Origin of the sequence: Mesorhizobium sp. B2-4-1 (genome assembly GCF_006442185.1) — a bacterium.
GTDB lineage: Bacteria > Pseudomonadota > Alphaproteobacteria > Rhizobiales > Rhizobiaceae > Mesorhizobium.
Window position 1 is genome coordinate 1 of sequence record NZ_VFVN01000008.1, and the last position, 111,819, is coordinate 111,819.

General features: G+C 62.4%; 111 protein-coding genes, 2 tRNA genes and 2 pseudogenes (1 of these 115 only partly in view). 67 read left to right on the plus strand and 48 right to left on the minus strand.

Translation table 11 applies throughout. The features are described from left to right. The 6 genes from FJ949_RS20340 to FJ949_RS20365 form a co-directional block, all read left to right on the plus strand. A partial coding sequence (locus FJ949_RS20340; protein ID WP_181172128.1) for a 2-oxo acid dehydrogenase subunit E2 occupies positions 1-220 on the plus strand: 220 nt, incomplete at its 5' end. A gap of 123 nt (positions 221-343) precedes the next feature. After that, positions 344-979, plus strand: coding sequence for an SGNH/GDSL hydrolase family protein (locus FJ949_RS20345; protein WP_140498559.1), 636 nt, complete (start codon positions 344-346; stop codon positions 977-979). Positions 980-994: 15 nt separating this feature from the next. After that, positions 995-2,440, plus strand: coding sequence for a dihydrolipoyl dehydrogenase (gene lpdA / locus FJ949_RS20350; RefSeq protein ID WP_140498560.1), 1,446 nt, complete (start codon positions 995-997; stop codon positions 2,438-2,440). Between the two features lie 99 nt (positions 2,441-2,539). Beyond that, positions 2,540-2,797: a GlsB/YeaQ/YmgE family stress response membrane protein gene (locus FJ949_RS20355; RefSeq protein WP_140498561.1), complete on the plus strand. Its 258-nt coding sequence runs from the start codon at positions 2,540-2,542 to the stop codon at positions 2,795-2,797. A 135-nt stretch (positions 2,798-2,932) separates the two neighbouring features. After that, complete coding sequence (gene lipA, locus FJ949_RS20360) at positions 2,933-3,898, plus strand: lipoyl synthase (RefSeq protein ID WP_140498562.1); 966 nt, start codon at positions 2,933-2,935, stop codon at positions 3,896-3,898. 114 nt (positions 3,899-4,012) lie between these two features. After that, positions 4,013-4,468 (plus strand): type II toxin-antitoxin system RatA family toxin, encoded by a 456-nt coding sequence (locus tag FJ949_RS20365; protein ID WP_140498563.1) that lies wholly within the window; start codon positions 4,013-4,015, stop codon positions 4,466-4,468. Here the strand turns inward: FJ949_RS20365 and FJ949_RS20370 are convergent. Together FJ949_RS20370 and FJ949_RS20375 are read right to left on the minus strand one after the other, a co-directional pair. Beyond that, a complete protein-coding gene (locus tag FJ949_RS20370; RefSeq protein WP_140498564.1) occupies positions 4,447-4,953 on the minus strand; it encodes a CinA family protein in 507 nt (168 codons plus the stop codon). The genes FJ949_RS20365 and FJ949_RS20370 overlap by 22 nt on opposite strands. Further along, positions 4,950-6,179, minus strand: coding sequence for a bifunctional 2-C-methyl-D-erythritol 4-phosphate cytidylyltransferase/2-C-methyl-D-erythritol 2,4-cyclodiphosphate synthase (locus FJ949_RS20375; protein WP_140498565.1), 1,230 nt, complete (start codon positions 6,177-6,179; stop codon positions 4,950-4,952). The genes FJ949_RS20370 and FJ949_RS20375 overlap by 4 nt, the downstream gene beginning before the upstream one ends. A 237-nt stretch (positions 6,180-6,416) precedes the next feature. Between FJ949_RS20375 and dusB the strand changes: the two genes are divergently transcribed. From dusB to hflX, 8 genes are all read left to right on the plus strand, one after another. Beyond that, entirely contained in the window at positions 6,417-7,439 is a 1,023-nt protein-coding gene (gene dusB, locus FJ949_RS20380; RefSeq protein ID WP_140498566.1) for a tRNA dihydrouridine synthase DusB, read from the plus strand. Continuing rightward, complete coding sequence (locus FJ949_RS20385; RefSeq protein ID WP_140498567.1) at positions 7,436-8,578, plus strand: nitrogen regulation protein NR(II); 1,143 nt, start codon at positions 7,436-7,438, stop codon at positions 8,576-8,578. Before dusB ends, FJ949_RS20385 begins: the two co-directional genes overlap by 4 nt. Continuing rightward, positions 8,575-10,035 carry a nitrogen regulation protein NR(I) gene (gene ntrC / locus FJ949_RS20390; RefSeq protein WP_140498568.1) on the plus strand — a complete coding sequence of 487 codons (1,461 nt, stop codon included), beginning with the start codon at positions 8,575-8,577 and terminating at the stop codon, positions 10,033-10,035. The genes FJ949_RS20385 and ntrC overlap by 4 nt, the downstream gene beginning before the upstream one ends. A 130-nt stretch (positions 10,036-10,165) precedes the next feature. Continuing rightward, positions 10,166-12,451 (plus strand): PAS domain-containing sensor histidine kinase, encoded by a 2,286-nt coding sequence (locus FJ949_RS20395; RefSeq protein ID WP_181169983.1) that lies wholly within the window; start codon positions 10,166-10,168, stop codon positions 12,449-12,451. Beyond that, positions 12,441-13,802 (plus strand): sigma-54 dependent transcriptional regulator, encoded by a 1,362-nt coding sequence (locus tag FJ949_RS20400; RefSeq protein ID WP_140498569.1) that lies wholly within the window; start codon positions 12,441-12,443, stop codon positions 13,800-13,802. The genes FJ949_RS20395 and FJ949_RS20400 overlap by 11 nt, the downstream gene beginning before the upstream one ends. A gap of 183 nt (positions 13,803-13,985) precedes the next feature. Next, positions 13,986-14,849, plus strand: a complete 864-nt coding sequence (locus tag FJ949_RS20405; RefSeq protein ID WP_140498570.1) for a D-amino-acid transaminase — start codon at positions 13,986-13,988, stop codon at positions 14,847-14,849. Positions 14,850-14,994: 145 nt separating this feature from the next. Further along, positions 14,995-15,240 carry an RNA chaperone Hfq gene (gene hfq / locus FJ949_RS20410; protein WP_006202172.1) on the plus strand — a complete coding sequence of 82 codons (246 nt, stop codon included), beginning with the start codon at positions 14,995-14,997 and terminating at the stop codon, positions 15,238-15,240. Then, positions 15,241-16,629 carry a GTPase HflX gene (gene hflX / locus FJ949_RS20415; protein ID WP_140498572.1) on the plus strand — a complete coding sequence of 463 codons (1,389 nt, stop codon included), beginning with the start codon at positions 15,241-15,243 and terminating at the stop codon, positions 16,627-16,629. 61 nt (positions 16,630-16,690) lie between these two features. Here hflX and mazG read toward each other — a convergent pair whose 3' ends face one another. Both mazG and FJ949_RS20425 read right to left on the minus strand, forming a co-directional pair. Next, on the minus strand, positions 16,691-17,515 hold the full coding sequence (gene mazG / locus FJ949_RS20420) for a nucleoside triphosphate pyrophosphohydrolase (protein WP_140498573.1): 825 nt from the start codon (positions 17,513-17,515) through the stop codon (positions 16,691-16,693). Between the two features lie 89 nt (positions 17,516-17,604). After that, positions 17,605-18,789 (minus strand): amino acid aminotransferase, encoded by a 1,185-nt coding sequence (locus FJ949_RS20425; RefSeq protein WP_140498574.1) that lies wholly within the window; start codon positions 18,787-18,789, stop codon positions 17,605-17,607. Positions 18,790-18,994: 205 nt separating this feature from the next. Here FJ949_RS20425 and FJ949_RS20430 point away from each other — a divergent pair, with 205 nt between their 5' ends. The 5 genes from FJ949_RS20430 to FJ949_RS20450 all read left to right on the plus strand — a co-directional run bounded on the left by FJ949_RS20430 (position 18,995) and on the right by FJ949_RS20450 (position 22,584). Then, positions 18,995-19,516 carry a sigma-70 family RNA polymerase sigma factor gene (locus tag FJ949_RS20430; protein ID WP_246671044.1) on the plus strand — a complete coding sequence of 174 codons (522 nt, stop codon included), beginning with the start codon at positions 18,995-18,997 and terminating at the stop codon, positions 19,514-19,516. Then, a complete protein-coding gene (locus tag FJ949_RS20435; protein ID WP_140498576.1) occupies positions 19,513-20,283 on the plus strand; it encodes an anti-sigma factor in 771 nt (256 codons plus the stop codon). Before FJ949_RS20430 ends, FJ949_RS20435 begins: the two co-directional genes overlap by 4 nt. A 23-nt stretch (positions 20,284-20,306) precedes the next feature. Then, on the plus strand, positions 20,307-21,023 hold the full coding sequence (locus tag FJ949_RS20440) for a Bax inhibitor-1/YccA family protein (protein WP_140498577.1): 717 nt from the start codon (positions 20,307-20,309) through the stop codon (positions 21,021-21,023). A gap of 205 nt (positions 21,024-21,228) precedes the next feature. Next, positions 21,229-22,113, plus strand: a complete 885-nt coding sequence (locus tag FJ949_RS20445; protein ID WP_140498578.1) for an aldose 1-epimerase family protein — start codon at positions 21,229-21,231, stop codon at positions 22,111-22,113. A gap of 78 nt (positions 22,114-22,191) precedes the next feature. After that, positions 22,192-22,584 (plus strand): GFA family protein, encoded by a 393-nt coding sequence (locus tag FJ949_RS20450; protein WP_140498579.1) that lies wholly within the window; start codon positions 22,192-22,194, stop codon positions 22,582-22,584. 48 nt (positions 22,585-22,632) lie between these two features. On the opposite strand, the gene FJ949_RS20455 is transcribed toward FJ949_RS20450, so the two are convergent. Further along, positions 22,633-24,150, minus strand: coding sequence for a winged helix-turn-helix domain-containing tetratricopeptide repeat protein (locus FJ949_RS20455; RefSeq protein ID WP_181172127.1), 1,518 nt, complete (start codon positions 24,148-24,150; stop codon positions 22,633-22,635). Positions 24,151-24,285: 135 nt separating this feature from the next. Between FJ949_RS20455 and FJ949_RS20460 the strand changes: the two genes are divergently transcribed. Both FJ949_RS20460 and FJ949_RS20465 read left to right on the plus strand, forming a co-directional pair. After that, entirely contained in the window at positions 24,286-24,546 is a 261-nt protein-coding gene (locus FJ949_RS20460) for a DUF1127 domain-containing protein (protein WP_181171999.1), read from the plus strand. A 358-nt stretch (positions 24,547-24,904) separates the two neighbouring features. Further along, entirely contained in the window at positions 24,905-25,672 is a 768-nt protein-coding gene (locus tag FJ949_RS20465; protein ID WP_210239544.1) for a putative nucleotide-diphospho-sugar transferase, read from the plus strand. 377 nt (positions 25,673-26,049) lie between these two features. On the opposite strand, the gene FJ949_RS20470 is transcribed toward FJ949_RS20465, so the two are convergent. From FJ949_RS20470 to FJ949_RS20505, 8 genes are all read right to left on the minus strand, one after another. Further along, on the minus strand, positions 26,050-26,535 hold the full coding sequence (locus FJ949_RS20470) for a heme-binding protein (protein WP_140498580.1): 486 nt from the start codon (positions 26,533-26,535) through the stop codon (positions 26,050-26,052). Positions 26,536-26,815: 280 nt separating this feature from the next. Beyond that, positions 26,816-27,637 (minus strand): MBL fold metallo-hydrolase, encoded by an 822-nt coding sequence (locus FJ949_RS20475; protein ID WP_140498581.1) that lies wholly within the window; start codon positions 27,635-27,637, stop codon positions 26,816-26,818. Positions 27,638-27,640: 3 nt separating this feature from the next. Then, positions 27,641-28,435: a TatD family hydrolase gene (locus FJ949_RS20480; RefSeq protein ID WP_140498582.1), complete on the minus strand. Its 795-nt coding sequence runs from the start codon at positions 28,433-28,435 to the stop codon at positions 27,641-27,643. Then, positions 28,435-29,988: a methionine--tRNA ligase gene (metG, locus tag FJ949_RS20485; protein WP_140498583.1), complete on the minus strand. Its 1,554-nt coding sequence runs from the start codon at positions 29,986-29,988 to the stop codon at positions 28,435-28,437. Before metG ends, FJ949_RS20480 begins: the two co-directional genes overlap by 1 nt. Before the next feature lie 83 nt (positions 29,989-30,071). Beyond that, a complete protein-coding gene (locus FJ949_RS20490) occupies positions 30,072-31,127 on the minus strand; it encodes a DNA polymerase III subunit delta' (protein WP_140498584.1) in 1,056 nt (351 codons plus the stop codon). Next, positions 31,124-31,798 carry a dTMP kinase gene (gene tmk / locus FJ949_RS20495; RefSeq protein ID WP_140498585.1) on the minus strand — a complete coding sequence of 225 codons (675 nt, stop codon included), beginning with the start codon at positions 31,796-31,798 and terminating at the stop codon, positions 31,124-31,126. The genes FJ949_RS20490 and tmk overlap by 4 nt, the downstream gene beginning before the upstream one ends. Before the next feature lie 183 nt (positions 31,799-31,981). Beyond that, positions 31,982-33,148 (minus strand): D-alanyl-D-alanine carboxypeptidase family protein, encoded by a 1,167-nt coding sequence (locus FJ949_RS20500; protein WP_140498586.1) that lies wholly within the window; start codon positions 33,146-33,148, stop codon positions 31,982-31,984. A gap of 83 nt (positions 33,149-33,231) precedes the next feature. Then, positions 33,232-34,449: a septal ring lytic transglycosylase RlpA family protein gene (locus FJ949_RS20505; protein WP_140498587.1), complete on the minus strand. Its 1,218-nt coding sequence runs from the start codon at positions 34,447-34,449 to the stop codon at positions 33,232-33,234. Positions 34,450-34,777: 328 nt separating this feature from the next. On the opposite strand from FJ949_RS20505, the gene FJ949_RS20510 reads away from it, so the two are divergent. Beyond that, a tRNA-Ser gene (locus FJ949_RS20510) sits at positions 34,778-34,867 on the plus strand. A gap of 458 nt (positions 34,868-35,325) precedes the next feature. Beyond that, positions 35,326-37,110 carry an FkbM family methyltransferase gene (locus tag FJ949_RS20515; protein WP_140498588.1) on the plus strand — a complete coding sequence of 595 codons (1,785 nt, stop codon included), beginning with the start codon at positions 35,326-35,328 and terminating at the stop codon, positions 37,108-37,110. A 282-nt stretch (positions 37,111-37,392) separates the two neighbouring features. On the opposite strand, the gene FJ949_RS20520 is transcribed toward FJ949_RS20515, so the two are convergent. From FJ949_RS20520 to FJ949_RS20535, 5 genes are all read right to left on the minus strand, one after another. After that, entirely contained in the window at positions 37,393-38,562 is a 1,170-nt protein-coding gene (locus FJ949_RS20520; protein ID WP_181172123.1) for an acyltransferase, read from the minus strand. Positions 38,563-38,865: 303 nt separating this feature from the next. Continuing rightward, positions 38,866-40,014: an acyltransferase gene (locus FJ949_RS20525; protein ID WP_140498590.1), complete on the minus strand. Its 1,149-nt coding sequence runs from the start codon at positions 40,012-40,014 to the stop codon at positions 38,866-38,868. A gap of 169 nt (positions 40,015-40,183) precedes the next feature. Further along, positions 40,184-40,330 carry a hypothetical protein gene (locus tag FJ949_RS30400; RefSeq protein ID WP_181170927.1) on the minus strand — a complete coding sequence of 49 codons (147 nt, stop codon included), beginning with the start codon at positions 40,328-40,330 and terminating at the stop codon, positions 40,184-40,186. An 88-nt stretch (positions 40,331-40,418) separates the two neighbouring features. Continuing rightward, a complete protein-coding gene (locus FJ949_RS20530) occupies positions 40,419-41,996 on the minus strand; it encodes a glycosyltransferase (RefSeq protein WP_140498591.1) in 1,578 nt (525 codons plus the stop codon). Next, complete coding sequence (locus FJ949_RS20535) at positions 41,993-43,228, minus strand: glycosyltransferase family 4 protein (RefSeq protein WP_140498592.1); 1,236 nt, start codon at positions 43,226-43,228, stop codon at positions 41,993-41,995. The genes FJ949_RS20530 and FJ949_RS20535 overlap by 4 nt, the downstream gene beginning before the upstream one ends. A gap of 693 nt (positions 43,229-43,921) precedes the next feature. Between FJ949_RS20535 and FJ949_RS20540 the strand changes: the two genes are divergently transcribed. From FJ949_RS20540 to FJ949_RS20555, 4 genes are all read left to right on the plus strand, one after another. Beyond that, the gene (locus tag FJ949_RS20540) at positions 43,922-45,478 is read left to right on the plus strand and encodes an FAD-dependent monooxygenase (RefSeq protein ID WP_140498593.1); all 1,557 of its coding nucleotides are present in this window, start codon (positions 43,922-43,924) and stop codon (positions 45,476-45,478) included. Between the two features lie 47 nt (positions 45,479-45,525). Continuing rightward, positions 45,526-46,224, plus strand: a complete 699-nt coding sequence (locus FJ949_RS20545; protein WP_140498594.1) for a DUF2161 family putative PD-(D/E)XK-type phosphodiesterase — start codon at positions 45,526-45,528, stop codon at positions 46,222-46,224. Between the two features lie 45 nt (positions 46,225-46,269). Continuing rightward, complete coding sequence (locus FJ949_RS20550) at positions 46,270-46,677, plus strand: DUF930 domain-containing protein (RefSeq protein ID WP_140498595.1); 408 nt, start codon at positions 46,270-46,272, stop codon at positions 46,675-46,677. A 197-nt stretch (positions 46,678-46,874) separates the two neighbouring features. Beyond that, positions 46,875-47,561 carry a TerC family protein gene (locus FJ949_RS20555; RefSeq protein WP_140498596.1) on the plus strand — a complete coding sequence of 229 codons (687 nt, stop codon included), beginning with the start codon at positions 46,875-46,877 and terminating at the stop codon, positions 47,559-47,561. A 29-nt stretch (positions 47,562-47,590) separates the two neighbouring features. Here the strand turns inward: FJ949_RS20555 and FJ949_RS20560 are convergent, their stop codons facing one another. Continuing rightward, positions 47,591-48,016, minus strand: coding sequence for a hypothetical protein (locus FJ949_RS20560; RefSeq protein ID WP_140498597.1), 426 nt, complete (start codon positions 48,014-48,016; stop codon positions 47,591-47,593). Between the two features lie 311 nt (positions 48,017-48,327). On the opposite strand from FJ949_RS20560, the gene rimO reads away from it, so the two are divergent. Beyond that, positions 48,328-49,641: a 30S ribosomal protein S12 methylthiotransferase RimO gene (gene rimO / locus FJ949_RS20565; RefSeq protein WP_140498598.1), complete on the plus strand. Its 1,314-nt coding sequence runs from the start codon at positions 48,328-48,330 to the stop codon at positions 49,639-49,641. 98 nt (positions 49,642-49,739) lie between these two features. Then, positions 49,740-50,846, plus strand: a complete 1,107-nt coding sequence (locus FJ949_RS20570; protein WP_140498599.1) for an acyltransferase — start codon at positions 49,740-49,742, stop codon at positions 50,844-50,846. A 45-nt stretch (positions 50,847-50,891) separates the two neighbouring features. On the opposite strand, the gene FJ949_RS20575 is transcribed toward FJ949_RS20570, so the two are convergent. From FJ949_RS20575 to FJ949_RS20610, 8 genes are all read right to left on the minus strand, one after another. After that, complete coding sequence (locus tag FJ949_RS20575) at positions 50,892-51,959, minus strand: BMP family ABC transporter substrate-binding protein (protein ID WP_140498600.1); 1,068 nt, start codon at positions 51,957-51,959, stop codon at positions 50,892-50,894. 51 nt (positions 51,960-52,010) lie between these two features. Continuing rightward, a complete protein-coding gene (locus FJ949_RS20580; protein ID WP_140498601.1) occupies positions 52,011-52,931 on the minus strand; it encodes an ABC transporter permease in 921 nt (306 codons plus the stop codon). After that, the gene (locus FJ949_RS20585; protein WP_140498602.1) at positions 52,931-54,061 is read right to left on the minus strand and encodes an ABC transporter permease; all 1,131 of its coding nucleotides are present in this window, start codon (positions 54,059-54,061) and stop codon (positions 52,931-52,933) included. Before FJ949_RS20585 ends, FJ949_RS20580 begins: the two co-directional genes overlap by 1 nt. After that, complete coding sequence (locus FJ949_RS20590) at positions 54,058-55,635, minus strand: ABC transporter ATP-binding protein (protein ID WP_181165345.1); 1,578 nt, start codon at positions 55,633-55,635, stop codon at positions 54,058-54,060. Before FJ949_RS20590 ends, FJ949_RS20585 begins: the two co-directional genes overlap by 4 nt. A 215-nt stretch (positions 55,636-55,850) precedes the next feature. Then, positions 55,851-56,828 (minus strand): quinone oxidoreductase, encoded by a 978-nt coding sequence (locus FJ949_RS20595; protein ID WP_140498604.1) that lies wholly within the window; start codon positions 56,826-56,828, stop codon positions 55,851-55,853. Positions 56,829-56,855: 27 nt separating this feature from the next. After that, complete coding sequence (gene pcsA, locus FJ949_RS20600; protein ID WP_140498605.1) at positions 56,856-57,674, minus strand: phosphatidylcholine synthase; 819 nt, start codon at positions 57,672-57,674, stop codon at positions 56,856-56,858. Then, positions 57,671-58,285 (minus strand): DUF1326 domain-containing protein, encoded by a 615-nt coding sequence (locus tag FJ949_RS20605; protein ID WP_140498606.1) that lies wholly within the window; start codon positions 58,283-58,285, stop codon positions 57,671-57,673. The genes pcsA and FJ949_RS20605 overlap by 4 nt, the downstream gene beginning before the upstream one ends. A 14-nt stretch (positions 58,286-58,299) precedes the next feature. Then, positions 58,300-59,196, minus strand: coding sequence for a DUF2182 domain-containing protein (locus FJ949_RS20610; protein WP_181173154.1), 897 nt, complete (start codon positions 59,194-59,196; stop codon positions 58,300-58,302). A 112-nt stretch (positions 59,197-59,308) separates the two neighbouring features. On the opposite strand from FJ949_RS20610, the gene FJ949_RS20615 reads away from it, so the two are divergent. Continuing rightward, complete coding sequence (locus tag FJ949_RS20615) at positions 59,309-60,523, plus strand: UbiH/UbiF family hydroxylase (protein ID WP_140498607.1); 1,215 nt, start codon at positions 59,309-59,311, stop codon at positions 60,521-60,523. A gap of 159 nt (positions 60,524-60,682) precedes the next feature. After that, complete coding sequence (gene hspQ / locus FJ949_RS20620; protein ID WP_181165343.1) at positions 60,683-61,006, plus strand: heat shock protein HspQ; 324 nt, start codon at positions 60,683-60,685, stop codon at positions 61,004-61,006. A 92-nt stretch (positions 61,007-61,098) separates the two neighbouring features. Here the strand turns inward: hspQ and FJ949_RS20625 are convergent, their stop codons facing one another. Then, complete coding sequence (locus tag FJ949_RS20625; RefSeq protein WP_140498608.1) at positions 61,099-61,728, minus strand: invasion associated locus B family protein; 630 nt, start codon at positions 61,726-61,728, stop codon at positions 61,099-61,101. Positions 61,729-61,953: 225 nt separating this feature from the next. Here FJ949_RS20625 and FJ949_RS20630 point away from each other — a divergent pair, with 225 nt between their 5' ends. The 5 genes from FJ949_RS20630 to mgtE all read left to right on the plus strand — a co-directional run bounded on the left by FJ949_RS20630 (position 61,954) and on the right by mgtE (position 68,692). Beyond that, a complete protein-coding gene (locus FJ949_RS20630) occupies positions 61,954-63,774 on the plus strand; it encodes an extracellular solute-binding protein (protein WP_140498609.1) in 1,821 nt (606 codons plus the stop codon). A gap of 61 nt (positions 63,775-63,835) precedes the next feature. Further along, positions 63,836-64,516 (plus strand): DsbA family protein, encoded by a 681-nt coding sequence (locus FJ949_RS20635; RefSeq protein ID WP_140498610.1) that lies wholly within the window; start codon positions 63,836-63,838, stop codon positions 64,514-64,516. After that, on the plus strand, positions 64,491-64,760 hold the full coding sequence (locus FJ949_RS20640) for a hypothetical protein (RefSeq protein ID WP_140498611.1): 270 nt from the start codon (positions 64,491-64,493) through the stop codon (positions 64,758-64,760). Before FJ949_RS20635 ends, FJ949_RS20640 begins: the two co-directional genes overlap by 26 nt. A gap of 372 nt (positions 64,761-65,132) precedes the next feature. Next, positions 65,133-67,037, plus strand: coding sequence for an ABC transporter ATP-binding protein/permease (locus tag FJ949_RS20645; RefSeq protein WP_181168624.1), 1,905 nt, complete (start codon positions 65,133-65,135; stop codon positions 67,035-67,037). Positions 67,038-67,327: 290 nt separating this feature from the next. Further along, a complete protein-coding gene (gene mgtE, locus FJ949_RS20650) occupies positions 67,328-68,692 on the plus strand; it encodes a magnesium transporter (protein ID WP_140498613.1) in 1,365 nt (454 codons plus the stop codon). A 52-nt stretch (positions 68,693-68,744) separates the two neighbouring features. On the opposite strand, the gene gor is transcribed toward mgtE, so the two are convergent. The 3 genes from gor to rpiA form a co-directional block, all read right to left on the minus strand. Then, complete coding sequence (gene gor, locus FJ949_RS20655) at positions 68,745-70,136, minus strand: glutathione-disulfide reductase (protein ID WP_140498614.1); 1,392 nt, start codon at positions 70,134-70,136, stop codon at positions 68,745-68,747. A 118-nt stretch (positions 70,137-70,254) separates the two neighbouring features. Continuing rightward, positions 70,255-70,851, minus strand: coding sequence for a DUF2059 domain-containing protein (locus FJ949_RS20660; protein WP_140498615.1), 597 nt, complete (start codon positions 70,849-70,851; stop codon positions 70,255-70,257). A gap of 21 nt (positions 70,852-70,872) precedes the next feature. Further along, positions 70,873-71,568, minus strand: coding sequence for a ribose-5-phosphate isomerase RpiA (gene rpiA, locus FJ949_RS20665; RefSeq protein WP_140498616.1), 696 nt, complete (start codon positions 71,566-71,568; stop codon positions 70,873-70,875). A gap of 387 nt (positions 71,569-71,955) precedes the next feature. On the opposite strand from rpiA, the gene FJ949_RS20670 reads away from it, so the two are divergent. From FJ949_RS20670 to FJ949_RS20690, 5 genes are all read left to right on the plus strand, one after another. Then, complete coding sequence (locus FJ949_RS20670) at positions 71,956-72,639, plus strand: phosphoglycolate phosphatase (RefSeq protein WP_140498617.1); 684 nt, start codon at positions 71,956-71,958, stop codon at positions 72,637-72,639. Between the two features lie 375 nt (positions 72,640-73,014). Next, positions 73,015-73,089, plus strand: a tRNA-Val gene (locus FJ949_RS20675). Positions 73,090-73,285: 196 nt separating this feature from the next. Then, positions 73,286-73,459: a hypothetical protein gene (locus tag FJ949_RS30405; protein ID WP_181165341.1), complete on the plus strand. Its 174-nt coding sequence runs from the start codon at positions 73,286-73,288 to the stop codon at positions 73,457-73,459. Positions 73,460-73,764: 305 nt separating this feature from the next. Next, the gene (locus FJ949_RS20685; RefSeq protein WP_140498618.1) at positions 73,765-74,022 is read left to right on the plus strand and encodes a PepSY domain-containing protein; all 258 of its coding nucleotides are present in this window, start codon (positions 73,765-73,767) and stop codon (positions 74,020-74,022) included. Positions 74,023-74,190: 168 nt separating this feature from the next. Further along, complete coding sequence (locus FJ949_RS20690; RefSeq protein WP_140498619.1) at positions 74,191-74,667, plus strand: hypothetical protein; 477 nt, start codon at positions 74,191-74,193, stop codon at positions 74,665-74,667. 4 nt (positions 74,668-74,671) lie between these two features. Here the strand turns inward: FJ949_RS20690 and FJ949_RS20695 are convergent, their stop codons facing one another. Further along, positions 74,672-76,567, minus strand: coding sequence for a murein L,D-transpeptidase (locus tag FJ949_RS20695; protein ID WP_140498620.1), 1,896 nt, complete (start codon positions 76,565-76,567; stop codon positions 74,672-74,674). Positions 76,568-76,794: 227 nt separating this feature from the next. Between FJ949_RS20695 and FJ949_RS30755 the strand changes: the two are divergent. Further along, a pseudogene (locus FJ949_RS30755) lies at positions 76,795-76,971 on the plus strand (TetR/AcrR family transcriptional regulator); the annotation flags it as partial. A 72-nt stretch (positions 76,972-77,043) separates the two neighbouring features. Further along, positions 77,044-77,445 (plus strand): rhodanese-like domain-containing protein, encoded by a 402-nt coding sequence (locus FJ949_RS20705; protein ID WP_140498621.1) that lies wholly within the window; start codon positions 77,044-77,046, stop codon positions 77,443-77,445. A 7-nt stretch (positions 77,446-77,452) separates the two neighbouring features. On the opposite strand, the gene FJ949_RS20710 is transcribed toward FJ949_RS20705, so the two are convergent. Further along, positions 77,453-78,364: an alpha/beta fold hydrolase gene (locus FJ949_RS20710; RefSeq protein ID WP_140498622.1), complete on the minus strand. Its 912-nt coding sequence runs from the start codon at positions 78,362-78,364 to the stop codon at positions 77,453-77,455. 47 nt (positions 78,365-78,411) lie between these two features. Between FJ949_RS20710 and FJ949_RS20715 the strand changes: the two genes are divergently transcribed. Further along, the gene (locus FJ949_RS20715) at positions 78,412-78,864 is read left to right on the plus strand and encodes a MarR family transcriptional regulator (RefSeq protein ID WP_140498623.1); all 453 of its coding nucleotides are present in this window, start codon (positions 78,412-78,414) and stop codon (positions 78,862-78,864) included. A gap of 21 nt (positions 78,865-78,885) precedes the next feature. Here the strand turns inward: FJ949_RS20715 and FJ949_RS20720 are convergent, their stop codons facing one another. Together FJ949_RS20720 and FJ949_RS20725 are read right to left on the minus strand one after the other, a co-directional pair. After that, a complete protein-coding gene (locus FJ949_RS20720; RefSeq protein ID WP_140498624.1) occupies positions 78,886-79,497 on the minus strand; it encodes a pyridoxamine 5'-phosphate oxidase family protein in 612 nt (203 codons plus the stop codon). A gap of 63 nt (positions 79,498-79,560) precedes the next feature. Then, positions 79,561-79,914, minus strand: coding sequence for a DUF971 domain-containing protein (locus FJ949_RS20725; RefSeq protein WP_140498625.1), 354 nt, complete (start codon positions 79,912-79,914; stop codon positions 79,561-79,563). A 196-nt stretch (positions 79,915-80,110) separates the two neighbouring features. On the opposite strand from FJ949_RS20725, the gene moaA reads away from it, so the two are divergent. The 13 genes and pseudogenes from moaA to FJ949_RS20790 all read left to right on the plus strand — a co-directional run bounded on the left by moaA (position 80,111) and on the right by FJ949_RS20790 (position 89,281). Beyond that, positions 80,111-81,106 carry a GTP 3',8-cyclase MoaA gene (gene moaA, locus FJ949_RS20730; protein ID WP_140498626.1) on the plus strand — a complete coding sequence of 332 codons (996 nt, stop codon included), beginning with the start codon at positions 80,111-80,113 and terminating at the stop codon, positions 81,104-81,106. 54 nt (positions 81,107-81,160) lie between these two features. Continuing rightward, positions 81,161-81,634: a hypothetical protein gene (locus tag FJ949_RS20735; protein WP_140498627.1), complete on the plus strand. Its 474-nt coding sequence runs from the start codon at positions 81,161-81,163 to the stop codon at positions 81,632-81,634. 119 nt (positions 81,635-81,753) lie between these two features. Beyond that, on the plus strand, positions 81,754-82,113 hold the full coding sequence (locus FJ949_RS20740) for a hypothetical protein (protein ID WP_140498628.1): 360 nt from the start codon (positions 81,754-81,756) through the stop codon (positions 82,111-82,113). A gap of 119 nt (positions 82,114-82,232) precedes the next feature. Beyond that, the gene (locus tag FJ949_RS20745; RefSeq protein WP_140498629.1) at positions 82,233-83,153 is read left to right on the plus strand and encodes a DMT family transporter; all 921 of its coding nucleotides are present in this window, start codon (positions 82,233-82,235) and stop codon (positions 83,151-83,153) included. A gap of 42 nt (positions 83,154-83,195) precedes the next feature. Further along, positions 83,196-83,285, plus strand: a pseudogene (locus tag FJ949_RS31090) (molybdenum cofactor guanylyltransferase MobA); the annotation flags it as partial. A 50-nt stretch (positions 83,286-83,335) separates the two neighbouring features. Then, positions 83,336-83,845, plus strand: a complete 510-nt coding sequence (mobB, locus tag FJ949_RS20755) for a molybdopterin-guanine dinucleotide biosynthesis protein B (RefSeq protein ID WP_140498630.1) — start codon at positions 83,336-83,338, stop codon at positions 83,843-83,845. Positions 83,846-84,004: 159 nt separating this feature from the next. Continuing rightward, on the plus strand, positions 84,005-84,790 hold the full coding sequence (locus FJ949_RS20760; RefSeq protein WP_140498631.1) for an ABC transporter substrate-binding protein: 786 nt from the start codon (positions 84,005-84,007) through the stop codon (positions 84,788-84,790). A gap of 74 nt (positions 84,791-84,864) precedes the next feature. Next, entirely contained in the window at positions 84,865-85,581 is a 717-nt protein-coding gene (locus tag FJ949_RS20765; protein ID WP_140498632.1) for an ABC transporter permease, read from the plus strand. Continuing rightward, positions 85,578-86,402: an ABC transporter permease gene (locus tag FJ949_RS20770; RefSeq protein WP_140498633.1), complete on the plus strand. Its 825-nt coding sequence runs from the start codon at positions 85,578-85,580 to the stop codon at positions 86,400-86,402. Before FJ949_RS20765 ends, FJ949_RS20770 begins: the two co-directional genes overlap by 4 nt. Before the next feature lie 110 nt (positions 86,403-86,512). Next, positions 86,513-87,382, plus strand: coding sequence for an NAD(P)-dependent oxidoreductase (locus FJ949_RS20775; protein WP_140498634.1), 870 nt, complete (start codon positions 86,513-86,515; stop codon positions 87,380-87,382). A gap of 7 nt (positions 87,383-87,389) precedes the next feature. Next, on the plus strand, positions 87,390-88,073 hold the full coding sequence (locus tag FJ949_RS20780; protein WP_140498635.1) for a DNA alkylation repair protein: 684 nt from the start codon (positions 87,390-87,392) through the stop codon (positions 88,071-88,073). 12 nt (positions 88,074-88,085) lie between these two features. After that, the gene (locus FJ949_RS20785) at positions 88,086-88,664 is read left to right on the plus strand and encodes a GNAT family N-acetyltransferase (RefSeq protein WP_140498636.1); all 579 of its coding nucleotides are present in this window, start codon (positions 88,086-88,088) and stop codon (positions 88,662-88,664) included. Between the two features lie 47 nt (positions 88,665-88,711). Further along, positions 88,712-89,281, plus strand: coding sequence for a DUF3299 domain-containing protein (locus FJ949_RS20790; RefSeq protein ID WP_140498637.1), 570 nt, complete (start codon positions 88,712-88,714; stop codon positions 89,279-89,281). Positions 89,282-89,327: 46 nt separating this feature from the next. On the opposite strand, the gene FJ949_RS20795 is transcribed toward FJ949_RS20790, so the two are convergent. The 4 genes from FJ949_RS20795 to FJ949_RS20810 all read right to left on the minus strand — a co-directional run bounded on the left by FJ949_RS20795 (position 89,328) and on the right by FJ949_RS20810 (position 91,832). After that, positions 89,328-89,819 carry an Lrp/AsnC family transcriptional regulator gene (locus tag FJ949_RS20795; RefSeq protein ID WP_006205209.1) on the minus strand — a complete coding sequence of 164 codons (492 nt, stop codon included), beginning with the start codon at positions 89,817-89,819 and terminating at the stop codon, positions 89,328-89,330. 108 nt (positions 89,820-89,927) lie between these two features. Beyond that, positions 89,928-90,545, minus strand: a complete 618-nt coding sequence (locus FJ949_RS20800) for a uracil-DNA glycosylase family protein (protein WP_224518976.1) — start codon at positions 90,543-90,545, stop codon at positions 89,928-89,930. A gap of 2 nt (positions 90,546-90,547) precedes the next feature. Further along, positions 90,548-91,159, minus strand: a complete 612-nt coding sequence (locus FJ949_RS20805) for a glutathione S-transferase (RefSeq protein ID WP_140498639.1) — start codon at positions 91,157-91,159, stop codon at positions 90,548-90,550. A gap of 49 nt (positions 91,160-91,208) precedes the next feature. Then, complete coding sequence (locus FJ949_RS20810) at positions 91,209-91,832, minus strand: thermonuclease family protein (RefSeq protein WP_140498640.1); 624 nt, start codon at positions 91,830-91,832, stop codon at positions 91,209-91,211. A 73-nt stretch (positions 91,833-91,905) separates the two neighbouring features. On the opposite strand from FJ949_RS20810, the gene FJ949_RS20815 reads away from it, so the two are divergent. Further along, a complete protein-coding gene (locus FJ949_RS20815; RefSeq protein ID WP_140498641.1) occupies positions 91,906-93,426 on the plus strand; it encodes a HAMP domain-containing sensor histidine kinase in 1,521 nt (506 codons plus the stop codon). Positions 93,427-93,463: 37 nt separating this feature from the next. Here FJ949_RS20815 and FJ949_RS20820 read toward each other — a convergent pair whose 3' ends face one another. Next, positions 93,464-94,462, minus strand: coding sequence for a nicotinate-nucleotide--dimethylbenzimidazole phosphoribosyltransferase (locus FJ949_RS20820; protein WP_140498984.1), 999 nt, complete (start codon positions 94,460-94,462; stop codon positions 93,464-93,466). Between the two features lie 160 nt (positions 94,463-94,622). Between FJ949_RS20820 and FJ949_RS20825 the strand changes: the two genes are divergently transcribed. Next, complete coding sequence (locus tag FJ949_RS20825) at positions 94,623-94,856, plus strand: DUF1289 domain-containing protein (protein WP_140498642.1); 234 nt, start codon at positions 94,623-94,625, stop codon at positions 94,854-94,856. Between the two features lie 13 nt (positions 94,857-94,869). Beyond that, positions 94,870-95,574 (plus strand): TIGR02281 family clan AA aspartic protease, encoded by a 705-nt coding sequence (locus tag FJ949_RS20830; RefSeq protein WP_140498643.1) that lies wholly within the window; start codon positions 94,870-94,872, stop codon positions 95,572-95,574. A 17-nt stretch (positions 95,575-95,591) separates the two neighbouring features. Here FJ949_RS20830 and dusA read toward each other — a convergent pair whose 3' ends face one another. Continuing rightward, complete coding sequence (dusA, locus tag FJ949_RS20835; RefSeq protein ID WP_140498644.1) at positions 95,592-96,590, minus strand: tRNA dihydrouridine(20/20a) synthase DusA; 999 nt, start codon at positions 96,588-96,590, stop codon at positions 95,592-95,594. 456 nt (positions 96,591-97,046) lie between these two features. Continuing rightward, positions 97,047-97,349: a DUF982 domain-containing protein gene (locus FJ949_RS20840; protein WP_140498645.1), complete on the minus strand. Its 303-nt coding sequence runs from the start codon at positions 97,347-97,349 to the stop codon at positions 97,047-97,049. Positions 97,350-97,677: 328 nt separating this feature from the next. Here FJ949_RS20840 and FJ949_RS20845 point away from each other — a divergent pair, with 328 nt between their 5' ends. Continuing rightward, complete coding sequence (locus FJ949_RS20845) at positions 97,678-99,135, plus strand: NCS1 family nucleobase:cation symporter-1 (RefSeq protein ID WP_140498646.1); 1,458 nt, start codon at positions 97,678-97,680, stop codon at positions 99,133-99,135. A 46-nt stretch (positions 99,136-99,181) separates the two neighbouring features. On the opposite strand, the gene FJ949_RS20850 is transcribed toward FJ949_RS20845, so the two are convergent. The 5 genes from FJ949_RS20850 to tpiA form a co-directional block, all read right to left on the minus strand. Continuing rightward, complete coding sequence (locus FJ949_RS20850; protein ID WP_140498647.1) at positions 99,182-99,733, minus strand: DUF1697 domain-containing protein; 552 nt, start codon at positions 99,731-99,733, stop codon at positions 99,182-99,184. 26 nt (positions 99,734-99,759) lie between these two features. Then, entirely contained in the window at positions 99,760-101,397 is a 1,638-nt protein-coding gene (locus tag FJ949_RS20855) for a CTP synthase (RefSeq protein WP_140498648.1), read from the minus strand. Between the two features lie 212 nt (positions 101,398-101,609). Further along, positions 101,610-102,734: a L,D-transpeptidase gene (locus FJ949_RS20860; RefSeq protein WP_140498649.1), complete on the minus strand. Its 1,125-nt coding sequence runs from the start codon at positions 102,732-102,734 to the stop codon at positions 101,610-101,612. Between the two features lie 330 nt (positions 102,735-103,064). Further along, positions 103,065-103,541: a preprotein translocase subunit SecG gene (gene secG, locus FJ949_RS20865; RefSeq protein ID WP_140498650.1), complete on the minus strand. Its 477-nt coding sequence runs from the start codon at positions 103,539-103,541 to the stop codon at positions 103,065-103,067. A 171-nt stretch (positions 103,542-103,712) separates the two neighbouring features. After that, positions 103,713-104,480 (minus strand): triose-phosphate isomerase, encoded by a 768-nt coding sequence (gene tpiA, locus FJ949_RS20870; protein WP_140498652.1) that lies wholly within the window; start codon positions 104,478-104,480, stop codon positions 103,713-103,715. 143 nt (positions 104,481-104,623) lie between these two features. Between tpiA and FJ949_RS20875 the strand changes: the two genes are divergently transcribed. The 5 genes from FJ949_RS20875 to glp are packed head-to-tail and all read left to right on the plus strand — an operon-like array spanning position 104,624 to position 110,048. Continuing rightward, positions 104,624-106,516, plus strand: coding sequence for a SurA N-terminal domain-containing protein (locus FJ949_RS20875; protein ID WP_140498654.1), 1,893 nt, complete (start codon positions 104,624-104,626; stop codon positions 106,514-106,516). After that, a complete protein-coding gene (trpD, locus tag FJ949_RS20880; RefSeq protein ID WP_140498656.1) occupies positions 106,513-107,523 on the plus strand; it encodes an anthranilate phosphoribosyltransferase in 1,011 nt (336 codons plus the stop codon). Before FJ949_RS20875 ends, trpD begins: the two co-directional genes overlap by 4 nt. 4 nt (positions 107,524-107,527) lie before the next feature. After that, the gene (gene trpC / locus FJ949_RS20885; RefSeq protein ID WP_140498658.1) at positions 107,528-108,340 is read left to right on the plus strand and encodes an indole-3-glycerol phosphate synthase TrpC; all 813 of its coding nucleotides are present in this window, start codon (positions 107,528-107,530) and stop codon (positions 108,338-108,340) included. 2 nt (positions 108,341-108,342) lie between these two features. Then, on the plus strand, positions 108,343-108,843 hold the full coding sequence (gene moaC, locus FJ949_RS20890; protein ID WP_140498660.1) for a cyclic pyranopterin monophosphate synthase MoaC: 501 nt from the start codon (positions 108,343-108,345) through the stop codon (positions 108,841-108,843). Beyond that, entirely contained in the window at positions 108,843-110,048 is a 1,206-nt protein-coding gene (gene glp / locus FJ949_RS20895; protein WP_140498662.1) for a gephyrin-like molybdotransferase Glp, read from the plus strand. The genes moaC and glp overlap by 1 nt, the downstream gene beginning before the upstream one ends. 15 nt (positions 110,049-110,063) lie before the next feature. On the opposite strand, the gene FJ949_RS20900 is transcribed toward glp, so the two are convergent. Beyond that, the gene (locus FJ949_RS20900; RefSeq protein ID WP_140498664.1) at positions 110,064-110,894 is read right to left on the minus strand and encodes an alpha/beta hydrolase; all 831 of its coding nucleotides are present in this window, start codon (positions 110,892-110,894) and stop codon (positions 110,064-110,066) included. Positions 110,895-111,061: 167 nt separating this feature from the next. On the opposite strand from FJ949_RS20900, the gene FJ949_RS20905 reads away from it, so the two are divergent. Continuing rightward, positions 111,062-111,819: the start of an AMP-binding protein gene (locus FJ949_RS20905; RefSeq protein ID WP_140498666.1), read on the plus strand. 868 nt of this gene lie beyond the right edge of the window; 758 of the gene's 1,626 nt are visible here — the first part of the coding sequence; its start codon is at positions 111,062-111,064; its stop codon lies off the right edge, out of view.

Sequence of the window (111,819 nt, forward strand, 5' to 3'; positions counted from 1 at the left end):
CAAGGATTTCGCCGCCGTCATCAACCCGCCGCATGCGACGATCCTGGCGGTGGGCGCCGGCGAGGAGCGGGCGGTGGCCAAGAACGGCGAGATCAGAATCGCCACCGTGATGTCGGTGACGCTGTCGACCGACCATCGCGCCGTGGACGGAGCACTCGGTGCCGAACTGCTGGTCGCCTTCAAGAAGCTGATCGAGAACCCGATGGGCATGCTGGTGTAGGAAGAACAAGGCGGTGCGGAAATTCTTCACCGGCCTCTTCGCCGGCGGCTTGGAGGCGCAGGAATTCGCCGTCGTCACCAACGCCGAGGAAGAATACTCCCTCGCAAGGGCGGGTTGAGCAAGATGAAGACGGTTCTTTGCTACGGCGACTCACTGACCTGGGGCTACAATGCCGAGGGTGGCCGTCATGCGCTCGAGGATCGCTGGCCAAGCGTGCTGCAGACCGGACTAGGTGACGGCGTGCATGTCATTGCCGAGGGGCTGAATGGCCGCACAACGGCGTTCGACGATCACCTGGCAGGCGCCGACCGCAATGGCGCAAGAACGCTGCCGACGGTGCTGACCACGCATGCGCCGATCGACGTCATCGTCATCATGCTCGGCGCCAACGACATGAAGCCCTGGATCCACGGCAATCCCGTTGCGGCCAAACAAGGCATCCAGCGCCTGATCGACATCGTGCGCGGCCACGACTATCCGTTCGACTGGCCGCCGCCGCAGATCCTCATCGTCTCGCCGCCTCTCGTCAGTCGCACCGAAGATGCCGAGTTCAAGGCGATGTTTGCCGGCGGCGACGATGCCTCCAAAGAGCTTGCGCCGCAATATTCCACGCTTGCCGATGAGGCTGGCTGCGGCTTCTTCGATGCCGGCACGGTGGCCAAGACCACGCCGCTCGACGGCGTCCATCTCGATGCCGAAAATACGCGAAACATCGGCGAGGCGTTGACGCCGCTCATGCGCGTCATGCTGGAATTGTGATTGAAGGAGAAAACCGTGGCTGAGAACTACGACGTCATCATCATCGGCTCCGGTCCCGGCGGCTATGTCACGGCAGTGCGTTCCGCGCAGCTCGGTTTCAAGACGGCGATCGTCGAGCGCGAGCATCTCGGCGGCATTTGCCTGAACTGGGGCTGCATTCCGACCAAGGCGTTGCTGCGTTCGGCCGAGATCATGCATTATTCGGATCATCTGAAGGACTATGGACTGAAGCTCGACGGCAAGGTCAGCGTCGACACGTCGGCCGTCGTCGACCGCTCGCGCAAGGTTTCGCTGCGGCTCAATGGCGGCGTCGCCTTCCTGATGAAGAAGAACAAGGTCGACGTCATCTGGGGCGAGGCCAAGCTGACAAAACCGGGCGAGATCGTCGTCTCCAAGACGGCCAAGAAGCCGATGGAGCCGCAGCCGCCTGTGCCGAAAGGCGTCAAGGGCGAGGGCACCTACACCGCCAAGCACATCATACTGGCGACCGGCGCCCGGCCGCGGGCGCTGCCGGGCATCGAGCCGGACGGCAAGCTGATCTGGACCTATTTCGAGGCCATGGTGCCCAAGGAAATGCCGAAGTCGCTGCTGGTGATGGGTTCGGGCGCCATCGGCATCGAATTCGCCTCGTTCTACCGCACCATGGGCGCCGACGTGACCGTCGTCGAACTGCTGCCGGCCGTGATGCCGGTCGAGGACGCCGAGGTGTCGAAATTCGCCCAGAAGCAGTTCGAGAAGCAGGGCATGAAAATCATTCTCGAAGCCAAGGTAACCAAGGTCGAGAAAGGCGCCAATTCGATGACCGCGCATGTCGAGATGAAGGACGGCAAGGTGGAGAAGATCACGGCCGATCGCATGATCTCGGCCGTCGGCGTGCAAGGCAATATCGAGGGCCTCGGCCTGGAGACGCTTGGCGTGAAGACGGAGCGCGGCTGCGTCGTCGTTGACGACTACGGTAAGACCAATGTGTCCGGCATCTACGCCATCGGCGATGTCGCCGGCCCGCCGATGCTCGCCCACAAGGCCGAGCATGAAGGCGTCGTCTGCGTCGAGAAGATCGCCAATTTCCCCGGCGTGCACGCCACCGACAAGCTGAAGATCCCTGGCTGCACCTATTGCAATCCGCAGGTCGCTTCGGTCGGCCTGACAGAAGCGAAAGCCAAGGCCGAGGGCAAGGATGTCAGGGTCGGCCGCTTCCAGTTCGCCGCCAATGGCAAGGCCATCGCGCTCGGCGAGGACCAGGGCTTCATCAAGACCATCTTCGACAAGAACACCGGCCAACTGCTTGGCGCCCACATGGTGGGCGCCGAAGTGACCGAACTGATCCAGGGTTTTGTCGTTGCGATGAACCTCGAGACGACCGAGGAAGAACTGATGCACACGATCTTCCCGCACCCGACGCTGTCGGAGATGATGAAGGAAAGCGTACTCGACGCCTATGGCCGTGCGTTGAACGCATGATAGATTGGCCGCACGAGACTCAGATGCGAAAGCCGCAGGAGCTCGACGGCAAGTTAGTTCGGTTCCGGATGCGTTTTTTCTCAAGCAAGGAGAAGGCATATGGACGTGAATGGCGTGGGCTGGATCGCAGCCATCATCATCGGCGGCCTGGCGGGCTGGTTTGCCGAAATGGTCATGAAGAGCAACACCGGCGTCTTGATGAACATCATCTTGGGCATTGCCGGCGCAGTGGTGCTGAACGCGATCTTGCGTGCCTTGAACATCGGCGTGTTTGGCGTCGGCTGGACCGCCTACCTGATCACCGGTTTCATCGGCGCCTGCCTGCTGATCTGGGCCGGGCGTCTGGTGCGCCGTTAGTCGGTATCGTTTCCGCCATGCGAAAACGGTTGTGGCGGCATGTACCGCCGCAGCCTTTTTCTTTGTGCTGAAAAGTCCTAGATGACGTGTAAGTGACGATCGCCGGCGGCGATCGCAAAGAAAACCAGGGTTCCGATGGTCACCGTCCTCGACACGATCGCCAATGCGCCGCGGCTGCGGCATCCGGAGAAGGCGCACAAGCCCGACCAGGACGTGCTGCGCAAGCCTGACTGGATCCGCGTCAAGGCGCCTGTGTCGAAAGGCTATGCCGAAACCCGCGAGATCGTGAAATCGCACAAGCTGGTGACGGTCTGCGAGGAGGCCGGCTGCCCGAACATCGGCGAGTGCTGGGACAAGAAGCACGCCACCTTCATGATCATGGGCGAGATCTGCACACGTGCCTGCGCCTTCTGCAACGTCGCCACCGGCATCCCGACCGCGCTCGACCCGGAGGAGCCGGCACGGGTCGCCCACGCGGTCAAGCAGATGGGCCTCAGCCACGTCGTCATCACCTCTGTCGATCGCGACGATCTCGCCGATGGCGGCGCGCAGCATTTCGCCGAGGTCATCCGTGCGATCCGGTCGGCGACGCCTTCAACCACGATCGAGATCCTGACGCCCGACTTCCTGCGCAAGGACGGCGCACTGGAGGTCGTGGTTGCGGCAAAGCCCGATGTCTTCAACCACAATCTCGAAACGGTGCCGTCGAACTACCTGACGGTCCGGCCAGGCGCCCGCTATTTCCATTCGATCAGGCTTTTGCAGCGGGTCAAGGAGCTCGACCCTTCGATCTTTACCAAGTCCGGCATCATGGTTGGACTGGGCGAGGAGCGGAACGAAATCCTGCAGCTTATGGACGATCTGCGTTCGGCCAATGTCGACTTCATGACCATAGGCCAGTATCTGCAGCCATCGAAAAAGCACCACCCGGTGATCCGCTTCGTCACCCCGGAGGAGTTCAAGTCCTTCGAGACGATCGGCCGGACCAAGGGCTTCCTGCTGGTGGCGTCGAGCCCGCTGACCCGCTCCTCGCACCACGCCGGCGACGATTTCGCCAAGCTGCGCGCCGCGCGCCAAGCGCAGCTCGAGAAATCGCTCTGATGCATGTCGCCCAAAGTGACTTCGGGTTTTGGGAGAACGGCATGCACGAAAACAAAGACTCTAAGGTGCGTCGCATGAGTCTGTGTCGACGCGACGCGCTTTAGAGCCGGGTTCATGCCGAAATTCGAAGCCACCCGCCGCGTTTCCCACACGCCGGAACAGATGTTCGCCCTGGTCGCCGACATCGAAGCTTATCCGCAATTCCTGCCGCTTTGCGAGGCACTGACGGTGCGCTCGCGCAAGGAGCGTGACGGGCGCACTATCCTCGTCGCCGATATGAGCATCGGCTACAAGGCGATCCGCGAGACCTTCACGACGCAGGTGCTGCTGAAGCCCGACGAGCGTGCGATCGACGTCAAATACATCGACGGTCCGTTCAAATATCTGACCAATGTCTGGCGATTCGACCCTGCCGACGGCGGCTGTGCCGTCTGCTTCTTCATCGACTACGAGTTCAAAAGCCGCATCCTCGGCGCCCTGATGGGCACGATGTTCGACCGTGCCTTCCGCATGTTCTCCGAAGCCTTCGAAAAGCGTGCTGATGTCATCTACGGTGCAAAACCGGCGTGAGCATGCCCAAGCGCCTGCAATCCCAGCTTGAGTGCATGGCTGGCGGTCTCCTGGCGAATGAAAGCACGGCCTTCATCGGCGAACAGCACGCGATCGGCCGTAACCGGCTGGCCGCTTAGGCCAATCCCGAACCAGACCAGGCCGACCGGTTTTTCCGGCGAGCCACCGCCCGGTCCGGCAATGCCGGTAACGGCGAGGCTGAGCCCGGCGCGGGAGCGCGCCAGCGCGCCGGTTGCCATTTCGATCGCTGTCTCGCGTGAAACCGCGCCATGAGCCTCCAGCGTGGCGGCGGAAACCCCGAGCATGTCCATCTTGGCTTCATTGGAATAGGTGATGAAGCCGCGATCGACCACGGCGGAAGAGCCGGCGATGTCGGTCAGCGCGGCGATGATCATGCCGCCGGTGCAGCTTTCCGCCGTCGCAAGCATAATGCCGCGCTTCTGGCAGGCTTGCAGCAATGCATCTGCCAGTTCGCTGTTGCTCATTCCGGCACCTCGCCGGGAAACACCACGCTCGCCGTGGCGATCGCCGCAATGCCTTCCTCGCGGCCGACGAAACCGAGCTTCTCGTTGGTTGTCGCCTTGATGGAGATGCGGTCCGCAGAGATGGCTAGCATCTGCGACAGGGCAGCCGTCATCGCCTCGCGATGTGGGCCGACGCGTGGCGCCTCGCAGATCAGCGTGATGTCGGCATTGGCGATGCGGCCGCCGCGCGCGCGCACCAGCTTTGCCGCATGTTCTACGAATATCCGGGAGGCAGTACCCTTCCACTGCGGGTCGGAGGGTGGGAAATGCGTGCCGATATCGCCGGCGCCGCAGGTCGCCAGCAGCGCATCGGTAAGGGCATGAAGCCCGACATCGGCATCGGAATGGCCGGACAGTTTCTTGTCATGCGGGATGGCGATGCCGCACAGCGTGACGTGGTCGCCAGGCTCGAACGCGTGGACGTCGTAGCCATTGCCGGTTCTGATATCGGGAAAGCGCATGCGCTCGCTGGAAAGTCGTTGGTCCGCCATGGCGATGTCCCGTGCCCAGGTGAGTTTGACGTTGTCCGGCGAGCCGGGAACGAGTTTGACCGGCATCTGCATCCACTCGGCGATCGCGGCGTCGTCGGTAAAGTCGGTTTTGCCGCTGTTATAGGCTTCCTCATGCATGGCCATAATCGCCAGGAATGGGAAACCCTGCGGCGTTTGCGCTGCGTGAAGCCCGCTCCGGGAAACCGTTTCGGCGACCATCCCGGCGGTGGATTCGCGTTTCAGCGTGTCGGCGACGGGCAACGCCGGGAGCGCGCCCTCGCGCTCGCCGATGGCTGCGATCGTACGGTCGATCAGATCCGCGTCGACGAAGGGGCGCGCCGCGTCGTGGATGAGAACCTTGTCCGGTGCGTAGCTTCTCAACGCCTGCAGTCCGAGGCGAACCGAGTCTTGCCTGGTGGGGCCACCCGCAATTGCCGTGACGCGATTGGAGTGTGGACCCACGGCATGTCGAAAAAGTTCGTGATCCTCGGCGTGTATGGCCACGACGAGCGGGCCGATACGCGGATGCGCCAGGAAAATATCGATGACGTGGGCGATGACGGCGCGACCGCCGATCTGCTGATATTGCTTCGGGCCATCGGCCTGTCCGGCACGCGCGCCACGGCCGGCCGCAACAATAACCACCGCGACCTTGCCGTTCGCCTCCAAAGCCTGATTTTCGTTTCCGTCAGTCATGCCGATTGGCTTAGCGCACGATCCCCAAAAGTGTAATCGGTTTTCGGAGAGATCGTAGGCCACATGAAGCCCCAAAACGTCCATTGCGTGTCCGTGCAGGGCGCGGCGCTTTGCTCGGGACTGCAGCCGAGCTCGGCATTTCCCAATTGCGCCGTAATGTGGCGTCATTCCGCGTTGCACATTGCGGCCGATATGGCTAGAGAATGTGCAGCAAATGAACATGCTTGGTTTTTGTGCATGCCTGACCTGACCAAATTGGCCGCACCTCTCGACGTCGGCGGCGTGAGTATCCGCAATCGCGTGTTCCTCGCGCCGATGTCGGGAATTACCGACGAGCCGTTCCGCCAACGCGCCCATGCGCATGGCGCCGGCCTGGTCGTGTCCGAAATGGTGGCAAGCGGCGAGCTCGCCAGAGGCAGGGCCGGCTGCGACCTGCGCATACGTCATTCGGGCCTGCCCGTCCATATGGTGCAGCTTGCCGGCCGCGAGGCGGCACACATGGCCGAAGGCGCGCGCATCGCCGCCGGCGAGGGCGCCGACGTCATCGACATCAATATGGGTTGCCCCGCCAAGAAGGTGACCGGTGGCTATGCCGGCTCGGCACTGATGCAGGACCTCGATCATGCACTGTCGCTGGTCGACGCCGTGGTGGGAGCGGTCGGCGTGCCGGTGACGCTGAAGATGCGGCTCGGCTGGGACGAGAATGCGCTCAACGCGCCCGACCTGGCGCGCCGTGCCGAGCAGGCGGGCGTCAAGATGGTGACGGTGCACGGCCGTACGCGCTGCCAGTTCTATCAGGGCAATGCTGATTGGCGTGCCATAGCCCGCGTCAAGGCTGCCGTGTCGATCCCGGTCGTCGCCAATGGCGATGTGTCTTCGCCTGCGCAAGCAGCCGCTGTTCTGGAGCAATCCGGCGCCGATGCGGTGATGGTGGGCCGCGCCCACTACGGCGCGCCCTGGGTCGCCGGAACCATCGCGGCCGCGGCGGCAGGCGAGCTTGCCCGGCTACCGGAAAGCGCTGCGGAACTGACCGACTACATCATTGCCCACTACGAGGACATGCTGGCGCTCTACGGCGTCGAAAGCGGCCTGCGCCAGGCGCGCAAGCACCTCGGCTGGTATCTGGACCGCCATGCCGGCGCCCTTGCCGGCGAAAGGCGCAAGGCCATTCTCACGTCTTTCGACCCCGCGCGGACGATTATCTTGCTTCGCGACGTGTTTTCGGCCGCCGAGCAAGCACCCATGCGGAGCGCCGCATGAACGCCTCCGTCGGCCAGGGCCCGGAAATGGCGGATGCCGCCCAGATCGTGCTCAACACCATCCGCCGTCCGGTCATCATGATCAGCCCGGAGGGGTTCATCACCTTCGCCAATGCCGATGCGGAGGACTTCTTCCGCTCGAGCGCGACGATGCTCGCCCGCAACACGCTGTCAAAGCTCATTCCCTTCGGCAGCCCGTTGCTGACGCTGGTCGACCAGGTGCGCGAGCGCCGGGCCCCCGTCAACGAGTACCGGGTCGACGTGTCGTCTCCGCGTCTCGGCATCGAGAAGGTGGTCGATCTCTATGTCGCCCCGGTGCCGGAGTTTCCAGGCTCCGTCGTGGTGATGTTCCAGGAACGGTCGATGGCCGACAAGATCGACCGGCAGATGACGCACCGCGGCGCGGCGCGCTCGGTGACCGGTCTGGCGGCGATGCTGGCTCACGAGATCAAGAACCCGCTCTCCGGCATCAGGGGCGCTGCCCAGCTGCTTGAACTGTCCGCTTCCGACGAGGATCGCGCGCTGACGCGGCTGATAACCGACGAGACCGATCGCATCGTGTCGCTGGTCGATCGCATGGAGGTGTTTTCCGACGAGCGGCCGATTGACCGCTACCCCGTTAACATCCATGTCGTACTCGACCATGTGAAGGCGATCGCGAAGAACGGTTTTGCTAGGAAAATCAAGATATTGGAGGATTATGATCCTTCATTGCCTCCGGTTTTCGCCAACCGCGACCAGCTCATCCAGGTGTTCCTCAACCTGGTCAAGAACGCCGCCGAGGCGATCGGCGGCGATCCCCAAGGTGAAATCGTCCTGTCGACGGCCTTCCGGCCGGGCATTCGCGTTTCGGTTCCAGGCACTCAGGATCGCGTGTCGCTGCCGCTCGAGTTCTGCGTGCGCGACAACGGTTCCGGCGTCTCGGAGGATATCCTGCCGATCCTGTTCGATCCCTTCATCACCACCAAGCCGAACGGCTCGGGACTGGGCCTCGCGCTGGTGGCCAAGATCGTCGGTGAGCATGGCGGCATCATCGAATGCGAATCGACGCCGCGCGCGACAATGTTCCGCATCCTGATGCCGGCCTGGAAGGAAACGGCGCTCGGTGCCGATGAAGACGCTGAAGGAGACCGCAAATGACCGTTCGCGGCAATATTCTCGTCGCCGACGACGATGCGGCGATCCGTACGGTCCTCAACCAGGCCCTTTCGCGTGTTGGCCATGAGGTGCGCGTGACCTCCAATGCCTCGACGCTGTGGCGCTGGGTGGCGGCGGGCGAGGGAGATCTCGTCATCACCGACGTGGTGATGCCGGACGAGAACGCATTCGACATGCTGCCGCGCATCAAGAAAGCACGGCCGGAGCTGCCCGTCATCGTCATGAGCGCCCAGAATACGTTCATGACGGCGATCCGTGCCTCCGAGACCGGCGCCTACGAATATCTGCCGAAGCCGTTCGACCTCACCGAGCTCCTCAACATCGTCAACCGGGCGCTGTCGGAGCCTCGGCGCCCCAAGATCGACGCGCGGCCGGAAGAGCAGCCCGAGACCATGCCGCTGGTCGGCCGCTCGGCCGCCATGCAGGACATCTATCGCATGCTGGCGCGCATGATGCAGACCGACCTGACGGTGATGATTTCGGGCGAATCGGGCACCGGCAAGGAGCTGGTGGCGCGTGCGCTGCACGAATATGGACGCCGCCGTGGCGGCCCTTTCGTTGCCATCAACATGGCGGCTATCCCGCGCGACCTGATCGAATCGGAACTGTTCGGCCATGAGAAGGGCGCCTTCACCGGTGCGCAGAACCGCTCAACCGGCCGCTTCGAACAGGCCGAAGGTGGTACGCTGTTCCTTGACGAGATCGGCGACATGCCGATGGAAGCGCAGACGCGCCTGCTGCGCGTCCTCCAGCAAGGCGAATACACGACGGTCGGCGGCCGCACGCCGATCAAGACCGACGTGCGCATCGTCGCCGCCACCAACAAGGATTTGCGCACGCTGATCAACCAGGGGCTCTTCCGCGAGGATCTTTTCTATCGCCTCAATGTCGTGCCCCTCAGGCTGCCGGCACTGCGCGAGCGCTCCGAGGACGTGCCGGACCTCGTCCGGCACTTCTTCAAGCTCGGCGAGATGGAGGGTCTCCAGACCAAGCGTATCTCGTCGGGCGGCATCGAATTGATGAAGCGCTATCCCTGGCCGGGCAATGTGCGCGAACTGGAAAACCTGGTCCGCAGGCTCGCCGCGCTCTATTCACAGGACGAGATTTCCTCCGAGATCATCGAGGCGGAACTCAAGACCGGCGAGCGTCCCGTGGTGCCGGGCGGCGGCAACCTCATTCCCGACGACCTGTCCATCGGCCAGGCGGTCGAGCATTTCCTGCAGCGCTATTTCACCTCGTTTGCCGGCGAATTGCCGCCTGCCGGCCTCTACCAGCGCATTCTCTCGGAGGTCGAATATCCGCTGGTGCTGGCCTCGATGACCGCGACGCGCGGCAACCAGATCAAAGCCGCGGAACTGCTGGGGCTGAACCGCAACACGCTGCGCAAGAAGATTCGCGAACTCGGCGTCAACGTCTACAAATCGTCACGCCAGGCCTGAGCCGGGATAGAGCCGAAGCGCTTTTTCCGGGGGACTGTCCGCGAAAGATTTCCGTCCAGGCCACACTTGTTGCATAATCGCCACAATGCGTTGCATAGATCCGACGCAATCACTGGCTCTAGACGGCGACATGGCTTCGCAGGCTCCGACACCGAACGAACCGCTTTTCAACGACCCCGGCACGCGTGACGGGCGCCGGCTGCTGGCGCTGCCCGGCGTGGTGGCGGTCGTCGGTGCGCTGGTCATGGCGGCCATTTCGTTCGCGATCCTGGTCGGCGCGACGCCGATTGCGCCCGACGCCAGGACAACCTGGGCGTTGATCGCGCTCAACGCCATCTTCGTCCTGTTGCTGATCGCACTGATCGGCCGGGAGGTGCATCGCATCGTCATGGCGCGCCGGCATGGCAAGGCAGCCTCGCGGCTGCATGTGCGCATCGTGGCCATGTTCGCGCTCGTCGCCGCCATCCCCGCCATCATGGTGGCGATCATTGCGTCGATCACGCTCGATATCGGTCTCGACCGCTGGTTCGAGATTCGCACCAAGACGATCGTCAATTCGTCGCTTTCCATCGCCGATGCCTATGTGCAGGAAAACGCGCGCAACCTGCAGGGCACGACGCTGTCGATGGCCTATGACCTCGACGCGTCGCGCACGCTTTACGGCCTCGACCGAACTGGCTTCCTCGATCTGATGAGCAAGGAGGCGGTGGGCCGCTCGCTGGCGCATGCCGCGCTGATCAAGCCCGACGGCTCCTTCGTGATGAGCGCCAAGACCGATGCCGACTTCGCCATGCCGGAACCGCCGGAGGGAGCGGTCGCCAGCGCCACCGACGGCAAGCCGGTTCTGATCGAGCCGCGCACGCGCAACATCATGGGCGCCATCGTCAAGCTGCGTGAGATCGAGGGGCTCTACCTCTACACGATCCGGCTGGTCGATCCCGAGGTGATAAAGGCGCGCCAGATCGTCAGATCGAACACCGACGAATATCGCAATCTCGAAGACAACAGGCGCACTTCGCAGGTGGCTTTCGCGTTGCCTTATCTGTCGTTGACTTTGATTATCATCCTGTCGGCAATCTGGACCGGCATTGCCGTGGCCGACCGGCTGGTGCGGCCGATTCGTCAGCTCATCGGCGCTGCCGACGAGGTCGCGACCGGCAATCTCGACGTCGCCGTGCCGGTGCGCCCGTCCGACGGCGACGTTGCCTCGCTCGGCAATACTTTCAACAAGATGCTGCAGGAATTGAAATCGCAGCGCAACGAGATCCTGTCGGCCAAGGATCTGATCGACGAGCGACGGCGCTTTTCGGAAGCGGTGCTGGCCGGTGTCACCGCCGGCGTCATCGGCGTCGATCCTTATGGCATCGTCACCATCGTGAACCGCTCGGCCGAGTCCATGCTGGCCATTTCGGCCAGTGCGGCGCTCGGGCAGAACCTTTCCGCCATTCTGCCGCATGTCGGCCGCGTCTTCGAGATCGGCCGCCAATCGGGCAAGCCCGTCTATCGCGAGCAGGTGACGTTTTTCCGCGCCGGCACGGAGCGGACTTTCAACGTGCAGATCACCATCGAGGCCGGCGATAACGGCACGGAGGAGAAATCCTACGTCGTGACGGTCGATGACATCACCGATCTGGTCCAGGCGCAGCGCTCCTCTGCCTGGGCCGATGTGGCGCGCCGCATCGCCCATGAGATCAAAAACCCGCTGACGCCGATCCAGCTTTCAGCCGAGCGCATCAAGCGCCGCTACGGCAAGGTCATCACCGAGGACCGCGAGGTGTTCGACCAGTGCACCGACACCATCATCCGGCAGGTCGAGGATATTGGTCGCATGGTCGACGAATTCTCCGCTTTCGCGCGCATGCCGAAGCCCGAGATGAAGTCCATAGACCTGCGTGAATCCCTGCGCGAGGCCTCCTTCCTGGTCGAGGTGAGCCGTTCCGACATCACGTTCGAGCGCATATTCGGCAACGAACCGCTCAAGGGTACTTTCGACAGCCGCTTGTTGGCGCAGGCTTTCGGCAACGTGATCAAGAACGCTGCCGAAGCGATCGACGGGCTGGAACAGAAGGACGGTTCGCACGGCATAATCCGGATTCAAGCCGGACGTCAGAATGGCGCGATTCGCATCGACGTCATCGACAATGGCAAAGGCCTGCCGCGGGAGAATCGTCAGCGGCTGTTGGAGCCCTACATGACCACGCGTGAGAAGGGCACGGGCCTCGGTCTCGCCATCGTCAAGAAGATCGTGGAGGACCATGGCGGCAGGCTGGAGCTCCACGATGCGCCTGCGGATTTCCATGGCGGGCGCGGCGCGATGATCAGCATCATCCTGCCACCTGCGGCCGTGGCGCCAGCGCGCGGCGAAAGCAGGACGGAACACGAAAGAGAAACTGAAAAGGTCGGTAATGGCGTCTGATATTCTGATCGTCGATGACGAGGAAGACATCCGTGAACTCGTCGCAGGCATACTGAGCGACGAAGGTCACGAAACCCGCACGGCATCCGATGCCGACACCGCGCTGGCGGCCATCGCCGACCGAGCGCCGCGGCTGATTTTCCTCGACATCTGGTTGCAGGGTTCGCGCCTGGACGGCCTGGCTTTGCTGGACGAGATCAAGACCATGCACCCCAACCTGCCGGTGGTAATGATTTCGGGCCATGGCAACATCGAGACCGCGGTCTCCGCCATCAGACGCGGCGCCTATGACTTCATCGAGAAGCCCTTCAAGGCGGACAGGCTGATTCTGATTGCCGAGCGTGCGCTGGAAACCTCCAAGCTGAGGCGCGAGGTTTCCGATCTCAAGCTGCGCAGCGGCGAGACCTTCGACCTGATCGGCATGTCGTCGGCGATGAGCCAGTTGCGCCAGACCATCGAGCGCGTCGCGCCGACCAACAGCCGCGTCATGATCATTGGGCCCTCCGGATCTGGCAAGGAGCTGGCCGCGCGCGCCATCCACACGCTGTCGGCACGCAAGAGCGCGCCTTTCGTGACGCTGAGCGCCGCCAACATCACGCCCGAACGCATGGAGATCGAACTGTTCGGCACCGAATCGAACGGTGTCGAGCGCAAGGTCGGCGCCCTGGAGGAAGCCCATCGCGGCATCCTCTACATCGATGAGGTGGCTGACATGCCGCGCGAGACGCAGAACAAGATCCTGCGTGTGCTGGTCGAACAGCAGTTCGAGCGCGTCGGCGGCACCAAACGGGTCAAGGTCGATGTCCGCATCATCTCCTCGACGTCGCAGAACCTGGAGGCGATGATCGCCGATGGCCGTTTCCGCGAGGATCTTTATCATCGCCTTGCGGTGGTACCGGTGACGGTGCCGGGACTTGCCGAGCGGCGCGAGGACATTCCTTATCTCGTTGACAATTTCATGAAGCAGATCGCCCGTCAGGCCGGCATCAAGCCGCGCCGCATCGGCGATGACGCCATGGCGGTGCTGCAGGCGCACAATTGGCCAGGCAATGTTCGCCAATTGCGCAACAATGTCGAACGGCTGATGATCCTGGCGCGCGGCGACAATGTCGATGCGCCGATCACCGCCGACCTGTTGCCGTCCGAAATCGGCGATGTCATGCCTCGCACGCCCAACCAGTCGGACCAGCACATCATGGCGCTGCCGCTGCGCGAGGCGCGCGAACAATTCGAGAAGGACTATCTGATCGCCCAGATCAACCGGTTCGGCGGCAACATCTCGAAAACGGCCGAGTTCATCGGCATGGAGCGTTCCGCGCTGCACCGCAAGCTGAAGTCGCTCGGCGTCTGACTGATATCTTGAGCGGTTCGGCGTTTGATGCATTGCCGGCCCGGTTCGATACCTTGCTCAAGCAGTTCCGGCCGGAAAACCGTTACACGCTTTCTGGAGTTGCTTCAGTGGCCCACGCGATTATCCATCACTGTTGAGGCGGAATCGCTTAAACAAGCCGAAGCAGATCCCCCGAGGTGACAAATGCCGCGTATTGCCTATGTGAACGGGCGCTACACCGCTCATGCCGATGCCGCTGTGCATATCGAAGACCGTGGCTACCAGTTCGCCGACGGCGTTTACGAGGTCTGCGAAGTGGCGCGCGGCTTCATCGTGGACATGCCGCGTCACCTCGCCCGGCTGAACCGTTCGCTGAGCGAGCTGTCGATCGGCTGGCCCGTCACCCCAGGCGTCCTGCCGCTCATCATGCGCGAAGTGGTCAATCGCAACCATGTCGTCAACGGCCTGGTTTACGTTCAGGTCACACGCGGCGTCGCCAGCCGCGACTTCGCCTTCCCCTCGGCTGATACCAGGCCGTCGCTGGTGATCACCGCCAGGAAGCTGGATCCCGCTGCTGGAGCCAAGCGGGCCGAGACCGGTATCGCCGTCATCACCGTGCCCGAGAATCGCTGGGATCGCGTCGACATCAAGAGCACCGGCCTGCTAGCCAATGTGTTGGCCAAGCAGAAGGCCAAGGAAGCTGGCGCGCAGGAAGCCTGGTTCGTGGATACGGACGGCAACGTCAAGGAAGGCGGGTCGTCGAATGCCTGGATCGTCACCAGGGACGGCGTTCTGGTCACCAGGCCCGCCGAGCACGGTATTCTGCGCGGCATAACCCGCACCACCATGTTTGAAGTGGCGGCCAAGCTCGGACTCAAGATCGAGGAACGCGGTTTTTCCGTCGCCGAGGCCAAGGCGGCGAGGGAGGCTTTCATCAGTTCCGCGACCACGATCGCCATGCCGGTCGTGGCCATAGACGGCGACCCGATCGCCAACGGCCACCCCGGCTCGATAACACTTTCGTTGCGGCAAGCCTTTTTTGACATTGCGGAAAAAAGTCCAGCCTGATAACCGCACAGGTGGAATGAACATCAATATATCTCGTTCTGCTTGTCGTTACTGACGACAAGACGGTGTTTGCGCGCTTGACATGTGCTGGTTAATTTGGCGCATTGGCCTGCAAACCGAAGGGGATCGGCGAAAGACAAGAACAATGGCGGAACGATCGCAAAACCTTCAGGACCTGTTCCTGAACTCTGTTCGCAAGAGCAAGAACCCGCTCACCATCTTTCTCATCAACGGCGTGAAGCTGACCGGCGTCGTCACTTCATTCGACAATTTCTGCGTCCTGCTGCGCCGCGACGGCCACTCCCAGCTCGTCTACAAGCACGCCATTTCCACGATCATGCCGAGCCAGCCGGTTCAGATGTTCGATGGCGAGGAAAGCCAGGGCGCCTGATTGGCACGTGAGAAGGACCCGGACCGCAGCGTTCGCGGAAAATCAGCACATCAGCCGGGGACGGAGGCCGAGGGTCCGACCCGGGCAGTTGTCATCGTGCCGGTGCTTACCCGCCAGCCGCGCGGCGAGGACGACACCAACCGTCCGCGGCTGACGCGCTCAGCCGAGGCCCGTCACGACGAGGCGGTCGGTCTTGCCCGCGCCATCGATCTCGATCTGATCCACACGGCCGTGGTTACCGTCAACGATCCACGTCCGGCGACCTTGCTCGGCAGCGGCAAGGTCGAGGAGTTGGCGGAGATCGTCAAGGAAGGGCATGCGGAGGTGGTCATCGTCGATCATCCGCTGACGCCGGTGCAGCAGCGCAACCTCGAGAAGGAATTCAACGCCAAGGTGCTGGACCGCACCGGGCTGATCCTCGAGATCTTCGGCGAGCGCGCCCGCACCAAGGAAGGCACGCTGCAGGTCGAGCTTGCCCATCTCAACTACCAGAAGGGCCGGCTGGTGCGCAGCTGGACCCACCTCGAGCGCCAGCGCGGCGGCGCCGGCTTCCTCGGCGGCCCCGGCGAAACCCAGATCGAATCGGACCGGCGCGTCCTGCAGGACAAGATCGTCAAGCTGAAGCACGAGTTGGAGACGGTGCGCCGCACCCGCGACCTGCATCGTGCCAAGCGCAAGAAGGTGCCGTTTCCGGTGGTGGCCATCGTCGGCTACACCAATGCCGGAAAATCGACGCTGTTCAACAAGCTGACCGGGGCAGGGGTGCTGGCGCAGGACATGCTGTTCGCCACGCTCGATCCGACGCTGCGCCGCGTGCGGCTGCCGCACGGCACGCCGATCATCCTCTCGGACACGGTCGGCTTCATCTCGGACCTGCCGACGCATCTCATCGCGGCTTTCCGCGCCACGCTTGAAGAGGTGGTCGAGGCGGATCTCATCATCCATTTGCGCGACATCTCCGATCCTGACACATCCGCCCAGGCCGAGGACGTCGAGCGCATCCTGGCCGATCTCGGCGTCGACGCCGGCGATACCAAGCGGGTCATCGAAGTCTGGAACAAGGTCGACCTGCTCGATGAAGGCAATCGCGCACGGCTGCTTGCCGAGAGTACGGATGCCAAGGCGCCTCCCGTCGCCATATCGGCTGTCACGGGCGAAGGCATCGACGCGCTGAACGCGATCATCGAGACACGCATGTCCGGCGAGCTTGAAGATCTGACGGTGACGATCGGGCCGGCGCAGTTCGGCCTTGTCGACTGGCTTTACCGCAATGGCGATGTCGTTTCGCGAACCGACAATGACGACGGCAGCGCCACCATCTCCCTCAAGGCCACGCAAAGTGCCCGCGAAGAGATCGAAAGCAGATTGCGTCGCAAGAACAACGGCTGAAGGGATTCCAGGAAAAACGCTGGGCGTTATTCCGCCCGAGGCTGCGTGATGACGAAGAGCTCTACTTCGTGCCTTTTGCTTCCTGCCAGAGCGCTTCCATTTCGTCCAGATCAGCCTTTTCCAGCGAGCTGCCGGATTTCTCCAGGGCCTGCTCGACATAGTGGAAGCGCGAACGGAATTTCTCGTTGGTGCCGCTTAGCGCTGCTTCCGAATCGAGCTTCAGGTGACGGCCGAGATTCACGACGGCAAACAGCATATCGCCGAATTCATCCTTGATCTCCGCGGTTTGGCCTTTGGCCAGCGCCTCGCGCAATTCGCGGATCTCTTCCTCGATCTTGTCGAGGATGGGGGCTGCCTCGCTCCAGTCGAAACCGACGCGGGCGGCCTTCTCCTGAAGCTTCAATGCCCGCGTCAGTGCGGGCAGGGCGACCGGCACGCTGTCCAGAAACCCCTTGCCGTTGTCTTCCGGGTCGAGTCCGCGCGCGAGACGGGCGCTACGCTTCTCGGTCTTCTCTTGTGCCTTGATCTTCTCCCACATGCCCTTGGCCATGCCGGCACTGCGGGCCTGTTCGTCGCCGAAGACGTGTGGATGGCGGCGGATCATCTTCGTGGTGATGGCCTGGACCACGTCGCCGAAAGCGAACTCGCCGGCTTCCTCAGCCATCCGCGCGTGGTACACGACCTGCAAAAGGAGATCGCCGAGTTCGTCGCGCAGATCGTCGAGATCGCCGCGCGCGATGGCGTCGGCCACCTCATAGGCCTCCTCGATCGTGTAAGGCGCGATGGTCGAGAAATCCTGTTCGATATCCCAGGGACAGCCGGTCTTTGGCGCACGCAGCGCCGCCATGATTTCGATCAGGCGCGAAATGTCTTTCGATGGCTTCATGCGGCGGATGCTATCGCGCGGTCCGCCGCGCGGCCAATGCTGTCGGCGGGCGAAGCGGGCTTGTCCACAACTGCGCCGGACAAGTCCAGTCAGTCGAGCACGGAAACGATCGCCTTGGCGAGCTTGTCCATGCCGTCTTCCGGCAGGCCGGCGACATTGATGCGGCTGTCGCCGACCATGTAGACGCCATATTCCGCGCGCAGCCGTTCGACCTGCGCTTCCGTGAGCCCAAGCCGGGAAAACATGCCGCGATGGCTGGCGACGAAATCGAAGCGGTCGGAATTGGACTGCCGGCGCAGCGCCTCAGCGAATTGCACCCGAAGCCTGAGCATGCGCAGGCGCATCTCCTCGAGCTCGGCTTCCCAGTCCGCGCGCAAGACCGCGTCCTCGAGCACGATGCGCACTGCCGCTGCGCCGTGGTCCGGCGGCATCGAATACATGGCACGAGCCGCCGACAGCATCTGGCCCAGCGCCACGTCGGCCTGCGCGCTGTCCCTGGCCAGGATCATCGCCGCGCCGACACGGTCGCGGTAGACGGCGAAGTTCTTCGAGCAGCTGGACGCGACGACCATTTCCGGAACTTTTTCGGCCAGCAGCCGCAGTCCGCCGGCATCGGCCTCGAGGCCATCGCCAAAGCCCTGATAGGCAATGTCGACAAACGGCAGCAGGCCGCGCTCGACGACGAGATCGGTGACAGCGGCCCACTGCGCGATGTCCAGATTGGCGCCGGTCGGGTTGTGGCAGCAGCCATGCAGCAGCACCACGTCGCCGCCCTTCGCCGTGCGCAGTGCTGCCAGCATGTCGTCGAAGCGAACGGCGCCCGATGTCGCGTCGAAATAGGGATATTCACGGATTTGCAGCCCGGCGGCGCGCATCACTGGCATGTGGTTCGGCCAGGTGGGATCGGACAACCAGACCGTCGCATCGGCGCGGGTTCGCTTCAAAAGCTCGGCCACCAGCCGCAACGCGCCGGAGCCGCCCGGCGCCTGCGCGGCACGGATCCGCGTCATGTCTGCGTCCGCACCGAAGGCGAGCCTGGCCATCACGGTATTGAACCCGGTGTCGCCGGCGAGGCCGAGATAAGTCTTGGTGTCCTGACCCTGCAGCAGCCGCTTCTCCGCCTCGCGCACGGCCCGCATGACCGGCGTCTTGCCGTCGCGATCCTTGTAGACGCCGACACCGAGGTCGACCTTGTCGGGTCGAGGATCGGCACGATAGAGGCCGATCAGGGCAAGGATCTTGTCGGCGGCAGCCGGCTGAAGGTTTTCAAACATCTGCATGGTTCCGTTGGCGCGGCGGAGTGATACGCAAATCGAACCCCTTGCACCAGCGGTTTTAACTCGCGCCAGCCTGAATCGCATAGCCTGGCATCGCTGCGAGCCACCTCCGCGGCTGCATATCTGCGGCGTTTCGCGAAAAAATCTGCAGGGCCGGGATTAAAACCCCCACATGTTCCGTAAACAGGGCATGAAACGGTCGATGCCACGCTTCGATATCGTCGGACAACTCGGTTCGCTCAGGCGTTACGCGCGCTCGCTGACGCGCGACGGTGCCGATGCCGAGGATCTCGTGCATGACGCTCTTGTGCGCGCCTATGAGCGGCGCGGCACCTTCCGCTCGGGCGGAAATTTGCGCGCCTGGCTGCTGTCCATCGTCCACAACACGTTCGTCGACCGCATGCGCTCGCGACGCTCTGAAGCAGCGCGCATCGAACAGGCTGGATACCTTGCGGATGGCAGCGCGCCGGCGCCGCAGGAGCATTCGGTGCGCCTGGGCCAGGTGCGCGATGCTTTTTTCAGCCTGCCCGAAGAACAGCGCTCGGCCCTGCATCTCGTCGCCATTGAGGGCCTTTCCTACAGCCAGGCGGCCGATGCCAGCGGCGTGCCACTCGGAACGCTGATGTCGCGCATCGGTAGGGCGCGCGCCGCGCTTCGGAAGATGGAGGAGGGGGCTCCGACGAAGGCGAAAAATCACCTCAGGATTGTTGGAGGCCCGTCATGACAGGAACTATCGACCCCGTGACGGACGCTGATCTCGACGCCTATGTCGACGATCAGCTCGACGTCTCGCGCCGTATCGAAGTCGAGGCCTTCCTCTCCGCCCGGCCGGAAGAGGCCGCGCGTGTGATGTCGGATCTCAGGATGCGGGACGAACTGCGCGTGGCGCTGGCCGGATCAGGCATGGCGAGGCCGGTGACGACCGATGCCGCGCGGCGCCTGGAGAGGGGACTTGCCCGGGGCCGCATCTTCGGCGTCTTGCAACGTGCCGCGGCGGTGGCCGCTTTCGTCGCTGCCGGCTGGCTGGCTAACGGCATCGTCGGGCCGATGTCTGTGACCAGGGTCGTCGCCTCGCCGCAGCCGCCCGCCTATGTCGACGAGGCGGTGCGCGCGCACAGGACGACCCTTGTGCGCGAAAGCATGTCTTCGCAGGCCGAGGCGCCAAACTACAATGCCGGCGAAATCCGCGCGGCGACGGCCATCGTCATGCCGTCCTTGCCCAAGGACTGGAAGGTCCGCGACGTGCAGGTCTATCCATCGCGCTTCGGCCCCAGCGTCGAGATGGCGGTCGAGACCAAGGAGATGGGCCTGGTGTCGCTGTTCGCGATACGGCCGGGAACCTTCGACGTGGTCAAGCCGACCGTCGCGCCCTCGGGCGACATTTCCTCGGCCTATTTCCAGATCGGCGAGGTCGCTTATGCGGTGGTCGCGCAGGGCGAGGTGCGGGACCTCGACCGCGCCGCCGAGACGCTTGCCAGAACGCTTTACTGATCCGTTCACAAAGGAGAATGCAAATGAACACGCCCAATCTGGGATACCGCGTCGGCGCCGGCGCCCAAAGCGGCGCCCTCTACGACGAGGGCCTGCGCCAGCACATGCTGCGCGTCTACAACTATATGGGCCTCGGCCTCGTGGTCACCGGCCTCGTCGCGTTCATGGTGTCGTCGACGCCCGCGCTCTACGTGCCAATCTTTTCCAGCCCGCTGAAATGGGTGGTGATGCTGGCGCCGCTCGCCTTCGTCCTGCTGTTCTCGTTCAAGATGCAGACGATGTCGGCGGCAAGCGCGCAGGCGATGTTCTGGGCCTTCTGTGCGGTCATGGGTCTGTCGTTGGCCTCCGTCTTCCTGGTTTTCACCGGAACCAGCATCGCGCGCACCTTCTTCATCGCCGCCACCATGTTCGGCGCCACCAGCCTCTACGGCTACACGACCCGGCGTGACCTGACCCAGTTCTCGTCCTTTCTGATCATGGGCCTGATCGGCGTGGTGATTGCCAGCATCGTCAACATCTTTCTCGGCTCGACCGCTTTGCAGTTCGCCATCTCGGTGATCGGCATCGCCGTGTTCATCGGCCTGACCGCCTGGGACACGCAGTCGATCAAGGAACAGTATGCGGAGAACTTCGACGCGGAGTCGCGGCAGAAGCTGGCCGTTTTCGGCGCCTTCTCGCTCTACCTCAACTTCGTCAACATCTTTCAGCTGTTGCTGAACTTCACCGGCGAGCGGGAATAGTCCGAACCGTAGCAGGCAACACCTTGCATCTTGCCTTGGCCGGAGGGAAATCTCCGGCCACTCTTCATTTGAGACGGCGCCTGGCCCGCTTGTGCCATCGCACGTTCATCGTGACTGTGTGAAACGCAATGCAAACCGCCGCCTTGAGTTCACGCCTGGCCATTTGCTAGCCTGCCGGCCAAGCAAAGACAAACCGCGAGAACATATGGCACAGGACAGCCAGACACTTCATGGCGACGACATCTCGGCCGTTATAGTCGGGCAGGGGGCCGAACTGGTCTCGCTGCGGGATGCGGATGGGCTGGAGCTTGTGTGGCAGGCCGGACCGGCCTGGCGCCGTCATTCCCCGGTGTTGTTTCCGATCGTCGGCCGGCTGAAGGGCGACCAACTGCGCCATCGCGGCCAGACCTATCCGATGACGCAGCACGGCTTCGCCCGCGATAAGTCGTTTGCCTGGGCGGAGAGGGGTTCTCGGTCCTGCATGCTGGTGCTCACCGACGACGCGGAGACCCGAACGCACTACCCCTTCGCCTTCCGTCTGGCGGTAACCTACACTCTCGACGGCCGGCAGCTTGGCGTCACGTTCGAGATCACCAACACCGGCGACGAGCCGCTACCGGCGTCGATCGGGGCGCACCCGGCATTCAACTGGCCGCTGCTGCCGGACCTGCCCAAGGAGGCCTACCGCCTGACCTTTGCAAAGCCCGAGCATGCGCCGATCCGCCGTCTCAAAAACGGGTTACTGCTGGCGGCAAGGCAGCCGACGCCCATCGAGGGCAACATTCTCGCTTTGTCGGATCGGCTGTTTGACGAGGATGCCTTGATCCTGGACCAGCCTTCCAGCACCGCTGTGCGTTACGGTGCCGATCGTGGTCCGGCGATCGAGATGCATTGGAACGGATTCCGGGAATTGGGCGTCTGGTCAAAGCCGGGCGGCGCGCCATTCCTCTGCATCGAACCCTGGCACGGCCTCGCCAGCCCGGTGGATTTCGATGGCGAATTCGCCGACAAGCCAGGAGTGATGCTGATCGAGCCGGCCGGAAGGCGCGTGCTCGGCTATCGGATCGAACTTCAACCGCAGACGCATTAGCTGAAAGGCTGGCGTCGCGTTCATGGATGGTGGAGTTGTTCGTAAACATCCAGCTCGCTTGATTTGGAGGAATGCAGCATGGACCGATTCACCGGCGGTTGCCTGTGCGGCAACGTCCGAATTGTGGCGACTGGACGCCCATACCGGGTGGGCCTTTGTCACTGTCTCGACTGCCGCAAGCATCACGGGGCGCTTTTTCATGCTTCCGCGATTTTCCCTCAGGATGCGGTGACGATCGATGGCGAAACCCGTGACTACGCCGGGCGGTTCTTCTGTCCCCGTTGCGGCTCGACCATTTTTGGTCGCACCGCCGACGAAATCGAAGTGAACCTGGGATCCCTGGATGCCCCGGACCAACTGACGCCAACGTACGAAAGCTGGATCGTCCGTCGCGAAACCTGGTTGCCGCCGTTTCCGCTCACGAGACGATATGAGCGCGATCGTGACGCCACGGGTCGGTTCGAAGAGTAGGCGGCACGAACGGCGGGAAGGCGCCATGACCAAGGGACCGGCGGCGCTTCAATCCGGAAGGCCGGCCTTGCGGAAGCCATCGACGAAATGGTCGAGCATCGCCGGATCGCGGAAGGGCTCCGTCCAGACCCAATGGCTGGTGGTGAAATGCGGATTGCCGACGAGGAACAGTTCGACTTCCGCGCGCGCCTCGTCGAGCCGGCCGAGCTGCGCGAGGCTGGCCGCCAGGAAGCGGCGTGAGCTGGTGCGGTAAGTCTCGTCCCGGCGCAGTGTCTTGACGGCGGCTTTGTAGTCGCGCGCCGCATATTGCGCCGCGCCGAGTGTCAGATGGTACCAGCTTGCCGGAAACGGGTTGAGCCGGAACGCCTTGCGGATCTGTTCGAGTCCTTCCTCGACCCGCCCGGCCAGCACGGAGATGTCAGACAGTGTCGCCCAGGCATCGGCCTCGTTGGGGTCGAGCTCGAACGCCCTGGCGAACTCGGCATCCGCTTCGGCGAAGTCGCGCTCATAGGCAAGCAGGTTGCCGAGCACCCAGCGGCAGCCGGCGTCGTTGGGATCGATCGCCACCGCCTTGCGCGCCAGCTCCAGGGCAATGTGGCGGTTGGGTTCCACCGGTTCGCCCCAATGCACCCATCCCATCCAGTGGTTCATGGCAAGCCAGCGATAGGCTTCGGCATAGTCGGGATCGAGCGCGACCGCGCGCGTCAGCATCAGATGCGCCTCCCGCGCCGTCTGCGGCGAATCGTCGATCAGCTTGCGCGCCCGCACGCACAGATCGTAGGCCTCGAGAGTCTTGGGCCGATTGCGCGGCGGCGGCGCGCGCAGCCGGCCAAGCAGCGCCTCCACGATCTTGGCCGTCACCTCGTCCTGAACGGCAAAGATATCGTCCAGGCCGCGATCGAAGCGTTCCGCCCACAGGTGATCGCCGCTCGCCGCGTCGACCAGCTGGGCGTTGATGCGCACGCGCCCCGCGGCACGTCTTGCGCTGCCCTCCAGGAGGTAGCGCACGCCAAGCTCCCGGGCGATCTCGCGCACGTCCGCCGCCTTTCCCTTGTAGGCGAAGGTGGAATTGCGCGCGATGACGAACAAGCCCGAGGCCCTGGACAGGTCGGTGATCAGGTCTTCGGTCAATCCGTCGGCGAAGGGCTCCTGTTCGGGGTCGTTGCTGAGATTGACGAAGGGGAGCACGGCTATCGACGGTTTGTCGGGCAGCGGCAAAGCTTTTCGGTTCGCGCCATCGAGGGGTTCGACGATCCCCGTGAAGCGGTAGCCGACGCGCGGAACAGTGGTGATCCATTCACCGCCGTCGGCGGACGGACCAAGCAGCTTGCGCAGCTGCGCGATCTGGACGGTGAGATTGCCTTCCTCGACGGCCGTACCCGGCCACGCCGCATCCATCAGCTTGGCCTTGTCGAGGATTTCGCCAGGCCGCCCGACGAGCGCCGCCAACAGCTTCAGCCCGCGGTAGCCGACGGCAACAGGATCATCGTTCCGAAGCAGCGTTCCCGCATCCGGATCAAGCACGAACGGACCGAAGGCAAAGCGCGATCCCTGCATAAGGCGCATCTATAGCCCGTTTGGAACTTTTGAGAACTATTTGGGAGGGCTTAATTACGGCGCTGTTTGCATCCGGCACAATTCAACCTCTTTCAGGTCGAGGTCCCAAGTCGAGGACCCACCCTCAAACCATAGGAGGTTGCCATGAACGATACCCTTGCATCGACGCGGTGTCAGACGGTGCGGCCGAGAATGCCTGTAGTGCTGGCGGAAGCGTCGCGTCGGCACTTGGCGACCCTGCGAAGCATTGTCGCGGCCTGGCACGATCGGACCTGGCGCGAGCGGATACGCTTTCGCTGGGAGCTTGAGCGAATGTCGAAGGACAATCCCCATCTGATCGACGACATCGGATTGACGAGACAACAGGTCGAGGCGGAGCTGGCAAAGCCTTTTTGGGAACGGTAGGCCGAATGCTGCAACCAGAGCGAGCGGAGCTCATTGAAAGTTCTGGGGTAGGGAGGTTGCCTCGAGAAGCCGGGGGCAAACCAGCAGCGCGTCGCCAGATCCAAAGCACGAACTCGCCGAGGTCATCGACCAGGTGGATTCTTACGGCTGCATCATGGCCGGCGAAATGATCTGGTTGAGCGCAAGGACAGGAGTTCCAGACCGCGGCCTCGGCCCAGCTGGCGCCCCTCGTCAACAAAATGGTTGTGGCCCAATGTTTTCTGCGCCGCTACCGATGACTTTATCGCATTGCGAGGCTATTCGGACTTATTGCTATATGCTTGGCGTCTAAATATTCATATCCTAATAAGGCTTCGCGTTGCTCACCCACGTTCTTGATTTGTTCCGGGCCACCAAACACAGGCACCGGGAAATGCTCGCTCCCTTCCCGATAAACCCACAGCCGTCCGGCAACCCGGACAAGGCCGGTGAAATCGTGGCGTTCTTTACGATCAACTCCTTCTATGAGACAGAAGCCGCTCGCATGACCGCGTCAGCGTGGCGTCTTGGCCTTTCTGTCCAAGCCCGGCCATTCGCCGACGCTGGATCCTGGGTGCGCAACGCGAGCCTGAAGCCGACATTCCTTGTCAATATGCGTAGGAGGCTTCAGGGACCGCTGCTGTATGTGGACGTCGACACGGTCTTCCATCATGATCCCTGGCCGGAGCTCGCCGGTTTTGATTGCGACATCGCGGTCTATCGCGAAAGTGGCCGGCTGATGGCTGGAACCATCCTCATCAACGATACGCCGGCTGCTCGCGAGATCCTCGCCTTGTGGAAGAAGCGCAGCGATGAAAACCCGGAAGTCTGGGATCAGGTCGTGCTGCAGGAAATCCTCGACGAAGATCAGGCCTCGGCAAGCCCGCGCTATCGCGAAGGCCAGCTCCCGGCGCCGTTCTGCTGGGTGTTCGACCGCCTTGAGAATGGGAAGCCCGATAAGGTGTATATCGAGCAGCTCCAGGCGAGCCGGGAAATCTATGAGCGGCACGCTCGCGGCAAAGCACGCAGAGGTCTCAACCGTCGGCAGGACCGAGTCCGGACCATTGAGCGCATTCTTGACGAACACAGAGAGCGGCTACGCAGGTAGCCGACGACAGCCATTGCTGCAGCTTCGATGCCCTCGCGGGCGGCGACGAAGCGGCTGCCATGTGGCCCGTGATCTGCAAAGCGTTCATTCCAATTCACCAGTTTAGCAGAACGGGCACCAAAAACCGTGTCAGGAGAGTTGAGGTGGGGAGATTGGCTGCGCACAAGCAGGAGCGACATTCCTACCTTGCCGAAAGTCGCATAAGATAGATTATGGAACTAAGCTTCCAGCTCGGGTCTCAGGATCGGCCGTCGGTTGCCGGTCGAATGCGATCTTACGTCCGCCGGTTCCGGTGTGGAGACAGGGTTCACAGACTGAACCCCGTTCAACGGAGCAGCCCGCCTTGGGCGGGCTGCGTTGGCACATCCTAGGCAAGTTTACTCGGCGGCGCCGATCGCCTTGAGCCCGGCGGCGGCGCATTTGGCGTCGATATCGCCCGAAGGAGCACCGCCGACGCCAATGCCGGCCACCAAGGCATCGCCGAACTTGACCGGCAAGCCGCCAGCCTGGATCACCATGCGAGGATCCATGTCACGCATGCCGTCATTTGCCGGCTTGGAGGCTATGAATTCGGCGAGCCCCGCAGTGTCGCGACCCAAGGCTGCCGCGGTGAAGGCCTTGCCTTCGGCGCTGGATGCGGTGTGTGCGCCGGAATTATCGGCCTTGAGCAGCACTTGCGTCGCGCCGCTCCGCGCCACGATGGCGACGCTGACATTGCTGCCTTCGGCAGCGCAGGCCTCCAGCGCGGCTTGTGCTGCCTTGGTTGCCCGCTCAAGCGGCAAGTAAGGGGCGGTTGGCAATTCCTGCGCTGTGGCAGCGATAGGAGCAAGAAGCGTCACTGTAAGTATGAGTTTGCGAATCATCGGGCCTCTCCTTTCCAACTAACGGGCAAAGGTTAGCGCCTCTTGCTCTCAATGTATATTTTAGGAAGCCATCACATAGACTGCCTGTCAGGCCTGCAATGCAGATCGACAAGCATCCACCGGCCTGACAATGCAATCCTCTTTTGGCATTTTGCAATCTTGAAGCGACAGCGAACTGGCGGCGGCCGTGTGGCGATCCCAGGTGCAAGATCTCGACATCGGACCTGTATCGGCGGCTCGCTGCCAGGCGATCAGTGCCATCAGCTATGAAGAGAATATTCTATCTGTCTGATCTATAACGAATTTCAAGCGCCATGCCATCAAATGCCGGCTCGACATTTGCCGGAGTCTCAGCCATCACGGTAGCGTAGTCCAGCGGCCCATGCATATGGGTCAGCACAGCCTGTTTCGGGGCCAGCCGCTCGATCCACTCAAGCGCCTCGCCGAGCGACAGATGGCTCGGGTGCGTCCTGTACTGAAGCGCGTCCACGATCAGGACATCAAGATTACGCAGCCGCTCGGCGGTGGCAGCCGGAAAATCGCTGATGTCGGGGCAATAGGCTAGTCCGCCGATGCGGAAACCGAGCGATATGATGTCGCCATGGACCTGCGGCAGCGGCTCGAGGGTGAGGGCACCGCCCTCGCCTTCGATCACGACCGGCTTTGTGTGATCGATGATATGGGCGTCGACAATCGGTGGATAGGAACTGCCTGGCGGCGTCTCGAAACAGTAGCCGAAGGCCTGGCGCAGCCGCAGCATCGTTGGCTGGTCGGCATGGATATCGATCCGCTGCCGCTGGTCGAGCACGAAGCCGCGCAAGTCGTCGATGCCGTGGATGTGGTCGGCATGTGGATGGGTGTAGACGACGGCATCGATGCGTTTGACCGAGGCCATCAGCATCTGCTGGCGGAAATCCGGTCCTGTGTCGATGACGACGGTGGTGCGGGCGCCGCTCTCGGCAATCCGCTCGACAAGGGCTGCCGTGCGCATGCGCCGATTTTTCGGATTGTGCGGATCGCAATTGCCCCAGTCGCCGGTGATGCGCGGCGTGCCCGGTGACGAGCCACAGCCGAGAATGGTGAGGCGCAGCCGGTCTGTCATCGTTCAGGCGCTTTGCTCGGCGGGTCGCGGCATCTTGCCGAACAGCCGGAAGAAATTATCGGTCGTCAAAGCTGCGATTTCACCTTCGCTGACGCCGATCGTCTCGGCCAGAACCCTGGCCGTGTGCGCGACATAGGCGGGTTCGTTGCGCTTGCCGCGAAATGGGATCGGCGCGAGATATGGCGCATCGGTCTCCACCAGCAGCCGGTCGTGCGGCAGGTCGGCGGCTATGGCGCGTATTTCGGGCGAATTCTTGAAGGTCAGGATGCCGGAAAACGAAACATAGCCGCCCAGCGAGACGCCGACCTCGGCCAGCCTGCGTCCCGACGAAAAACAGTGCAGGACGAATGGGAAGGCGCCCTTCCCCGTTTCTTCCTCAAGAATATGAGCCATGTCGTCGTCGGCGTCGCGCGAATGGATGACCAGCGGCAGGCCCGTCTCGCGAGCAGCGGCGATGTGGTTGCGCAAACCCTGCGCCTGCGCATCGCGGGGCGCCTTGTCATAGAAATAGTCGAGCCCGGCCTCGCCGATCGCCACCGCCTTTGGATGAGCGGACAGGCGCACGAGATCCGCCGTCGTCACGTCAAGCTCTTCGGCGGCATTGTGCGGATGGGTTCCGACGGAGCAGTACACTTCGTCGAAAGCATCTGCGATTTCAAGTATTTGCTGAAATCGCTTCACGCGCGTCGAAATGGTTACCATGCGGCCGATCCCGGCGGCCAGGGCACGGGCGACGACGGCCGCCCGTTCCTCGGCGAAGTCCGGAAAATCCAGATGGCAGTGGCTGTCGACGAGCATCAGCCGTTCGCTTCCGGCTGATCGACATAACGCGGAAACACGCCTTCTGGCACAGGCAACGCTCTGCCCGGCACAAGCGCATGGTCGGCGTGGAGATGCACGAAATTGCGCTCGTCTGCCGGCACCGCCAGCAGGTCAAGCAGCTTCGCGGCCGATCCTGGAATAAAGGGTTGGCACAGAATCGCCACGCGCCGGACCACCTCGGCCGTTGTCCACAGCACCGTTTGCATGCGCTCGGGGTTGGTCTTCTTCAGTGCCCAGGGTTCCTGTCCGGCGAAATACCGGTCGGCTTCGGCCACCACGCCGAAGATCGACGCCAGCGCCAGATGGATGCCCTGCTCGGCCATTGCCTTGCGCGCGGCGGCAAGAGCGGCCGCCGCCTGATCGAGGATTGCCTTGTCGGCATCCGTCAGCTCGCCGCGCGTCGGCACCACGCCGCCGCAGTTCTTGGCGATCATCGACAGCGAGCGCTGCGCCAGATTGCCGATGCCGTTGGCGAGGTCGGCATTGGTGCGGTTGACGATCGCTTCGTGGCTGTAGCTGCCGTCCTGGCCGAACGGCACCTCGCGCAGGAAGAAATAGCGCACCTGGTCGAGCCCGTAGTGCTCTACCATGGTGAAGGGGTCGATGACGTTGCCGACCGATTTCGACATCTTCTCGCCGCGGTTGAACAGGAAGCCGTGGCCAAAGACGCGCTTCGGCAGCGGAATGCCTGCCGACATCAGGAAGGCCGGCCAGTAGACGGCGTGGAAACGCACGATGTCCTTGCCGATGATGTGCGCATCGGCCGGCCAGAATTTCCAATTATCTGCTTTTTCATCGGGATAGCCGACGCCGGTAATGTAGTTTGTCAGCGCGTCGACCCAGACATACATCACGTGCTTCTCGTCGCCGGGCACCGGCACGCCCCAGTCGAACGTCGTGCGCGAGATCGACAGGTCTTTCAGTCCCGATCTGACGAAGCTCATCACTTCGTTGCGCCGCTCGGCCGGGCCGATGAAATCCGGCTGGCCCTCATAGAGCGCCAGCAGTTTGTCCTGATAGGCCGAGAGCCGGAAGAAATAGCTTTCCTCCTCGACCCATTCGACCGGCGTTCCTTGCGGGCCATAGCGGATATTGTCGGGACGAACCTCGGTTTCCTCCTCGCCGTAATAGGCTTCGTCGCGCACCGAGTACCAGCCGGCATAGCCGCCCTTGTAGATGTCGCCATTGGCGGCCATCGCCTTCCAGATCGCCTGAGAGGCCGCGTAGTGCCGCTCTTCGGTGGTGCGGATGAAATCGTCGTTGGAGGCGTTGAGAGCGGTCGCCATGCGTTTGAACTCGGCCGAATTGCGGTCGGCCAGTTCGCGCGCCGAAATGTCTTCCTTCTTCGCTGTCTGCAGCATCTTGATGCCGTGTTCGTCGGTGCCGGTGAGAAAGAAGACCTGCTTGCCGTCGAGCCGTTGAAAGCGGGCCAGCGCATCGGTGGCGATCAATTCGTAGGCATGGCCGATATGCGGCTTGCCATTGGGGTAAGAGATCGCGGTCGTGACGTAGTATGTATCGCGTGACATGAATGAACCGTCATGAATGTCTGAATGTAAGGCGTGGCGGTGGATATCGCATCGGGGCGGCGATTGCCATCCCGAGGGAACCATCACATTCGCATTGCAGACTTCAGGCGGTCGATCATGGTCAAGGCGTGCTGCTTCTTGTCGAGATTGTAGGTATCAGTCTCAGATATAGCGTCCAGCGCCTCATGCCAAGTGTCCGAAAGCGTTTTGGCTCGTGCGAGATCGCCGGCCAGCGCCGCCCGGCTCGCCGCATAGGACAACAGGTCGAGCGCGCGGCGGTTGAAGATATCGAACTGGATCGCCTGGTCGCGCCCGGCCACCACCTCGGCAAGGCGATAGGCGCCGGCGATGTCGCTCTTGCCGGCGCTCACCAGGGCGTCCAGCGTTTCGGCGATCTCCAACCCGCCATACTGCGTCAGGAGGATCGCATTGCGGGCGCTGCCCCCTGCCCGCGCGGCAAGGGCTGTCCGCGCGGCCGGATCGTCCGGCGGAGGCGGCTCGGCAGTTTCCAGCACCGCCATCAGCTCGTCGGCATCGAGCGGCGACAGCCGAACCAATTGGCAGCGCGAGCGGATCGTCGGCAACAGGCTGCCCGGTGCATGGACGATGAGGATGAACAGCGTTCGCGCCGGCGGCTCCTCGAGATTCTTCAGCAAGGCATTGGCTGCATTGGTGTTCATGTCATCGGCCGGATCGACGATCACCACCCGGTAGCTGCCGTCATGCGAAGTCAGCGACAGGAAGCGATTGACCTTGCGGATCTCGTCGACGGTGACGACCGTCTTGAAGTTCTTGGTCTTGTCGTTCAGCGGACGGGTCAGATGCAGCACGCCGGGATGCGCGCCGGTGGCGATCTGGCGAAACAGCGAGGACGCCGGATCGGGAACGGCGAGCGTCTCCGGCGCCTGCTCGAAGGCCGGATGCTTCAGGAGGTGATGCGCCAGATGGAAGGCGAGCGTCGCCTTGCCGATGCCGAGCGGTCCGGCGAAGATCAGCGCGTGCGGCAGCTTTCCAGCGCGATAGGCGGCGGCGAGCATGGCGGCGGCCTGCCCGTGCCCGACCAGGCGTGGCGTTTCGGACGGTTCGGGGACGCCGTCCAGCGTGTCATGCTGTTCCGGCGCGATGCGTTCGAAGATCATGCGGGTGCGGTCTGTCTGTTGCGCATGGGCGCCCTCGCCTCCAGCGCCGCGAACACCGTGGCGGTGACGACATTTTCTACCGCATCGGGAGCGGCGGATGCGTCGATCACGACGCAGCGCTCCGGCTCGGCCGCCGCGATCGCCAGGAATGCCTCGCGGCGCGCCTCGTGAATGGCAAGTGTTTCCTTTTCGAAGCGGTCGGGGCCGGCGCCGGCGCCGCGACGTACTGTTGCGCGTCTCAGGCCTTCGGTGGGATCGATGTCGAAGATCAGCGTCATGTCGGGCATCATGCCATTGATGGCCACCTGCTCCAGCGTCTCCATGAACACCGGGTCGAGGCCGCCGGTGACGCCCTGGTAGACGCGCGAGGAATCCAGGAAGCGGTCGCATAGGACAATGGAGCCGCGCTCGACCGCCGGGCGGATGACCTGCTCGACATGGTCGGAGCGCGCCGCGGCGAAAAGCAGCGCTTCCATCTTCGGCCCAAACGGCTCGGCGGCGCCCGAAAGCAGCACATGCCGGACCGCTTCCGCGCCCGGCGAGCCGCCGGGCTCGCGGGTGACGAGGACGTCGTATTTCTTGGCGCGCATCTTTCCCGCCAGCCGCTCGATCTGCGTCGACTTGCCTGCTCCTTCGCCGCCTTCGAAGGTGATGAAAAATCCGCGTGCCAATCGAAAGGCCTTTATCCCTTATTTGCATGGATTCTAGCGCTCTAGATAGTCCGCGTTCGGGGAAACGTCCATGCCGCCGGAGTTATCGCAGTCGCTCAAAAGTGAGCTCGGCTTTGAGAGAACGACATGCATAAACAAAGACGCTAAAGCGCATCGCGTGAATCCGGTTCAGCGCGACGCGCTTTAGCGGAGCCAGCCGACGGCCAGTTCCTTGACGGCGTCGAGGGCGCGTTGCGGCAGCGTGCCGATGCCGATCGATTCGGCGGCGAACAGCGGCGTCTCCTGGCTCAGCGTATCGCCGATCCAGACCCGCAGCACGCCTACCGGCTGCCCCTCCTCCACGGGTGCGGCAACCGGTCCGTCATAAACGATGCTCGCCGTCAGCTTGTCCCGGTTGGCTACCGGCAGGAAGATGGCGATCGGCCCTTTCGCCTTCAGCGTCACGCCGGCTTTAATGCCGCCGAAAACCTGAGCTTGGCCCACCACCTCGTCCTTGGCGAAGATTTGCGTCTTCTCGAAGGAACGGGAACCCCAGTCGAGCAGCTTGCGCGCCTCCTCGGCGCGTTCCTTGTCGCTGGCGAGCCCGCTCATCGCCGCGATCACCCGCGCGCCATTGTGGCCGACCGAGCCGACTATGCCAAAGCCGGACACCTCACTGCTGCCGACCGCCAGGCCGTCGGCGCCGATGTCCATCGCCAGCAGCGGGTTGCGATTCCTCTGCGAAATCTTGTTCCAGGTAAAATCCTTCAGGCCGTAGTAGCGATAAAGGTCCGGATACTCGCGCCACAGATGCAAAGCCAGCATTGCCAGCTCGCGCACGCTCGTCTGCTGGCCCTCCGCCGGCAGCCCGGTCGAATTGACGAAAGTCGATTTGGCCAGGCCGATCTGGCGGGCGCGTTCGGTCATCTGCGCGGCGAAATTGTCCTCGGACCCGGCCAAGCCTTCGGCCAGCACGATACAGCCGTCATTGGCCGCCTGCACCGTCACGCCCTGGATCAGGTCCTCGACCCGGACCGCCGATTTGAGCTTGGCAAACATCGTCGACGTTCCCGAAGGGGCGCCGCCCTTGCGCCAGGCGTTTTCACTCACCACGAACGTGTCGTCGAGGGTCAGGCGCCCGGACTTGATGGCGTTGAACACCACTTCCATCGTCATCAGCTTGGCCATCGAGGCCGGCTGTATCGGCTTGTCGGCGTCCTTGGAAAACAACACCGTCCCTGTGTCGGCGTCTATCATGAAGGCCTGGGCTGCCTTGGTCTCGAAAAGCTGCGCGCTGGCGGGCGCGATGCAAAACAGCAGCAGGGCCAATCCCAGAAATCCGGCCAAAGGCGGAAAGACGCGCAACTGCATGAAATCTCGACCCGTTTGCCGGTTCTGGCGCAGCCAAGCTATCAGGGTTTTTTCCGCAGGATCAACCGTGCGGGAAAAATAGATCAGTTGCGCACGGCCAGGGCGTCCGGCGCACCATGCGACCAGGCCGCCTGCAGCAGATCGTCGACGCCGCCATGGCCGTCCGGATAGAGGTTTACCGCATACCAGTCCTTGCCGTCGAATTCGGAACGCTGGATCTCTATCCTGCCGAAGGGCTCGAGCGCGGCGGCCACGCGTTTTGCCTCGGTGGCGTCATCGAAAGTGCCGGCCGCGACATAGGCCGGCGACGGCGCCTGGGGATTGGCGCTCTTCCATGAGCGCAGGATGTCGGCGGGCGACATGCCGTCGTCGTCAAGTGCGGCAAAGACATCGGCGCTCCGCACGCGCTCGTCGGCATAGGAGAGCGAGGCCACCGAAAACGGCGATTGCGGCGGCAGGCCGATATCCGGACGCTCTGGCACGATCGGACCGAAGTCGGGCAGCGCCAGGTCACCCAACGCCGGCGATTGTGCCGGCACCTGCCCTTGCGGAACCATATCGGAATTCGTCAGCTGACCCGGAAACGGCACGGCGGCAGCACCCACCGGCAGGCTGGGCGACGGTCCGTTCATGGCCACCATGACGCCGGTCGGCAGGCCGTCCGACGGATCCGGTATCCTGTTGCCTGGATGGTAGGAGGCCATCAGATACTGGTCGTCATTGCCGTCGAGCGGCGCGCGGCCAACATATTCCACCTTCACCTCGGCCGTGCCGACATTGGCATAGTCGAGCATCTGGGCGGCGCGTTCCGAGACGTCGATGATGCGGCCCTGGTGGTAGGGACCGCGATCATTGACGCGCACGATGACCGAACTGCCGGTCTTGAGATTGGTGACGCGGGCGTAGCTCGGCAGAGGCATGGTCGGGTGCGCCGCCGTCAGATGGCTCATGTCGTAGACTTCGCCGTTGGCGGTCAGCCGTCCATGAAAGGCATCGCCGTACCACGACGCCAGGCCGACCTTGGCATAGTGCTTGTCTTCCTTCGGATAGTACCACTTGCCGCGAACCTGGTAGGGTTTTCCGAGCTGGTCGCGGCCGCCGCCACGCCGCATGAAGGCGACGCGAGGGCTGGCCTTCACGCCATATTCGGTTTCGGCGAAATATTCCTTGGAACGGGTCCTCTTGTGGACCATCCCTTTTGGTTCAGGCTGCGACGCGCAGGCGGCAAGCAAGGCTGCCGACATGGTGAATAGCGCGAAAGCGCAAGCACGGCGTAGACGCGGGCGCGCCGTAGTTTGCATTTCCTGATGTCCCCTACAGTCTCGACCAAAAACGCCGCGGCTTGGACGTCGCAGGAGCCAAAGCTTACCTGACCAATACCAACGACGCCTCGAACCCCTGTCCTTTGTGCGCAGGAATTGTTTATCACGCTATTAATCGATTGTGGCCGGAACCGGGCAAGATTGTGACGCCACCCTGCCCGGCGTCGGCTGCCGGGAAACATGCGGTCCGCGCATGCCGGTTGACAGATCTTTGCCGGGCACACTAGAGCATCAGCAAGATGGCTCTCTTCATTCGCCGCCAGGCTCGAATATCGGATCGGGTTGACGTTGGCGAAGAGATGTCGCTGGAGGGATGGCCGAGCGGTTTAAGGCACCGGTCTTGAAAACCGGCGTGGGCGCAAGTTCACCGTGGGTTCGAATCCCACTCCCTCCGCCATTTTTTGCTATCGAATCGAAATAGCGTCGTTTTTGTTTTCCTCTTGACGCCTAACTCCTGCGAATAATGAGGGCGGCTACCACCGAAAATACCCAACTTGTTAGCATTGCTTCGGATGGTTGATGTGAACAGCGAAACGGATGGAAGGCAACCCAAGGCTGCACGGCCGGCGCTCATCAGGTACCCGCCCCAACCCCGCCTCCTGTTTGGCGCCGGTCATTAAATGTGAGGCCGTGTGCCGCTCGTCATAATGCCCCTGCAATGGATGCCGAGCCGCGACGCACTTGACCGGAGTAATCGCACTTGCAAGGGGATCTCCGGACCCGTTACGAAGCGTTGTTCAGGGTGATGCCAATCGTGGTGAATTCGGCATTAATCGCGTCGCCTAATGAGCCCGCGTGCAATTAGGAATCAACTGCCCGCAATATCCTTCAGATTCTTCGGAAGTGAGACTAAGAATGAAATTCTACGGACAATTCGAGGTTCCTGTCGATCGTTTCATTTTCGAGCGCTATTTCCCCGACCCCGACATTAAGGGCGTATTTATTGAATGCGGGGCTTTTGACGGGCAGACCGAATGTTCCTGTCGTTTCTTTGAAGAAACGATGGGATGGCAGGGATACAACCTTGAACCGGTTCCGTGGATATACGATAAATTGGTCGTTAATCGTCCCAACAGTAAAAACATCAACGTCGGCATGTCCGACAAGACAGGCGTGTTGAATTTCCAAAGCGTCATTCATCCAGTCTACGGGCGAGATACAACGATTGGATCCGTCGATCATGACCCGGTCTTCAAGGAAGCGCTGATAGCCGGCGGTTGTACGTTTGAGGAGATCAAGATCAGAGCCATAAGCTGGCAGGAACTTATTTCGACCCAAAAAATTACGGACGTCGACCTGATGGTTCTCGACGTCGAGGGTCATGAATTATCAGTGTTGTCCGGAATGAGAAATAGCCCTGTGTTGCCCCACGTCATGTGCATCGAGTTTGGTCACGTGGGGTTTGATCAGCTTCGAATAGTCATGGGCGAACTCGGTTACCAATATGACATTCACTCTTTTGCTAACGCATATTTCGTGCGAACGGACATGATACCGCTCATGGCGTTTCGTCGATTGGCGGGAAATAGCGGAACTCAACATCAGGTCGAACAGCTAAGTGCTGAAATCGCCGACAAACAGATCGAGATTGATCGACTCAACAATGAAGCGAAGTGGCTTAAGGAGCGCGAGAAAGAACTCGTAGAACTTGTAGAGACGATGACGAATTCCAGGGGCTGGAGGGCCTTGGAGGTGTTGCGAAACCTTCGGCATCTAAAGCGAACCAACCGCAAACCAGATGTGATTGGGACGTCTTTGCACGCAACCAATGACAGCTCCTCGGAACGAGTCCGGACAGATCCGGCAACTCCAAGCCACGGAATTAACACCACGCCCGAATCGGTGGCCAAAGGTTTGCAGGAAAGAGTTCGGAAGCTTGAGGAACAGGTAGAACTTGTCGAAACTCATCATATACGTGGATTCTGGCACACGCTCGACAAGATTGACGACCTGGCACTACCGTCGCGCCAGTTAAAGTGTTTAGTCTGCGACCATGACGACTTTAGAGACGGCTTCGAGATTCTCAGATCAGAATGCATTTTCAACGGGGGGCGGCTTGAGCGATACCGCTGCCCAAACTGCGATTGTGTCTTTGGCGGTCAAAAGTTTCTCGATCTCGACGAGGCCATGACCGATCTCGACTATCGATTGCTCTATTCTCGTTATCGTGAAGGGAACACTGGAGAAAACGAAAAGAGAACTTTCCAGTCGCTTCGACCCGTCCGGGGAGCTACCTACGTAAATTGGGGTGCAGGAGTCTGGAACGACACAACTCAAGTATTGCGTGCCGACGGGTATGACGTTTGGAGTTTTGAACCCAACGCGCCATCTGAAGCGCCTTTTGTGAAAATTGATCGATCAGATTTAGGGAGCGATCTTGCAGGTATTTTTTCTAATAACGTGATTGAACATTTTAAGGAGCCAATCGTTCAGTTCCGCGAGTTTCAGCGCGTACTCGCACCAGGCGGCAAAATGGCACACTCGTCTCCCTGCTACGAATATCTTTATCCCATAACACGTTTTCATACGATATTTCTCCTCGGCCGATCACCAGACATATTAGCTGAGAGAACAGGTTTTCGCATCACAGACAGAGTCAAGGATGGTGAGTACAACAATGTTGTATTCGAAAAGATTTGAAATGAACGGGACAGGACAAGGACAGGTCCGCTATGTTCCCAAAGCGAGGCACCTCGGCATCCTGGCAAGAACCCCCTTTATCTATCTGGCACTGATGTCGCCATCGAACGTGGACAGGGTAGTTCCAGGGCCAGCGGCCGTGCGATTTCTCGCGGGCACCTGTCGCCGGGTCAGAAGGTCGCGATCGGCTGGCGTGGTCATTGATGATCATGGTCGCTTCTCTCGTTTATGCCCGGGCCCGGGGCTGCTCTAGGCTGTAGCGCAGCGCTCGCCGTCCAAGCATCAGGAAGAGATCTGGCCTTGCGGAGCGGATTGTACGGCGGGATCGGTTGTTATGCTGCCGGTACTGCTGCGGGCGCCACTGACGCGCGCGATGCGGTCAGCAACCGCCCCAGCTTGATGCCGCCCTGTTCGAACCATGTTTCCGAAAAGCTTGCGAGCGGCAGCGTGAGCAAGGTTGTTGCAAGACCAAGAATGATTCCCATCTCCAGGGGGGTGGGTTTCACTGAGACCAATGTCCTTGATGAGCGCGCCAACAACCCACATCACCGGGACATTCAGGAGATAAAGGCTGAAGCTTACGCGACCAAGGAACCGCGAGGTTCGGGTGTTGAGGACGTCGTAAAACAGCCCGGCTTTCGCATGGTAGGCCGAATAAACCAAGCAGCAGGCTAGCATCACTTGGCTTATGGTGGCCGTTGTCGAATGCAGGGGAACGACCAACCGGGCGAGCAGAAAGAAGGCCACAGCGATCCAGATTGCTTGCTCGTTGAGCGCCGACGCCTTGGTGTCGGCCAACAGCACACCCGCCATGAACGCGAACAGCACCGCCGACATATTGGGTAGGCTCAGCGTTAAAAATGGAGCTTCGATCGCTGTGATCGAAATAGCCAAACAAACGGCTGTACCTATAATGCCCCACCTTGCGCCAATAAAGAACGCCAGCAACACAAAAGGAATTGCCAGCACTTCCGCCTGCAAGGTCCATGTGGCTCCCTGTACCGTGATACGTCCCAAGGTGGCGTTGACCAACACGGAACTGAGGTCTGCCGCCGCTGCCAAGTGAGGACTGCCCGCAAACCACGGAACATTGGTCAGCGACACCCCCAATACAAAGCAAAACGCCATGCAGAAGATCACCGCGGGATACAGGCGGCACAGCCGTCGAACGATGAACTTGCAGCAGATCGACCACGCCGGCCCGGCCGTCCGGGCAAGTGAGAGCTTGAGGACAAAGCCGCTCAGCACGAAGAACAGGAGCACGGCGCTTTGCCCGTTTGAGACGGTGAGCGCGACCTTGGTTGCTATGTCTCTGAAAGAGCCCAGACTTTGAGCGGGAGGGTCAAGGACGGCAATCGTCGAGGCGCTTTGATCGAGAATGGCGTGGTAGAAAACCACAGCAACCGCAGCCACGCCACGAAGGCCATCCAGCGCGGAACTGCGCTCGCTCATGAAAATCATGCCCCCGGGAAAACTGGAATACTTTTACATTTGCTACTATTGATGTCAACTTACTAATTTAGCGCAGCTGACGTCCTATTTCGACGGCACGTATACAAGGATAAGGCGATGGAAACTTAACTGAAAGCCTGGAGCGGTCGGCTCTGAAAACATGACAGGAGTAGGCACCATCCATGTGTACCGTCGCCGCAATCTTGGTCTGCTTGGTCTGGACGGTTTTACCTACCGATCGTCGAGCTGCGCCACCTGATAGGGTACTGAGGCGCTGGAGCTTGAATGCCTTCCGCAGCCGAGCTAAGCAGCGGCAGGGAGAGAGTTGGCGGGAACCGGCTCGATGTCTGGCAACCGGGAAACGATCGGCAGGCGCAAACGGGCCGCCAGGCGCTTGCCGAGATTATGGCCGGGCGTCTCAACGACTACATGGAGCACCCACGCCAGTCCGGTTGCGCCGGCTGTGATGATGATCAGGCTCAGCCACGCCTTTACGCCAAGATCGATCAAGACGCGCAGGCCGGCATAACCGGCGACGCCATGAATCACATAGAGCGGATAGCTGATGTCGGCGAAGAAGTCGCCGACACGGGTCCGTTGGAAAAGTTGCGAGAAGCTGGCGGCAAAGGCGAAAACCAGCACAGCGAAACCATAGGTCCACGCCATCGAAGCAAGGCCGGGCATCGCCTGTCCGAGCAGAATCGAAAACCCGAAAAACAAGCTTGCACTGAGAAACAATGACCGTTCGGCGGTGAGCGCGCCAACGTGCAGATAGTGAAAAACAACTCCGATGAACATGAAGATCAGGAATGGAATCGGCAGGACCGCGATCTGGCCGTAACCGTTCCTGATCATGTAAAACTCACCCAAGGCTAGCGCCGCGGGGATCGCGAAAACCCAGATCGAGCCGCGCCGAAACAGCGCAATGCCAAGAGCACAGACCAGATAGAACTTAATCTCGATCTCTAGCGTCCAGACGACCCCGTCGATGCTCGGCATCCCGAAGAACTCACGAAGCCCCGGCAGATAAAGAATGGAGACTTCGCTGATGCTGAACGGCCATTGAACACCGAAATATCGCCCGACCAGCCAGATCGACAGAATGGTGATCGAAAACCCGGTCATGTACAGCGGGATGATTCGAAAAAGGCGCCCGACGAGAAATCCCTGCCAGGTCATATTGCGAAGCGAAAAAGGGATGACGAAGCCACTCACCAGAAAGAAGAGCGCGACGCCGAACGCACCCCAATTGAACTGAGGCACTGTCGTATGAAGCCAGCGCAGGTACGTCGGAAATGCAAAGTGCTCCGGCAGCACGGGCGCGTGGGCCAGGCTTGCGACAGCATCGCGCAACGTCCAGAAATTGTAGGTATAATGCGCGATCAGGACACAGAGGGCCGCAATGCCTCGCAACGTGTTTGCGAAGTCGACCCGCGATGTGCTCCTGTCCATAATAGCCTCGTTGCCCCCGACACTGCTTCCACATGCCAAACGGGACCGAATGCAAAGTTGCGACCGCATCCTGTCAAAATGTTCACAGGCCATGGGAAAAGGACGTTTTTTGTGAAATCACAGAGAATGGCCTAAGCTTGGAACATCTTTCGCCAGTGATCCAGCATCTTTAAAGCAAGTACATTTTTGGGTGACGGGTTTTTGGGGCAACGGCGACATCGGCGGCAAAGTTGAATGCAGCGGAAAGTGCCTGTTTCCCATCTTCTCCCGTTTTCAGCTTCCTCAACTGGCCGGCCATTACCAGCTGAATAGCCATTAATTCCGCTTGCATACTGACCATCTGCTCATGGTACGCGTTGAGCGCAGCCCCGACCTTGTCGCTTTCGGACCCTTGCCGTCGCTCTTCATTTTGCCTCGACAGACCGCATCAGGTCCAAATACTCGTCGGCCACCTTCGACCAGGTTCGGGCTGACAGGACTTCAAATAACGGGCGCTGCGCCTGGAAAAGCGTTTCCCTGTTGTCTAGACCCCAAAGGACTTTGCGCAGCATGTCCTCCCGGTCCTGCGGGTCGAAAGTCATGATATCGAGCAGCTTCCGGTCCTTCAAAAGCTCCGTCACAACTGGGATACGGCTCATCACGGATGGTGTTCCCACCGAATAAGCCTCGGAGAAAGTAAACGGAAAGCCACCCTCGAATTGGGTTGGTGTTACGGAAAGGGCCGACAATCTGTACAGCGCGGCCAGCACATGGTTGGGGACGGCGGGCAAGGAAATGACATCCCGTTGCAAGCCGCGATTATCGATCATGTCGCGGATCCTCTGGACCTGGCCAACTCTGCCCGTGAGCACGAGCTTCACCGGCCTATAGTGCTCCCGGAGAACCCTTTCAAAGACTGAGATCAAGCCTTCAATGTTCTTGTGCGGCCGGACTTGAGACGAATAGAAAAGAAATTTCACATCATCGAATTTGAAGCCATTCAAATAGCTGGGTAGGCTGTCTTCTTTCTTCTTCATATATTGGTGCAGGATGTCCAAGGCGCCTCGCCTTGTTTTGTCTCCGCGCTCGATCGAAGCCATATCTACGAAACCGTGGCGAATGACCGATACATGATCGGGATCAACACCATGCCGATTGACGATATGAGTCGCCTTTACGTGATCGCTATAGGTGATAAGGCGATCCGCGCCAGCGATACTCTGCGAGATTCGATGGTGCGCTCTCAGATCGGAGGGGCTGATGAACTGTGCCGGGTGCTCATAGAAAACGATGTCCGGTGCGGCCATGACGACCTTGCCCTGAAGCTTTGACGTCTCCGGCCAGAACATCGAAGGCACATACCAGACGTCGATGTCGCGGCGGCGGTTGAGCAGCCTGACCAGCCTGTTTAGTTCCGCTGCCCGAACGGTGTCGAGCGGGCCGACAGCATTGAGCAGGTAACCCCACCTGATCAGCAACCAGTTCTTGGCCCTGTAAAACCGACCGCTCCTCACCCTCCGCAGCAATCGTTTTGCCGCGTAGAGGCCAGCCACGATGACTGCGGAAAGCAGCACTGGCAACGCCATGATCACAATGAGAAAAGCCAGCAAAACGACGCCGAGCAGAAATACGAATATGGAAGAATTCGAGAGCCAGCGCACAACGAGGCTGACCCCATCAACCAAAAGATTGAACACCCGCTTTCGTTTTAATTTGGCCGGCCGCTTGATCGCCCCTGGGGAAAACCAGGTTTTGATCCTCCACAATTTTATCAGATACGGCTCGCCTTTTGTCGTGACTATATCGACAGACCCGGGCGGCACTCCTGCGTCATCGAGAAGGTTGATGATGTCTGTCTTCAGCCATCCCGGCCCCGCAACGGTGACTGCTATTTCCCCTGAATTCACAGCGCCCCGGATGATGAACCCGAGCAGCCTGGTAATGCCCTCATGCGGCACGAGTTGCCTCGGTGTGTATCCGAGAAAGATCCCCATTTTCTTCATGCCGAGATCCCCTTGAGCATACGCCAATAGTCCGACGCGTAGTGCTGCCAGGTGTGCTTCGACAGCGCCTCTCGACTGGGTAGCTTGGCACGCAGAGGCCCGGCCGCGCGTTCCATCGCCTTTAGAGACGCGGCCATTTTCGGCGCTGAGCGGGCATTGAAAAACTCTATCGGAATTGCGAACCGCTCACCGATGTATCGCATTTGTGGATAGCCGCTTGAGAGAGAGGGTGTCCCCAGCCATGCGGCTTCTGCGACTGCGAAAGTCCCGTTGTCGTATATGGTCGGATGCCAAAGAAACGCCGCGCCGGTCACAGTCGCGGCGTATGCGGCGTCGGAAAGCTCCCCAACGAATTCGACATTCCGTCTGATCGATGAAGACGAGCGGATCTTTTTCTGAATTTCCTGAATATAGGGGATATTCCGGAACCAGTCCGGAGCGTCCTCATTGTCCGGGTTCATATAATCGGAGAATGGCCCCATGACCTTCAAGCGCAGTTTGCCCCCAAGCAGGTCGTAATATTCCATGAGCGCATCGAACGCCCGTAAATGATTCTTGTGCTTGGTAGTGTTGGTGGGCCACACGAAGTAGCCCTCTCCCTTTTTCTTTGATGGAGCTTTTCCGGAAAGGGGCGTGGGATCGAAATCCATCGGCGCGAGATGGACCCTGGTCCGCGGAACCCCGACATAAGAAATCACATCTTCAGCTGTTTGCGGCGTCGTTGTAATTACCGCGCTTGCCTGCCTAACTGTCTGCAAGAACGGTAGGTCGTAGCTTCCGCTCGCATTGCCTTCGAAAATCTCAGGCACATAGCGCTGGATGTAGTCCGTGGCAAAGACGACATAGGGACGAATCGGGGCAAGTGGTTTATTGGTGCGATCAGAAACAACGAGCCAAAGATCGGAATCCGCGAAGTTCTTAATGCCGTCGATGGGCATCTGGTAGATATCAAACGGCAAATCCACCGTTCGGCCCTGGTTAGCATTAGCGATGTGGATTGCCTCTGGTGAGACATCGGACCACTCGAACTCCACAATATCGACGCCGTCCTCTAGGGCATCGGTGAAATTGGCCGCCAGGTCGTACACCCCGGCGAGAACACCAATCCTCACTTTGCACGGCTCACCGGCACGCTGGCTGCCCGCTCGGATCATACGCGCTATGGTTTTGGTGACCCGTAGCGAGCCCCCCCGATACGGGAAAGGTAAGATGATGGTGATGTGCTTGAGCAATGTCTGCCGTCTCGCCCCTGAAAAGATGTGGCTCTATAGCGCGGGGAAGATTGCACAGACAACCTGTATTGCTGTTTGCAATGACGCAACGCGCCACATGACGGCAATCGCTCTTACGGATTTGTATAGGCAGTGTTGCTTCTCAGCCGGCTGACACGTTTATCAGTCCGGCTGATGGCGTGCCACCAGTAGGCGCACCGACAGCCACGCCGCCCGGTACCTGTGTGGGAGCTTGCCGTATCCGATGTGCCAGGTTCAAAAGCAGGCGGCTCTGCCGGCGTCTCAAAGATGAAAGCCATCCGCCGTCAGGAAGCCCTTAGGGTTGTGCCACGGGAATGGTGCCCGGAATGCCATTCCATTCAAGCCGACCGACGGCGAAATTGCCATGAGACGAGCGAATCGGACAACATCGGGCGTTTCATCGGTTCTAGCCTGAGCGGCCATGATTCCGTTCGGCGTCGGCCGCAACCCCGTCTGTTGCGGATTGCTCACCGCAACGCTATAGAGCCGGTGTCGGAAAAGGCAGACTTGGTTTGGTAAGCCCAAGTCCTTTCGGTAACGAAAGTTCTGGTCTTTGGCCTCCTGCAGGAGATCCCCACGACGAACATCGGACGCTTCTCTCGCGTCCAATCGTTCGTCCGTGTTCTCAAATCCGAGGAATGCTCCGGTCGAACATCGACAAAGGAGCAGTTCATGCACAACCGCCATCTCGATTCCCATGACGTAATAATCGCTGGTGCAGGCCCTGTCGGCCTGTTCCTCGCTTGTGAGTTGCGCGTCGCCGGCCTCTCGGTGCTGGTGCTGGAGCAAGCCGAAGACCCGCACTCCCCGTTGAAGCAGCTTCCGTTCGGGCTGCGCGGCCTCTCGGTGCCCACCATCGAAGCCCTCTACCGTCGCGGTCTGCGGGACGACATCGCCGCTCCACAAAGTGCGAGGGATGGGACGGGCAACGGTGGCGCTGCGACTGGTGCGCACTGGCTGAATCAACCGCGCCGTCCGGGTGGCCATTTCGCAGGTATCCAGTTCTTCCACGATGCCATCGACGCCGCGAAATGGCCCTACCGCCTGCCAGGTTCGGCCACCGCCGCAATCGCGGTCGAGATGGCGCATCTCGAATCAGTCTTGGCCGCGCGCGCAATCGCAATGGGAGTCGAGATCAGGCGCGGCTTCGCTGTCGAGGATTTCGATCAGACGCATGAAGGCGTGACCGTTTGCGCCGGCGGTGAGATTTTTCGGGGATTTTGGCTTGTCGGCTGTGACGGCGGGCGCAGCACGGTGCGCAAGGCCGGCGACTTCGCGTTCGTCGGTACCGATCCGGAATTCACAGGCTATTCCGTTCAGATCGAAATGGCCGAGCCGGACAGGCTCACGCCGGGCCGCCACTACACGCCGACCGGCATGTACACTTATCAAAGACCCGGTACCGTCGCGATGGTCGAGTTCGATGGCGGGGCTTTCCACCGAATCCGGCCAATCACCTGCGACCATGTGCAGGCGGTTTTGCGCCGAGTATCCGGCGCGGACATCACGCTGACGGCCCTCAAACTCGCCGCCACCTGGACGGATCGCGCCTATCAGGCAACGACCTACCGCAAGGGACGAGTGCTGCTTGCCGGCGACGCCGCGCATATCCATTCCCCCTTGGGCGGCCAGGGTCTCAACCTCGGGCTCGGCGACGCGATGAACCTTGGCTGGAAGCTGGCCGCCACCATCCGCGGCGACGCGCCGGACGGTCTGCTCGACAGCTATGTCAGCGAACGCCATCCGGTCGGGGCGCAAATCCTCGACTGGTCGCGCGCCCAGGTCGCGCTCATGCGGCCAAGCCCGGCAACGCGCGCGCTCGAAACCATCATCCGTGACCTGATCGACACGCGCGACGGCGCGACATACTTCGCCGAACGGGTATGGGGTATTTCTCTTCGCTACGATCCTGGCAGCGGCCACCGGCTGGTCGGGCGCAGTGTTCCCGATTTCGAGCTGATCCAAGGAAGAAAAATCGGCGGGCTCCTCAGCCCGGGCAAGGGCCTGTTCCTTGACTTTGACGCTCGCCCATCGCTTGAAGCGCTTGCAGGCCGCTGGGGCGACCGGATCACCTACGTCGCCGGTAAGGCCAAGGATCAACTGGGCCTGAGCGCCGTGCTCGTGCGCCCCGATGGCTTCGTGGCCTGGGCCGGCGAGGATGACCCCAACCCCGAGGAAGCCGCTCAAGCCGCATCAGGATGGTTCGGCGAACCCCGGAAAGGCATGTAGACGTGCTCCCGAGGCTTTTCGTGCCGAATCGGCTAAGCCTTGAGCCTATGAACGAAACCTCCCTCTACGCGCCGGTGAAGCGGTTTCTCGAAAGCCTGGACTTTGCCGTGAAGGGCGAGATCGGCGGCTGCGACATCGTCGCGCTGCGTGAGGGGGAGCAGCCCGTCGTCGTCATTTGCGAGTTGAAGCTGGCGTTCAATCTCGAACTGGTGCTGCAAGGCGTCGACCGCGCGACCGCCTGCGACGAGGTGTGGCTGGCCGCGCGCATGTCGGCCAGGGGCAAGGGACGCGAGAGCGACGCCCGGTTCCGCAATCTTTGCCGCCGGCTTGGCTTCGGCCTGCTCGGCGTGACGGCGAGCGACCGGGTCGAGGTGCTCCTGAGTCCGGTCACCGTCGCGCCGCGCAAGAACCCACGGCGCCGCTCGCGGCTGGTCGACGAGCACCGCCGGCGCCGCGGCGATCCTGTCGCGGGCGGGGGATCGCGCAATCCCATCATGACAGCGTACCGCCAAAGCGCCCTCGCCTGCGCCGCGGCATTGGCCGACGGGCCCAAGCGCCCGCGCGATCTCAAGGCGCTGACGCCGCTTGCGCCGAAAATCCTGCTGCACAATGTCTATGGCTGGTTCGCGCGCGTCGACCGCGGCGTATACGATCTGACCGACGCCGGCCGTGCCTCGCTGATGCGTTGGCCGCAGCCATCGCACGATGAATCCCGACACGGGATTTTGAACGCGCCGAGTGCCTGAGCGCGGGACAACGCCCGGCCCTTTGGTTGATTTTTCAGACAAAATATGCTGCTTGTCCCGCCCATGAAGACACTCTGCACGACGGTCATGGCGTTCTTGACCCTGGCTTTTCCGGCCAACGCCATGGACAGCGCCTTGCGCGCAGGCCTCCTGAAACTCGACCCGCAAACCCGCCTCGAACAGCGCTGTGATGCTGAAGTCCTCGACCGGATCACCCATGACGACCGCAAGTACAAGGCGGATCGGGTGGTCGCTTACGCCTTTGCCACGCCGGTCATGAGCGACGACGCCATTAAGAGCCCAGGAGCCGCCTTCCGCAGCAAGGGGCAATGGTACCGGCTGAAATTCAAGTGCGAGACGGCGCCGGACCATATGGAGGTTTTACAGCTCCGCTACCGCATCGGCGACGAGATTCCAGAGACCGACTGGGCAAAATACAATCTCTACGATTAGGCGCTACGACTAGGTTTTCATTGCCGTTTCGGCTCGCCTGCCCGTGATTGTCGAATCCCCTCAATGGCGCCGCTGCAACGAAAGCGGTTTTGCGGCATTGCCCGAAGCGATGTCTTGACGGCAAGGAACCATGCCTTTAGGGCGGGCTGGGCGATCGACAACAAACACTCGGCGAACAGGCAAGGGCTTCCAGGTCGATGGAAATATTTACTGCCGCAGGCTTATCGGCCCTTTTTCAGGTAATCGCGATCGATCTTGCGCTGGCTGGGGACAACGCCATCGTCATCGGCCTTGCGGCGGCCGGCTTGCCGGCCAGTCAGCGCAAACGAGCCATTCTGGTCGGCATCATCGCGGCCACCGTCCTTCGCATTTTCTTCGCCCTGATCACGCAATGGCTGCTGACAATTGGCCCCATGCTCCTCATCGCCGGCGGCCTGCTGCTGCTTTGGGTATGCTGGAAGATGTGGCGGGAGCTGGGTGTCAGCCACGAGCAGGAGCGCGACGCGACCGAAGCGCTGTCGAATGGCGATTTCGACAAGGATGGGACCATCGCCGGCAAGTCGCCGCGCAAGACCTTCTCGCAGGCCGCCTGGCAGATCGTCATTGCCGACGTCTCCATGTCGCTCGACAATGTCCTGGCCGTGGCGGGAGCGGCCATGAACCATCCGACGGTGCTGATCATCGGCCTCGCTCTGTCGATTGCGCTGATGGGCTTCGCCGCGTCCTTCGTGGCGCGCCTGCTGCACAAATACCGTTGGATCGCCTATATCGGCCTGCTGATCATCCTTTACGTCGCCGTGAAGATGCTTCTCGATGGCGCCGTGCAGCAGTTTCCCGACCAATTCGCTTTCCTGGCGCCGTGGTTCGGGTCGAGCGGCCACTGAGCTGGAGCCCTTGCGCCCGCCGATGTTGGTCAGTTTGAAATTGCAGCATAGTGGTTCATTCTAATTGGAATTGAACCGGTGCCCATCGGCGCGAAGAAGCACGTCCACCTATATCGCTGGTAAGGATCAAACTTCATATGGGGAATGATCGTTCGATAAAACGTCATTAGACGCTCGCAGATGTGGTATCGATCATCGGGCGCAGCCTGGACACGTTCTCTCGGGATAAACCACTCTGCTTCTTGTGGCTCATTCAAGTAGGTAGGGTGCAGCCTGACAAAATAGCCGTCTTTGGTCATCCTGACATCGTTGGAATCGATGGGGCGGCAATCCTTGTTTCCGCAGCAGTCATAGTGAAGAACGGGATCGGTCTTGCCCGTATACCAACCGTGTGCGTCCGCATCGCCGGGCAGCACAAGCCACGCCAATGCAATATGTCCTAGCAACTGTTTCATGGGACTAGCCCCTCACCATTCTGCCTATAGCATATTAGTAAGTCCTAATCATAGCGCTGAAAGTCGCGTTGACTGGCTGCCATTACCCGGCAATTCGCTTTAAGAGCCGCGAACCAACGGCTTTCGGCTTCTTCGCTTCGATCTGCACAACGAGATCGCCGATGTCGCAGAGCTTGCCTGTTTGCCTGTTCGGGCGAGCCGTGCTATTGCGCCGCCCGAATTGAGCTCCCGCCAGAGCCGTGCAAACCGTTATATGTCGAGACTTCGAGCCGGATCAGCGTTTCCGGTTCATGTCCATTGGAACCTTGCCCATGTCCGCCCCGCGCGTCAGCTTCGTCAGTCTCGGATGCCCCAAAGCCCTGGTGGATTCCGAACGCATCATCACGCGCCTGCGCGCCGAGGGCTATGAGATCGCGCGCAAGCATGACGGTGCCGATCTCGTCGTGGTCAACACCTGCGGCTTCCTCGATTCCGCCCGTGATGAATCGCTCAACGCCATTGGTTCGGCGCTTTCGGAGAACGGCAGGGTCATCGTCACCGGCTGCCTGGGCGCCGAGCCCGATGTCATTCGCGAGAAGCATCCCAACGTTCTCGCCATCACCGGTCCGCAGGCCTATGAGAGCGTCATGGCGGCCGTGCACGAGGCTGCGCCGCCGAGCCATGATCCCTATATCGATCTGCTGCCGCCTCAAGGCGTCAAGCTCACGCCGCGCCACTATGCCTATCTCAAGATTTCGGAAGGCTGCAACAATCGCTGCACCTTCTGCATCATCCCGGCGCTGCGCGGCGACCTTGTCTCGCGGCCGGCGGCCGATGTGCTGCGTGAAGCCGAGAAACTGGCCAAGGCCGGCGTCAAGGAACTCCTCGTCATCTCGCAGGACACCAGCGCCTACGGCATCGACATCAAATACCAGGCCAGCATGTTCGGTGATCGTGAAGTGCGGGCGAAATTCCTCGATCTATCCGAGGAACTGGGCAAGCTCGGCATCTGGGTGCGCATGCACTATGTCTACCCCTACCCGCACGTGGCCGACGTCATCCCGCTGATGGCCGAGGGAAAAATCCTTCCCTACCTCGACATCCCCTTCCAGCATGCGTCGCCGCAGGTGTTGAAGAACATGCGCCGACCGGCACATGGCGAAAAGACGCTCGAGCGCATTCGCGGCTGGCGCGATGTGTGTCCCGACCTCGCCATCCGCTCGACCTTCATCGTCGGCTTTCCCGGCGAGACCGACGAGGATTTCGAGATGCTGCTCGACTGGCTGGACGAAGCGAAGATCGATCGCGCCGGCTGCTTCAAATATGAACCTGTACGGGGCGCGCGCTCCAACGAACTCGGCCTTGAGCAGGTGCCGCAGGAAATCAAGGAGGCGCGCTGGCACCGCTTCATGCAGCGCCAGCAGAAGATCTCGGCGACGCAATTGGCCAAGAAGGTCGGCAAGCGCCTGCCGGTGCTGATCGACGAAGCGCATGGCACATCAGCCAAGGGCCGCACCAAATACGATGCGCCGGAGATTGATGGCTCCGTCCACATCCAGTCGCGCCGCCCGCTGCGCGCCGGCGACATCGTCACCGTCAAGGTCGATCGCGCCGACGCCTATGACCTCTACGGCTCGGCCGTCTGAGACTGCGATTTACCACATTTCGCGATAGTTCCGGCCATTTACCCTGTTTGGCCGCCGCCTGCCTTATGGTTTCCGGACCGTAAACGCAGGAACTCAGGATGGACCCCAGACCTGTCCGCCAGGATTATATCGCGACGCTCGACCTGTTGAGGCTGGCGGCGGCGCTGGCCGTTGTGCTGTTTCACTATTTCTTCCGCGGCGCGGCTGCCGACGGCTTTCTCACGACGGGCTATCCTCATGCCGCGCCACTCGCTCTGTACGGCTATCTCGGCGTCAATCTTTTCTTTCTGATCAGCGGTTTCGTCATCGCATGGTCGGCGGAAGGCGGCGGCTGGGAAGAATTCGCCGTCGCACGTTTCGCGCGTCTATATCCGGGCTTTCTGCTCTGCATGACGATAAGCTTCGCGGTTATCGCCTTTTCCGGCACGCCGCTGCTCCCGGCCTCTCTCAGCCAATATCTCGCCAATCTCACAATGTTCGCGCCGGCCTTCGGTCAGCCTTTCATGGACGGCGTCTACTGGTCGGTCGTGCTTGAAGTGGTTTTCTACGGCTGGGTGACGCTGGCCCTGATTGCCGGCGTTTTCCAGCGATGGAAATTGGGGCTGATCCTCGGCTGGCTGGCGATCTCGGCCATCAACGAACTCTTCCTCGGCAGCGGCGCGGCGCGGCTTCTGTTTCTCACCGAGTTCGGGCCGTTCTTCGCCGCCGGCATGCTGGTCCATCATCTCCACGCGCATGGTCGCTCAGTGCCGGCCTTGCTGTTGCTGGCGGCCGCCTTCGTGCTCTCCAGCTATACGCTATCGGTGACGCAACAGTGGATGATCGGGCATTATGGCATTGCGGTCTCGTCCGCCCATCTCGTGGCCGCCAACCTCGCGATGCACGCGGCGCTGATCGGCGCTGTCCTGCTGCGCCACCGGATCAGGCCGTCGGCGTTCACGCTGGCTCTCGGCGGGCTGACTTACCCGCTTTATCTCATTCACCAGAATGCCGGCTATCTCTTCATCAGCGCCTTGACGCCGCTGGCCGGCAAATGGGTTGCAGCGTGGACCTGCGTGGCGCTCATGGTTTTGGTGTCGTGGGCGATCTGGCGCTATTTCGAGCGGCCGGTGCAGCGTTGGCTCAGGATCCGGCTCAGCCTCGTGGTGGACGCCGGCCTGGTGCGGTTTCGCCATGTCCCGGCGGTAGCGCAAGCCGCCGAATGAAAAGGGCGCCTCGCGGCGCCCTTCCCTGACGAACGTACGTAGAGCTTATTGCGGCAGCTTGTCGTCGACGCCCTTGACGTAGAAATTCATGCCGAGCAGCGTGCCGTCATCGGCGACCTCGCCGTCCTTCAGCCATGGCGAGCCGTCCTGCTTGGCGATCGGTCCGGTGAAGGGGTTCCAGCCGCCGGCGATCTTCTTCTCGGTCGCCTCGGCCATCGCCTTCACGTCGTCGGGCATATTGGTGTAGGGCGCGAGCTTCACCGCGCCGTCCTTGATGCCGAGCCAGACATTGTCGGGCTTCCAGGTGCCGTCGATGGCTGCCTGAACCCGGCTGATGTAATAGGGTCCCCATTCGTCGGTCAGCGAAGTCAACTGCGCGTTCGGCGCGAACTTGATCATGTCGGAGGACTGGCCGAAGCCGTGCAGCTTGCGCTCCTCGGCCACTTGCAGGGCCGCGGTCGAATCCGTGTGCTGGACGATGATGTCGGCTCCCTGGTCGAACAGGGCCTTGGCCGCATCGGCTTCCTTGCCCGGATCGAACCAGGAATTCACCCAGACGATCTTAGCCTTGAAATTCGGATTGATCGACTGCGCGCCGAGCATGAAGGAGTTGATGCCCATCACCACTTCCGGGATCGGGAAGGAGACGATGTAGCCGGCGACGCCGGACTTCGATTCCTTGGCCGCGATCTGACCGAGCACATAGCGGCCCTCATAGAAGCGCGCGTTGTAGATGCCGAGATTGTCCGCCGTCTTGTAGCCGGTGGCGTGCTCGAACATCACCTTGGGGAACTTCTTGGCGACCTTCACTTCTGCATCCATGAAGCCGAAGGACGTGCCGAAGATGATCTTGCAGCCCTCGCGCGCCAAGCGCTCGAAAGCGCGGTCGGCATCGGGGCCTTCGGAGACGTTTTCCAGATAGGCGGTCTCGACCTTGTCGCCGAGCGCCTTTTCGACTTCGAGGCGGCCTTGGTCGTGCTGGTAGGAATAGCCGAAGTCGCCGATCGGGCCGGTATAGACCCAGCATGCCTTCAGCTTGTCGGCGGCCTCCGCGGACGCGACCAGCGAAAATGCCGCTGTCGTCGTCATCAGGGCAATAAGCAGTTTTTTCATCGTGTTACCTCTCTGAGTTAAGCCTTGGAGCTTCCCGTCTTGTTATTGTTGTCAACGATCCGGAACGAATGGCTGCCCCAAGGAAGCCGGTGTGTTCATCATCGTCAGACGCTTGTTGCGCGAGATTAGAACGAGAACCACGACGGTCGCCAGATAGGGCAACGAAGAAAGCAGTTGCGAAGGCACTGGAATGCCAAAAGCCTGTGCATGAAGCTGGCCGATCCACACCGCGCCGAAGATATAGGCGCCCGCCAGCACCCGCCACGGCCGCCAGGACGCGAACACCACCAACGCAAGCGCGATCCAGCCGCGGCCCGCGCTCATGTTCTCGACCCATTGCGGGGTGTAGACCAGCGAGAGATGGCCGCCGGCAAGACCGGCGCAGGCGCCGCCGAAGATCACCGAGAGATAGCGGTAGCGGATGACCCTGATGCCGAGCGCATGCGCCGAGGCGTGGCTGTCGCCGATCGAGCGCAGCGTCAGCCCGGTGCGCGTCCGGAACAGGAACCACATCACCGCCGCCGTCAGCGCGATCGAGATGTAGAACAACGGATCCTGGCCGAACAGCAGTCTGCCCACCACCGGGATGGAGCTGAGCCCGGGAATATCGAGATTGGGCAACCTGACGCCGGGCTGGCCGACGAAACTGGTTCCCATCATGCCGGAGAGGCCGAGGCCGAGCAGTGTCAGCGACAGGCCGGTCGCCACCTGGTTGGTGGCCAGCGACAGCGTCATGACGGCAAACAGCAGCGAGAACAGCGCGCCCATGGCGATGGCCGCCAAGAGCCCGATCCAGGGCGAGCCGGTCAGATAGCCTGCGCCGAAACCGCCGACGGCGCCCATGATCATCATGCCTTCGACGCCAAGGTTGAGCACGCCGGAGCGTTCGACCACCAGTTCCCCGATCGCCGCAATGAGCAGCGGCGTCGCCGCCGTGGCGATGGTCAGGAGGATGTTGACGGTGATGTCCATCAGCGGGCTTCCTTCAACTTTGGCGCGGCCTCGAGCTTCGCGGCACTCTCCGATTTGGTCAGCGCCAGACCGATCAACCGGATGCGGTAATGGATGAGCGTGTCGCAGCCGAGCACGAAGAACAGCAGCATGCCCTGGAACACGCGCGCCACCTTGTCGGAGATGCCGAGCGCGCTTTGCACCGCCTCGCCGCCGAGATAGGTCAGGGCCAGCACCAGGCCCGCCGCGACGATGCCGAGGGGATTGAGCCGGCCAAGGAACGCCACGATGATGGCGGTGAAGCCGTAGCCGGGCGAAATGACGGGCTGAAGTTGCCCGATGGCGCCGGAAACTTCCGATATCCCGGCAAGCCCGGCCAAGGCGCCCGACAACAGGAAGGCGAAGAAGACCATGCGGTTGAGGCCGAAGCCGGCGAAGCGCCCTGCCCTCGGGCTGGAGCCGAGCACGCGAACCTCGAAACCCTTGAGCATGCGGCTCATCATCAGCCACACCAGCACCGCCGCGACCAGCGCGAACACGAAGCCCCAATTGGCGCGGCCGGCATCCGGCATCAGTTCCGGCAGGATGGCGGAATCGCCGAATTGGATGGTCTGCGGGAAGCCATGGCCCTGCGGGTCGCGCCAGGGTCCGCGCACCAGCCAGTCGAGGAAGAGCTGTGCGACGTAAACCAGCATCAGGCTGGTCAGGATCTCGTTGGTGCTGAAGCGGGTTTTCAGAAATGCGGGGATAGCCGCGTAGGCGGCACCGCCGACCATGCCCAGCAGAAGCATCAGCGGCAGCACCAATGGGCCCTCGAACCCAGGAAACAGCACCGGAACGGCCGAGCCGAAGATGGCGCCGAAGATGAACTGGCCTTCGGCGCCGATGTTCCAGATGTTGGCCTTGTAGCAGACCGACAGGCCGACCGCGATCAGGATCAGCGGCGCCGCCTTGATCGCCAGCTCGTGCAACTGCCAGACCTGGCTGACCGGCTCGATGAAATAGATGTTGAACGCGCTGAACGGATTGACCCCGAGCAGCGCGAACATGATGCCGCCCGCGATGATCGTCAGCGCGAAGGCGATGAATGGCGACAGCATGGAAAACAGCGCCGAGCGCTGCGGCCGTTTGACGAGTTCGAGGCGCATCATGCCGTCTCCAGCGTGTGTTCGGCGTGGCCTGGTTCGGCGCCGCCCATCAGCAGGCCGATTTTTTCGAAGGTCGCCTCGGCGATCGCCAGCGGCCTGGACAGTTCGCCATTGTGCATCACCGCGATCGCATCCGATATCTCGAACAGCTCGTCGAGATCCTGGCTGATGACCAACACCGCCGATCCGCTGCGGGACAGTTCGATGAGTGCCTGGCGGATATGGGCGGCTGCGCCTGCATCGACACCCCAGGTCGGCTGGTTGACCACCATGACGTCAGGCCTGCGGTCGAGTTCGCGGCCGACGATGAATTTCTGCAGATTGCCGCCGGACAGCGCTGCCGCCTCCGGATCGGGCGCGCTCTTGCGCACGTCCATCGCCTCGATGATGCGCTGGGCGGCGGCATAGACGGTGCCGCTCTTGACCATTCCGCCCGTCCCGACGAAGGTCTTGCCGTCGGTGGCATGGCGCGACAGGAGCAGGTTTTCCGAAAGCCGCATGCGCGGGGCGGCACCATGGCCGAGGCGCTCCTCCGGCACGAAGGCTGCACCCAGCAGCCGGCGCCCGGTGATGCTGAGGCTGCCCGCATCCTTGCCGCGAATGCGCACCGAGGCGGCATCCGGCTGCAGGACTTCACCGGAAACGGATTCGAAGAACTCGCCCTGGCCGTTGCCCGCGACACCGGCGATGCCGATCACCTCGCCGGCGCGGACGGTGAGATTGATATTCTTGAGCGGGATCGAAAACGGCGTCGCCGGCTTGCGGCTGAGGCCGCGGATTTCGAGCAGGGACTGTGCCGTTTCGATGCCCGCGACCGGCGCGCGCACCACGGCCTGCACTTCGTTGCCGACCATCATGCGGGCCAAGGACGCGGCGGTCTCCTCGCGCGGATTGCAGTGGCCGACCACCTTGCCGTGCCGCAGCACGGTGGCGCGGTCGCAGATGCGTTTGACCTCCTCCAGCCGGTGCGAGATGTACAGGATCGATTTGCCTTCCGAGCGCAGACGTTCGAGCGTCTCGAACAGCTTGTCGGCCTCCTGCGGCGTCAGCACCGAGGTCGGCTCGTCCAGGATGATGAGCTGCGGCGTCTGCAGCAGGCAGCGGATGATCTCGATGCGCTGGCGCTCGCCCACCGACAGGTCGCCGACCAGCGATTCCGGATCGAGCGGCAGGCCATAGCTGTAGGAAAGCGCCCTCGCCTTGGCCGCGATGCTGCTGATCGGCGAACCGTCATCCAGGGAAAGCGCGATGTTCTCGGCCGCCGTCAGTGCCTCGAACAGCGAGAAGTGCTGGAATACCATGCCGATGCCGAGCTTTTTCGCGACGCCCGGGCTGGTAATTCGGACGGCCTGGCCATTCCAGAAGATCTCGCCGGAATTGGGTTCCAGCGAGCCGAACAGCATCTTGACCAGCGTCGACTTGCCGGCGCCGTTCTCGCCGAGCAGCGCGTGGATCTCACCCTTGGCGATGTCGAGGTCGACATGATCGCACGCCGTCAGCGTGCCGAAAATCTTGGTAAGGCCGCGAACCTCAAGCAGATTCGCTCCGTTATGATTTGCACTCACAGTGCCTCCCATCCGGGTTCCCGGATATGTTCTGTGTTCCCGCAAGCATCGTATGCGCGGCCAGCTCCCATGCGAAAGCAGCACTCGACTTGAAAGAGCTTCAAGAATTTCAGCGGAAACTCAAGGGCAAAGATCAGTCTTCTTCGCGCAACCACGCGGCGGGCCGGCTTTTCGTGCAAACCTTGCCCGCACCTGTGTGAGAGAGCTGAAAACCAGGGCAGTATCCGTCAGGGAACCAGTATGGTCGTGCCTGTCGTGCGGCGCCCTTCAAGATCCGCGTGCGCCTTGCCCGCATCCTTGAGTGCATAACGCTGGTTGATCTTGATCTCGACGGCGCCGCTGAGCACGACCTCGAACAAGGCCGCGGCCGAGGCGTCCAGATCCTCGCGTTTTGCATTGTAGACGAACAACGTCGGCCTTGTGGCGAACAAGGATCCTTTCTGCGCCAGCAGCGACATCGAGAATGGCGGGATCGGTCCCGACGACTGGCCGAAGCTGACGAACATGCCGAGCGGCTTCAGGCAGTCGAGCGAGGCCGGGAATGTGTCATTGCCGACGGAATCGTAGACGACATCGCATTTTTTGCCGCCGGTGATGGCCGCGACGCCGGCAACGAAATCCTGCTCCTTGTAGTTGATGACATGGTCGAAGCCGTGTGCCTTGGCGAGTTCGATCTTGTCGTTCGAACTTGCCGTGCCGATAACGGTCGCGCCCAGATGCTTCGCCCATTGGCCGAGAATGAGCCCCACGCCGCCGGCTGCCGCATGGAACAGGATGGTGTCGCCTGCCTTGACCTTGAAGGTCCGGCGCAAGAGATATTCGGCGGTCATGCCTTTCAGCATCATTGCTGCCGCCTGCTCGTCGCTGATGCCGTCCGGCACCTTGACGACCTTGCTGGCATCGATGACGCGCTCCTGCGCATAGGCGCCTGTGGTGACGGCATAGGCGATCCGGTCGCCGGGCTTCAGCCAGTCAACGCCCTCGCCCACAGTCAGGACCAAACCGGCGGCCTCGCTGCCGGGAATAAGCGGAAACCCGCCGGGCGGCGGATAGAGACCGGAGCGATGATAGACGTCGATGAAATTGAGGCCGATTGCCGTGTGCCTGACCAGGATCTGCCCTGATCCCGGTTGGCCGGGATCGGTGTCCTCATAGGTCAGGACTTCCGGACCGCCATGGGCGTGGATGCGGACTGCTTTGGGCATGGTGGGCTTCCTTGAGAAATTTGCCGATCAGGCTTTTTTGGCACCGAGATTTGGAAAGAACTGCATGATGCCGCCGATACAGGCGAGATAGAGCCCGGTAACGGTAATGCCAATCTTTATGAAGGTGCTGACCTGCGCGCCCAGCACGCCGATCTGGTCATAGAAGGCGGCGAGTGCCGCTTGCGCAAGCGCAAGCGCGCCGAAAGCGCACCACAAAAGAGTCATTGCGAGATTGATGCGCCGCAGCCGCACCACCCTAACCGGATGGATGAAGTTGATCGGAACGAATGTCAGGATGCCCGCCACCACGACCACCGCGAACGAGACCCATTGTCCCGGCTCGATGACGAAGAGCGTGAACACCACCATGTTCCAGACAACGGGGAATCCCTTGAAGAAATTCTCCTTCGTCTTCATGCCGGTGTCTGCATAGTAGATCGCGCTGGACACCACGATGATGGCCGCCGACAGGAACGACAGGCCCTCGCCCATGAAGCCGCGCTGATAGAGCGCGAAGGCCGGGATCAGAACATAGGTGACATAGTCGATGATGTTGTCGAGGAGCTCGCCCGACCATGTTGGCAGGATTTCCTTGACCTCGAGCTTGCGCGCGATCGGCCCGTCTATGCCGTCGACGAACAGCGCCAGCCCCAGCCACCAGAACATGGCCGTCCAGCGCTCCTCGCTCGCCGCCACCAGCGACAGGAAGGCCAGGAACGAACCCGAGGCGGTCAGGAGATGCACCGAAAAAGCGCGCGCCTGCGGCCAGGTGACTTTCTTCTTCGGCCGCGGAATCCGGTCGGCGATTTTCTTGGCGGCTTTCCTGGCCGTTGTGTTCTTGCTCACGGGCCCTGCCAGTCCAGCTTGCAGATTTCGGCTGAACGGCCGCCGAAATTCCAGTTGCGACCAAAGGCTCGCATCTTGCTCTTGTCGGACTTGGCCACGATGATCTCCGGCGCGATCCAATATTCCGAATTGCTGATCACCGTGTCCTTGTCGCGGTCCTTGCCGACAATTGGCGTGACCGCCCCATCGATGATCTTCGGTATCTGGAAGATACGCGTCTTGTCGCGTGTCTCATAGGTAATCGGCACTTGTTCGACACCGAGGAATTTGCCGACGAGGATCGAAAGCAGCGACGTCGTCCCGCCCGCCTTGCCGGTGAAGATCTTCGTCAACGCCTTGACCGCATAGATCGAGGCTCTGACGTCGATGAACAGGCCGGCGGTCCAGTTGCCGCGGCTCATATAGCCGGGGATTTCCATGATCAGCCCGAGATTAAGCCCTGACAGGTCGACCTCTCCGAAATGACCGGCATCGATACGGAAACCCGCCCAGGTCTGGCAATAGCCTTCGGTCGGAGGATGGCTGCCCAGCGACAGCACGCAAGGGCAAAAAACCGTGCAATTGCAGGAGAGTACGAGCTCCCCCTTCATTGCCCAGCTCGGATCCGTCATCGAGTTTCCCCCACTCATAGCGAGACTACTAGCAGCGCGGCTGCCCAGACAAGCAGTATCGCACCGGCCAGCCGGGTTGGAAGCCTGCCCGCGGCTTGTTTTTCGATCAGGGTGAACAGGCCGATCAGCGCCATCCAGAAGACGTTCATCACGCCCACGGCGAACATCACCAGCATCAGTGCCCAGCAACAGCCAAGGCACCAGATGCCTTGCGCGACGCCGAGCCGGAAAATGGCTGCAGGCCGCGCGCTCCAGTTGGCAAACAGGATCGCGAAGGGGGTCCTGCATTTCTTCAGGCAGCCCTCCTTCAGGCCACTGAACTGGTAGAGGCCGGCGACCAGCAAGGCGACAGCGCCGGCAATGCCCAGAACCGGATCGAACATCTGGCCTGACGAGGCGAACGCATCGATGGCGAGCGTCAGCGCCGCAAACCCAGCCGACGCGGCCAGCCATGTCGAGAGATAGCCGGCGACCAGCACCAGCGGATGGACGACCGGCTCATGCCTGATCCTGGCCGTATCGGCGATCTCGCAATAGGTTCGGATCATCGGCGCCGCCGAGGGCAGCATCGTCGCGGTCGCCATCAGGAACCACATTGCCGTCAGCGCACCGGCGCGCGGGCCGATATCTCCGTCCAGGGGCGCGGCCGAGAGGCAGAGGGCGAAGAACCGGGCCACGGAATCGGGCAACGGCAGCTGCGGCAGGGTTTTCAACAAGGCGTCGCCGGGCGCGCCGATACCCGCGGCGCGTCCCTCCGCGGCGCGGACCGCCATTGCGGCCAGGGACAGCCAGGCAAGCAGGATGCCGGCGCCGACAACGAGGTTCACCGTCAAACGCGGGTTGCGTGCGATATCGGCCGTCGCACGGCCTGCGCTGTCGAGATGGCTGAAGTCGTCCTGGCGGCCGGTCATGACCTTCGAATGGGCCGAATCGCCCCGTTGATCAAGCCGTATGACCTGACCTATATGCTCATCGAGTGGCGGGGCGCGTGCGCTGCCCCGCATCGCAAGCCGGAAGTCGATCTTGGAGCATCAGAAAACAGCACGGATACTCATCGCCGGCACGGGGCCGGCAGGGCTGATCGCCGCGCTCGGTTTCGCCGATGCCGGCTTTCCGGTGACGCTCGTCGGGCCGGAGGCATCCGCCCGCGATGGCCGCACGACGGCACTGATGAACCCTGCCTTGAAGGTGCTTGAGCGGCTGGGCGTCCTCGCCGACATCAAGCCGCAGGCCGCGCCCCTCAAGGTGATGCGCATCGTCGACGCGACCAACCGGTTGATCCGCAGTCCGGTCGTCACCTTCCGCGCCAGCGAGATCGACGAGGATCAGTTCGGGCTCAACCTGCCCAATAGCGTCCTCATTCCCGCGCTCGCCGGCAGGGTTGCCGCGCATTCCGGGATCGCGTGGCTGACATCCATGGTCGATGCCTGGCATCTCGGCGCCGATAAGGCTCGCGCGGCCCTTGCCGACGGCAGCGTGATCGAAGCATCCCTGGCGGTTGCCGCCGACGGACGCCTGTCGCCGGCGCGCCAGGCGGCGGGCATCTCGACCGCCGCCCGGACTTATCCCCAGGCAGCGCTGGTGCTCAACTTCTCCCACGGCCGCGATCATGCCTTCACCTCGACCGAGTTCCATACCGAAACCGGTCCGTTCACGCAGGTTCCGCTGCCCGGCAACCGCTCGAGCCTGGTCTGGGTGGTCAAGCCGGAAACCGCCACGGAACTTGCCGCGCTGGACGATGCGACGTTGTCGCTGCGGGTCGAACAGCGGATGCAGTCCATGCTGGGCCGGGTGACGGTCGAGCCAGGCCGGCAGGTCTATCCGCTTGCAACGGCGACGCCGCTGCGTTTTGCGCGCGACCGGGTGGCGCTTGTCGGCGAAGCCGCCCACGTATTTCCGCCGATCGGCGCGCAAGGGCTCAATCTTGGCATCAGGGATATCGACGATCTTATTGGAATCGCGAATGAAAATTATGAAGACCCAGGGGCCGCGAAAGCCCTCGCCATCTATGACTTCAAGCGCCGGCCCGATATTCTGGCGCGCAGCAGCGCGGTCAATCTACTGAACATGTCGCTGCTTTCCGACCTGCTGCCGGCGCAGATGGCGCGCGGTGCCGGGCTCGGCGTGCTTGGTGGTTTTGCACCGCTTCGCGCTTTCTTCATGCGCGAAGGGCTCCGTCCCGGCAGCGGGTTTGCGGCGCTTGGCGGTGGCTTGGGAAAGCAAGCGCGCCAGCAGTGAGCTTGCGAACACATTTGCTGCCGGCAGGCATCGATGGCCGGCAACTCGCCCACAATCTTTGCTCCGTATCACACGCAGCTTGAGGACGCTCAAAGCTTCGGGATTGAATTGATTCGGAGTCTGCGCCAAATAAAGCTAAGGAATTCAGTGGTGAGTACGATGAGAACAGCCAAATTCGCGATCGGACAGGTGGTTCGCCATCGGCTGTTTCCGTTCCGGGGCATCATTTTCGATGTCGATCCGCAATTCGCCAATACGGAGGAATGGTACGAGGCGATCCCCGTCGACGTGCGCCCGCGCAAGGACCAGCCGTTCTACCATCTGCTCGCCGAGAATTCGGAAACCGAGTACATCGCCTATGTGTCCGAGCAGAATCTGCTCGAGGACCAATCGGGAGAACCGGTCCGCCACCCGCAGATCAAGGAAATGTTCGACAAAAAGCCGGACGGACGCTACGAACCGAAACGGCAGTCCAGGCATTGATCACCTCAGGCACTGATCAGTGAGTCAGGTGCAGAAGCAAAAAAGCGGGGCATGACCCCGCTTTTTTGTGGCTTTGAGAATGCCCGAACCGATCAGTTCGCGGTCTTCGCCTTGTCCTGCTCTTCCTTGAGCTTCTTGGCGAAGTCCTGGTTGTTCTTGGCGACGAAATCCTGGAGCTTCTTCTGCCGGTCCTCGATGTCCGACTGCTGCAGCGGCGGGCCGTCATAGGCGCCGCTGAAGCCCTGCAGCGCGACCTTGATCGGATTGGGCTGGTTCTGGAAATTGATCGAGGTCAAGGTGAGCGCCTGGCCCTTCTTGAAGGAGGCGACGAGCTGGTCGGTCAGCGGCACTTCCGCCACGCAGCGGTCGGGGAAGCAGACCACATATTCAAGCTTCTGCGTTTTGCCGGTATCGATCTGGAGGCCAATGCCGGCACCAACCAGACGACCGGTCGGAACCGTCACCTGGAAGACCTTGCGGTTCACCTTGCCTTTCAGCTCGATCAGGCTCACGCCGGTGACCAACTGGCCGTTGCCGGCGGTGGTGATGTTCTGCACGTTGCAGATGTCGACGTCTTCCTGCTTTGTGCAAGCCTTGAACCAGCCCTGCGGGATCTGTTGTTGCTGCTGTGCGGAAGCAACGGGAATTGCCGCGCCCAGAAAGCCGATCACGCCAGCGGCCATGACCGACAGGCGGTACGCATTGCTGTTCAGGCTCGTCATGTCGTGCACTTCCTCTCAAATGATCCCGGGGACCCGCTTCTTCGCGCCGTGTGGTCCAGCTACCTGTTGCCGAAATGAGGCAACAGAATGACTTCGGACGGCGTGTTACACTGCAAGCGGTGCCGAATCCAGCCCGCAATCTGCGATTCTTGGCAACGAACATTGGCGGTGCCCCATGCTAGTGTGCGCACCGAATCATCAAGCCGACCCGGTAAGGAGACGGTCATGGGCCGCGTTCTCGTTTGGCTGATCACCGCGACATCATTTTTCGCCCTTTCGCCCCTGCCGGCGGCGTCGGAACCCAGATATGCAATTGCCATGCAGGGTGAGCCGGCCCTGCCGCCCGACTATGCGCATTTCGACTACGTCAATCCCGACGCGCCGAAGGGCGGCAGCATTACCTATTGCGTCGTCGGCAGTTTCGACAATCTCAACCCCTTCATCCTGAAGAGCCTGCGCACCACGGCGCGCGGCATGATGGACACGATCTTCGGCAATCTGGTCTTCGAGCCGCTGATGCAGCGCAATGCCGACGAGGCCTTCACGCTCTATGGCTTGCTTGCCGAGTCGGCCGACATGGATTCCGAGCGCAAGAGCATCGAATTCCATCTCAACCCGAATGCCAAATGGTCGGACGGCCAGCCGGTGACGCCGGAGGACGTGCTGTTCACCTACGATGCCTATACGCAGAAAGGCCGTCCGCCCTACAGCGACCGCATGGCCAGGATTGCCAAGCTTGAGAAGACCGGCGACCACAGCGTGCGGTTCACCTTCAACGACAAGGCCGATCGCGAATTTCCGCTGATCATCGCGCTGACGCCGATCATCCCCAAGCACGCCTTCGACATCGAGACTTTCGACAGGACGACGCTGAAGCCGTTGATCGGCAGCGGCCCCTACAGGATCGCACAGGTGACGCCCGGCCAGCGCATCGTTTTCAAGCGCAACCCGGACTATTGGGGCAAGGATATTCCGGCCAAGCGCGGCTTCGACAATTACGACCAGATCACCATCGAATATTTCCTCAACGCCAATGCCAAGCTCGAGGCGTTCAAGAAAGGCCTTTGCGCCATCGACGACGACAGCGATCCGGTGAAGCGCGAACGCGATCTGGATTTTCCCGCTTTCCATAGGGGAGAGGTGGTTGCCGAAACTTTCGACACCGGTATTCCACCCGTCGTGACCGGTTTCCTGTTCAACACGAGGCTGCCGAAATTCTCGAACCCCGTGGTGCGTCAGGCGCTCGGCATGCTCTACGACTTCGAATGGGCCAACAAGAACCTGTTTGGCGGCAAATACGCGCGAACGATGAGCTACTGGCAGAATTCCGAGCTTTCGGCGCTCGGCCATCCGGCCGACGACAGGGAAAAAGCGTTGCTGGCGCCCTACCCCGGCCGCGTGCCGGCCGACGTCATGGACGGAACCTGGCGGCCGCCGGTGACCGATGGCTCGGGCCAGGACCGAAAGGTGCTGAAAGCGGCTTTCGATCTCCTGAAAAGCATCGGCTACCACCTGCAGGGCGGCACGATGCTCGACCCCGAGGGCAAGCCCTTCGGCTTCGAGATCCTGACCGCCTCGCAGGACGAGGAGCGTCTCGCCGGCATCTACCAGCGCACGCTGGAAAAGATCGGCATCGATGTCTCCATCCGCAGCCTCGACGGCGACCAGATACAGTCGCGCAAGCAGCGTTTCGATTTCGAGGTGCTGATCGGCTCGAGCGGCTTCAACAATTCGCTCTCGCCCGGCATCGAGCAGATCGGGCGTTGGTCATCCTCCGCCGCCAAGGCTGAAGGTTCGTTCAACCTCGCCGGCGTCGCCGATCCCGCGGTGGACGCTGCGATCGAGGCCATGTTGCGCGCCCGCACCAAGGAGGATTACGTCGCCGCCGTGCGCGTTCTCGACCGGTTGCTGATCTCCGGCAACTACATGGTGCCGATGCAGCACAACACGCAGCAATGGATCGCTTACTGGAATTATCTGGACCATCCGCGAAAGACGCCCATATTCGGTTACCAGTTGCCGACCTGGTGGCGAAAGCCGAACTGAGCATAGGCCCAGGAGTGGAAGCCCGGTAAGTGCACGGCGCCCGAACGTTCAGGAGATCGAGATGAGCCAAGCGAATACGATCACCATAGACGTGGTGTCCGACGTCGTGTGCCCATGGTGCTTCATCGGCCAGAAGCGGCTGGATAAGGCGGTCGCCGCCGCCGGCGAGGTGGATGTGCATATACGCTGGCGGCCGTTCCAGCTCGATCCGACCATTCCGCCGGAAGGCAAGGATCGCCGCGAGTATATGCTGGCCAAGTTCGGCAGCGACGAACACATTCGCCAGATCCACGCCCGTATCGAGCCGCTCGGTGAAGCCGAAGGCATTTCCTTCGCTTTCGGCGCCATCAAGGTCGCGCCCAACACGCTTGATGCCCATCGCGTCATTCGCTGGGCCGGTGCGGCCGGCGAAGACGTGCAGAACCGGCTGGTGCGCCGCCTGTTCCAGCTGAACTTCGAGGAGGGCGCCAACATCGGCGATCACGCCGTGCTGGTCGAGGCGGCGCGCGAGACCGGAATGGACGCATCCGTTGTCGAGACGCTCTTGCCGACCGATGCCGATGTCGAGGCGGTTCGCACCGAGATCGCCACCGCGTCGCGCATGGGCATATCAGGCGTGCCATGCTTCCTGCTGGAGGGCAAATACGCGGTGATGGGCGCGCAGGACGTCGACACGCTCGCCGACGCCATCCGCCAGGTAGCCGCCGCCAAGGCGCGTGGCGAACTGGAAAAAGTCGACTGAACCCGATCTTCAACGCAGGATTTTCAAGCAGCCCTCCCCGGGCGTGAGGCAACGCCTGGCCCCGGTGGGTTCCGCGATCATTGGCTTTGCCGGCGTCGCGGCCTGCCTTGATGCCGCCGGTCCGGTCGATCGCTGGCTTGCCCAGCGTCTCAGGTCATTTCCGGACTTCCGGCGGGGACATGCCGGCGAGGAATCAGGCGTCCAGGGCGACGTGTTTTCCGGAATTTTGATTAGCCTGCAATGAAAAGCCGGCTTGCCGGGCAGCCCAAGCGGTTCACAAATTCGTGCGAACGCCTTCCCTAGGGGAAGGTAGAAACGTCGCGCTCTGATGCCGCGTAATTACCTGACATCACTAGCTTAAACCGGCTTTTCGTCGGCTTTGGCGCGACGCTCGGGAAGCCGAACCTGTTGCCCTGCAGCCACGGCGTCCACCTCAATCCCGCTGCCCCCCTATAAAAATTAATGGAAAATGATCAATTGGTGTTACCATCCGTAACAATACAAAGAAGGTTTGGGCGGGATTGTGATTCGGGTCGACAGACCACCGCAACTGTCAGGAACAGATGGACTACACAGCGATGCCGCAAGGCGGTCGCTTCTGACCCCGGTTTCCTCGATGCGCAGCTTCTGGGGCCTGATGCGGGCCTACTGGGTCTCGGACCGGTGGAAGGAGGCCTGGACGCTGACGCTGGTGATCGCGCTGCTCACCGCTCTGTCCAGCAAGGCCGGCGTCTGGTTCGCAGAAGCATCCGGAGAACTGGTCAACTCGATCGCCTTCTTCCACGACGCCGCCAACACCACCCCTCTCCAGACGCTTTTGGCCAATGCCGGTATTTTGGTGCTGCTGGTCGTGCTCAAGGACGCCGGCTTCACGGGCATCCGCAATCTTGTCTCGGCAACCTTGCACCGCAAATGGCGCGGTTGGCTCGACAGCCGTTTCAACGAGGCGCTGCTGGACGGCAACCACACCCATTTCCACGCCCAGCATGCCTCGACCGGCAATGGCGCGCCGGCCCCCGACAACATCGATCAGCGCGTCCAGGAATCGATCAAGGACATGACGGGCGGCGCCATCGGGCTGGCCATGGGTGTGCTGGGTGTCGCCACCTCGCTCTATTTCGTCGGCCAGAAGCTGCTCGAGACCTCCGTCGAGGTAAAGGGGCTCGAATTCCTCGGCAGCTATGGCAGCGCCATCCTCGCCCTCCTTGCCGTCGCCATCTATGTGCCGCTCAACACCTGGATCGCGGTAAAGCTCGGTGGCATGCTCGAGCGTCTCAATGTCAGGATGCAGCAGGCCGAAGGCAGTTACCGTGGCGAGCTGACGACATTCCTGCGCCGCAGCTTCCATGTCGCGGCCTCGCGCGGCGAAGGCGTGCAGAGGACCATGCATGGCCGCCTCTATGGCGATATTGACGGCACATGGACGCGGCTCAACATCGTCAACACCGTCTACATGTCGTTCGAGCTGATCTACAATTTCATCGGCGCCCGCATTGTCGCCTATGGGCCGGGCCTTGTGCCGTTCATCCACAACGGCTTCGACCTGAAGGGCTACATAACCGGCTCCGAACTGGTCAATTCGCTGATCGGCCAATGTTCGTGGTTCATCCATGTCATGCCCGCCATCGCCACCCTGCGCGCCAACAGCCAGCGTGTCACCGAGTTGGCCAATGCGATCGAGAACGTTCAGCACCCCCAGGAATTCTACAGCCAGAGCGGCCGTTCCGACTTCCGCTACGCCAGCCAGAACCCGGTTTTTGGCTTGACCATCCAGAAGCTTGAACTGGCGCATCAGGGTGAGGACGCAACGCCTTTCCTCGTAGCGGCGAACCTGCGCTTCCGGCGCGGCGAATGGACCTTCCTGAAAGGCGAATCCGGCTGCGGCAAGACCTCGCTGATCAAGGCCATCAACGGCCTGTGGCCCTACGGCCGCGGCACCATCGTCTTCCCCGAAGGGGTGAAGAGTTTCTATGCAGCCCAGGAGGTCAAGCTGCAGCAGGTGACCCTGAAGCAGCTGGTCTGCCTGCCGGGCTCCGAGCACGACCATGGCGACGCGCAGGTCGCGTCCGCGCTGCACAAGGCGGGTCTGGGCGACTTCATCGAGAATATGGGCGACGAAAGCCGCGAAGGCAAAAGCTGGGATCAGGTCCTGTCCGGCGGTCAGAAACAGAAGCTGGTGGTGGCCCGCATCGTGCTCCATCAACCCGGGCTGCTATTCCTGGACGAGGCGACCGGCGCACTCGATCCGGAGGGCAAGGTTGCCTTCCACCAGGCGATCAAGGACAACTGCCCGGATGTAACGGTGATCAGCGTCATGCATGAAGCGGTGGCGCCGCGATCGGTCACCGGCGCCGAGTTCTACCACTCGATCGTCGCGATCGCGGACGGCGTCGCCACCAAGAAGCCGCTGGTGCCGAGCCTGCCTCCCGAGCTCACCACCATTCTCGCACAGCCAGGGCCGGTGCCAAGGCCGGTCGACGACAAATGGCTGCGTTTTCCGCGCCGGCTGAAGCAGAAGTAGCCGGACTCGCCGCGGCATAGGCCGTCCAGCCATTTTACCGTTTCGGCGCGATACGCTTCAGCGATCACAGTCTCGCGACTGGGGCATGTTGCCCGCATTTTCCTCGATCACTTCGATTGACAGGGCAAGGCGAGCTCCTATGTTGCGCCCGCTCGCAGACATCAAACTCGAACCCGCGAGCGGAAAGGTCACCGCGCCATGCCTGGCGACAGTCACAGTCGAACGCAACCGCCGTCCGCCCTGACGTGACCTCGACGGTTCACGTCTTGCCGGACGGCAAGGAGTGAACCATGAACGATTTTTCCCCCGTAGCGGACGACGAGGCCGTCGCCATCGCCCGCATCCTTGCAAACGACCATGTCGCAGACGTGGTCGAAGCGCTCAACCGCGAGTCGCGCGAAACGGCGACCGAGCTGCTTTGCGAAGTGCCGTTCGAACGGCTGGTCGATATCTTCGACCAGCCGGAGCTCGAGGGCGCGCCAGAGCTGGCGGAGGCCTTGCCTCGCGCCAAGGCGGGCAAGCTGCTTACCGCCATGTCGGTCGATCGCGCTGCCGACATCCTGCGCGATCTTGACGAACCCGCCCGTTCCGAGCTGCTCGGCGTGCTGGCGCCGCCGCTGCGCGCAACCCTGCTCTCGATTCTCGGTTACCCCGAAGGCAGTGCCGCTTCGATCATGACGACGGAGTTCGTCAGCGTGCCCTCGGACTGGACCGTCGGCCGCACGCTCGACTACATCCGCAAGGTCGAGCGGACGCGCGAAACCGTCTACGCCATCTACATCGTCGATCCCGAGACGCATCTGCTCATGCGCTCGACCGGCCTGCGCCGGCTCATCACCGGCGAGCCTGGCGATTCGATCCTGTCGGTGGCGCCGGACCGCGTGCCGGTGACCGTCACGCCTTTGACCGATCGCGAAACCCTGGCGCAGACGATCTCCAAATACGATCTGCTCGCCGTTCCCGTCGTCGATCACGGCAAGATCCTCGGCATCGTCACCATCGACGACATCATCGACACGATGATCGAGGAGACGACGGAGGACGTGCATCGCTTCGGCGGCATGGAGGCTCTCGACGAGCCCTACATGAAGATGAGCTTCCTCGCCATGATCCAGAAGCGCGCCGGCTGGCTGTGCGCGCTGTTCATCAGCGAGATGCTGACGGCCAATGCGATGCAGAGCTATGAGAGCGAGCTGGAAAAAGCGATCGTGCTGACGCTCTTCATTCCGCTGATCATGAGCTCCGGCGGCAACTCCGGCTCGCAGGCGACCTCGCTGGTCATACGCGCGCTGGCGTTGCGCGAGATCGGCCTGGGCGACTGGTGGCGGGTGGCGCTGCGCGAACTGCCCACCGGCCTCCTGCTCGGGGCGATACTCGGCGTCGTCGGCATCTGCCGCATCGCGCTCTGGCAGTATTTCGGCTTCTACGACTACGGACCGCACTGGCTGTTGATCGCCGCGACGGTCGGAGCGGCATTGGTCGGCATCGTCACCTTCGGCTCGCTGTCGGGATCGATGTTGCCGTTCGCCTTGAAACGCATCGGCTTCGACCCGGCCAGCGCGTCGGCGCCGTTTGTCGCCACGCTGGTCGATGTCACCGGGCTTGTCATCTATTTCTCGGTGGCGCAGGTGATCCTGCGCGGCACGTTGCTGTAGCAGCTCTCCTAGCTGCGTCGCGGCAAGCACCTTGCCGCGGCGCGTTTGTCCGTCAGTCTACGCGCTCGCCATCCTTCACTCGGTAAGTCGGCTTGTACATGGTCACAAGCTCTTCCGCGGCCGTCGGATGCACGGCCATGGTGCGGTCGAAATCATCCTTGACCAGCCCGGCCTTCAGCGGAATGGCGAGAAGCTGCGCCATCTCGCCGGCATCCGGCCCCAATATGTGCGCGCCGAGTACCTTCTTAGACGCGCCATCGACCACCAGCTTCATCAGCATCTTTTCGTCGCGGCCGGACAAGGTGTGCCGCATCGGACGGAATGCCGCGCGATAGATCTCGATGTCGGGGAAGCGCTTGACCGCCTCGTCTTCCGACAGGCCGACCGTGCCGATCTCCGGCTGCGAGAACACGGCGGTGGCGATCGTGTCGTGGTCGGGCGCGGTCGGGTTGCCCTTGAAGGCGGTCTCGACGAAGCACATCGCCTCGTGGATCGCCACCGGCGTCAGTTGCACGCGATTGGTGACGTCGCCGATCGCCCAGATGTTTTCGACGTTGGTGCGGGAGTACGCGTCGACCTGGATCGCGCCGGTCGCGGTCATCTCGATGCCGATGCCTTCCAGTCCCATATTCTCGGTGTTGGGGATGCGGCCGATGGCGAGCATCACCTGGTCGACCGTCAGCGTCTGGCCGCCGGTGAGCAACGCGTCGAGCCGGCCGTCCGGCCGTTTGCGGATCCATTCCGAGACGGCATGGCAAAGGATCTTGATCCCCTTCTTCTCCATCGTTTCGTGCAGCATGCGCCGCAGGTCCATATCGAAGCGGCTGAGGATCTCCTTGCCGCGATAGACCAGCGTGGTGTCGACGCCCAGGCCATGGAAGATGTTGGCGAATTCGACCGCGATATAGCCGCCGCCTTCGATCATGATCGACTTGGGCAACTGCTTGAGGTCGAAGGCCTCGTTGGAGAAGATGCAGTGTTCGTGGCCGGGCAGTGCCGGGTGCGGCGCCGGACGGCCGCCGGTGGCGATCAGGATCTGGTCGGCGGTGACGGTACGGTCCTCGTCCAGAAGACGTACCACATGCGGGTCGACGATCATGGCGCGCGTGTGAAAGGCCTCGCCGCCGGCGCCCTCGACGTTCCTCTTGTAGATCGCCTCCAGCCGGCTGATCTCGCGGTCCTTGTTGGCGACCAGTGTGGGCCAGTCGAAACTGGCTTCCGGCACCGTCCAGCCATAGCCGGCGGCATCGGCGAAATGCTCAGGAAATTGCGAAGCATAGACATAGAGCTTCTTCGGTACGCAGCCTCTGATGACGCAGGTGCCGCCGAAGCGGTATTCCTCGGCGATGCCCACGCGCTTGCCGAGCGCTGCGGCGACGCGCGCCGCCCTCACCCCGCCCGAACCGCCGCCGATGACGAAAAGATCGTAGTCGTAACCGGCCATTGCGCGGCTCCTTGAGCTTCGGAAAATGTGAGTGACAGGTAGGCCGCAAACCATCAAAAGAAAAGCCCGGACAAGCCGGGCTTCACAGATGGCCGCAGGGCCGTTTGGAATGGCAGGATCAGTTCTGCGTGTCGTCGGCAGGGGCCGATCCATCGGCAGGCGCGGCGCCATCGGCGGGCGCGGCCGCATTGGCAGGCGCTGCCGGCGCTTTCGCCTTGGCCGCCGCGGCCAGCGTTTCACCGACCTGCTGGGCGAGGTCACGAGCAAGCCCGTTCTGCCAGATATCGGCCGCTTTCACCAGGTCGCGCGTCACGGCCGGGCCGCTCTCGAGGAGCTTCTTGCCGGAGTCCGAATTGTAGAAGGTCGCGATGTCGTTGAGTTCCTGTTCGGAAAACACCTTCGCATAGGCAAGGGCCGCTTCCTTCTCCAGGTCGGCCCGGCGCGAGGCAAGCGCCAGCGCCTTCTCGCTGATCGTCTTGGCGATCAGCTCCTGCATGTCGGGGTTCTTCTGGATGAGCTGCGATTCGAGGGCGGCGGCGGCCTGCGGCAGGATGTTGTCGAACGGGTCGGTCGCATGGATCGCGGTGACCGCGGCACGCGCCGCCTTCAGGTGCGCTTCCGTGACGTCCTGCGAGAACGCCGGCGAAGAGAAGGCCAAAACGGCCGATGCCGCCAGAAGGACGGAAAAGCGGCGAACCCGGTTATGCAACATCATGGTCGATAGAACTCCCTGTTTTCAGGCGGCATGGACGGTTTGGATGCCATCGCCCCCGGCGATGATGGCCGCTGACGCCAGCCCGATGAAAAGACCGTGCTCGACCACGCCGGGAATGGCGTGGAGAGCATTCGATAGCGCTCTTGTATCCGGAATGCGGCCAAAAGATGCATCGAGGATAAAGTGGCCGCCGTCTGTAACAAAAGCCTGGCCGCCCGTCATCCTCAATGTAACCGGACCGGAAAGGCCGAGCCTTGCAGCCGCCTTGCCGATCGCGATTTCGGTTGCGCGCAGACCGAACGGGTTGACCTCGATGGGCAATGGGAAACGGCCGAGCGTCTCGACCATCTTGGACCGGTCGGCGATGACGATCATGCGAGCGGAAGCCGCCGCGACGATCTTCTCGCGCAGCAATGCGCCGCCGCCGCCCTTGATCAGGGTCAGGGCCGGGTCGACTTCGTCGGCGCCGTCCACGGTGAGATCGAGTTCCGGCGTCTCCTCCAGCGTCGACAGCGGCACGCCAAGTTCGCGGCACAGCGAGGCGGTGCGCTCGGACGTTGGCACGCCGATGATGGTCAGGCCCGTGGCCACCTTGTCGGCGAGCAGCCGCACGAACTCGTCGGCGGTGGTGCCGGTGCCGATGCCGAGCCGCATGCCGTCGGTGACATGGGCAAGGGCCGCCCGCGCGGCTTCGACCTTCAACTGTCTTGCATCCATGCCGCTTTTACCGCCCCGGAACCTGGTGTTTGCGGCTCCTACCATTTTTGCCGGTCCGGTCAAAGCCCTTGCAGCGGCGTAGGTTGATGACGTTCGGCCTCCCGTCAATGGTGTGCCCGCGCGGCCGGCCAGCGATGCGCGGGTAACGTTCATAGGAATTTTTTCTTATATGCCGTTGACTGGGTGAAGGCAGTTATGCTACATATTTGCCTATGGTGCAGATTTGCGCCGGGACCCGCCGCACTGGCGGGTTTTTTCATGCCTGGCGGTTCGTCGCGAATGCCCGGTCCGGGGAGCTTGCTTGCCTGAACGAGCCTGCCCGGCGCTTGCCTTGACGCGCCGCAGCCTTTATCGCCTGCCCATTGCATAAACTGCCCAGGATGGATCATGACCCGCCCGATCATCGTGTTTGACCTCGACGGTACGCTGATCGACACAGCGCCGGATTTGCTCGACAGCCTGAACCACAGCCTTGCCGCCAGCGCGCTCGCGGCCGTCGACGAAGCCGGCTTCAGGCGCTTCGTCGGCCATGGCGGCCGCGTCATGATCGAACGGGCGCACGCCGCGCAGCAACGGTCGCTCGATGTCGCCGAACACGACCGGCTGCTGAAACTATTCCTCGACCACTACACCCTCAACATTCCCGGCAAGTCCCGCCCCTACCCCGGCGTCCTCGAGGCGATCGCCCGCTTCGAGAAGGCCGGCTACCTCCTGGCCGTCTGCACCAACAAATACGAGGCCAACTCGCTGGCGCTGATCGAGGCGCTCGGCCTGACCAAACACTTCGCGGCGATTGCCGGACAGGATACCTTCGCCTTCCGCAAACCCGATCCGCGCCACCTCACCGAAACCATCAAGCGCGCCGGCGGCGACCCGCACCGAGCTTTGATGGTCGGCGATTCGCAGACCGACATCGACACCGCGAAAGCCGCCGGCATCCCAGTGGTGGCCGTCGACTTCGGCTACACCGACCGCCACGTGCGCGAGTTCGAGCCCTCGGCGGTGATCTCGCATTTCGACGCGCTGACGCTGGACCTAGCTGAGCGGCTGATCGCCGCGGCGCAACATTGAACGGATAGCGGGCGGCCGGGACAGGTTCAATGACAGTTTCCTGTTTGCGGCGGATGCCTCTAATGATCGAAGTCGGCGCCGCCCCTCATCGCCCTGCCGGGCATTTCTCCCCGCACAGAGACGGGGAGAAGGGTCTGGCCGGAACGCTGGCGCCTCCATTGCAACGTGAAAAATTGGCGAAAACGGCGACACAGCCCCCTCTCCCCGTCTATACGGGGAGAGGATGCCGGCAGGCAGGTGAGGGGCGGCGCCGGCGCTTGAAAGAGTATGACGAAACCTGAAGCGATTGCCCCCTGTGAGAACGCCGGACACCGCCTTGACTTACCCGGCCGCCCTCCCTTATATCGCGGCTCGCTTGGCCTTCGGGCAACGAGCGGGCGATTAGCTCAGCGGGAGAGCACACCCTTCACACGGGTGGGGTCGCAGGTTCAATCCCTGCATCGCCCACCATCCAACTAAACTGATTTGTTGGATGACTAGGCCCCTCCACTTTGTCCAAAAAAGCTACTGGCGCGTAGGCCAAACAGCTTGGCGCCTCGCCCTTATTGATTTTGGGTTTCCGTCACCATCTGTCGGTTTGTTTGTATGCAAATCAGTTGGGCGACGCTATGGTAGCTTCCTCAACGTCAGATTCTCGGGGGAGAACATGGCAGAACACGCCGTTGAAATCGTCAGGGAAAAGTCGTGGTCGGTTCGCGTGACCGTCAATGGCGTCACCACCACCGTCCCATTCTCAGCCGAAAGCTATGCGCGCTCATACGCCGACGGTCAGGCGTTCCGGCTGGGTGTGCAGGTGGCAGAGCTTAAGCGGTCAGCCTGACGCGTGGGGGGTTGAGAAGCCCTCCGAAAAATTGCAGGTAGGCGACGAAAGCCGGATCATGTGGGGCGACGGCGAGCGGGCTCGGCCCGTGCGGCCGAGCAGGTATTCGAGAATCGCGATCGATTCGACCATGATCATTCGCCGTCTTGTAGCGCCGGGACAAAGCCGGCGGGGTTGATTGCAAGAAAATCGGGAATTGCTCGAGGGCAGTCACAAAGCCGATGCATAGCCTGGCCATCCATCCCGCCTGGGGAACAAACCTCCCCATCACTGAGTTTCCCCCTGTCGAAACTTGAGGGAAAACCATGACCAGATTTCTCGTGGCGACAAGCGTCGCCATTCTCCTCGGCGCCGGGCCGGCCTTCGCCGCGGACGACAAGCCTTTGCCGCCGCCCAATGCCAAGAAATTGTCCGACATCATCGCCAAGGTCGAGCAGCGCGATGGCTTCCGCTATGTCAAGGAGGTCGACTGGGATGATGGCGCCTATACCGTCACCTACTACACCGCCGACAAGGCGAAGGTCGAAATCACCTATGATCCGGTAACAGCCGAGCCCAGATAGCTTCGTCAGGAGAAAACCTGCGGGGGCGAGCAACCCGTATTGCGATCCCTCCCCGCAATGATCACCGGTCCCAATCTGAAAATGCCGAGCCTGCGGCGTGAGATGTGCCTGCCCTTGCGCCAATGCACCTTTGATGGCTGATTACAGCGGAGCTTCACGGGGGTATGCATGGCGACGGCCAGGCATGTGTTGAAACGTATCTTGATGGTGCTTGCCGGCTATCTCGTCGCCGCGCTGGTCGGTCTGATCGCCGTTGTCGCGATCTATGCCGTGCTGAGCTCCCTACCCAATGCGCCCCGGCATTTCGACCTCATGGGCGTCTCGCCGATCGCGGCGCTGGTGGTGCCGCCGGTCGGCATGTTCATCTATTTCCTGACGATCGTGCTGACCGGGGTGCAGACATTGGTGTTCGCATTGATCGCCGAATGCTTCTCGTTGCGCGGCTTCTGGCTCCACATGCTCTTCGGCGGGGCGGCGGCGGTCGGCGGCTTTGCCCTGATCTGGCCGAGCGCGCTCGAGGACATGGCCCCGGAGCGCTGGGCCGACATCGGCATCATCGCCGCTGCAGGCCTGGTCGCCGGGCTTGTCTACTGGCTGATCGCAGGGCGCGACGCCGGTTTCCGGCGACCGCTCTCGGCCCGCTGAATTCTCAGCTCGACGGCGAGCGTGCTGCTTCGGTAGCGTCCAGGGCTTGCTTCAACCGCGTGTCCCGGTCGTAGACGTCGTTGAAGTATTCGACCTTGCCGGACATGTCGGGCCATGCGGTGAAATAGGCGACATAGACCGGAATCGTGCGCGTCACATTCTCGGTCGCGTGCCCGTGCTTCAGCTTCTCGGCGATGTAGTCGACCGACGTGCCCAGCACCGCAGCCGCCATGCCGCGCGGGTCCTGCAACCGCACGCAGCCGTGGCTGAGCGCACGCATATCGCGCTGGAAGAACGACTTCTGCGGCGTGTCGTGCATGTAGATGGCGTGCTTGTTGGGGAACAGGATCTTCAATTCGCCCAGCGCATTGGCCTCGCTCGGGAGTTGGCGCACGCTGTAGGGGATGTTCGCGCCATAGCCGCCCCAGTTGACCGCCGAGGACGGAATGCGCTTGCCGCGCGAATCGGTCACCTCATAGCCGGCCCGGTCGAGATAACCCGGATCGCTGCGCAATCTCGGCAGCATTTCGTTGACGATGATCGACTGCGGCACCCCCCAATAGGGATGGAAGTCGACCTGCTTGATCTGGTCGTAGAAGAAGGCGGTCTGGTTGGTGGTCCTGCCGATGACCGCACGGGTTTTCAGCTTTTCCTCGCCATTGTCGATGTAGCTCGCCGTGAAGGCCGGCTGGTTGATGAACACACGCGGGCTGCCGAGGTCGGATGGCAGCCAGCGCAGTTCTTCCAGCGCCACCTGTACCTTGAGCAGCCGGTCGGCCTTGGACGTTCCGGCCAGCGACGCGACGGTGCGCGGTCCGATGACGCCGTCGCCCTTCATGCCTGCCTTTTGCTGCACCGCCTTGATGACCGGGACCAGCTCAGGGAGGTAGATGTCGCTGGTGGCGAGCCGCGACAGCACTTCGCCGTAGGCGCCGCCCATCTCGTCGTCGAGATTGCGCGCGATCAGGCTCAGCAGCTTGGGAAGCTCGGGACTGGTTTCGCCCGGCTTCAGCAACAGCTTGGGATCGACGACGATCTCGTTTTCGGCGCTCGCTTGCAGCGACTCCAGCTCGACGCGCAGCGCCTGGTACTCCGGGTTCTGCGGATGCCGCGATTCGAGATAGGTGCGCACTTCCTGGGTGTGCGCCAGCGTCTTCAAAACGCCTTCCATGTCGAGCGGCTTGGCGGGGAAATCATAGTAGCCGGTCATGCGGTTGGGTTCGACGCGGCCGCTTTGGGCATCATGGACATAGCGAAGCACGCGAGCCGACAGCGCCATTTCGAAGCGCACGAACTCCTTCAAACGTGCAGCGGCGTCACCAGTCGACGCAGCGGCGGTCGGCACGTCGACCGTGTAGTCGGACGGTGCCAGGCCGTAGCTCGCCGCCTCGCCAAGCACCCGCACCGCGTCCTGTGCGCGGCTGTTGGCGTTGGCTCCGGTCACCCAGATGAAATCCGGATTGGCCGAATAATAGGCGATCAGCGCCTTGGCGATATCCGGCTCCGCATAGAGCTCGTAGTCGCTCAGTCCGGCGATTGCCTCGCGAAAGGCGTTGCCGGTGGCTGAGGGCACGAAGGCGGCGTCCTGCGGCGTCGCCGGCTGCGGCGCTGCCGTAAGCGCCGAGAAGTCGACGCGCACGAGCTTGTCGGCTTTGTAGGTGTAGTAGGAAGGGCTGCTGATCTTCACGCTGCCGCCGCCACCACCGCCGGCGGATACGTTGGGGTTCGGCTTGCGCCTTGGTGGCGGAGGAGGAAACTCACCTCGCGGCTCGTGCCTTACGCCGCCGCCGAAAAGCATGTCGAAAAGCCCCTGCGCGCCTGCTTGCGGCGTTCCCAGGGCCAGCGTCGCCACGAGCGCTGCAAGCGGCAACGCGGTAGCTTTGTTTCCCGGCAATTTCATGGTCACCCGCTCCAGCCGCAACCGGCTCCGTTCCGCACGCTCGTGCGTCTTGCCCACCGCATGGCGGATGTAAGACGCGACTATACCGATTCATACCGATTTCGTTAAGCTTTCATAAATTTTGGGGCAGCTGTGGCAGAACGGTTTCACAACATCGTGACGGCCGGAGCGGACACAATCCGCTCCGGCCGTCGAAGCCCAGGGGCGTCGTCAGACCTCGGCGCATGGCCGTGGGCGAATTGCCGAGGAGTTTCGACTGCGAAGCCGCTGCGACCTCTTTCGCGACGGCTCAACACGGCATGTCGATCCAGGCGCGCGACGGTGCTTCGCATGCGGCCCTGCTGGCGACCGCGGAGGGGGCCTTGGCGGCCTGGAAGACGATAGCCGGTCCCGACGCGGGATGACAAACGCCGGGCGTTGTGCTCGAAATCCGAACGGACGGAGCGCCAGTCTAAACGGGCCGGGAGGATCGAACGGTGAAAAAGGGTTATCGCGAACTGCTGGACGAGGCGAATGCCGAGATCGAAGTGCTTTCGCCCGAGGAAGCGGCAGCCCTGATCGAGGACGAAGGCACCATCTTTGTCGACCTGCGAGATCCTCGCGAGATTGAACGCGACGGCAGGATTCCCGGCGCGAAACATGTCACCCGTGGCATGCTGGAATTCTGGATCGATCCCGAGAGCCCTTATCACAAGCCGTTCTTCGCTTCGGGAAAGAGCTTCGTGTTCTTCTGCGCCGGCGGCTGGCGTTCGGCGCTCGCCACCAAGACCGCGCAGGACATGGGGCTGTCGCGGGTCAAGCATATCCTTGGCGGCTACACCGCCTGGAAGGCGGCCGGACTGCCGGTGGAACCCGGCGAGAAGAAGAAACAGCCCTGATTGCGGTTCAATGGAGCAGCGACGGCTCCCGCTGCGCGGCCACGAAGCTGACGGCGCGTTCCACCACGCCCTTGTCCGCCAGGATGCGGCGATGGCCGAGCCCTTCGGCCCAGTGGAGCAACACATGGTCACCGGCGCCGGCATAACGCCAGGCATGATCGGCCGAGACTTCGCGATCGTCGGGTGCGTGGATGACCAACGTCGGCACCGGCGCCTGGGCAAGCTGCCGATCGCCGGTGAATTCGTGCAGCGGCCGGCCGGAAAGATATTCGACACGGTCCGCCATGGCGGCCTGCGAGCGCGGACCGACATTGAGCATGCGGCTGAAGTCGGCGAAGATGGCCGGCAATGAACTGGGCGCGGCGATCAGCACCAGGCGCCCGGCCGCCAGCGGCGCAATGTTCCTGATCGATCCGGCGATTGCATTGGCGGCGACGGCGCCGCCGAAGGAATGACCGACCACCGCCGCGAACGGGCCGAACCATTCGCCCGCGATTCGCACCGCATCCACGGCATTGACCATGTTCAACCGCCGGCCATGCGATTGGCCGTGGCCGGGAAGGTCGAGCGAGACGACCCTGTAGCCGGCGGCGCGGTAGCCCTCGATCAGCATGCGCATATATTCGGTGCGCGAGCGCCACCCATGAACGACGAGAACCGTTCCGGCGGACGCCCTGCCTGGCTCCGGACGGAATTCATGCACCATGACGCAGCCGGATCCGGCTTTCAGCCGGTGATGCCGCGCTTCATCCATGAAATCTGCCGCGCGGTCGACGGCACGGCGTTCGCCCTCGCTCAGCACCCTGGCGTTCGGCGTACGGCAGAACAGCTCGAATGCGGCGCGCCCGGTGAGGCGGGGGGCGACATGTTCGGCGGCCCCGAATACACCCCGGATGACCTTCAGTCCGAATGATGCCATAGTGGGAATCCATCCATACGTTCAAGCATGAACATAATAGTTCAAAGATGAACAATAAACAAGAGCTGCCCTGGGACAACCCGCGGTTTCGCAACTGGGTCGCGGTTGCGCGCGCCTGCCATGTGCTGGAGCGCACGCTTGCCGTGAAGCTCGCTCCGCTCGATCTGAAACCCGCGCAGCTCGATGTTTTGATGAATCTCTACCGCCATCCCGGCATGTCGCAGCACGATCTCGCCCGCAAGCTGCTCGTCGGCCGCTCCAACGTCACCATGCTGTTGCCGCAGCTCGAGGCTCGCGGCCTGCTGCGCCGCGAAGGCGACGAGAAGGACAAGCGCATCCTGCGGCTGGCCCTCACCGAAGCCGGCGAGGCGCTGCTGATGCAGGCGCTGAAGGTGCACATGGCGCTGATCGAGAAAGCGATGAGCCAGTCGACGCCGGAGCAGTGCGACATGATCGGCGAGCAGATGCGCAAGATCTACGAGGTGTTGAAGGACGCCTGACCGCCATTGCGGTCCAGCGGATCACCACATCGTCTTTTTTGCCCGCTCCGGCCATTCCTTGTCATAGGTTTCGCCGTCGATGTTCCTGCGGCTGGTGATCTCCAGGATCTTTCCTGGCGTCGGCAGGGACTTCGGATCGACATGCCTTTCCGGGTTCCACAGTTCCGACCGCACGATGGCGCGGGCGCATTGGAAATAGACCGTATCGACATCGATGACGCTCACCGAGCGTGCCGGCCTGCTGTCGACCGTGAACGACGCGCAAAGCGCGGCATCCGTGGTGATGCGCGCGCGGCCGTTGATGCGCAGCGTCGTTCCGGAGCCCGGCACCAGGAACAGCAGCCCGACGCGGGGATCGCGAATGATGTTTTTCAGCGAATCGGCGCGGTTGTTGCCGCGCCGGTCCGGCATCATCAGGGTTTTCGGATCGACGATGCGCACGAAGCCGGCGAGATCGCCGCGCGGCGAGCAATCCAGCCCTTCCGGCCCGCTGGTCGCCAGCGCGACGAAGGGCGAGGCCTCGATGAAGGCGGCGTATTCGGGAATGACGTGGTCGAGTTCCTTGACCACCGAGGCTTCGCCGGGCAGGCCATAGAACGCTTCAAGCTGTTCGACGGTGGTTATGATGGACATTGTCTTGTCTTCCGATCCGCCGCCCCTACTCCCGCTCCATGACATCTTGACGACGCCCGCCGGCTAACGGTCGCGGCTGAGACCCTTTTGTGCCAGCTCGGCAAGATAGGCATTCCAGCGCGCATCCTTCTCGTGGCCCAGCGTGTGCAGGTAATTCCAGGTGAAGATACCGGTGTCATGGAAATCATCGAAGGTGATGCGCACCGCGTAGTTGCCGACCGGTTCAATTTTGAGGATGGCGACATCGCGCTTGCCCGGAACGGTCACCCGCTGGTCCGGCGAATGGCCCTGCACCTCGGCCGACGGCGAGGCGACGCGCAGCAGCTCGGCCGGCAGCTCGAATGGCTGGTGGCCGGGAAAGGTCACGGAGAGCAGTTTGCGGTCTTTGGAGACCCGCAGTTCCTTCGGCGCCGTCATGGTGTTTTTCCGTTTCGAACGCCCTTCCCTACGCCGCTTCGCCGGATTGGAAAAGCCCGTACCAGGCAGCCGACATCCGGTGTCGGTCGGGGAATGTTACCAAAGATCGAGAGCGGCTATCTTGAACGACAGGCCGGATCGTATCACATAGTGATATATAACGCCGTCGTTCACAGCCACGGGAAACGCTTCACGCATGGACATGATCGATCCTTTCGGCCGCACGATCAGCTACCTGCGCGTGTCGGTCACCGACCGCTGCGATTTCCGCTGCACCTATTGCATGGCCGAGGACATGGCTTTCCTGCCCAAGAAGGACCTGCTGTCGCTCGAGGAACTCGACCGGCTGTGCAGCGTCTTCATCGCAAAAGGCGTGCGCAAATTGCGTCTCACCGGCGGCGAGCCGCTGGTGCGCAAGAACATCATGCACCTGGTCCGTCAGCTGTCGCGTCATCTCGAAAGCGGCGCGCTGGAAGAACTGACGCTGACCACCAACGGCTCGCAGCTTTCGCGTTTTGCTGCCGAGCTCGCCGATTGCGGCGTCAAGCGCATCAATGTTTCGCTCGACACGCTTGATGCCGACAAGTTCCACGCAATCACCCGCTGGGGCCATCTCGGCAAGGTCATGGCCGGCATCGATGCGGCGCAGGCGGCGGGGCTGAAGATAAAGCTCAACGCCGTGGCGCTGAAGGATTTCAACGACGCCGAATTGCCTGAGATGATGCGCTGGGCGCATGGCCGCGGCATGGACCTGACCGTCATCGAAACCATGCCGATGGGCGAGATCGACGCCGACCGCACCGACCAGTACCTGCCGCTGTCGCTGCTGCGCGCCTCGCTGGAGCGCCAGTTCACGCTGACAGACGTCCCGTTCAAGACCGGCGGTCCGGCCCGCTATGTCCATGTCGCGGAAACCGGTGGCCGGCTCGGCTTCATCACGCCGATGACCCATAATTTTTGCGAGAGCTGCAACCGCGTCCGGCTGACCTGCACCGGCACGCTCTTTATGTGCCTCGGCCAGGAGGATGCCGCCGATCTCAGGGAACCGTTGCGCGCGTCCGAAGGCAACGAGTTGGTCAGCGCGGCGATCGACGAGGCGATCGGGCGCAAGCCGAAAGGGCATGATTTCATCATCGACCGTCGCACCAGCCGCCCCTCCGTGTCGCGGCATATGAGCGTCACCGGCGGCTGATTTTCCCACGGATCTGGTGCAGGATCGCTTCCGGCTGACTGCTGGAGGAATGGAATGAAGTGCGCGCGCTCGGTATTGGCATTCGTTGCGGCGATCGCGGCAATCCCCTCGGCCGCCGCTCCTTTCACCTACACCAACGAGCGATTCGGCACGGTCTGCACCTTTCCCGATGATGTTTTCACCGACCGCCAGCCCGAACCGGACAACGGTGACGGCCAGCAATGGCTCGCGCCCGACGACGCCAGCCTGATCTGTTCCGGCATCCTGAATATCGACAACGACACGCCGAGACACTTCGTCGCGACCGAGAAAGCCAGCACGGAGGCGGGTTACAAGGTCACCTACAGCAGGACGGGAAAGGACTGGGCCGTGCTTTCGGGGCTGAAGGCCGGGAACATCTTTTATGAGCGCCGCCTGTTCGGCAAGGACGGCGTCATCCGCACCGTCTGGATCGAATATCCGCCGGCCGTGAAGCCGAAATACGACCCGCTGGTCGGCGCCATCGCCGCCAGCCTCGAGGGACCGTGACTATTGCGGCCATGCCGCAATAAATCTCCGCCGGCGGATGCCCGCCTGATTTACCCCAGCCGTTTTCGCGCCTAGCCTTCCATCCGGTAGCGGCTTTCGCTCCGTTGGGGGAAAACATTATGCGCAAATTCATCTTTTCTGTTGCCTTGCTCGGCCTCGCCGCCATGCCGGCGGCGGCGCAATCCATCGGCGGCACTTACGATGTCGCCGGCACCAATTTCGATGGTTCGGCCTATGGCGGCGAAGCAACCATCACGCTGACAAGCGGCACGACCTGCACGATCCATTGGGAAACCGGCGGCTCGTCCTCGGACGGCATCTGCATGCGCAACGACAACGCCTTCTCGGCCGGCTATGTCCTAGGCAAGGAGATCGGCCTTGTCGTCTACAAGATGGATGACGACGGCTCGCTGCACGGCCTGTGGACGATCGCCGGCAAAGACGGCAGCGGCACCGAGGTGCTAACGCCGAAGAAGTAAGGCCGGTCATCCGCGGTTGAAATTCTGGGCCGCGATCAAGGCCGTGGCCCAGCCCTTTGTCGTTGCTGTTTCGGTCCCGGCTGCTACAGGCTTTTTTCAAAGCAGAACCGGTAGAGATCTTGCCCCTTTCTCCCAATCTTCGCGGTGCGTTGTTCATGGTGGTGGCGATGGCCGGCTTCACCCTCAATGACGCCATCACCAAATATTCGTCGCAGTCGATGAACATGGCGCAGGTCATGCTGATCAGAGGCGCATTTGCCTCGCTCTTCGTCGGCCTGCTTGCCTGGCAGCGCGGCGCGCTGGTCCGTCCGCGCTCGATGCTGCAGCCGCTGGTGGCACTGCGCGTCCTTGCCGAGGCCGGCGCGACGGTGACCTTCCTGGTCGCGCTTGCCCATTTGCCGATCGCCAGCGTCTCGGCCGTCCTGCAGGCACTGCCGCTGGCCGTGACAATGGGCGCGGCCCTTGTCTTGGGCGAGGCGGTCGGCTGGCGCCGCTGGCTGGCGATCGCCGTTGGATTTGCCGGCGTGCTGGTCGTGGTGCGCCCGGGCTTCGAGGGGTTCAGCATGTTTTCGCTCGTGGCGCTGGCCAGCGTCGCCTGCTGCGCAGTGCGCGACCTCGCCACCAAGCGGATTCCGCAGGCTATCCCCACGCTGCTCGTCTCCACCGCAACGGCATTGGCCATGACCATGGTCGGCGCGCTGCTGCTGTCGCCGATGGGCGGCTGGACACCGATGACGGGAAAAGCCACTGCGCTGCTGGCGCTCGCAGCGGTGCTGGTGCTCATCGGCTATCAATTCATCATCATGGCGATGCGCTCGGGCGAGATTTCCTTCATAGCGCCGTTCCGCTATACGGCGCTGCTCTGGTCCATTGTGCTCGGCCTGCTGGTCTTCGGCGATGTCCCCGACATGACGATGATCATCGGCGCCAGCACAATCGTCGGCTCCGGCCTTTACGCGCTTTATCGTGAGCGCGTCGTCGGCCGGCGCAGGATCGTCGCGGAAAGCACTGGTCCTGCCATGGCCCCGGACGGCATATAAGTGGCTCGCGGGGAATTTTCGCGACGGCGCACGGGCTCGATGATGGTGAGAGATATTGCGGGATTGATGCTGGCCGGCATTCAATCCAGACGCAGGGGCGGTGGCGACAAGACCTTGCTGCGGCTCGAAAGCGCCCCCCGACGATCTTGCCAAGGCGGCGCGGTTGCTGCAGAGCATCTGAGATGAACAAGCGCCTCTTCGGCATCACCGGCTGGAAGAACTCCGGCAAGACGACCCTGACTGAGAAACTGGTCGCGGAACTCGTTGGGCGCGGCTGGACGGTTTCGACCGTAAAGCACGCCCATCATGATTTCGACATCGACAAGCCGGGCGCGGACAGCTTTCGCCACCGGCAGGCAGGAGCCATGGAAGTCGCCATCGTCTCCGCCAATCGCTGGGCGCTGATGCACGAATTGCGCGGCGAGGATGAGCCGGCGCTGGAAGCGATCCTGTCGCGGCTTGCGCCGTCCGACATCGTGTTGGTCGAAGGCTACAAGCGCGAAGCCCACCGCAAGATCGAAACCCGGCGCCTGGAGGCGAAGGACCGGACGCCGCTTTCGGCGGGTGACCCCGGGATCGTTGCCATTGCGGCCGACTTCGTCATCGAGGACAAAAGCCTGCCGGTGTTCGACCTCGACGACGTGAAATCGATAGCCGACTTCGTCGAGCGCGCGACCGGCCTCGTTGCTTGAGAAGTAACGTAACGGCAGAAGGACATTGCCGATTTTCGTGGTTTTGCAGTTGCTTTTTTCTTGGAAAGAGTGGGAGTATCGGGCCAGCGGGCGGTCAAAAGCACCGCCCCCACAGAGCCGTTTCGGAACGACGGCCGGGACCATAAAGAGAGGATCATTATGCGTATTGCACTGCGTATCGCGCTCGCCGCTTCGGCCGCGCTGCTGACGCTCGGCGTAGCCCAGGCCCAGGAAAAGACCCTGAGGATCGGCACCGAGGGCGCCTACCCGCCCTTCAACAACCTGACTTCCGATGGCAAGCTCGTCGGTTTCGACATCGACATCGCCCAGGCGCTCTGCGATGAGATGAAGGTCAAGTGCACCTTCGTCGCCCAGGATTGGGACGGCATCATCCCGGCGCTGCAGGCGGGCAAGTTCGACGCCATCGTGGCATCAATGTCGATCACGCCGGAGCGTGCCGAGAAGGTAGACTTCACTCACAAATACTACAACACGCCCTCGGCGCTCGCCGTCCCGAAGGATTCGACGCTGAAGGGCGTGACCAAGGAGGACCTCGCCGGCAAGAGTATCGGCGTGGCCACCACGACGACCCATTTCAACTATGCCTCGAAGACCTACACCGACAGCACGATCAAGGGTTATCCGAGCAGCCCCGAGGAACAGGCGGATCTGGCCAACGGCCGCCTCGACGCCATCGAGGATGATATCGTGGTGCTGCAGCAGTGGCTGGATTCGCCTGACGGTGCCTGCTGCAAGATCCTCGGCCAGCCCTCGCCGCAGCCGGTCGAGATTTTCGGACCTGGCGCGGGCATTGCGGTGCGCAAGGGCGAGACCGATCTGGTCAACAAGCTGAATTCCGCCATCGACGCCATCAGGGCCAACGGAAAATACAAGGAAATCAACGACAAGTACTTCAAGTTCGACGTCTACGGCGCCGAGTCCTGATAATCACCTCCAAGGGCGGCAGGGTCTCCCTGCCGCCTTACCCGATCTGGGAGCTCTGGAGATAACACCACTCGATGCCAGCCCAAAGCATATGGACACTTCTCAGTTGGGGACCCAATGGCTGGCTTGACGATATCGCCTATGGCGCGGTGGTCACCATCGCGCTGGCGCTCGCCACGCTTCCGATCGGCCTGACGATCGGCTTTTTCATTGCCTGGGCAAAGCAATCCGAAGAGCCTTCGCTGCGGCTGGCCGCGAACATTTACACCACCATGTTTCGGGGCCTTCCGGAGCTGGTGACGCTCTTCCTGTTCTTCTTCGGCATGCCCATCCTGCTGCAATACATCATCCGCTTCTTCAGGCCCGAGGCGACGATCGATGTCGACAGCTTCATCGCCGGCATGATCGTGCTCTCGCTGATCTTCTCTTCCTATGCCAGCGAGGTATTCCTTTCGGCCTTTCGCGCCATTCCGAAGGGCCAGTATGAGGGCGGCTATGCGATCGGTCTGTCGAAGTGGCTGACCATGCGCAAGGTGATCCTGCCTCAATTGCTGCGCATCGCCTTCCCCGGTCTCGAGAATTGCTGGCTCAGCCTGCTCAAGGACACAGCCCTGGTCTCGGTCGTCAACCTCGCCGAGACCTTGCGCAATGCGGGCGTCGCGGCGCGCGTCACCAAACATTCGTTCCTGTTCTACAGCGTCGCGGCGCTGGTCTTTCTCATCCTGGCAATCCTGTCTTCGATCGCCACCGGCTTCATCTTGCGGTCGCTCGGGCAGAAGGAAGCGCGATGAGCGTCACCGACACCATTGCCGTCGATCGGCCGCCGCCGCCGGCGCGCGGCTGGCCGCGTGCCCGTATCGTGGGATACGCACTCGTCGGCCTCTGGATCCTCTTCGGCTTCGGCATACTGGCCTATCTGGTCTCCGCGTGGAACGGCGAGTTCTTCGCACGATATGCGCCGGCCTATCTGCAGGGACTTGGAACCACCCTGTCGCTGGTGGCTGTGTCGATGGTGGCCGGCGCCATCCTGTCGCTGCCCGTCACCTATGGCCGCATGTCGAACAACCGGTTGCTGTCGTGGCCCGCCTATTGCTACGTCTATTTCTTCCGCGGCACGCCGCTGCTGGTCCAGGTCTATCTGGTCTATTACGGGGTCGGTTCTTTCCGCGTGCAGCTCGAATCGGTTGGGCTATGGTGGTTCTTCCGCGACGCCTTCAACTGCGGCGTGTTCGCCTTTGCGCTCAACACGGCCGCCTATCAGGCCGAAATCTTGCGCGGCGCCATAGAGAGCGTTCCAAGGGGCCAGTGGGAAGGCGCCGCTTCGCTCGGCCTGCACAAGTTGCAGACGCTGCGCAAGGTCATACTGCCCCAGGCGATCATCGTGGCCTTGCGACCCTACGGCAATGAACTCGTTCTGATGATCAAGGCCTCCGCGATCGTCGCCATCATCACCGTCTACGACCTGATGGGCAATGCGAAACTCGCCTACGCCAAGTCCTTCGACTTCCAGGCCTATGTCTGGGTGGCAATCGTCTATCTGGTGATGGTCGAGATCCTGCGCCACGGGGTCGAATGGATCGAGCGCCGGATTACCATTCACCTGAAACGGTAAGCCTACCTGATCTGTGCCAGTCGATGGCGCGGCGCGCGCCTTGACGAATCCGCCGCATGGCCTAGACCTTCCGCAACTGCAATCTTTGCTCCCGTCGGAAGGAACAAGCCATGGCATCGGTGGCATTTCTCGGTCTTGGCGTCATGGGCTACCCCATGGCCGCGCATCTGAAGAACAAGGGCGGCCATGACGTCACCGTCTACAACCGCACCGGGGCAAAGGCGGAGCAATGGGTCGCCCAGCACGGCGGCGCTCTCGCCCTGACGCCGGCGCAGGCTGCCGAAGGCAAGGACTTTGTTTTCTCGTGCGTGGGCAATGACGACGATCTGCGTTCGGTGACGACGGCAAAGGACGGTGCCTTTCAGGCCATGAAAAAGGGCGCCGTCTACATCGACAACACCACGGCATCGGCCGAGGTCGCGCGCGAATTGGCCGAGACCGCACAGGAGCGCGGCTTCTCGTTCCTCGACGCGCCGGTCTCCGGCGGCCAGGCCGGCGCCGAAAACGGCATTCTGACCGTCATGGTCGGCGGCGATCAGGCAGCCTTCGACAAAGCCAGGCCCGTCATCGACGCCTATGCCCGGATGGTCGGGCTTATGGGACCGGCAGGCGCCGGCCAGCTCACCAAGATGATCAACCAAATCTGCATCGCCGGGCTGGTGCAGGGACTGTCCGAAGGCATCCATTTCGGCAGGAAAGCCGGGCTCGACATCGAGAAGGTCATCGATGTGATCTCCAAGGGCGCAGCGGGCTCGTGGCAGATGGAGAACCGGCACAAGACGATGAATGCAGGCAAATACGACTTCGGCTTCGCGGTCGACTGGATGCGCAAGGATCTCGGCATCTGCCTTGATGAAGCCGACCGCAACGGGGCCAGACTGCCCGTGACGGCGCTCGTCGACCAGTTCTATAAGGACGTCCAGGCGATGGGCGGCAGGCGCTGGGACACATCCTCACTGCTGGCGAGGCTGGAAAAGTAGAACGCAGATGTCCCTGCCCTGCCCGAGCTGGAGCGCGGACGACGTCGTCGCTCACCTGCGCTCGATCGGCACGCAGGAAAACCGCGCCGGCATGGCCCGGTTCGGCATCAACACCGCGACGGCGCTTGGTGTAGGCAATTCGGATTTGCGGCCGCTGGCGCGCAAGCTGAAGCGCAATCACGAGCGGGCGCTTGCCCTGTGGGACAGCGGTGTTCGCGAGGCGCGGCTGGTGGCGACGTTCACCGGGGAGCAGAAAAGGATCACGGCCGAGCAGTGCCGCCGCTGGGCCGGCGATTTCGATTCATGGGAGATCGTAGACAGCGTTTCGGATCTCTTTGCTGAAACGCCGTTCCGGCGTGAGTTGATCGAGGAGTTTGCTGCCGACGAACGCGAGTTCGTGCGCCGCGCCGGCTTTGCCATGGTGGCGTGGAGCGCAGTGCATCTGAAGCAGGAGCCGGACGCGACGTTTCTCGCCTATCTGCCGTTGATCGAGGCGCATGCCGGCGATCCGCGCAATTTCGTCAGGAAGGCGGTCAGCTGGGCGCTGCGGCAGATCGGCAAACGCTCGGCGGCGCTGCATGCCCCTGCCCTTGCGCTCGCGCAAAAGTTGGCCGGATCATCCGACAAGACGGCGCGCTGGATCGGCCGGGACGCCGTGAAGGAGTTAGCTGGATCGGCCGGGACGCCGTGAAGGAGTTAACGGATGCCAAAAGGCTGGAACGGCTCACCTCCAGAAAAAGCTGATCTTGCCGATATCCGGTTCACGGAGGTGACGCCGGCAACACGCGGCGACTTCGAGATATTGTTCGAGCAGCCGGGTGCGCCAAGATATTGCTGGTGCATGGCGTGGCGGCAGTCCGTCCGCGAGCACATCCCGAATGATGAGAAAAAGCGCCAGATGATGGCACTTATCGATGCCGGCAGGCCGGTCGGCATCCTCGCCCAGATCGACGGCAAGACCGTTGCCTGGTGTTCGGTCGCGCCGCGCGAAACCTACCGAAGGCTTTCAAAGCAGCAGGACGACAGCGAGACGGGGGTATGGTCAATCGTCTGCTTTTATGTGCCAAGGGCTTTGCGCGGCCGCGGTTTTGCTTCCGCATTGCTCGATGCGGCCATTGACCACGCGTTCGCCAAGGGGGCGCATATCATTGAGGCCTATCCGGTGGGCGAGGCATCGCCGAGCTACCGTTTCATGGGGTTTCGCGACATGTTTGCGGCGCGCGGCTTTCACGACGCCGGCATGACCGGTTCTCGCCGGCATGTAATGCGGCTCGAGCGTTGACGTCGCCGGTGGCGGTGTCTTTACTCGAACGCAAAGGAAAACGTCCGATGACCAAACGTCTGATAGCCATGGCAGCGTTCGCGGGCGCGATGTCGGCTTTTACAGCCGCCCTCGCTTCGGCCGAGACCACACACATATTCTGGAAGGATTTGCGCCCGGCGACCCAGGCGGTTGCCGAAGAAGCTGGCCTGCCGATGATCGCGGCAAAATTGCCCGATCGCGGCGAGACGTTATCCCTCGGCCTGCAGGACAAGACCATACAAATAGCCGGCTATGCGTTGCCGGTCGATCGCGAAGGCGATCTTGTCTATCAATTCCTACTGGTGCCGTGGACCGGCGCCTGCAGCCACATGCCGACACCACCACCCAACCAGATCGTCCTGGTCACCCCGGCTCAGCCCTACAAAATATCGCGGGCCTACCAGCCGGTTTCCGTAACCGGCGCGCTGAAACCAGGCATGGAGAAGAGCCAGCTTTTCATCCTGGACGGCGTCTCGGTCATCCAGTCGGGCTATACCGTGCGCAAGGCAGACGTGACCGGCGTCGACACCGTGCCGGACACAATAACCCTACCGGTCAACTCGCCTTGGACTTTCCTCAACAAAAAGAAGAACTAAGCAAGGCGAGCTTGCGTGACCTTGCATGCACCAAGGCCACGCGCGCTCAGGCCGCGTTCGCGCCCGATTCCTTGTCCAGCACCATGTAATCGAGCGGGATTTCGGTCGTGTACTTGATCTGCTCCATGGCGAAGGAGGACGAGACGTCGCGAATCTCGATCTTGGCGATCAGCCGCTTATAGAAGGCATCATAGGCTGCAATGTCGGGCACCACGACACGCAGGAGGTAGTCGACATCGCCGCTCATGCGGTAGAACTCGACCACCTCGGGGAATTCCTGGATGACTTCGGAAAAACGCCGCAGCCATTCATGGCTGTGCGAATTGGTGCGGATCGAGACGAAGACGGTGACCCGCACATTGACCTTTTCATGATCGAGAATGGCGACACGCCGCTTGATGACGCCCTCTTCCTCGAGCTTCTGGATGCGCCGCCAGCAAGGGGTCGTCGACAGTCCCACTTTCTTGGCGACATCTGCGACCGCGAGCGTCGCGTCCTCCTGCAGGAGGCGGAGAATTTTTCGGTCAAGGCGGTCCATTGAAAGCTCCTGAAGGAATGGATTGGCCATAATCGGCGTTATTATAGGCTTCCACAAGAAAAAAATTCTGCTGATTGGCGGAAAAGCCGGTGGTTTCTTGCTGAATGTCTAACCGAGGCGATAGCGGATTTCCGACCTGAGGAAAGGCAGCAAATCCATTTCAAACCAGGGATTCCGCTTCAGCCAGCCGGTGTTGCGCCAGGACGGATGCGGCAGCGGCAGCACCTTCTGGCCAGCGGATTTCTCCCAGATGGAGCGCCAGTCCCTCACCGTTTCCGTCAGGGACGGGCGCCGCGCGGCACCCATGTGCCAGGACTGCGCGTAGATGCCGATCGTCAGCACCAAGTCGATCTGCGGCATGAGCCCCATCAACGGCGCGCGCCAGGCCGGCGCGCATTCACGCCTTGGCGGCAAGTCGCTGCCCTTGGCGTCCTGGCCGGGGAAACAGAAGCCCATCGGCACGATAGCGAACTTCTCGGTGTCGTAGAACTCCTCGCTGGTGACGCCGAGCCAGTCTCGCAGCCGGTCGCCCGAAGCATCGGTGAACGGCATGCCCGACAGATGCACCTTGGTTCCCGGCGCCTGGCTGGCAATCAGGATGCGGGCATTCGACGAGGGTCGCAGCACCGGGCGCGGTTCGTGCGGCAGTGGCCGGCCGATCGGATTGTCGACGCAGATGCGGCAGGCGCGAACCGTCGCGGCGAAGCTTTCGAGTTCCGCAGTCATCCTCAGGCCGCGGCACTCGGCCGGCTCGAAACCATCCGATACCAGCGCAACACATTGCTGCACTCGTCCGGCACCTTGATGCGCGCCGGTTTCATAAAATCGATGGCGATCATCCCGGTGATATCGGCGATCGAATAGGCGTCGCCGGCGGCGAATTCGCGGGTTCCCAGCTCGCCGTCGAGAAGTCGCAGGAATTCGATTGCCTTCGGCTTGTTGGCCTCGCCCCACTCGGGAATCTGCGGGATCTCCCATTCCTTCATGGCCGGATGGGTGTGGCGGAAAGCTTGCGCGACGCAGGTCAGCAGGTTGAATTCCATCCGCCTTTGCCACATCTCGACCTGCGCCTTGCCGAGCGCCCCGCGACCGAACAGTGCGGGCTCGGGATTGAGTTCCTCGAAATAGCGGCAGATGGCGACGGACTCGGTGATGACGGTGCCGTCGTCAAGCTCCAGCACCGGCAGTCGCCGCAGTGGATTGCGCGAGCTGACCGCCTGTTGCCTGTGTTCCAGCGCGCCCATGTCGACGGACACCAGCGGAACCGCGATTCCCTTCTCGGCCAGAAAAACGCGAACCCGCCTTGGGTTGGGCGCCCGGCCGCCGTCGAAGAGCTTCATTCGATCCTCCAGTTCTTGCCGGTGACGGCAGGGTTCAGCTTCCGCCGGCTTACCAGAAGCGGAAAATCTCTCGCACGGCATCGGCGATGGAGGCGAGCGTGCCATGTTTTCTCTCGACGGACTCGCCATGGTGGCTGTCGCGCCAATCTTGCGGCTGGTCGAATGTACCTGCCCAGATGCCGGCCCTTGCCGCGCGCGCGATGGCTTCCTCGCTCTCGTAATCGCCGAAAGCGACCGCCCAGCCTGCCTCGACCTGTGCGCGGTTGAGATCGGTATCGCCCGCCTTGCAATCGCCGAGCAGCCGGCCGTAACGATCGCGCTGCCAGCCGCTGCAGATGACGGGCCTGCCGGCGATCAGGCGCACCAGAGATTGGCGCGCAAGCGTGCCACAGGAATAATCGGCGCCGTTCTTGCGGCAGGTCTGGGTGTATTCCGGCGCGTCGATGCCGCGCATGCGGATGCGTTCGGCCCCGAGCGTGATCGAGTCGCCATCATTGATGATGGCGACGCCCTGTGTCTTTCGCGTCTCCACGCGATCGAGGCGCGCCGCAAGCACGATCAGCAGCCCCAGAACGATGACCGTCAGCCCATAGTCCAGCAATTTGCGCCATGGGGTTCGCGGGCGCGGCGCAGCGTACCGCCGGCGCGGTCCTTGCGACCAGGAACGGCTCATATGGCAAACGGTTGGTTAATCATTCGAACGTAGCTTAACACCTTGAAATGCCGCCCGCATAATTGAAGTCTTCATGCCTTTGCAACGCTCGAACACAGCGGACAAATTCATTGTGGACCGCAGGAAACGCCATCGCAACAGCGATGTCGCGCGCGCGGTGCGCAAGACGCGCGACCGTCTTTCGCAACAGGCCGGCAATCCGGATTTCGATCGCGAACTGCTGAGACTCCATGCGCGCGCGATGACCAGCGGGGCCATTGCCATTCCGCTGCTCGTCCTGGCGATCGCCGCGCTTGGCCGGCTGGCCGGCATCGGCAATGAGATCATTCTCTGGGCGCTGTTCACCCTGACCTGCTACACGATGTTGGCTTTCATGGCGCGCCGCGTCGAACGCGTGGAAGCGTCCGATCTTAACCCGTTGCAAACCCAGAGAGAATTCCTGTTCGCACATTTCCTGTGCGGCCTCGGCTGGGGCTGGTTCGTCTGGCTCGGCTGCGGTGCCTGCGCGGTCGACCAGTTTCAGGTGGTCAAGGCCGTGGTGCTGCTGCTTGCCATGGCCGGAACCGCTATCATGGCCTCATCCCTGCGCGGGGCGTTGCTGGCGACTTTCGCTGTTCCGGTGACGCTTTACGCCTACGCCGAAATAAGGCTGTGGATGCCGGTCGGGGCGATCATGGCCGTACTGCTCGTTCTTTCGCTGCCTTTCTTTGCCTATATCGCGCGGAACCTCAACCGCTCCTCCCTGATGCTTTTGTCGTTCCGCTCCGAAAAGGACGCACTGATCGCCGAAGTCGAGACCGCGAAATCGATGTCGGACGAGGCGCGGCGGCGCGCGGAAGATGCCAATCTGGCCAAATCGCGCTTTCTTGCCTCGATGAGCCATGAATTGCGCACGCCGCTCAACGCAATTCTCGGTTTTTCCGAAGTGATGTCGAACGAAGTGCTGGGGCCGATGAGCAATCCCACTTATCGCGACTATGCCCATGACGTGCACGAATCCGGCCAGCATCTTCTCGACCTCATCAACGAGATCCTCGACCTGTCGCGCATCGAGGCCGGCCGGTACCAGCTCAATGAAGAGCCGGTGATGCTGCTCGGCATTGTCGAGGATTGCTGCCACATGATGGAGTTGAAGGCGCGCAACAAGGATATCCGCGTCATTCAGGATTTCGAACATGCCTTGCCGCGCCTGTTCGCCGACGAGCGCGCGGTGCGCCAGATCACCCTCAACCTCTTGTCCAACGCGATCAAGTTCACCGCTACCGGCGGCGAAATCCGCGTGCGCGTCGGCTGGACGGCCGGCGGCGGACAATACATCTCGGTCAGGGACAACGGCCCCGGCATACCGGAAGACGAGATCCCGGTAGTGCTTTCGGCCTTCGGCCAGGGTTCGATCGCCATCAAGAGCGCCGAACAGGGCACCGGACTTGGTCTGCCGATCGTGCAGGGCCTGCTCGCCATGCATGGCGGCGAATTCCAACTTCATTCCAAGCTGCGCGAAGGCACAGAGGCGATTGCCATCTTCCCGCTGAGCCGGGTAATGGAGGAACTCCCGGCCCTGCCGACCGCGGCGGTCGCGGCGCGTCGGCGTTGACGCGCCTCATGCGTGGAATGAGCGACGAATGCTCGGCCTAGCCGCGAACGGCCGCGGCCATGCCCGAACTGGTCAGTGCCGCTGCCTTGATTAGGCCGGCGGCAAGTGCCGCGCCTACTCCCTCGCCGTGGCCGACGCCGAGGTCAAGCAAGGGGCGAAGGCCAAGGCGCTCGGCGGCCTGCGCATGCGCGGGCTCCGGCGACAGGCCGGCGAGCAGGCAATGATCCAGTGTCGCAGGATTTGCGGCATGCAGCACCGCCGCCGCGGCCGTTGCCGCAACTCCGTCGAGCAGCACGGGGATTCTCTGCATCCGTGCCGCAAGGATGGCGCCGGCTATCGCCGCGAACTCACGGCCACCGAGCCGGCGCAGCACCTCCAACGGTTCATCGAGATGGCCGGCGTGGAAAGCCAGCGCCGCATCGACCACCTCCGCCTTGCGCGCCTGCATCGCCGCATCGGCGCCGGAGCCCGGGCCGACCCAATCGGTGCCCTTGCCGCCCAACACGGCCGCGAACAGGGCCGCGGCGACGGTGGAATTGCCGACGCCCAGATCGCCGAGGCAAAGCAGGTCGGCGCCGCCGGCGATCGCCTCCATGCCGAAGGCCATGGTCGCGGCGCAACCCCGCTCGTCGAGTGCGGCATCCTGCGTGATGTCGGCTGTCGGAATATGCAAGGCGAGATCGAAAACCTTCAGCCCGAGGTCGTTGGCGACGCAGACCTGGTTGATCGCTGCACCGCCGGCCGCACACAGTTCGACGGCGTTGGCGGTCGCCGCCACGACTCTCGGCGAGACGCCGTGCCTGACAACACCATGGTTGCCGGCAAAGACCGCGACCAGAGGCCGCGTCACTGCCGGCGGCGCACGGCCGCTCCATGCTGCCAGCCAGGCAGCGATATCCTCGATGCGACCAAGCGAGTTCCTTGGCTTGTCCGCCTTGGCGAACAGCGTTCGCACACGGGCCTCGGCTGTCGTGTCGGCCGCCGGCAGGTTGGCCAGCAGGTTACGGAAATCGTCGAAGGGCTGTGCTCTGGTCATGTCGTGGAAATCGTCCTTGCAGATGGCAGCGGCATAGCCGCCCTCGTGCGCCGGCACAACCTCCCGCGCCTGATGTAAAAGCGGCCGCGAGCGACGCATTCCCGAGGGCTTGCAAAGGCCATGCCGTTGCACCATGTGGAAGTCAGCCAAGGAAACATTCATGACGGCCATCGAATCCCCATGCATTCTGGTCTGTTCGATCGATATGAAGACCGGTTTCTGTTTCGGGTGCGGCCGCACCCGGGACGAGATCGGCGCCTGGATCGACATGACGGCGCAGGCGCGCCGTAACGTCATGGCCCAACTGCCTGCAAGGCTGGAGACGGTCGAGCGCCGGCCGCGCCGCGAAACCCGCCGCACCCGTATGGCACGGGAACGCGACGCGCTCTCGTGAACGGATTGCCGACATGAACCGCCTGTTCTGGATCCTGATGCTCGTCATCGGCGTCGGCGCGGTGCTGCTGATGTTCAACGATTCCGCCGGCAATACGCTCGGCGTCGAGAACGATGATTTCGGCCGGTTGATCTGGCTGGGCGCCTTCGGCGCGCTCATCGGCGCCGGCCTTCTAAGGTCGGGCCGCCCGCTCAGCGCCATGGCGCGCAATCTCGGCGCGTGGGCGGCGATCGCGCTCGCGCTGATCGCCGGCTATCAATATCGCTACGAATTGCAGGATTTCGCCAACCGGGTAACCGCTGGCCTTGTTCCCGGCAGCCCGCTGGCGCTGGGCATCGAGGACGGCCATGCCACCGTGACGCTCGACAAGGCCGACAATGGCCATTTCGAGGCGCGCATCCTGATCAACGGCGCGCCAGTGCGCACGGTGGTCGACACAGGAGCGACCAGCACCGTGTTGACGTCGCAGGACGCCCAGGCAGCCGGGATCAATCCCGCCGCTCTCGATTTCACCATACCGGTCTCGACCGCCAACGGCACGGCGCGCGCCGCGGCTGTGAAAACCAACGAACTGGCCATCGGCGGCATCGTGCGAAAGAATATGCCGGTGATGGTCGCGGCACCCGGTATGCTTGGCCAGAGCCTGCTCGGCATGAACTTCATCAGTTCGCTGTCCGGCTTCGACGTGCGCGGCGACCGGATGACCCTCCGGGATTGACGTTCGGCGAAAGCGGTTCAGGCGGCCTTGTCGACCGCCCCGCTGAGGTCGACCGCAGCGAACGCCGTCTTCAGCACCTGCGGCCCAGCGCCGGGGCGCGTTGCATCCGTGGAGAGGATCTGGCGGTAGCGGCGCGCACCGGGCAATCCATGGAATAGCCCGACCATGTGGCGGGTGACATGACCGAGCCGCCCGCCCTGTTCGACATGGCGTGCGGCGTAGCCGGCCATGACGTCGATCAGCGCGGCGAAATCGAAGGGAACGGTCCGCTCTCCATAAAACATGGAATCGACGCCGGTCAGAATGCCTGGAGTATGGTAGGCGGCGCGGCCGAGCATGGCGCCGTCGAGGTGCTGGAGATGCGTCTGCGCCTCTTCAAGCGATTGAATACCGCCATTGATGCCGATGAATTCGCTCGTTTTTCTCGTCTTCAGCCGATAGACGCGACCGTAGTCGAGCGGCGGGATGTCGCGGTTTTCCTTGGGGCTCAGCCCCTCCAGCCATGCCTTGCGCGCATGCACCCAAAGGGCGTCGGCGCCGGCCGCGAAAACGCCGTCTGCAAGCGCATCCAGCGCCGGCTCGGGATCCTGCTCGTCGACGCCGATGCGGCATTTGACGGTTACGGGAATGGTCACGGCCGCCTTCATCGCCGCGACACAGTCGGCGACGAGGTCAGGCACCTTCATCAGGCAGGCGCCGAACGTACCGGACTGGACGCGGTCCGACGGGCAGCCGACATTGAGGTTGATTTCCTCATAGCCGAAAGCCTGGCCGATGCGCGCCGCCTCGGCCAGCTTCCCCGGATCGGAGCCGCCGAGCTGCAGCGCGACCGGATGTTCCGCCTCATCAAAACCAAGCAGGCGCTCGCGCGCGCCCTGGATGACCGCGTCCGCCACCACCATCTCGGTGTAGAGCAACGCACGGCGAGTCAGCTGGCGATGGAAGAACCGGCAATGGCGGTCCGTCCAATCCATCATCGGGGCGATTGCCACCTTATGCTCTTGGTATCTCGACATTTTTTGCGTCAATTGGTTGGTTGATGCGGGCGGTATGGCCACCAATCCTCATATCGGCGACATATGCGAAGTAGGCAAGCCCCTCGCTCGAGCAGTAAGTCTGAAGGCGGTCCTTCTGCGCCTGCCAAATCCTATGGCCTGAAGTGCTGTCTTCTCGTTTTTTTCGAGTGCTGGGCGAAATCGCTCCAAGAAATCGGAAGCTTGCACCCCCTTGCTACACCGCAGGAGAGCGGCACGCCGTTTTGCGACCTGGTCGATAGTCTTTCAACTGCGGCGAACAAGACGGGGGACCGCCTTTCCAGGATTGGCTGCTTTCCGAAGTTGCCGACCACAAGCAGGTGGTGGCCATCCTGGGCCGCGCCGCATTAGGCGTTCGCCGACGCCATGGCAAACGGACAAACAGTCGATCGGCGCCGGGGGTCGGCGCCGATTTTCGACTACAGCCGGTTCAGAACGTTACCGCCGCAGCGCGTACACGCGCCCAGCTGGCTCGCTGCCCACCGACAAGGCCATGTCGTCATCCAGAAGCCGCGTGATCCGGGCGAAGCCGGTGAACGCCTTCCTGGCTTCTTCAGCCGACATCTGCCCCGACAGGGCGGCCGCGCAGCAGTTCAGCGCGCATTGATAGACAGGGCCACGTCGCCCGGTCGGCCATTTACGCAAAAACATCATGGCCTCGGCAACACTGTCGATTTCCTCGATAGGGTGTCCCTGCCCGCGTGAAATCCGCACGGGCGAAAAAAAATGCAAATAGTCCATTATATCCTCCCGCTCGGTCGCGACGTGTTCGACCGAACCCCATCAAACGCGCCATCATCCACTTGGTTCCATAAAAAACGTACGCTTGGCAAAAAAAGGGCAGGTTTGCCCGTCGCGGCTCCGATGTCGTCGCGCCGGCGCTTGAAAGCGCCACGAACCCGACTCGCCGATCAGAGGGCAAGCATCATGCCGCGCGACAATGGCGATCCCCATTGAATATCTTTAAGGCCAAAGCCGGCAAATCAGCCGATTGCCCCTTCCCTCGCGTCAGGCGTAACCTTGACGGTCAACGCGTGAGGGCGCGTGCTGCAAGAAGGGGACAATTGCAATGACGATACAAGGCGCATCGCCGGATCTATATAACGAAGATCTCGCACCGGCCAAGATACGAAACTGGGGACCATTCTCGATTTTCAACGTCTGGACGTCGGACGTGCACAGCCTCTGGGGTTACTATCTCGCCGCCAGCCTTTTCCTGTTCTGCGGCGGTTTCGTCAACTTCATCATCGCCATCGGCATCGGCTCGCTCGTCATCTACGCGCTGATGAACATGGTCGGCTATGCCGGCGTGAAGACCGGCGTGCCTTACCCAGTGCTCGCCCGCGCCTCGTTCGGCATATGGGGCGCCAACATACCGGCGCTGGTGCGCGCCATCGTCGCCTGCTTCTGGTACGGCGCACAGACGGCGGCCGCTTCCGGCGCCATTGTCGCGCTGCTGATCCGCTCGCAATGGTTCGCCGATTTCAACGCCAACACCCATTTCCTCGGCCACTCCGGGCTGGAAGTGATCTGCTTCGTGGTCATCTGGGCGCTGCAGCTGCTGATTATCCAGAACGGCATGGAGACGGTGCGCCGCTTCCAGGATTGGGCCGGGCCAGCCGTGTGGGTGATGATGCTGATCCTGGCCGTCTATCTCTGTGTCAAAGCCGGGACCTTCGCCTTCACCAGTGACATTCCGATGGAGGTGCTGCTCGAAAAGACCAAGGATGCGGGCGTGCCAGGTACGCCGGGATCGTGGACGTCGCTGTTCGCCGTCGCCGCGATCTGGGTGACCTATTTTTCGGCCCTCTATCTCAACTTCTGCGATTTCGCCCGCTATGCACCGGACAAGGCATCGCTGCGCAAGGGCAATATCTGGGGCCTGCCGATCAATCTCATCCTGTTCTCGCTGGTCGCTGGCGTCACCACCATTGCCGCTTACGACGTCTATCACGAGGTGCTGCTGCACCCCGACCAGATATCGGCGAAATTCGGCAGCTGGTTCCTGGCCGCGCTCGCCGCCTTGACCTTCGCGGTGGCGACGCTCGGCATCAATGTCGTGGCCAACTTCGTCTCGCCGGCCTTCGACTTCTCTAACGTCTTCCCGCGCCAGATCGACTTCAAGAAGGGCGGCTACATCGCGGCACTGATCGCGCTCGTGCTCTATCCCTTCGCGCCTTGGGAAGGCAGCGCTGCGTCCTTCGTCAACATCATCGGCGCGACGATGGGGCCGATCTTCGGCGTCATGATGGTCGACTACTACCTGATCCGGAAGGGCGAGGTCGACGTCGAAGCGCTTTATCGCGAGGACGGCGAGTTCCGCTTCCAGGGCGGCTGGCATGTCAATGCCTTCATCGCTGCCGGCATTGGCGCCGTCTTCTCCTCGATCCTGCCGAACTTCACCAACTGGCTGCCATCCTGGTGGGGCGTCTATGGCTGGTTCTTCGGCGTCGGGATTGCCGGCATCATCTACTACGTGCTGCGCACCGCCGCCGTGGGTGCCGGCGCCAAGACGGCGAAGGCCTGAAATGGGGCAGTAGGCAGGAAAGGTAGGGAAAGCAGACGGCTTCCCCCTACTGCCTACTGCCTGCTCCTACCATCTCGGCCAACCGGCGCACCGTGTTCCAGTTGCGCGACGTACCGACGCCCAGGCGTTTGTGATTGGCGGCCGCGAGCAGCCGTGAACTCGGTCGTTCCCGCGAAAAGACGACCCAGATGTCGCCGCCGCGTGACATCACCTTCTCATCGGCGGCGGCATAGGTCTCGAGCGCCGCCGCCGCATCATCGGGCACGGGCTTGCGCATTATCCGGACCGCCACCTGGTCACCGGTCTCGGCGGATTCAGCCGGAAACGGATTGCCGGCCGCGAGCCTCAGCCAATCTTCGGCAGCGCGCACGATGATATCGACATGTCGGCCGAAAGCTTTTTTGAAGGCGGCCTCCAGACGCTGCTCGAGACCGGCGACGTCCGTCGCCGGCGCCTCGAAGACAAGATTGCCCGTCGCCACGAGCGTACGGACATTCTTCAGCCCGAGGCCTTCCGCCATCGCCTTCAGGTCGGACATCACGACCCGGCGCCCTTCTCCCAGGACGATGCTGTAGAGAAGGGCGACGTAGGTCTGCATCGGATGCCGAACCCCGCCTGGCGCGCCTATACCAGGCGCGATTGTTCGACCGCCGCCTCGATGAAGCTGGCGAACAGCGGATGCGGGTCGAGCGGCCGGCTCTTCAGCTCGGGGTGGTATTGCACGCCGATGAACCAGGGATGGTCGGGGTATTCGACCGTTTCGGGCAGCACGCCGTCGGGCGACATGCCGGCAAACACCAGGCCGCAATCCTCCAGCCGCTGCTTATAGTCGATATTGACCTCGTAGCGGTGGCGGTGACGCTCGGAAATCTGCGTGTCGCCATAGATGTCGGCGATCTTGGAACCCTTGGCGAGCTCGGCCTGATAGGCGCCGAGCCGCATCGTGCCGCCGAGATCGCCGGTTGCCCGGCGCTTCTCCAGCATGTTGCCCTTCAGCCACTCCGTCATCAGGCCGACGACCGGCTCCTTGGTCGGGCCGAATTCGGTCGAGGAGGCCTCATCGACCCCGGCCAGCGACCGCGCCGCCTCGATACAGGCCATCTGCATGCCGAAGCAGATGCCGAAATACGGCACCTTGCGCTCACGCGCGAATTTCGCAGCCAGGATCTTGCCTTCCGAGCCGCGCTCGCCGAAACCGCCGGGCACCAGGATGCCATGCACCTTTTCCAGCCAGGGCGTCGGATCCTCCTTCTCGAAGATTTCCGATTCGATCCAGTCGAGCTTGACCTTGACGTGGTTGGCCAGACCGCCATGCGACAGCGCCTCGATCAGCGATTTGTAGGCGTCCTTGAGGCCGGTATATTTGCCGACGATGGCGATGGTCACCTCGCCTTCCGGATTGTGGATGCGGTTGGACACGGCCTGCCACGGCTCCATGCGCGGCTTCGGCGCGGGGTCGATGCCGAACGCGGCCAGCACTTCCGAATCGAGCCCTTCCTTGTGGTAAGCCATCGGCACGTCGTAGATGTGCGGCACGTCGAGCGCCTGGATGACCGCGCTTTCCCTGACATTGCAGAACAGCGACAGTTTTCTACGCTCTTCCTTGGGAATGGCCCGGTCGGCGCGGACGAGCAGGATGTCGGGCGCGATGCCGATGCCGCGCAGCTCCTTGACCGAATGCTGGGTCGGCTTGGTCTTCAATTCGCCCGCGGTCGGGATATAGGGCATCAGCGTCAGATGCACATAGACGGCGTTGTTGCGCGGCAGGTCGTTGCCGAGCTGGCGGATTGCCTCCAGGAACGGCATCGCCTCGATGTCGCCCACGGTGCCGCCGATTTCGCACAGCACGAAATCATAGTCGTCATTGCCGTCGAGGACGAAATTCTTGATCTCGTCGGTGACGTGCGGGATGACCTGCACGGTGGCGCCGAGGTAGTCGCCGCGCCGCTCGCGCTCGATGATGTTCTTGTAGATGCGGCCGGTGGTGATGTTGTCCTGCTGGTTGGCGGAACGGCCAGTGAACCGCTCGTAATGGCCAAGATCGAGATCGGTCTCCGCGCCGTCATCTGTGACGAACACCTCGCCATGCTGATACGGCGACATCGTGCCTGGATCGACATTGAGGTAGGGATCGAGTTTTTTTATGCGTGCGCGATAGCCCCGCGCCTGCAAGAGAGCCCCGAGGGCCGCTGCGGCAATGCCTTTTCCAAGTGAGGAAACCACGCCGCCTGTGATGAATACATATCGCGCCATGGGAGTCATCGCTTAACGCGGCCGGATTGATTCCGCCAGAGAAAAAACCGCCGCTAAGGCTTTTTCCCAACAAGGCGCTCGAACCGTGATCCGAAAATGGGATCCGGTTTTCGGATAGGCCCATGTCGAACGGGCTGGCCCGTTCCACTGGAACGCGACCGAGAGCGAGGCAAAACAAAAGGGCCGGCTGAACCGGCCCTTTTGGCAAGCTGCTGCAAACGTCAGATGATGACGACCTTGGTGCCGACCTTGACGCGGCTGTAGAGGTCCATGACGTGCTCGTTCATCATGCGGAAACAGCCATTGGAAGCGCTGGTTCCGATCGACTGCGGCGCGATGGTGCCGTGGATGCGCAGATGCGTGTCCTTCTTGCCGTCATAGAGGTAGATGGCGCGGGCGCCGAGCGGATTCTGGCCGCCGCCGGGCATGCCGTCCTTGTACTGGGCATAATGCTTGGGCTCGCGCTTCTGCATGTCCAGCGTCGGGATCCAGCGTGGCCACTCCTGCTTGTCGCCGACCGCCACGGTGCCCTTGAACTGCAATCCTTCGCGGCCGACCGCGATGGCGTAGCGGCGGGCGGTGGACGATGATTCCACCAGATAGAGCCGGCGGGCACTGGTATCGATGACGATCGTGCCGGCCTCGTAACCGGTGAATTCCACGTCCTGTGGCACGAACTCCGGCTTCACCTTGAACGGCTTCTTGGCGTTTTTCCTGGCGAGCGCCGAATCCAGCGCACGGGTCTCAGGCAGATAGTTAATCGAGGACGATGCCATCTGGCCGCCAAACAGTCCGGCGAACAGGCCGCCGCCGGTGCGCTGTTTCTGGCCAGGCAGCTCGCTGCGCAATTCGCCATTGTTGCCGGTCAGCGCAACGTTCATCACCTCGGCCGATTCCGGTTCGGCCGAAGGAATCGGCTCGATCGGCGTCAACGGCTCGATGATCTTCGTGATCTTCTTGGCCGGCTTGGCCGCGGCCACTTCGGTCGCCGGGGCAGTCTTGCCTTTCTTGGCCAGGAACGCCTGCCGTTCCGCCTCGGCCTTCGCTTTCGCCGCCTCGCGCATCGCCATCTTCCTGGCTTCCAGCGCCTTGGCCTTGGCGGCTTCCTTGTCGGCAACGATCTTGGCCTCGATCTTTTTGATCTGGGCGAGATCGTCCGGTGTCGGATTTTTCTTCTTCTTGAGAAGCCTCAACTGCGCCGCATCGCTCTTGGCTGCGACGTTGATGGCATCGGTCTTGCCGACCGATTGATTGGCGGCCAAATTGGCTGGCACGCCGGCGAAAGCCGGGGAGCTCATGCCGAGTGCGGCGCAAAGTCCCAGGAAGATGAAGCTGCGAAGCTGCATGGCGAAGATCCGATCGTTCAATATTTGTTGCCCACGGCGTCGCCCGGCATCCCCCAAGGACACCGAAAATGCCGCGCGCAATCTATAGTCGAATAAGCGCGGGCGCCTCAAGCGCGAGGCCGCTGCACTTCCCGTCGAATCTTCGTGATGCCGCCGCATTTGCCGCGACTGTGGTCAAACGACAACAGATCGGCTGAGTGTAAGAGATCAGAGCGGGCCGAGAGCCCGGCGGCGAGGACCGGAACCGAGCGCAGTTCGGTTGTAACGACGCAGAATGCCGGCGTTCGCACGCCGGCGCTCCCTGTCAGATAGCCCTTGAACGAACCCGGATTACTGGTTCGGAACCTGCGGGGCCGCGGGCGCGGTGCTGGTGCCGTTGGTCGCCGGCGGCGTCGAGCCGGCGGCAGGCGGCGTGGCCGGAGCATTGGCTGGCGGCGTTGTCGCGGCTCCGTTGCCGGAAGGCGGCGTCGGCGCGGCGTTGCCGGAAGGCGGCGTCGGGGTGGTCGTGCCAGGCAATTGGTTGAGTACGCCCTTGCCGGCGCCGTCCGATGTTGCGGGAACGCGGTCGAGAATGTCGATCGGCTTCTCGCCGTAGCGGGCAATGATCGACAAGGTCAGCGACGTCACGAAGAAAGCGGCCGCCAGAATCGCCGTCGCCCGGGTCAGCGCATTGGCGGCGCCGCGCGCCGTCATGAAGCCAGATCCGCCACCAATGCCAAGGCCGCCGCCTTCGGAGCGCTGCAGCAGCACAACGCCGACAAGGGCCAGAACGACCATGAGATGGATGACGATCAGTACGGTTTGCATAGTTTATCCTGGCAATGCCCTGCCCGGCCGCGGACACGACCGGGGAATTGGAGGCGGCTCAATACAATGCTTTCACGGCATTTCCAAGCCCGTGGCCGGAATATGGGAAGCAAGGCGTCCTTTACAACGATTTCCCGTGCGCCGCGCCCGCTTCGGCGCCGCGCGAAGTCATCAGGAGATGCTGCGATAGGCTTCCGCGATGCCCAGGAAGTCGGCCGCTTTCAGGCTGGCCCCGCCAACCAGCGCGCCGTCGACATTCCTGACCCCAAGCAGTTCCACTGCATTGGACGGCTTGACCGAACCGCCATAGAGAATGCGCATCTTGCCCGCGGCGGCGCCGAGCTTCTCCGACAGTTTTTCGCGAATATGCGCATGCGCTTCGGCTACATCGGCGACGGTCGGGGTCAGGCCGGTGCCGATCGCCCACACCGGCTCATAGGCAACGATCGTGTTGGACGCGGTAGCGCTTGCCGGCACCGAACCGGCAACCTGGCGTGACAGCACGTCCAGCGTCGCGCCCGCTTCGCGCTCCTGCCGCGTCTCGCCGATGCAGACAATGGCCACAAGCCCGGCGCGCCAGGCTGCGGAGGCCTTGGCCTGAACTGTCGCATCATCCTCGCCGCGCTGTTCGCGGCATTCGGAATGGCCGACGATGACGTGGGTCGCGCCCGCATCCTTCAGCATCTCCGCGGAGATGCACCCGGTATAGGCGCCGCTCTCCTTGGCGTGGCAATCCTCACCGCCGGCATGAACCGGCGTACGCGACAGAATCTCGGCGGCATGGGCGAGTAAGGTCGCGGGAACGCAGACCAGCGCCTCGGTGTCTGCGTCGAGTCCGCTCATGAAACCGTTGCCGATCATCCTGAGTTCGTTGAGCGAGGCGCTGGTACCGTTCATTTTCCAGTTGCCTGCGACGAGCGGGCGAATTCCTGGCGTCATCGTTTGCTTCTCCGGGTGACATTCGGCTGGCGTTCTCACTACCAAAATCAAGCCACAAAGCAATCGACAGTGGACCGGAAGGGCGCTATTGCGCTTGTTTCAGACTCGGCGCATCCGAAAATGCGCATAAATCGGAAGTAACGATGCTTGGTATATTGAGAAGCGCGGCGGGCACCTGGGTCGCGAAGTTACTGCTTTCGCTGCTGGTGGTCAGTTTTGCGGTCTGGGGCGTATCGGGACGGCTGATGGGTGGCCTTGCCGGCCACGACTCCGTCATCACGGCCGGCGGCACCAAGGTGTCGATCAACGAATACCGCCTCGCCTATGACCGCCAGCTCGCCGTCATGTCGCAGCAGTTCGGTCAGCGCCTCACCCACGAACAGGCAAAGGCGCTCGGCGTCGACAACCAGGTGTTGGCGCAGCTTGTTTCGGGCGCGGTCCTCGACGAACAGGCTCGCAAGCTCGGCCTTGGCCTGTCCAAGGACCGGCTGGCGGAACTCACCCGCGAGGATCCGGCGTTCAAGGGCCCCGGCGGACAGTTCGACCGGAGAGCCTTCGAATACAGGCTGCGTGAGGTCGGCATGCGCCCGGAGGATTATTTGAAGAATCGTGCCCAGGTCGCGGTGCGCCAGCAGATCGTCGAGGCGGTTTCGGACGGCCTCAAGGCGCCTGACACCTTCTTCAAGGCGGTGGCCCTGTACCGTGGCGAGGATCGTACGGTCGACTATCTGACCTTGCCGAAGGCGCTGGTCGAACCCATCGAGGCGCCGAGCGACAGCGCGCTGCAGGCCTATTTCGAGGCCAACAAGAAGACCTATGCCGCGCCCGAATACCGCAAGTTTTCCTATGTCAGGCTCGAGCCGCAGGACATCATGGACACGAGCTCGGTGACCGACGCCCAGGTCAGCGACGACTACAACAAGAACAAGGCGCGCTACACCACTCCCGAGATGCGCACCATAGAGCAGCTTGTGTTCAAGACGCCGGACGAGGCCAAGGCCGCGCTCGATTCGTTGAAGTCCGGCGCAACCTTCGACAAGCTCGTCACTGCGGAAGGCAAGACCCCGGCCGACACGCTGCTCGGAACGCTCGCCAAGGACAAGATCGCCGACAAGGCGGTCGCCGACGCTGCTTTTGCGCTCAACGTCAATGAGGTCAGCCCTGTCGTGCAGGGTGCCTTTGGTCCCGTGCTGCTGCGCGTCACCGAGATCAAGCCCGAAGTCGTGAAGCCGCTGGCCGAAGTGTCGGACCAGATCCGCAAGGACCTGGCGCTGGGCGAGGCAAACCGCATCCTTCTGGACGTGCATGATAATTACGAGGACAGTCGCGCCGCCGGCAGTTCGCTGGCCGACGCCGCCGCCAAGCTGAAGCTGAAGGTCGTCACTGTCGACGCGATCGATCGCAGTGGCCTGCGGCCCGATGGCTCCATCGTCAAGGATCTGCCGGAATCGCCGGCCCTGATCAAGGCTGCCTTCGATGCCGAACCGAATACTGAAAACGAGGCGCTGACCACGGCCGATAACGGCTTCATTTTCTATGAAGTGGCTTCGATCACGCCGGCCCGCGACCGCACGCTGGACGAAGTTCGCCAGAAGGTCGTTGCCGACTGGACCGCGGCCGAGACGGCCAAGCGGCTGACCGCCAAGGCGCAGGAGCTGGAAAAGCGGCTCAAGGCCGGCGCAACGCTCGACGTCATTGCCGGCGAGCTCAAGCTGGAAAAGCAGACCAAGCGTGGCCTGAAGCGCGAAGCCGACGACGCCGATTTCGGCAAGGAAGGTGCAGCGGTGATGTTCGGCGTCGGCGAAGGCGGCACCGGCCTGATCCCCTCTCCCACCAGCGACGCGCAAATCCTGTTCAAGGTCGCCGAGGTGTTCGAACCCGCCGGGGCCGATGCCAGTTCGGTGCCCGAGGACGCGCGCAAGTCCTTCACCTCCGGCATGTCGGACGATCTGCTCGACCAGTTGGTGGCGCAGTTGCAGACGCAGTACGGCGTCCGCGTCGACCAGGCTGCCGTTGCCCAAGCCTCGACAAGATGAGCGCGCTGAAAACCCATATCGCCAAGGTCGCGACCGGCACCGCCCTGTCCTTCGACGAGGCGCGCGAGGCCTTCGACATCATCATGTCGGGCGATGCTACGCCCGGCCAGATCGGCGGCTTCCTGATGGCGTTGCGTGTGCGCGGCGAGACGGTGGACGAGATTTCCGGCGCCGTCGCCACCATGCGCGCCAAGATGCTTCGCGTCGACGCACCTGTCGGCGCCATCGACATCGTTGGCACCGGCGGCGACAATTCGCACTCCGTCAACATCTCGACGGCATCCGCTTTCGTCATCGCCGCCAGCGGGGTTCCGGTCGCCAAGCATGGCAATCGCGGGTTGTCTTCGCTGACCGGTGCGGCCGACGTCCTGACCGCGCTCGGCGTCAAGATCGATCTCACGCCGCAGGCCATCGGCCGCTGCATCCACGAGGCTGGCGTCGGATTCATGTTCGCGCCGGCACATCACCCGGCGATGAAGCATGTCGGCCCGACCCGCGTGGAGCTCGGCACCAGAACCATCTTCAACTTGCTCGGTCCGCTCTCCAACCCGGCCGACGTGCGCCGGCAGATGGTCGGCGTGTTCATGCCGGAATGGATCATACCGGTGGCCGAGACGCTGAAGGCGCTGGGCACCGAGCATGCCTGGGTCGTTCATGGTGATGGCTACGACGAGATTACCACCACGGGCGAAACGCATGTCGCCGAACTGATCGGCGGCGAGATCCGCACCTTCACCTTGACGCCCGAAGCGGTTGGCCTGGCCCGTCACACCAAGGAAGAACTGCGCGGCGGCGACGCTGCCTACAACGCCGAGGCTTTGCGCGCTATGCTGGGTGGCGCCGGGGGCGCTTTTCGCGACACCGTGCTGATGAACGCCGGTGGCGGCTTGGTGGTGGCGGGCAAGGCGACGACGCTCGCCGACGGCATGGCGACGGCGGTGCAAGCCATCGACAGCGGCCGGGCGCTGCAGGTGCTCGACCGGCTGGTCGAGATTTCGAACGGTTAGACAGATGTCGGACATCCTGCGCAAGATCGAGGCCTACAAGCGCGACGAGATCGCGACGGCCAAGGCGCGCGTGCCGCTGGCCGAGATCAAGGCGCGGGCGAAAGACACTGACGCGCCGCGCGGCTTTCTCACAGCACTTGAGGCGAAGCGCAGATCCGGCGGCTTCGCTCTGATCGCCGAGATCAAGAAGGCAAGCCCGTCCAAGGGCTTGATCCGCGCCGACTTCGATCCGCCAGCGCTCGCGCGGGCCTATGCAAAAGGCGGCGCCGCCTGTCTTTCGGTGCTGACCGACGCACCGTCTTTCCAAGGCGCGCCGGAATTTCTCACCAAGGCAAGAGCCGCCGTCACCCTGCCCGCGCTGCGCAAGGATTTTCTGTTCGATCCTTATCAGGTCCATGAAGCTCGCGCCTGGGGGGCGGACGCCATCCTGATCATCATGGCCAGCGTCGATGACCATTTGGCGAGCGAGCTTGAAGCGACGGCATTCGAACTCGGCATGGATGCGCTGATCGAGGTCCACGACGAGGCCGAGACGGAGCGCGCACTGAAGCTGTCGTCGCAATTAATCGGCATCAACAACCGTAATCTGCGGACATTCGAGACCCGTCTCGAAACCTCGGAACGACTGCGGGCGATGATTCCGGGCGGTTACTTGCTGGTCAGCGAAAGCGGCATCTTCTCTCATGACGACTGCCTCAGATTGCAGAAGAGCGACATCGGCACCTTCCTGGTCGGCGAAAGTTTGATGCGCCAGCAGGATGTGACCGCGGCAACGCGCGCGCTGCTCACCGGCAAGGCAGCGGCCGAGGCCGTCTGACGATGACGGCCGCCCTCACCCATCTCGGCCCGCAGGGCCAGGCCAACATGGTCGATGTCGGCGGCAAGGACGAAACGACGCGCACCGCTGTCGCCGAGGGTTTCGTCTCGATGCGGCCCGAGACGCTGAAGATGATCCTGGCCGGCAATGCCAAGAAAGGCGATGTGCTGGGCACCGCGCGCATAGCCGGCATCATGGCAGCGAAGAAGACGCATGAGCTGATCCCGCTCTGCCATCCGCTGCTCTTGACCAAGGTCTCCGTCGACATTGAGCCCGATCCTGCCCTGCCCGGACTGAAGATCGTTGCGCTGGCGCGCGTCACCGGCAAGACCGGCGTCGAGATGGAAGCGCTCACCGCGGCTTCGGTTGCCTGCCTGACCATTTACGACATGGCCAAGGCGGTCGACCGTGCCATGGTCATCACCGGCATCCGGTTGGTCGAAAAGACCGGCGGCAAGTCGGGCGACTACAAAGCCGCTGGCGAAGATGGGGCGGTCGCCTGATGGCGCTGCTTCCGGTCGCAGCAGCGCTCGAACGCCTGCTGGAGGGTGCTGCGCCGCTTGCGAGCGAAAGCGTTTCGCTCCTCGAGGCCGTGGATCGCGTTCTCGCGGAACCGGTGGTGGCGTTGCGCACCCAACCGCCCTTCAACGCCTCTGCCATGGACGGATACGCGGTCCGCGCTGTCGATGTCGCGTCCGTGCCGTCCCGGCTTTCGGTGATGGGCGTGGCGGCGGCCGGGCGCGGCTTTGACGGCGCCGTCGGCAAGGCGCAGGCCGTGCGCATCTTCACCGGTGCTCCGCTGCCGCAAGGCGCAGACACCATCGTCATCCAGGAAAACGTTCGTGACCTCGGCGGCGGCAGCATCGAGGTGGTCGAACCGACGGCCGAGGGGCGCAACATCCGCCGCTTCGGGCTCGATTTCTCCGAGGGCGACATCCTGCTGGAAAAAGGCCGCGTGCTCGATCCGGCAGCACTGTCGCTTGTCGCCTCGGCCAACCATCCCCGGGTGGGCGTCGTAAAGCGGCCGCTGGTTGCCATCATCGCCACCGGCGACGAGCTGCTGCCGCCCGGCAGCGAACTCGGCCCCGACCAGATCATTTCGTCAAACGCCTATGGCGTCGCCGCCGCCGCGCAATCGGTCGGCGCGCATGCGCTTGATCTCGGCATTGCCGCTGATCGCGAGGAAGCCATCGCGGCGCTGGTCAGGAAAGCGGTCGCGGCCGGCGCTGATGTCGTCGTCACGCTTGGCGGCGCCTCGGTCGGCGACCACGATCTGATCCATGACGTGCTGACCGGCGAAGGCATGACGCTCGGTTTCTGGAAGATCGCCATGCGTCCCGGCAAGCCGCTGATGTTCGGCCGCCTCGGCGACATCAGGTGCATCGGCCTGCCCGGCAATCCGGTGGCGAGCCTCGTCTGCTCGCAACTGTTCCTGAAACCGCTCCTGGCACGCCTCGGCGGCCGCGATTTCCGGCAAGATATTCGTCAGGCAAGGCTGGGCGCCGCCATGCAGGCCAATGATCTGCGCCAGGACTATGTGCGGGCGGTGGTCAGGCAAGAGGCCGGCATGCTGGTGGCAACCCCTTTCAGCATCCAGGATTCCTCGATGCTGAGGATACTGGCCGACGCCAACGGACTGATCGTGCGCGAACCGTCTGCGTCCGCCGCGGCTGTAGGAAATGCCTGCAGCGTTATAATGCTGAGGTGAAGTTTCGCCGTTTTTCTACTCCGCAAGCAAAGTTCGTGTCAGCGGATGGACCGGATCAGCCAGGCCTTCGACAATGTCGTAATGATGTCGGTCCGGCTCGACCACCGCGCTCGTGACGGCACCAAGCCCTGTCCAGATATTGGCCAGCAAGGCGTTCTGGCGCAAGAACTCGGACCGCTCGCCGCCTCCGGCCCAGCACGTGACGCGAGCGCCATCCATGGGCCGCAGCAGCGCCGGGCTTTCCGTCAGCGCCTCGGCTTCATCGATTTTCAGCGCCGCGTTCATGCCGGTGCGCATAAGCGGACGCAGGTCATGCAGGCCCGAAATCGAAACGACGTGGCGTACGCGCCTTGCCACGCCGGCCGCCAGGGGCGTTGATGTCGCCGCCATGCGGCTGGCGAGATGGCCGCCGGCCGAATGCCCGGTCAGCATAAGCGGTCCCCCGACCATCGCCGCCGCCTTGCCGATCGCCGCGCCGATCTCGTGGGAGATGCCGGCGATGCGTATGGCGGGGCAGAGCGTATAGGACGGCATCGCCACGGCAAAGCCGCTGTCAACCGAGCCCTTGGCGAGATGCGACCAGCTATCCTTGTCGGACTCCAGCCAGTAGCCGCCATGGATGAACACGACGAGCCCCTTGGGTGCCCCGGCGGGAAGGAAGAGATCGAGCCGGTTGCGCGGCCTGTCGCCATAGGCGATGTCGAGCTGAGCCCTGCCCTTTGCCGCAAGCGCATCGCGAAATGCCTGCGCCGGTTCGACCCATGCAGCTGGCCAGCGATCGCTGCCGGCGATGTTGGCGCCGTTGGCGTAGGCATTGTCCCAATCGGCAATGCGATGTTCGAGCATCGGCACCCTCCCCCGGACGGCATCGTTTCAGCCGATAGCAATGGCGATCGACAGCGGCAACGTCAATGCTCCGGGGGCAAAACATTTTAGGCTTGAAACAAATTTCGACTGGTGCGATCCTGTGCCTTGTTCAGCGATGGGCGTGAGGCAGACAGGGGCAGCCGAAAATGCTTGGGCCATCAGCGCATATCGACACGTTCACGCGCGATAACCTGCCGCCGCCGGATCAATGGCCGGACTTCCTGCTCGACGGCTTCGACTATCCCGAACGGCTCAATGCCGGCGTCGAACTGACCGACAGGCTGGTCGAGAAAGGGTTGGGCGACCACACCGCGCTGATCGGCAACGGCCGCCGCCGCACCTACAAGGAATTATCCGACTGGACGAACAGGCTGGCGCATGCGCTGGTCGAGAATTACGGCGTCAAGCCAGGCAACCGGGTGCTGATCCGCTCGGCCAACAACCCCGCAATGGTGGCCTGCTGGCTGGCCGCCACCAAGGTCGGCGCCGTCGTGGTCAACACGATGCCGATGCTGCGCGCCGGCGAACTCGCCAAGATCGTCGACAAGGCCGAAATCACCACAGCGCTGTGCGACACCAGGCTGATGGACGAGATGACCGCCTGCGCCAAGGACAGCGCGTTCCTCAAGCAGGTCATCGGCTTCGACGGCACCGCCAACCACGACGCCGAACTCGATCGCGCCGCCCTCGACAAGCCCGTCACGTTTACCGCGGTGCAGACCGGGCGTGACGACGTCGCCCTGCTCGGCTTCACCTCAGGCACGACAGGCGTGCCGAAGGCGACGATGCATTTTCACCGCGACCTCCTGATCATCGCCGACGCCTACGCCCGCGAGATCCTGCAGGTGACGCCTGACGACATCTTCGTCGGCTCGCCGCCCCTGGCCTTCACCTTTGGCCTTGG

Excerpts from the sequence above, each read along its gene's own strand:
- FJ949_RS20560 (WP_140498597.1), bottom strand. The coding sequence starts at position 48,016 with ATGAAACAGTTGCTAGGACATATTGCATTGGCGTGGCTTGTGCTGCCC.
- FJ949_RS20595 (WP_140498604.1), bottom strand. The coding sequence starts at position 56,828 with ATGCCCAAAGCAGTCCGCATCCACGCCCATGGCGGTCCGGAAGTCCTG.
- FJ949_RS20760 (WP_140498631.1), top strand. The coding sequence starts at position 84,005 with ATGCGTATTGCACTGCGTATCGCGCTCGCCGCTTCGGCCGCGCTGCTG.
- FJ949_RS20405 (WP_140498570.1), top strand. The coding sequence starts at position 13,986 with ATGCCGCGTATTGCCTATGTGAACGGGCGCTACACCGCTCATGCCGAT.
- FJ949_RS20845 (WP_140498646.1), top strand. The coding sequence starts at position 97,678 with ATGACGATACAAGGCGCATCGCCGGATCTATATAACGAAGATCTCGCA.
- FJ949_RS20385 (WP_140498567.1), top strand. The coding sequence starts at position 7,436 with ATGAACGCCTCCGTCGGCCAGGGCCCGGAAATGGCGGATGCCGCCCAG.
- FJ949_RS20810 (WP_140498640.1), bottom strand. The coding sequence starts at position 91,832 with ATGAGCCGTTCCTGGTCGCAAGGACCGCGCCGGCGGTACGCTGCGCCG.
- FJ949_RS30400 (WP_181170927.1), bottom strand. The coding sequence starts at position 40,330 with ATGGCTATTCAGCTGGTAATGGCCGGCCAGTTGAGGAAGCTGAAAACG.
- FJ949_RS30405 (WP_181165341.1), top strand. The coding sequence starts at position 73,286 with ATGGCAGAACACGCCGTTGAAATCGTCAGGGAAAAGTCGTGGTCGGTT.
- FJ949_RS20805 (WP_140498639.1), bottom strand. The coding sequence starts at position 91,159 with ATGAAGCTCTTCGACGGCGGCCGGGCGCCCAACCCAAGGCGGGTTCGC.
- FJ949_RS20710 (WP_140498622.1), bottom strand. The coding sequence starts at position 78,364 with ATGGCATCATTCGGACTGAAGGTCATCCGGGGTGTATTCGGGGCCGCC.
- moaC (WP_140498660.1), top strand. The coding sequence starts at position 108,343 with ATGACGGCCGCCCTCACCCATCTCGGCCCGCAGGGCCAGGCCAACATG.
- FJ949_RS20455 (WP_181172127.1), bottom strand. The coding sequence starts at position 24,150 with ATGCGCCTTATGCAGGGATCGCGCTTTGCCTTCGGTCCGTTCGTGCTT.
- FJ949_RS20720 (WP_140498624.1), bottom strand. The coding sequence starts at position 79,497 with ATGTCCATCATAACCACCGTCGAACAGCTTGAAGCGTTCTATGGCCTG.
- gor (WP_140498614.1), bottom strand. The coding sequence starts at position 70,136 with ATGGCCGGTTACGACTACGATCTTTTCGTCATCGGCGGCGGTTCGGGC.
- FJ949_RS20775 (WP_140498634.1), top strand. The coding sequence starts at position 86,513 with ATGGCATCGGTGGCATTTCTCGGTCTTGGCGTCATGGGCTACCCCATG.
- FJ949_RS20740 (WP_140498628.1), top strand. The coding sequence starts at position 81,754 with ATGCGCAAATTCATCTTTTCTGTTGCCTTGCTCGGCCTCGCCGCCATG.
- FJ949_RS20440 (WP_140498577.1), top strand. The coding sequence starts at position 20,307 with ATGAACACGCCCAATCTGGGATACCGCGTCGGCGCCGGCGCCCAAAGC.
- FJ949_RS20355 (WP_140498561.1), top strand. The coding sequence starts at position 2,540 with ATGGACGTGAATGGCGTGGGCTGGATCGCAGCCATCATCATCGGCGGC.
- trpD (WP_140498656.1), top strand. The coding sequence starts at position 106,513 with ATGAGCGCGCTGAAAACCCATATCGCCAAGGTCGCGACCGGCACCGCC.
- FJ949_RS20515 (WP_140498588.1), top strand. The coding sequence starts at position 35,326 with ATGAAATTCTACGGACAATTCGAGGTTCCTGTCGATCGTTTCATTTTC.
- FJ949_RS20850 (WP_140498647.1), bottom strand. The coding sequence starts at position 99,733 with ATGCAGACCTACGTCGCCCTTCTCTACAGCATCGTCCTGGGAGAAGGG.
- FJ949_RS20585 (WP_140498602.1), bottom strand. The coding sequence starts at position 54,061 with ATGATGCGCCTCGAACTCGTCAAACGGCCGCAGCGCTCGGCGCTGTTT.
- FJ949_RS20525 (WP_140498590.1), bottom strand. The coding sequence starts at position 40,014 with ATGGACAGGAGCACATCGCGGGTCGACTTCGCAAACACGTTGCGAGGC.
- mazG (WP_140498573.1), bottom strand. The coding sequence starts at position 17,515 with ATGAAGCCATCGAAAGACATTTCGCGCCTGATCGAAATCATGGCGGCG.
- FJ949_RS20395 (WP_181169983.1), top strand. The coding sequence starts at position 10,166 with ATGGCTTCGCAGGCTCCGACACCGAACGAACCGCTTTTCAACGACCCC.
- FJ949_RS20445 (WP_140498578.1), top strand. The coding sequence starts at position 21,229 with ATGGCACAGGACAGCCAGACACTTCATGGCGACGACATCTCGGCCGTT.
- FJ949_RS20530 (WP_140498591.1), bottom strand. The coding sequence starts at position 41,996 with ATGAAGAAAATGGGGATCTTTCTCGGATACACACCGAGGCAACTCGTG.
- FJ949_RS20475 (WP_140498581.1), bottom strand. The coding sequence starts at position 27,637 with ATGACAGACCGGCTGCGCCTCACCATTCTCGGCTGTGGCTCGTCACCG.
- FJ949_RS20735 (WP_140498627.1), top strand. The coding sequence starts at position 81,161 with ATGAAGTGCGCGCGCTCGGTATTGGCATTCGTTGCGGCGATCGCGGCA.
- FJ949_RS20785 (WP_140498636.1), top strand. The coding sequence starts at position 88,086 with ATGCCAAAAGGCTGGAACGGCTCACCTCCAGAAAAAGCTGATCTTGCC.
- metG (WP_140498583.1), bottom strand. The coding sequence starts at position 29,988 with ATGTCACGCGATACATACTACGTCACGACCGCGATCTCTTACCCCAAT.
- FJ949_RS20490 (WP_140498584.1), bottom strand. The coding sequence starts at position 31,127 with ATGATCTTCGAACGCATCGCGCCGGAACAGCATGACACGCTGGACGGC.
- dusB (WP_140498566.1), top strand. The coding sequence starts at position 6,417 with ATGCCTGACCTGACCAAATTGGCCGCACCTCTCGACGTCGGCGGCGTG.
- mgtE (WP_140498613.1), top strand. The coding sequence starts at position 67,328 with ATGAACGATTTTTCCCCCGTAGCGGACGACGAGGCCGTCGCCATCGCC.
- FJ949_RS20425 (WP_140498574.1), bottom strand. The coding sequence starts at position 18,789 with ATGTTTGAAAACCTTCAGCCGGCTGCCGCCGACAAGATCCTTGCCCTG.
- ntrC (WP_140498568.1), top strand. The coding sequence starts at position 8,575 with ATGACCGTTCGCGGCAATATTCTCGTCGCCGACGACGATGCGGCGATC.
- FJ949_RS20660 (WP_140498615.1), bottom strand. The coding sequence starts at position 70,851 with ATGATGTTGCATAACCGGGTTCGCCGCTTTTCCGTCCTTCTGGCGGCA.
- FJ949_RS20795 (WP_006205209.1), bottom strand. The coding sequence starts at position 89,819 with ATGGACCGCCTTGACCGAAAAATTCTCCGCCTCCTGCAGGAGGACGCG.
- FJ949_RS20685 (WP_140498618.1), top strand. The coding sequence starts at position 73,765 with ATGACCAGATTTCTCGTGGCGACAAGCGTCGCCATTCTCCTCGGCGCC.
- FJ949_RS20780 (WP_140498635.1), top strand. The coding sequence starts at position 87,390 with ATGTCCCTGCCCTGCCCGAGCTGGAGCGCGGACGACGTCGTCGCTCAC.
- FJ949_RS20815 (WP_140498641.1), top strand. The coding sequence starts at position 91,906 with ATGCCTTTGCAACGCTCGAACACAGCGGACAAATTCATTGTGGACCGC.
- FJ949_RS20605 (WP_140498606.1), bottom strand. The coding sequence starts at position 58,285 with ATGACGGATCCGAGCTGGGCAATGAAGGGGGAGCTCGTACTCTCCTGC.
- trpC (WP_140498658.1), top strand. The coding sequence starts at position 107,528 with ATGTCGGACATCCTGCGCAAGATCGAGGCCTACAAGCGCGACGAGATC.
- FJ949_RS20345 (WP_140498559.1), top strand. The coding sequence starts at position 344 with ATGAAGACGGTTCTTTGCTACGGCGACTCACTGACCTGGGGCTACAAT.
- FJ949_RS20645 (WP_181168624.1), top strand. The coding sequence starts at position 65,133 with ATGCGCAGCTTCTGGGGCCTGATGCGGGCCTACTGGGTCTCGGACCGG.
- FJ949_RS20715 (WP_140498623.1), top strand. The coding sequence starts at position 78,412 with ATGAACAATAAACAAGAGCTGCCCTGGGACAACCCGCGGTTTCGCAAC.
- FJ949_RS20725 (WP_140498625.1), bottom strand. The coding sequence starts at position 79,914 with ATGACGGCGCCGAAGGAACTGCGGGTCTCCAAAGACCGCAAACTGCTC.
- FJ949_RS20635 (WP_140498610.1), top strand. The coding sequence starts at position 63,836 with ATGAGCCAAGCGAATACGATCACCATAGACGTGGTGTCCGACGTCGTG.
- FJ949_RS20375 (WP_140498565.1), bottom strand. The coding sequence starts at position 6,179 with ATGACTGACGGAAACGAAAATCAGGCTTTGGAGGCGAACGGCAAGGTC.
- tpiA (WP_140498652.1), bottom strand. The coding sequence starts at position 104,480 with ATGACGCCAGGAATTCGCCCGCTCGTCGCAGGCAACTGGAAAATGAAC.
- FJ949_RS20580 (WP_140498601.1), bottom strand. The coding sequence starts at position 52,931 with ATGGACATCACCGTCAACATCCTCCTGACCATCGCCACGGCGGCGACG.
- FJ949_RS20830 (WP_140498643.1), top strand. The coding sequence starts at position 94,870 with ATGAACCGCCTGTTCTGGATCCTGATGCTCGTCATCGGCGTCGGCGCG.
- FJ949_RS20370 (WP_140498564.1), bottom strand. The coding sequence starts at position 4,953 with ATGAGCAACAGCGAACTGGCAGATGCATTGCTGCAAGCCTGCCAGAAG.
- FJ949_RS20520 (WP_181172123.1), bottom strand. The coding sequence starts at position 38,562 with ATGAGCGAGCGCAGTTCCGCGCTGGATGGCCTTCGTGGCGTGGCTGCG.
- FJ949_RS20610 (WP_181173154.1), bottom strand. The coding sequence starts at position 59,196 with ATGACCGGCCGCCAGGACGACTTCAGCCATCTCGACAGCGCAGGCCGT.
- FJ949_RS20470 (WP_140498580.1), bottom strand. The coding sequence starts at position 26,535 with ATGATTCGCAAACTCATACTTACAGTGACGCTTCTTGCTCCTATCGCT.
- FJ949_RS20400 (WP_140498569.1), top strand. The coding sequence starts at position 12,441 with ATGGCGTCTGATATTCTGATCGTCGATGACGAGGAAGACATCCGTGAA.
- FJ949_RS20900 (WP_140498664.1), bottom strand. The coding sequence starts at position 110,894 with ATGCTCGAACATCGCATTGCCGATTGGGACAATGCCTACGCCAACGGC.
- FJ949_RS20670 (WP_140498617.1), top strand. The coding sequence starts at position 71,956 with ATGACCCGCCCGATCATCGTGTTTGACCTCGACGGTACGCTGATCGAC.
- FJ949_RS20770 (WP_140498633.1), top strand. The coding sequence starts at position 85,578 with ATGAGCGTCACCGACACCATTGCCGTCGATCGGCCGCCGCCGCCGGCG.
- FJ949_RS20430 (WP_246671044.1), top strand. The coding sequence starts at position 18,995 with ATGCCACGCTTCGATATCGTCGGACAACTCGGTTCGCTCAGGCGTTAC.
- FJ949_RS20590 (WP_181165345.1), bottom strand. The coding sequence starts at position 55,635 with ATGGGAGGCACTGTGAGTGCAAATCATAACGGAGCGAATCTGCTTGAG.
- FJ949_RS20450 (WP_140498579.1), top strand. The coding sequence starts at position 22,192 with ATGGACCGATTCACCGGCGGTTGCCTGTGCGGCAACGTCCGAATTGTG.
- FJ949_RS20840 (WP_140498645.1), bottom strand. The coding sequence starts at position 97,349 with ATGGACTATTTGCATTTTTTTTCGCCCGTGCGGATTTCACGCGGGCAG.
- FJ949_RS20570 (WP_140498599.1), top strand. The coding sequence starts at position 49,740 with ATGGACCCCAGACCTGTCCGCCAGGATTATATCGCGACGCTCGACCTG.
- moaA (WP_140498626.1), top strand. The coding sequence starts at position 80,111 with ATGGACATGATCGATCCTTTCGGCCGCACGATCAGCTACCTGCGCGTG.
- FJ949_RS20825 (WP_140498642.1), top strand. The coding sequence starts at position 94,623 with ATGACGGCCATCGAATCCCCATGCATTCTGGTCTGTTCGATCGATATG.
- secG (WP_140498650.1), bottom strand. The coding sequence starts at position 103,541 with ATGCAAACCGTACTGATCGTCATCCATCTCATGGTCGTTCTGGCCCTT.
- hfq (WP_006202172.1), top strand. The coding sequence starts at position 14,995 with ATGGCGGAACGATCGCAAAACCTTCAGGACCTGTTCCTGAACTCTGTT.
- FJ949_RS20460 (WP_181171999.1), top strand. The coding sequence starts at position 24,286 with ATGAACGATACCCTTGCATCGACGCGGTGTCAGACGGTGCGGCCGAGA.
- rpiA (WP_140498616.1), bottom strand. The coding sequence starts at position 71,568 with ATGGATGCAAGACAGTTGAAGGTCGAAGCCGCGCGGGCGGCCCTTGCC.
- FJ949_RS20820 (WP_140498984.1), bottom strand. The coding sequence starts at position 94,462 with ATGACCAGAGCACAGCCCTTCGACGATTTCCGTAACCTGCTGGCCAAC.
- dusA (WP_140498644.1), bottom strand. The coding sequence starts at position 96,590 with ATGTCGAGATACCAAGAGCATAAGGTGGCAATCGCCCCGATGATGGAT.
- rimO (WP_140498598.1), top strand. The coding sequence starts at position 48,328 with ATGTCCGCCCCGCGCGTCAGCTTCGTCAGTCTCGGATGCCCCAAAGCC.
- FJ949_RS20855 (WP_140498648.1), bottom strand. The coding sequence starts at position 101,397 with ATGACTCCCATGGCGCGATATGTATTCATCACAGGCGGCGTGGTTTCC.
- FJ949_RS20435 (WP_140498576.1), top strand. The coding sequence starts at position 19,513 with ATGACAGGAACTATCGACCCCGTGACGGACGCTGATCTCGACGCCTAT.
- hspQ (WP_181165343.1), top strand. The coding sequence starts at position 60,683 with ATGAGAACAGCCAAATTCGCGATCGGACAGGTGGTTCGCCATCGGCTG.
- FJ949_RS20540 (WP_140498593.1), top strand. The coding sequence starts at position 43,922 with ATGCACAACCGCCATCTCGATTCCCATGACGTAATAATCGCTGGTGCA.
- FJ949_RS20625 (WP_140498608.1), bottom strand. The coding sequence starts at position 61,728 with ATGACGAGCCTGAACAGCAATGCGTACCGCCTGTCGGTCATGGCCGCT.
- FJ949_RS20630 (WP_140498609.1), top strand. The coding sequence starts at position 61,954 with ATGGGCCGCGTTCTCGTTTGGCTGATCACCGCGACATCATTTTTCGCC.
- FJ949_RS20875 (WP_140498654.1), top strand. The coding sequence starts at position 104,624 with ATGCTTGGTATATTGAGAAGCGCGGCGGGCACCTGGGTCGCGAAGTTA.
- FJ949_RS20695 (WP_140498620.1), bottom strand. The coding sequence starts at position 76,567 with ATGAAATTGCCGGGAAACAAAGCTACCGCGTTGCCGCTTGCAGCGCTC.
- FJ949_RS20500 (WP_140498586.1), bottom strand. The coding sequence starts at position 33,148 with ATGCAGTTGCGCGTCTTTCCGCCTTTGGCCGGATTTCTGGGATTGGCC.
- FJ949_RS20790 (WP_140498637.1), top strand. The coding sequence starts at position 88,712 with ATGACCAAACGTCTGATAGCCATGGCAGCGTTCGCGGGCGCGATGTCG.
- lipA (WP_140498562.1), top strand. The coding sequence starts at position 2,933 with ATGGTCACCGTCCTCGACACGATCGCCAATGCGCCGCGGCTGCGGCAT.
- FJ949_RS20505 (WP_140498587.1), bottom strand. The coding sequence starts at position 34,449 with ATGCAAACTACGGCGCGCCCGCGTCTACGCCGTGCTTGCGCTTTCGCG.
- FJ949_RS20860 (WP_140498649.1), bottom strand. The coding sequence starts at position 102,734 with ATGCAGCTTCGCAGCTTCATCTTCCTGGGACTTTGCGCCGCACTCGGC.
- FJ949_RS20365 (WP_140498563.1), top strand. The coding sequence starts at position 4,013 with ATGCCGAAATTCGAAGCCACCCGCCGCGTTTCCCACACGCCGGAACAG.
- FJ949_RS20690 (WP_140498619.1), top strand. The coding sequence starts at position 74,191 with ATGGCGACGGCCAGGCATGTGTTGAAACGTATCTTGATGGTGCTTGCC.
- mobB (WP_140498630.1), top strand. The coding sequence starts at position 83,336 with ATGAACAAGCGCCTCTTCGGCATCACCGGCTGGAAGAACTCCGGCAAG.
- FJ949_RS20800 (WP_224518976.1), bottom strand. The coding sequence starts at position 90,545 with ATGACTGCGGAACTCGAAAGCTTCGCCGCGACGGTTCGCGCCTGCCGC.
- FJ949_RS20480 (WP_140498582.1), bottom strand. The coding sequence starts at position 28,435 with ATGCTCGTCGACAGCCACTGCCATCTGGATTTTCCGGACTTCGCCGAG.
- FJ949_RS20555 (WP_140498596.1), top strand. The coding sequence starts at position 46,875 with ATGGAAATATTTACTGCCGCAGGCTTATCGGCCCTTTTTCAGGTAATC.
- FJ949_RS20545 (WP_140498594.1), top strand. The coding sequence starts at position 45,526 with ATGAACGAAACCTCCCTCTACGCGCCGGTGAAGCGGTTTCTCGAAAGC.
- glp (WP_140498662.1), top strand. The coding sequence starts at position 108,843 with ATGGCGCTGCTTCCGGTCGCAGCAGCGCTCGAACGCCTGCTGGAGGGT.
- FJ949_RS20575 (WP_140498600.1), bottom strand. The coding sequence starts at position 51,959 with ATGAAAAAACTGCTTATTGCCCTGATGACGACGACAGCGGCATTTTCG.
- FJ949_RS20550 (WP_140498595.1), top strand. The coding sequence starts at position 46,270 with ATGCTGCTTGTCCCGCCCATGAAGACACTCTGCACGACGGTCATGGCG.
- FJ949_RS20765 (WP_140498632.1), top strand. The coding sequence starts at position 84,865 with ATGCCAGCCCAAAGCATATGGACACTTCTCAGTTGGGGACCCAATGGC.